Here is a 110,256-nt window from a genome sequence, read left to right as displayed (position 1 = left end):
GGGCGGGGACGTGGATCAGCAACTGGAGCAGGGAGGCGGCGCGGGCGTACGGGTCGGCGTAGACGGGGACGCCGAATATCTCGGCCCGGTGCCGGGCCACGGCGGCGACCAGGGCGCCCCAGTCGGTGACCTGCGGGTCCCCCGGGGTCTTCTGTTCGGCGAGCATGAGCAGCCAGGCGAGGTCGATACGGAGATCGTTCAAGGAAACCGCTTCGGGGCGTCGGCTCGGGCGGGACGGCTTCGGGGAGGGACCACGAGGGAGGGACGGGTCAGGGGCGGCCGTCCCCCGGCCCGGTGCCGTGCGCCTCGGTGAATTCCTCGGCGAACACGGACTCGTACTGCTTCATGAAGTCGGCGGCGGCCTCCACGAACGTGCGGCCCGCCTCCCCGGCGTCCTGTCTGACCAGCTCTTCGATATAGCGGTTGACGCTCATCCCGCGGGCCAGGGCACGCTCGCGGGCCACCTGAGCGGTGCCCTCGTCCACGCGCACGTTCAGCTGGGTCTTCGCCATACCCCGACGCTAGCGCCAGGGTGCTAGCAGCGGCAAGGGCGCACGGTGGCACGGGGCCGGCCGCCGTGCGCCGGTACCCACGGTGATCAACGCGACTGATCTGTCCGGGGTGGACGTGATGGAATCGGAGCGGCTCAAGTGATCACCGACCGGGGAGAGTTCATGTCGCGTCCGTTCCGCTTCGGAGTCAACCTGCTGGACCCCGCGCCCGCCGGCGAGTGGCGCGCCAAGTGCCGCCGCGCGGAGGAACTGGGCTACGACGTGATCCTCGTACCGGACCACCTCGGGATGCCCGCGCCGTTCCCCGCGCTGGTCGCGGCGGCGCAGGCCACCGAGCGGGCGCGGGTCGGCACGTTCGTGCTCAACGCGGGCTTCTGGAACCCGGCGCTGCTGGCCCGCGAGGTGGCGACCACGGACGCGCTGACCGGCGGCCGGCTCGAGCTCGGCCTCGGCACCGGGTACGTGCGGGCGGAGCACGAGGCGGCCGGGCTGCCGTACGGTTCGGCGCGCGAGCGGGTGGACCACCTGGAGCGGACGGTCGCGGAAGTGGGCCGGCTGCTCGGCTCGGACGGCCACCGGCCGCGGCCCGCGCAGCCCCGGGTGCCGGTGCTGATCGGGGCCAACGGCGACCGGATGCTGCGGCTGACCGCGGAGCACGCGGACATCGCGGCCTTCACCGGGGCCCGGCCGGGCGACACGCCCGGCACGCTGGACCCGCTCACCGCCGAGGAGCTGGACGAGCGGGTGGCCCGCTACCGCGAGCTGGCGCGGCACCGGCCGGCGCCCGCCGAGCTGAACCTGCTGATCCAGCTGGTGGCCGTCACGGACGACCCGGAGCCGGCGCTGAGGCCGCTGCTGGAGCGGCAGCCCGGGCTGACCCTGGAGCAGGCGGTGGCCCTGCCCATCGTGCTGGCCGGGCCGCTGGAGGAGGTGGTGGCGAAGGTACGGGCGCAGCGGGAGCGGTACGGGTTCTCGTACCTGACCGTGCTGGAGCCGTTCATGGAGGCGTTCGCGCCGGTGCTGGCACGGCTGCGCGAGGAGTCCGCGTGACGAGACCCCGTAGGACCGCGAGCCGTTCCCGATCATGATGGGGGCATGACCGACCTGCGCATACGTACCGCCGTTCCCGCCGACCTCGACTCCGTGCTCGCGTTCTGGAGGACGGCCGCCGAGGGGACGAGCATCAGCGACGACCGCGCCGGGGTGGAGCGGCTGGTGGCCCGCGACCCCGAGGCGCTGCTCCTGGCCGAGCGGGGCGGTGAGCTGGTGGGCACGGTGATCGCCGGCTTCGACGGCTGGCGGTGCCATCTGTACCGGCTCGCGGTGCACCCGGAGCGGCGGCGGCAGGGCATCGGCTCGGCGCTGCTGGCCGCCGCCGAGGAACGGTTCGTACGGCTCGGCGGGCGGCGCGCGGACGCGATGGTGCTGGTGCGCAACGAGACCGCGCACCAGGCCTGGGGCGCGGCCGGATACGGGCCCGAGGAGCACTGGCGGCGCTGGGTGAAGCCGCTCACGGACTGAGGCATAAGGGGCGGGAGGGGAGGCCCGACAAGCTTCTTTGCTCATCCTTTACTCTTGAGGGAGCACTCGGCTCTCTATGAAAGGTTGTGAGCGTCCGCCCATGGGCGAGCCTCCCAGTCCGCGACACCGCGCGTACTCCCCCACCCTGTCCGATCCTGGGACGGGGGTGACCCGATGACCGAAGTGCTCCTCCTCCTGGTGGCGATCCTGCTGTCGCTGGCCTGCGGCGCCTTCGTGGCGGCCGAGTTCTCGCTGACCACGGTGGAACGCGGCGCGCTGGAGCGGGCCGCCGCCCGTGGCGAGCGCGGTGCCGCGGGCGCCCTGAAGGCCGTACGGAACCTGACGTTCCAGCTCTCCGGCGCCCAGCTCGGCATCACCGTCACCAACCTGGTGGTCGGCATGCTCGCCGAGCCCTCGATCGCCAAGCTGCTCGCCGGGCCGTTCACCGCGCTGGGGCTGTCCCGGTCCACGGCGACCTCGGTCGCGCTGGTGCTGGGCACGGCCCTGTCCACGGTCGTCCTGATGGTCGTCGGCGAGCTGGTGCCGAAGAACTGGGCGATCTCCTCGCCGCTGGCCATGGCCAAGCGGGTGGGCAACGCCCAGCGCTGGTTCAGCGCGGCCTTCCGGCCCTTCATCGAGCACCTGAACACCACGGCCAACCACTTCGTGCGCCGGCTCGGTGTCGAACCGGCCGAGGAGCTGGCCTCCGCGCGCGGCCCGCAGGAGCTGGCCGCCCTCGCCCGGCACTCGGCCAAGGAGGGCGCGCTGGAGGCGGACACCGCGGAGCTCTTCGTGCGCACCCTGAACCTGGCCGACCTCACGGCCGAGAACGTGATGACGCCGCGCGTCCAGGTCGTCGCCCTGGACATGCAGGCCACCTGCGAGGACGTGGCCAACGCCACCCGGGCCACCGGCCTGTCCCGGTTCCCGGTCTACCGGGGCAGCCTGGACTCCGTCGTCGGCACCGCCCACATCAAGGACGTGCTGGCCGTCCCCGCCGACCAGCGGCGCCACCGCACGGTCGCGCAGATCATGCGCGAGCCGCTGCTGGTGCCCGAGTCGCTGACCGTCGACCGGCTGCTGGACCGGCTCGGCGGCCGGCGCACCATGGCCGTCGTCATCGACGAGTACGGCGGGACGGCCGGCGTGGCCACCCTGGAGGACATCGTGGAGGAGGTCGTCGGCGAGGTGCGGGACGAGCACGACCCGCACGAGACGGCCGACCTCGCCCCGGCCGGCGCCGACGAGGAGGGCCGCGCCCTGTACGCGGCGGACGGCGCCGTGCGCACCGACCAGCTCGCGCGCGTGGGCCTGCGCGCGCCCGAGGGGCCGTACGAGACGCTGGCCGGCCTGCTCGCCACCGAGCTGGGCCGGATCCCCGCCGTGGGCGACAGCGTCGAGGTGGCCGGCTGGCGGCTCGACGTCGTGGACGCCTCCGGCCGCCGGGCCGCCCGGCTGCTGCTGCACGCTCCCCTGGACGACGAACGGACCGACGTGGCCCGCAAGAGCCGCGGGACCGGTGCCGGGACCAGGCGGGACAGGACCGGACACCGCCGCGGGGCCGAGGGCACCCGCGGGACGCGGGAGGGGACCCGATGACCGCCGTACAACTGTTGATCGGCCTGTCGACCCTCGTCGTCAACGCCTTCTTCGTGGGCGCCGAGTTCGCCCTGATCTCGGTGCGCCGCTCCCAGATCGAGCCGCTGGCCCAGGAGGGCGACCGCCGCGCCCGCAGCGTGCTGTGGGGCCTGGAGCACGTGTCCGCGCTGCTGGCCGCCGCGCAGCTCGGCATCACGCTGTGCACGCTGGTGCTCGGTGTGGTCGCCGAGCCGGCGATCGCGCACCTGCTGGAGCCGGTGTTCCACGCGGTGGGCGTGCCGGCGGGCGCGGGTCACGCCGTGTCCTTCGTGATCGCGCTGACCCTCGCCACCTATCTGCACATGCTGCTCGGCGAGATGGTCCCCAAGAACATCGCGCTGGCCGAACCGGTGCGCAGCGCGCTGCTGCTCGGCCCGCCGCTGGTCACGCTCTCCCGGGCGCTGCGGCCGGTGATCTTCGCGATCAACGCGTTCGCCAACGGGCTGCTGAAGCTGTTGCGGGTGGAGGCCAAGGACGAGGTGTCGGCCACCTTCACGGACGCCGAACTCGCCGAGATCGTCAAGGACGCCGGCCAGGCGGGCCTGATCGACAACCGGGCGCAGGAGCGCCTGCACGACGCCCTGGAGCTGGGCAGCCGGCCGGTGCGGGACGTGGTCGTCCCCTTGCGCCGGGTGGTCTACGCGCGCGTCGGCGTCACCCCGGAGCAGGTGGAGCGGCTGTCGGCCGAGTCGGGGTTCTCCCGTTTCCCGGTGGTCGACACCGGGCGCCGGATCGTGGGCTACCTGCACGTGAAGGACGCGCTGGACGCCTCGCCCCGGGACATGCCGTTCCGGCTGCGGGACATGCGGCCCATCGCGCGGGTCCGGGAGAGCACCCCGCTGGACGACGTGCTCACCGCGATGCGCGGCAGCCGCACCCATCTCGCGGCCGTACTCGGCGAGGACGGACGGCTGGCGGGCCTGGTGACCATGGAGGACGTGCTGCGGCAACTGTTCGGCCAGCCCGCGGCCGGGTGACGCGACGGGGGCGTGCGCGGGGGGCTCCGGGGCGACCGACCGGCGGGTATGGCGCCGGGATACCATCGCTGTCGCCATGCAGACGAATTCCGCCTCTCCCGCCTCTCCCCCGTACTCCAGCCTGGTCGCGGTCGGCGACTCCTTCACCGAGGGCATGTCGGACCTGCTGCCCGACGGCTCCTACCGGGGCTGGGCGGACGTCCTCGCCGCGCGGATGGCCGCCCGCACGCCCGGGTTCCGCTACGCCAACCTCGCCGTCCGCGGGAAGCTGATCCAGCAGATCGTCGACGAGCAGGTGGAGGCGGCGGCGGCCATGCGGGCCGATGTCGTCACCCTGGTCGGCGGGCTGAACGACACCCTGCGCCCCAAGTGCGACATGGTCCGGGTCCGGGATCTGCTCACCGAGGCCGTGGAGCGGCTGGCGCCCTCCTGCGAGCGGCTGGTGCTGATGCGCAGCCCCGGCCGCCAGGGCCCGGTGCTGGAGCGGTTCCGGCCGCGCATGGAGCAGCTGTTCGCCTGCGTGGACGAGCTGGCCGGCAAGCACGGCGCCGTGGTGGTCGACCTGTACGGGGCGCCCGCGCTGGCCGACCCCCGGCTGTGGGACGTGGACCGGCTGCACCTGACGGCGGAGGGGCACCGCCGGGTCGCCGAGGCGGTGTGGCAGGCGCTCGGGTACGAGCCGGAGGACGCCGAGTGGCACGTGCCGATGGCGGCGACGGCCGCGCCGGACTGGGTGACACGCCGGATCGCCGACGTACGGTTCGCCCGGCAGCACCTGCTGCCGTGGATAGGCCGGCGGCTCACCGGCCGCTCCTCCGGCGACGGCCGCCCGCCCAAGCGCCCGGAACTGCTGCCCTACGAGTCCCGCGCCTGACCGGGAAGTGGCGTACGTCTCGTAGTTTCCGCCCACCGGGGGCATGGCGCTGGCCTGCACGAATCGCCAGTAGAATCTGGACACGTGACTTCAGCGCCCGCCAAGCCCCGCATCCCGAACGTCCTCGCCGGACGGTACGCCTCCGCCGAGCTCGCCACGCTCTGGTCGCCCGAGCAGAAGGTGAGGCTGGAGCGCCGGCTCTGGCTCGCCGTGCTGCGGGCCCAGAAGGACCTCGGCATCGAGGTGCCGGACGAGGCGCTCGCCGACTACGAACGCGTCCTGGACACCGTCGACCTGGCCTCGATCGCCGAGCGCGAGAAGGTCACCCGGCACGACGTGAAGGCGCGGATCGAGGAGTTCAACGACCTCGCCGGGCACGAGCACGTGCACAAGGGCATGACCTCCCGTGACCTCACGGAGAACGTCGAGCAGCTGCAGATCCGGCTCTCGCTGGAGCTGATGCGGGACCGTACGGTGGCCGTGCTGGCGCGCCTGGGCAAGCTGGCCGGCGAGTACGCCGAGCTGGTCATGGCCGGCCGTTCGCACAACGTGGCCGCGCAGGCCACCACCCTCGGCAAGCGGTTCGCGACCGCCGCCGACGAGCTGCTCGTCGCCTACGGCCGCGTCGAGGAGTTGCTCGGCCGCTACCCGCTGCGCGGCATCAAGGGCCCGGTCGGCACCGCGCAGGACATGCTGGACCTGCTCGGCGGGGACGCCGCCAAGCTCGCCGAGCTGGAGCACCGCATCGCGGGACACCTCGGCTTCTCGCAGGCCTTCACCTCCGTCGGCCAGGTCTACCCGCGCTCGCTGGACTACGAGGTCGTCACCGCGCTGGTGCAGCTCGCGGCGGCCCCGTCGTCGCTGGCCAAGACGATCCGGCTGATGGCCGGCAACGAGCTGGTCACCGAGGGCTTCAAGCCGGGCCAGGTCGGCTCCTCGGCGATGCCGCACAAGATGAACACCCGCTCCTGCGAGCGCGTCAACGGCCTGATGGTCGTCCTGCGCGGCTACGCCTCGATGACCGGCGAGCTGGCGGGCGACCAGTGGAACGAGGGTGACGTGTCCTGCTCGGTGGTGCGCCGGGTCGCCCTGCCGGACGCCTTCTTCGCCCTGGACGGCCTGCTGGAGACGTTCCTGACGGTGCTCGACGAGTTCGGCGCCTTCCCCGCGGTGATCGCCCGCGAACTGGACCGCTACCTGCCGTTCCTGGCGACCACCAAGGTGCTGATGGGCGCGGTGCGGGCCGGTGTCGGCCGGGAGGTCGCGCACGAGGCGATCAAGGAGAACGCGGTCGCCACCGCGCTGGCGATGCGCGAGCAGGGTGCCGAGCGCAACGACCTGCTCGACAAGCTCGCCGCCGACGAGCGCCTGCCGCTCGACCGGGAGCGGCTGGCCGCGCTGATGGCCGACAAGCTGTCCTTCACCGGCGCCGCCGCCGACCAGGTCGGCGTGGTCGTCGCCCGGATCGAGGAGATCGTGAAGCAGCGCCCGGAGGCGGCCGGCTACACCCCTGGAGCGATCCTCTGACCCGCGCGCCCCGCACCCCCCGCTTCACCCGGGCGGAGCTGGAGGCCGCCCGCGACCGCCTCGTCCCGGACGTGGTCGCGGACGGCCTCCGCGTGCTGTTCTGCGGTATCAATCCCGGGTTGATGTCGGCGGCGACCGGCCACCACTTCGCCCGCCCCGGCAACCGCTTCTGGCCGGTGCTGCACCTGTCCGGTTTCACGCCCCGGCTGCTGAAGCCGGCCGAGCAGCACGAGCTGCTGTCCTACGGGCTCGGCATCACCAACGTCGTGGCCCGGGCGACCGCGCGGGCGGACGAGCTGTCCGCCGAGGAGTACGCCGAGGGCGGGCGGCTGCTGGCCGAGAAGGTGGCGCGGCTGCGGCCGGGGTGGCTGGCCGTCGTCGGCGTGACCGCCTACCGCGCCGCCTTCGCGGACCGCACGGCCAAGGTGGGCCCGCAGGAACGGACCATCGGCGGCACCCGGATCTGGGTCCTGCCCAACCCCAGCGGGCTGAACGCGCACTGGACCCCCGCCACCATGGCGGAGGAGTTCCGGCGGTTGCGCGAGGCGGCCGGCGCGCCGGGCTGACCCGCGCCCCGAGCCGGCCGCTGCCCGAAAGGCCGGGCAAGGGCGCGTAGCACGTTTCGTGCGGGCCCGCCTCTGAGCAGCGATCACTCGGGGCGCCTCAGCGTTCACTGTCGTACGTCTGTACGCGCCTCGATCCACCGGTGTACGGTCTCGGGCCGATGGGCTTTGGGAGCGCTCCCATCACGCTGTTCCCGCTTCACCCGAGGAGGAACGCTTTGAAACGCATTGTGGCCCTGCTGGCGACCTGCGCCACGGCTGTGGGTCTCACGGCACTGCTCAGCCCGCAGCCGGCCGCGGCCGCCACCGGCTGCAAGGTCGACTACACCGTCACCAGCCAGTGGCAGGGCGGCTTCCAGGCCGGGGTGAAGGTCACCAACCTGGGCGACCCGGTCACCGGATGGACGCTGAAGTTCAGCCTGCCCGACTCCGGGCAGAAGTTCGTCCAGGGCTGGAACGCCACCTGGTCGCAGTCCGGTTCCACGGTCAGCGCCGCCGGCGTGGACTGGAACCGCACCCTGGCCACCGGCGCCTCGACCGACCTGGGATTCGTCGGCTCCTTCACCGGCTCCAACCCCAAGCCCTCGGCGTTCACGCTCAACGGCGTCGCCTGCACCGGCTCCACCGAGGAGCCCCCGACGGACCCCGACCCCAACCCGGGCACCGGCACCCCCGTGGGCGTCAACGGACAGCTGCACGTCTGCGGCGTCAACCTGTGCAACCAGTACAACCGCCCCATCCAGCTGCGGGGCATGAGCACGCACGGCATCCAGTGGTTCGCCAAGTGCTACAACAACGCCGCCCTGGACGCGCTGGCCAAGGACTGGAAGTCGGACCTGCTGCGCGTCGCCATGTACGTGCAGGAGGACGGCTACGAGACCGACCCGGCGGGCTTCACCAGCCGGGTGAACAGCCTCGTCGACATGGCCGAGGCCCGGGGCATGTACGCCCTGATCGACTTCCACACCCTCACGCCGGGCGACCCCAACTACAACCTGGACCGCGCCAAGACGTTCTTCGCGTCCGTCGCCGCCCGCAACGCCGCGAAGAAGAACGTGATCTACGAGATCGCCAACGAGCCCAACGGCGTGAGCTGGACGGCCATCAAGAACTACGCCGAGCAGGTCATCCCGGTGATCCGGGCCGCCGATCCGGACGCCGTGGTCATCGTCGGCACCCGGGGCTGGTCCTCGCTGGGCGTCTCGGACGGCTCCAGCGAGACGGAGGTCGTCAACAACCCGGTCAACGCCACCAACATCATGTACACGTTCCACTTCTACGCCGCGAGCCACAAGGACAACTACCGCGCCACGGTGAGCCGGGCGGCCTCGAAGCTGCCGCTGTTCGTCACCGAGTTCGGCACGGTGAGCGCCACCGGCGGCGGGACGATGGACCGGTCCAGCACCACGGCCTGGCTGGACCTGCTCGACCAGCTGAAGATCAGCTACGCGAACTGGACCTACTCCGACGCCAACGAGAGCAGCGCGGCGCTCAAGCCCGGCACCTGCGACGGCTCCGACTACAGCAGCAGCGGTGTGCTGACCGAGTCCGGGGCGCTGATCAAGAGCCGCATCAGCACCGCCGACTCCTTCCCCACCAGCTGACCCCCGGCGGGGCTCCGGACGGACCGGAGCCCCGATCCGGCGATTGGGAGCGCTCCCAATCAGTCTCGGTCCGGACCCGTCTCACGGCGGGTCCGTCTCCGTCACCATGCCGAGCAGTTGGAAGGGCAGCTCCTTGTCCCACTGGGAGATGCCGAGGGCGACCCAGCGGCCCGTCTCCGGTGCCCGCCACAGCAGGAGGTCCGGGACGTGGCCGCTGAGCCCGGCCCAGGGTTCGGCGAGCTCCTCGCCCGCCAGGGTCCGCTCGAACACGCTGTACAGGCTGAAGTGCCGGGGACTGCCCCACCGTTCGCCCAGCCGCTCGGCGAGACCGTCCCGGTCGGCCTCGAACTGCGCCTCGGTCTCCTCCCGTTCGCCGCCGTCGCCGTCCCAGAACTCCTCGCTGGCCTGTAAGGCGGCTATGTGGTAGCCGGGCCCGCTCTCGCCGTGCTCCGTCCTGCCGGGCACCGCCGGGAACTCCCGGGCGCACAGCAGCTCGATGAGGGTCAGGCACTCCGCGATGTCCATGCGGTCCAGTAAAGCGGGCACCACTGACAACTGGTCCCGCGTCAGGCGTCCCTGCGCCGCACGCCCCAGGCGCCCGCCGCCAGTACCGCCGCCGTCCACAGCGCGGTCACCCCGAGCCCGCTCCACGGGCCGAGGGCGCCGCCCCAGTCGCTGTGCAGGGCCACTTGGCCGGCCCGGTCGGGGAGGTAGTCGGCGACCGAGCCGGAGAAGTCACCGATGACGAAGGACACGATCAGCAGGAACGGGATCAGCACGGAGAGGGTGGCGACTCCGCTGCGCAGCACGGCCGCCACTCCGGCGGCGAACAGGGCCATCAGCGTCAGGTGCACACCGCAGCCGACCGCGCCGCGCACGCCCTCCGCCCAGCCGGGCGCGGACGCGCCGAGGGCCGCACGGCCCACCAGGAGCGAGACGAATCCGGTGAGCAGCCCGACGGCCAGCACCGGCAGGGCGATCGCCGTCGTCTTCGCGGCGAACCAGCGCCCCCGGTCGGGCACCGCCGTCAGCGTCAGCCGCAGCGCGCCGTCCCGGTACTCCGACGAGACGGCCGTCGTACCGAAGGCGATCGCGGCGATCTGCCCGAAGCTGATGCCGAAGTACACCGAGAACAGCGGGTCCGAGTCGGCGTCGACCGCGGCGAGCGGAGAGAGTCCGGCGATGGTGACGAACATCGCGGCGAGGCCGCCCAGCTGGGAGCGCAGGGTGCGGATCTTGATCCACTCGGCGTGGAGGACGGGGACGAAAGGCATGGTCAGGCCTCCTGGCGCGGTGCGGTGAACTCGGCTTCGGACGCGGTCAGATCGAGGTAGGCCTCCTCCAGGGTGGCCTCCCGGGCGGAGAGTTCCAGGACGGGGACGCCCGCCTCGGACAGCAGCCGGCCGAGGACGTCCACGCGCGTGTGCCGCACGGTCCAGGCCCCGTCCTCCTCACAGGAGGCGTCGTGGCCGTGCCGGGCGAGGAGATCGGCCAGGGCGGCGGGATCGGTGGTGCGGACGCGGACCTGGGGCCGCACGCGCGCGTGGATGAAGTCCCGCACCGGTGTGTCGGCCAGGAGCCGGCCCCGGCCGAGGATCAGCAGGTGGTCGGCGAACGCGGCGGTCTCGCCCATGAGGTGGCTGGAGACCAGGACCGTACGGCCCTCGGCCGCGAGCCGGCGCAGCAGGGTGCGGATCCACACGATGCCCTCGGGATCGAGGCCGTTGGCGGGTTCGTCGAGCAGGATCACCTCCGGGTCGCCGAGCAGGGCGGCGGCGATGCCGAGCCGCTGGCGCATGCCGAGGGAGTAGGTCCGCACCCGCTGCCGGGCCACGGCGGCGAGGCCGGTCTCCTCCAGCACGGTGTCGACCCGGCGGGCGGGTATCCGGTTGCTCGCGGCGAGGGCCAGCAGATGGCCGCGCGCGGTGCGCGAGCCGTGCGCGGCCCGGGCGTCGAGCAGGGCGCCCACCCGGCGCAGCGGCTCACGGAGCCGGGCGTAGGCGTCGCCGCCGAGGGTGGCGGTGCCGGCGGTGGGCCGGTCGAGGCCCAGAACGAGGCGGAAGGTCGTGGACTTCCCGGCGCCGTTGGGGCCGAGGAAGCCGGTGACCCGGCCGGGGCGGACGCTGAAGGTGAGGCCGTCCACGGCCCGCCGGCCGCCGTACTCCTTGGTGAGGTCGCGAACGTCGATGCTGGTCATGGCACCAGCCTGGCCGGGCCCGGCGGCCGGGGCCTCCCCCGCCGGCGGGGACCGCCTCCCCCGTGCGGGGGAGGCCCGTTGTCAGTGCCGGCTGCGACGATGAGGCCATGCCCCGCCTTCTGAGCCCGCTGCTGCGCGCGGCGACGTACACGCGCCTGCTGCATCTGTGGGTGCCGATGCTGATGGTCAGCGTCTGGCTCTTCATCGATCCGTCGACCCCGTGGATGCCCGCCCTGTTCCTCGTCCCGCTCGGCCTGGTGCCCGCGGTGCGGCGGGGCGAGGGGGTGCAGGCGCGGCTGATGCTCACGCCCGGCGAGCCGGACCCGGGCATCTCCGAGGCACCGGCGGCGACCTGGCGGGACCGGCTGCGTACGGTGCTGTGGCTGGAAGTGCGGATGGCGCTCGGCGCGGCGGCCATGTTCGCCTCCGTGTGGCTGCCCGCCGCCGCGTTCGAACTGGCGCGGTGCGCGTGGGGCGCGCCGTCGGCCGGGATGGCGCTGCCGGACTGGCTGCCGTCGCACCGCGCCTGGGCCCTGCTGACGCCGCTGCCGCTGCTCGTCTTCTACGGTGTCGTGGTCGCGCTCGGCGAGCTGATCACGGCCGCCGCGCGCCGGCTGCTCGGGCCGTCGGCGGCCGAGCGGCTGGCCGCGCTGGAGCAGCGCACCGAGCAGCTGCTGGAACGCACCCGGATCGCCCGGGAGTTGCACGACTCGATCGGGCACGCCCTGACACTGGCGGTGGTGCAGGCGGGGGCCGCGCGCGCGGCCGGCGATCCGGAGTTCACCGAGCGGGCGCTGGCCGCCATCGAGGACACCGGCCGGTCCGCGCTGGAGGACCTGGAGCGGGTGCTGGGCGTGCTGCGGGAGGCCGAGCGGCCGCTGAGCGCACGGCCCACGCTGACGGACGCCGGCCGGCTGCTGGAGTCGGCGCGGGCCTCGGGCGCGAAGGTCGACGCCGAGGTGACGGGCCCGGTGGAGGCCGTGCCGGGACCGGTGTCCCGGGAGGGCTACCGCATCCTCCAGGAGGCCCTCACCAACGCGCTGCGGCACGCGGGTCCGGTGCCGGTGCGGGTCCGGGTCGCGGTCACCGACGGCACACTCGCCCTGGACGTGCGCAATCCGCTGCCGGGCGCGATACCCGGCCCCGGGCGGGGCAGCGGTCTGCGCGGCATACGGGAGCGGGCCGCGCTGCTCGGCGGCAGCGCCGCCACCGGCCCCGAGGAGGGCGACTGGCGGGTGCGGGTGGAGCTGCCGCTGGGGTGATCTAGGCTGGCCGGATGCCGGTCACTGTCCTGCTCGTCGATGACGAACCCCTGGTCCGCGCGGGTCTGCGGGCCGTGCTGGAGGCACAGCCCGACATCGAGGTGGCGGGCGAGGCGGCCGACGGCGCGGCCGTCATCCCGCTGGTGCGCCAGCTGCGCCCCGACGTGGTCGCGATGGACGTCCGGATGCCGCTGATGGACGGCATCGAGGCCACGCGCGCGGTGCTGCGCACGGTGCCCGATCCGCCGAAGATCCTGGTCGTGACCACCTTCGAGGACGACGAGTTCGTGTACGAGGCGCTGCGCGCGGGTGCCGACGGGTTTTTGCTGAAGCGGGCCCGCCCGGCCGAGATCGTGCACGCGGTGCGGCTGGTCGCGGCGGGCGACTCGCTGCTGTTCCCGGCCTCCGTACGGCGGCTCGCCGCCCGGTACGGCGACGGCGGGCGGCCGGCGCGGGCCGCGCTGGAGCGGGCCCGGCTGACCGAGCGGGAGGCGGAGGTGCTGCGGCAGATGGCGCGCGGGCTGTCGAACGCGGAGATCGCCGCGCGGCTGGTGGTGAGCGCCGAGACGGTGAAGTCGCATGTGAGTGCCGTCCTGGCCAAGCTCGGCGCGCGCGACCGCACGCAGGCGGTGATCGCCGCCTACGAGTCGGGGTTCGTGGAGCCGGGCTGAGCGGGCCGCGACCGCGCGCGCAGCCCGGCACTCGCCGGGGTGCCCCCGGCCGAGTACGATCCGGCCAACACGCCCGCGAGCTGGGAGGACGGACGGTGGGGCAGCTGACCGGCGGCGATCCCTCGCTGCTGCGAAGGATCAATTCCGCGGTGGTGCTGCACGCGCTGCGCGCCACGGACTGCGCGACGCTCACCGAGATCACCCGGGTCACCGGACTGTCCCGGCCGACCGTCGAGGGCGTCGTGGAGGGGCTCATCGAAGGCGGTCTCGTGGTCGAGACGGTGGCCGACGAGGGGGGCACGCGCCGGCAGGGGCGGCCCGCGCGGCGGTTCCGGTTCCGGGCCGAGGCGGGGCATCTGCTGGGCCTGGAGATCGGGCCGCACCGGGTCGCCGCGCTGCTGTCCGACCTGGACGGCCGGGTGCTGGGCGCGCAGGCCAAGGAGGTCGGCGCGGGCGCCGGGGCGGACGAGCGGCTCGACCGGCTGCGCGGCGCGGTCGCCGAGCTGCTGCGCCGGGCCGGGGTCGCGCGCGGTTCGCTGCGCGCGGTGGGCGTGGGCACGCCGGGCATCGTGGAGGCGGACGGCACGGTACGGCTGGGCACGGCGCTGCCGGGGTGGACGGGGCTGCGGCTCGGGGAGCGGCTGAGCCGGTCCTTCCGCTGCCCGGTGCTGGTGGAGAACGACGCCAACGCGGCGGTGCTCGCGGAGCACTGGAAGGGGGCGGCGGCCGAGACGGACGACGTGGTGTTCGTGCTGGCCGGGCTGAGTCCCGGGGCCGGTTCGCTGATCGGCGGGCGGCTGCACCGGGGCTACGGCGGGGCGGCCGGGGAGATCGGCGCGCTGCATCTGCTGGGCCGGGAGGCGACGCCGGAGGCGCTGCTGTCCACCACCGACGAGCCGCTGCACCCGCTGGACGAGCAGGCGGTCGCCGAGGTGTTCGCGCTGGCGCGCGGCGGCGATCTGCGGGCGCGGGCGGCCGTGGAGCGGTTCATCCAGCGGCTGGTGCACGACGTGGCCGCGCTGGTGCTGGCGCTGGATCCGGAGCTGGTCGTGATCGGCGGCTGGGCGGCCGGCCTGGACGGTGTCCTGGAGCCGCTGCGCCGCGAACTGGCCCGCTACTGCCTGCGCCCGCCCCGGGTGGCCCTGTCGGTCCTGGGCGAGGCGGCGGTGGCCACGGGGGCGCTGCGGCTGGCCCTGGACCACGTGGAGGAGAAACTGTTCACCGTGGACGGCACGCTGACGCGCCGCTGAGCTTGGCCGCCGGCGCCGGCACTGAGCTTGGGCACCGGCACCGGCACCGAGCCTGGCCGCTGACGCTGAGCCTGGGCGCGGAGGCTGACCCTGGACGGCAAGGCCAACCCCTGGGCGCGGAGTGGGCACTGGCACTGAGCCCGGCCGCATAGCGGGGGCGAAGCGCTGAGACTGGACGCGGAGTGGGCGCGCGGAGCAGGCCTGGCGTGAGCGCGGGGTGCTGAGTCCGCCTGCGGAGTAGGGCACTGAACCCGGCCGCATGGCGGGCGCGAGACGCTGAGCCCGGGCGCGGAACGGGACGAGCGCGAGAGCGCGTGAGGTGCTGAGACTGGACGCGGAGTGGGCGGGGTCTGCGTACCGCCCCGGCGGCGTCGCGGCCGAATGCGGCCATGCAGAGAGCGCGGCCCAGCCGCCTCACCGCGATGGCCTGGCCGGACCCGGCGTGCCGTGACGGCGGTGTTCCGGCCCACCGCCCGCCGAGCAGGCGCCGGTCGGCGTACTCGCGCCGCGGAGACGCGGCCGAATGCGGCCTTGCGGAGAGCGCGGCCCAGCCGCCTCACCGCGATGGCCTGGCGGACCCGGCGTGCCGTGACGGCGGTGTTGCGGCCCACCGCCCGCCGAGCAGGCGCCGGTCGGCGTACTCGCGCCGCGGAGACGCGGCCGAATGCGGCCATGCGGAGAGCGCGGCCCAGCCGCCTCACCGCGATGGCCTGGCCGGACCCGGCGTGCTGTGACGGCGGTGTTCCGGCCCACCGGCCGCCGGGCAGGCGCCGGTCGGCGTACTCGCGCGGCGGAGACGCGGCCGTGGTGCGGGCGGCGTACCGCCGAGGTGTTCGCAAGCTCCTCGGTGCGGGGCCGCGATCGCTGTGCGGTCCCGCACCGCGGAAGTCCGTGGTGCCGGAGGCAGGAGGGTCAGGAGGCCCGCTGCTGCGGGTCGTGGTGTATCTCCACTCCCGCCGAGTCGCCGAAGGTGAGCCGGCAGGTGTCGGCGCGGTAGGTCGCCACCGACAGGACGGCGGTGCGGCCCTGGGCGAAGAAGCGGGTGGTGACGACGAGCACCGGGGAGCCGGGGAGCCGGTCCAGTGCCCTGGCGTCGTCCGCGCGCGCGGAGCCCAGCTCGACCGCGCGGTCCTCCCCCTCCAGGGACAGGTGCTGAAGCTCCCGCAGCACCGCACGCGCGCGTGCCGCGCCGGACGGGGCGTCGATCGCGGTCAGTCCGGGCACCGAGGCCGCCGGGATGTAGAGCAGTTCGGTGGCGACCTGCTGGCCGTGGGACATCCGGGAGCGGCGCACGGTGTGCACGGTTTCGTCCGCGCCGGTCTCCAGCGCGGCGGCGACCGCGGCGGGCGGCACCGCCTGGGCGCTGTCGACGGGCTGCCAGGCGTCTCCTGCGGCGCCGGGCCAGACGTGCTGCTCCGTGCCGACGGCCACGCCCACGCGCGGGGGCGCGACGGTCGTGCCGACCCCGCGCCGGCGCTGGAGCCGGCCCTCCAGCTCCAGCTGTTCGAGGGCCTGGCGGAGCGTGGCGCGGGCCACGCCGAAACGGGCGGCCAGATCCCGCTCGTTGGGCAGGATCTCGCCGACCGAGAACTCGGAGTCGAGTGCCTCGCTGAGGACGGTCTTGAGATGCCAGTACTTCGGTTCCGGTACCGATTCCAGCTGCGTGGTCCCCACCCTGTCCTCCGCGAGAGCCGTGGTCCGGCGGTTTTTGGCGCCCTTGTTTATTAAAGGTTGTTGCACTTCTCTGCGACCATAGGGCGGCACTCACCCTTGGTCAAGACCAATCCTCGGCCGCCCCGTCGGTATCCGGACGGCCGGCAGCGAAGCGTTCACGAGGCGTTCGCGCGCGCCGGTGTGTGTGACATCGCGGCAAAGCTCCCGTCGTACGGCGGGGACGACCCGGATACGGCGGAGCCCCCGCCGGGACGACGGGGGCTCGTGGGCGGGGCGGTGGCTCAGGGGGCGGTGAGGTGCCGGAGCTTGTCCGGGTTGCGGATGATGTAGACGGAGCTGATCCGGCCGTCGGCGATGTCCACCTGGAACAGGCTGTCGGGCTCGCCGCCGGTCAGGAGCAGCAGGGCGGGGCCGCCGTTGGTCTCCAGGACGCGGTGGGTCCGGTCGGCCGGGGCGGTGCGCGCGATGCCGACGAGGAAGCGGCCGACCTTGTCGGCGGTGTGCAGGACGCGCACCGGCGCCTTGGCCTTGCCGCCGCTGTCGCCGACCAGCCGGACGTCCGGGGCGAGCAGGGACATCAGCCCCGCCAGGTCGCCCTCGCCGGCGGCAGCGAGGAAACGTTCGGTCAGTTCGCGGCGCCGGGTGGGTTCGACGTCGTAGCGGGGGCGTCGTTCGGCCACGTGCCGGCGGGCCCGCCCGGCGAGCTGCCGTACCGCCGGCTCGGTCCGTTCCAGCAGCGTGGCGATCTCGGCGTACGGGTAGCCGAACGCCTCCCTGAGCACGAACACCGCGCGTTCCAGCGGGGACAGCGACTCCAGCACGACCAGGACGGCGAGGGAGACGGTGTCGGCGAGCACGGCGCGGTCGGCGGAGTCGGGGGCGGTGTCGGCGAACTCGGTGAGGTACGGCTCGGGCAGCCAGGGTCCGACGTAGGCCTCGGCGCGCCGCTGGGCCTGGCGCAGCCGGTCGATGGCCAGCCGGGTGGTGACGCGCACCAGGTAGGCGCGCGGTTCGCGGACCTCCTCGCGGTCGGCGTGGTACCAGCGCAGCCATGCCTCCTGGACCACGTCCTCCGCGTCGGCGACCCGGCCGAGCATGCGGTAGGCGACTGCCATGAGCAGGGGCCGGTGTTCTTCGAAGACGTCGGTGGCGGGCTGCGTGGTCACGGTGCCATCCCATCGTCACCCACCCGCCGGTGTCCACCCGGACAGGGGCGGTGCCCGCGAAGGGCTACCCGCCGGTAGGTGATTGCTGACAAGCTGTCTACGGCGTCCGTCGGCAGCACAGACGAGGAGCACCCCATGTCCGCCACCGTCTCCTTCCAGGTCCCCGCCCCCCACGGCCCGGGCGAGGTGACCGTGTCCTACGCGCGCGTGGGCCGCGGCGAACCGCTGGTCCTGCTGCACGGCATCGGCCACCACCGGCAGGCCTGGGACCCGGTCGTGGACATCCTGGCCACGGAGCGCGAGGTGATCGCCGTGGACCTGCCGGGCTTCGGCGCGTCCCCGGGTCTGCCGGAGGGGCTGGCCTACGACCTGCCGACCACCAACGCCGTCCTCGGCGCCCTGTTCGAGGCGCTGGACCTGGACCGCCCGCACGTCGCCGGCAACTCGCTGGGCGGCCTGCTCGCCCTGGAACTGGGCCGGGAGAAGCGCGTACGGTCCGTCACGGCCCTGTCCCCCGCCGGTTTCTGGTCACCGGCGGAGCGGCGGTACGCCTTCACGGTGCTGCTCGGCATGCGTGGCATCGCCCGGCGGCTGCCGCCGCCGGTGGTGACGGGGCTGTCCCGCACGGCGGCCGGCCGCACCGCGCTGACCAGCACCATCTACGCCCGCCCGGCGCGCCGTTCGCCGGCCGCGGTGGTCGCCGAGACGCGCGCGCTCGCGACGGCCACCGGGTTCACGGCGACCCTGCGGGCGGGTGCCTCCGTCCGGTTCACCGACGCCGTGCCGGGCCTGCCGGTCACGGTGGCCTGGGGCGCCCGGGACCGGCTCCTCGTGCCCCGTCAGGGCGTCCGCGCCAAGCGGCTCATCCCGCACGCCCGGCTGGTCCGGCTGCCCGGCTGCGGTCACGTCCCGATGAACGACGACCCGGCACTGGTGGCGCGGGTCATCCTGGACGGCAGCCGCTGACGCGCGCCTCCGGCCGGGCGGCGAGCGCGATCGTCCGCCGTGGCGCGCGGCGCCGACGGCCCGGCCGGCGACGGGAGTTCACCTCCGGTTCGCGTGCGCGCCGTACCGCCCCCGTAGGTGTGGCTGCGCACACTGGCCGGATCCCGTCCCTGGAGGCGCAGCCATGTCCCACCGTCCACTCCCGGGCCGCCGCAGCGTACTGCGCGGCTCGCTCGCCGCGTCGGCGGCCCTGACCCTGCCCGCCGGCCTCGGCACGGCCCCGGCGTTCGCCCGCTCCGGCCGCCCCGAGGCGGGCTGGGGGGTGCAGACCGGTGACGTGACCTCGGACTCGGGCCTGGTGTGGGTCCGCGCGGACCGGCCCGCCCGGATGATCGTGGAGACCTCGGCCACCGAGTCGTTCCGCGCCCCGCGCCGCTGGCACGGTCCGCTGCTGGGCGCCGGCACGGACTTCACCGGCACCACCCGGCTGCACGGCCTGCCCTCCGGCGAGCAGATCCACTACCGCGTGCTGCTCGCCGACCCCGACGACCCGCGCCGCACCGGCGAGCCCGTCACCGGCACCTTCCGCACGGTCTCCCGGCGCCGCCGGGACGGCGTGCGCTTCCTGTGGTCGGGCGACCTGGCCGGCCAGGGCTGGGGCATCAACCCCGACCTCGGCGGCTACCGCATCTACGACGCCATGGCCCGGCTGGACCCCGACTTCTTCCTGTGCAGCGGCGACAACATATACGCCGACGGCCCGATCTCCGAGACCCAGGCGCTGCCCGGCGGCGGCACCTGGCGCAACGTCACCACCGAGGAGAAGGCCAAGGTCGCCGAGACGCTGGCCGAGTACCGGGGCAACTTCCGCTACAACCTGCTCGACGCCAACCTGCGCGCCTTCAACGCCCAGGTGCCCTCGGTCGTCCAGTGGGACGACCACGAGGTGCGCAACAACTGGTACCCGGGCGAGGTGATCGCCACGACCGACACCCGGTACACCGAGAAGAGCGTCGACGTGCTCGCCGCACGCGCCCGGCGGGCGTTCAGCGAGTACTTCCCCCTCCCCACGCTGCGGCCGGGCGCCAGGGAGGGCCGCGTCTACCGGGTGCTGCGCCAGGGCCCGCTGCTGGACGTGTTCGTGCTGGACATGCGCACCTACCGCAACGCCAACTCCCCCGACGACCAGACCACCGACCCGCAGGGCATCCTCGGCCGGGAGCAGCTGGAGTGGCTCAAGCGGGAGCTGGCCCGCTCGCGCGCGGTGTGGAAGGTGATCGCCGCCGACATGCCGATCGGTCTCGTCGTGCCGGACGCGACGGAGGGCCGGCCGAACTTCGAGGCGGTGGCCCAGGGCGACCCGGGCGCGCCGCTCGGGCGCGAGCTGCAGATCGCCGAGCTGCTGCGGTTCGTCAAGCACCGGCGGATCACCGGCACGCTGTGGCTCACGGCGGACGTGCACCACACCTCGGCCCAGCACTACCATCCGTCCCGGGCCGCGTTCACCGACTTCGAGCCGTTCTGGGAGTTCGTCTCCGGGCCGCTGAACGCCGGCGCGTTCCCGGCCAGCCCGCTGGACGGCACGTTCGGCCCGGAGCGGGTGTTCGTGAAGGCGCCGACCGCGTCCAACGTCTCGCCGGCCGGCGGCTACCAGTTCTTCGGCGAGGTGGACATCGACGGGGGCAGCGGCGAGCTGACGGTGCGGCTTCGGGAGCAGGACGGCAGCGTGCTGTTCAGCCGGACGCTCCAGCCGGGCCGGGTCGGCCAGTAGGTCGGTCGGCAAGTCGGCCGGCAGGCGCACCGGCGGGCCGGAACGGGGAGGGTGACCGGTCGGCCGTAGAAAGTGCAATAAATGGGGCGGAGCATGCTTTTACTCGTCGGACACAATCAGTTCGTGATCGCGCAACACCCCTCCTGCACAGTGGCCGCATGACTCCGAAGATGCCTGATGCGACCCGGGCCCGGCACGGGCGGCCCGTGCACCACTGGCGGCGGGACGTCGTCGAACTCGCCGCGCTGTTCACGGCGGTCGCCGTCGCGGACGCGGTGGCCAACCTGATCGGGCACGGGCCGGACGGACCGGCCCTGCTCGTGATCTCGGCGATCGTGCTGGCCGCGACGGCGGGCTTCCACGTGTGGTGGTCACGCCGCCACGGACACGCGCCGCCCGTGAGCGATACCGGTGCCCGGCCGGCCGCCGAGACGCGGCCGGCCGGGCCGTCCGAGCAGCCCGGCGCCCCGGTGGCCGCCCTTACCGGCCCCGGCACGCTGTGGCGGATGCGGACGACGGTGCGGGACGAGCCGGGTTCCCTGGCCGCCCTGTGCACGGCGCTCGCCGGGCACCGGGTGGACATCCTCAGCCTCCAGACCCACCCGCTGGCCGACGGCACGGTGGACGAGTTCCTGCTGCGGGCGCCGGGCACGCTGACGGCGGCCGGCCTCACCCGGGCGGTCGCACTGGCCGGGGGCACGTCCACGTGGATCGAGCGGGCCGACGCCCACGATCTGGTCGACGCGCCGACCCGGGTGCTGGGACTGGCCGCCCGTACCGCGCTGGACGCCTCCGAACTGCCGCTGGCGCTTCGGCAGTTGCTGGGCCGGTGCACGATCCGGTCGCTGCCCGCCGCACCGGCCGGCGGCGGCCGGGGCCCGCTGCCGGTGCCCGCCGAGGGCGTGCTGGAGGACACCGTGATGCGGCTGCCGGCGCCCGAGGGCGGGGTGCTCACCGTGGAGCGGCCGTATCTGCCGTTCACCCCGACGGAGTTCGCGCGCGCCCGGGCGCTGGTCGACCTGGACGGCCGGCTCGGACCCAGGATCCCCCGCGGGCAGGACGTGCTGACGCTGCCCGAGGGCGACGACATCACGGTGCGCCGGGTCGACACCGACGATCTGGCCGCGGCCAGGGCGATGCACGACCGGTGCTCGGCGCGGACGCTGGGGCTGCGGTACCACGGCCCGGTCGGCGACGCGGACCGCTATCTGAACCATCTGCTCAGCCCCCGCTTCGGCCGCACCCTGGCCGCGCAGACCGCCTCCGGCCGGATCGTCGGCCTCGGGCACCTGCTGTGGGACGGCGACGAGACCGAGGTCGCGCTGCTGGTGGAGGACGAGTGGCAGCGGCGGGGCGTCGGCGGGGAACTGCTCGGCCGGCTGGTCGGGATGGCGGCGGAGGCCGGGTGCGCGAGCGTGTACGCCGTGACCAAGGCGTCCAACACCGGCATGATCGCCGCGATGCGCGCCCTGGGCCTTCCCCTGGACTACCAGATCGAGGAGGGCACCCTGGTCATCACGGCCCGCCTGGACATCCCGGGGCACGCCTCGGCCTCCTCGCCCGACCCCGCCGTCCACCACCACCTCACCGACCCGGTCCACCGGGACTGACGGCCGCCGAACGGCCGCGGCCGGCCCCCGCACGGTCCGTCCCGTGCGAGGGCCGGCCCCCGTCTCAGCCCAACGCACCGCCTCCCGCTTCAGCTCAACGCACCGCCCCCGCTTCAGTTCGGCGCACCGCCGCCCGCGGCGCCTCCGCCCGCTGCCGTTCGCGCGGAGCGCCCAGTGCCCGGTCCAGGTCCGCCCACAGGTCGTCCACGTCCTCCAGGCCGACGGACAGGCGCAGCAGACGGTCGGTCACGCCCGCGCCGCGCCGGTCGTCGGCGTCCACGATGCGGTGGCTGATGGACGCGGGGTGCTGGATGAGCGTGTCGACGCTGCCCAGGCTCACCGCGGGCGTGACGAGCCGGACCCGGGAGATCACCTCGTGCGGGTCGTCGTGGACCTCGAAGGCGACCATCGCGCCGCCCAGGCGCGGGTAGCGCACCCGGGCCACCCGCGGATCCGCGGCGAGCCGGCGGGCCAGTTCGGCGGCGTTCGCGGAGGCGGCCCGCACCCGCACCGGAAGGGTGGACAGTCCGCGCAGCAGCAGATAGCCGGCCAGCGGATGCAGGACACCGCCCGTGGCGAACCGGATCTGCCGCAGCCGCCCCGCGAACTCCTCGTCGCAGGCCACCACCCCGGCCAGCACGTCCCCGTGGCCGCCGAGGTACTTGGTGGCGCTGTGCAGCACCAGCCGCGCCCCCTGCTCGGCCGGCCGCTGGAGCACGGGCGTGGCGAAGGTGTTGTCGACGAGCAGCGGAACCGGGCCGCAGGCGTCGGCGACGGCCCGCAGATCGACCTCGGCGAGGGTCGGATTGGCCGGGGACTCGACCATCACCAGCCCGGTGTCCGGGCGCAGCGCGCCGGCGATGCCGTCCGGGTCGGTCCAGGTGACCTCCGTACCGAGCAGCCCGGCGGTCAGCAGGTGGTCGCTGCACCCGTACAGCGGCCGTACCGCCACGGCGTGCCGCAGGCCCGTCGCGACGGGGGTCCCCCCGTGCGCGCGAGGCCCGGCGTGGGGGGCTGCCAGCAGCACCGCGCTGAGCGCGGCCATCCCGCTGGCGAAGGCGACCGCGGTCTCGGTGCCCTCCAGCCGGGCCAGCGCGGTTTCGAAGCGGGCGACGGTCGGGTTGCCCAGCCGGGCGTAGACCGGCGGTCCCGCCAGGTCGGCGCCGTCGGTGGCGAAGGCGTCGATGCGGGCGGCCTCGGCCCGGCTGTCGTAGGAGGGGTAGGTGGTGGACAGGTCGATCGGCGGGGCGTGCAGGCCCTGCCGGGCCAGATCGTCGCGGCCGGCGTGCACGGCCTCGGTGGCCAGGGCTCTCGGTGCGGTGCGTACGCCGTCGTAGGCACCGGTGCTCGCTGTGTCCATGGGCGCAAGGGTGAACATCGGCCGGTTCACCGGGGGCGATCGCCGTGCTACGTTCGGCACATGGCCGAGTCCGTCGTACTGGATCCGGTGGATCTGCACCTGCTGCGGCTGTTGCAGAACGACGCCCGGACCACCTACCGGGACCTCGCCGCGCAGGTGGGTGTGGCCCCGTCGACCTGTCTGGACCGGGTGACCCGGCTGCGCCGCTCGGGCGTGATCCTCGGCCACCGGCTGCGGCTGGACCCGGCCAAGCTCGGGCGCGGTCTCCAGGCGCTGCTGTCGGTGCAGGTACGGCCGCACCGGCGGGAGTTGGTGGGACCGTTCGTGGAGCGGATCCGGGCGCTGCCGGAGGCACGGTCGGTGTTCCATCTGACCGGCCCGGACGACTACCTGGTGCATGTGGCCGTCGCGGACATGGCCGACCTCCAGCGGCTGGTGCTGGACGAGTTCACGGCACGGCGCGAGGTGGCCCGGGTGGAGACCCGGCTGATCTTCCAGCAGTGGGAGTGCGGGCCGCTGCTGCCGCCCGGGCACGCCCAGAGCTGAATACCGCCGTACCCGGGTGACGCGGAGATCCCCGGCGTACGAGGATGGGCCGCATGTCCGATACCCAGATCCCGCTGCCCCGTCAGGTCGCCGACGCCTATGTGGACGACCTCATCGCCCTCGACCCGGTCACCGGCACCTATCTCGGTGTGCGGGAGAGTTCGAGCCGGCTGCCCGACTACTCGCCCGAGGGCTTGGACGCGCAGGCCCGGCTGGCCCGGGACACGCTCGCGCGGCTGGACGAGGCGGAGCGGCGGCCCGGCGCCGACAGCGACGTGGAGCGGCGCTGCGGACGGCTGCTGCGGGAGCGGCTGACCGCCCAGCTCGCGATGCACGAGGCCGGCGAACACCTGCGTGAGGTCGGCAACATGCACACGCCCGGTCACGCGGTCCGGGAGATCTTCACGGTCACCCCGGCGGAGACGGAGGAGGACTGGGCGGCGATCGCGCAGCGGCTGCGCGCGGTGCCGGAGGCGTTCGCGGGCTACCGCGCCTCGCTCGAACTCGGCCTGGACCGCAAGCTGTTCGCCGCGCCGCGGCCGACCGCCACGTTCATCGGCCAGCTGACCGAGTGGGCGGACACCGGCGAGGGCCGCGGCTGGTTCGAGGACTTCGCCGCCGTGGGGCCCGAGGCCCTGCGCGCGGAACTGGACGAGGCGGCACGGGCGGCCACCGGTGCCGTGGTGGAACTGCGGGACTGGCTGCGTCAGGTGTACGCGCCGGCCATCGAGGGCGCCCCGGACGTCGTCGGCCGGGAGCGGTACGCCCGCTGGGCCCGCTACTTCAACGGCACCGACCTGGACCTGGACGAGGCGTACGCCTACGGCTGGGCGGAGTTCCACCGGATCCTCGGCGAGATGCGCGAGGAGGCGGAGAAGATCCTGCCCGGCGCCGCGACGCCGTGGGTCGCGCTCGCGCACCTGGACGAGCACGGGCGGCACATCGAGGGCGTGGACGAGGTCCGCGACTGGCTCCAGGGCCTGATGGACCGGGCGATCGAGGACCTGGACGGCACGCACTTCGAACTGGCCGAGCGGGTGCGCCGGGTGGAGTCGCGCATCGCGCCGCCCGGAGGCGCGGCGGCCCCCTACTACACGGCCCCGTCGGAGGACTTCTCCCGGCCCGGCCGCACCTGGCTGCCCACGATGGGCCAGACCCGCTTCCCGGTCTACGACCTGGTGTCGACCTGGTACCACGAGGGCGTGCCCGGCCACCACCTCCAGCTCGCGCAGTGGACGCACGTGGCGGACAGCCTCTCCCGCTACCAGGCGACGGTCGGCATCGTCAGCGCCAACGCCGAGGGCTGGGCGCTGTACGCGGAGCGGCTGATGGACGAGCTGGGCTACCTCGGCGACCCGGAGGAGCGCCTCGGCTATCTGGACGCGCAGATGATGCGCGCGGTGCGGGTGATCATCGACATCGGCATGCACCTGGAGCTGGAGATCCCGGCCGACTCCCCGTTCCACCCGGGCGAGCGCTGGACCCCGGAGCTGGCGCAGGAGTTCTTCGGGGCGCACAGCAGCCGCCCGGCGGACTTCGTGGAGAGCGAGCTGACCCGGTACCTGACCATGCCGGGCCAGGCCATCGGCTACAAGCTGGGCGAGCGGGCCTGGCTGCTGGGCCGGGAGCGGGCGAGCGCGCGGCACGGCGCCGGCTTCGACCTGAAGGCCTGGCACATGGCGGCGCTGTCCCAGGGTTCACTGGGCCTGGACGACCTGCTGGACGAGCTGTCCCGGCTGTAACCGCCCCGGCCGGCACGGGCGCGGATCCGGGCGCCCGCCTCAGCGCCGGAAACCACCTTCGGAGTTGACGACCTCGCCGTTGATCCAGCCCGCCTCGTCGGAGGCCGGCCAGGCGATGGCTGGACCGGACGGCCGTATCCAGGTGGGTCGGCCGGACGGCCGTATCCGGGTGGCGCGGTCGACGCGGAGGTGGCGCGCTGGTGCCAGGTGCTGTCGTCACACTCCCGCCGCCCGGAGCGCGATGCGGGGAGGGCGGGAGTGCCGGTGGCAGGGGCCTGGCGGCCGAGAGGGAAAGGCGGGCCGGCATGCGGGAGAACGCGCCGGGGCACAGCGCGCTGCGGACGCCGCGCGCCGCCGGCCTGGCCGGGATCGTCTTCGCGCTGCTCCTGGCGGCGGCGATGGTCCTGGTCAGGCTGGGTGTCCCGGAGGGAGCCGACGCGGTGACCGCCCGGGGCTTCACGGACTCCGGGCACCGCGACGCGCTGCGGGCGGCGCTCGCGCTGGTGCCGTTCGCCGGGATCTTCTTCCTGTGGTTCCTCGGCGCGATCCGCGCGCACGTCGGCGCGGTCGAGGACAAGTTCCTCGCCACCGTCTTCCTGGGCAGCGGACTGGTCTTCACCGCCACGCTGTTCGGGGCCGCCGCGGCGGCGGGTGCCGTGCTGGAGGTGGCCCATCCGCCGGGTGTGCCGCCGCTGCCGGCGGCGTGGGACTTCGGCCGCCACCTCGCCTACACGCTGATGACCGGGTACGCCATGCGGATGGCGGCCGTCTTCGTGTCGTCCCTGTCGGTCATGGGCCACCGGCTGGGCGTGCTGCCCCGCCCGCTGACGATCGCGGGCTTCGTCACCGTGCTGGTCCTGCTCTTCGCGTCGTCGAACGTGCCGTGGGCGGAGCTCGTCTTCCCGGCCTGGTCGCTGCTGACCGGCCTGCACATCCTCAGGGCGGGCCGGGGCCGGGGCAGGGACGCCGGGTAGGCCGCCGGGCGCTCACTCGATCGGCGTGCCCGGCGCGCGGGTCCCCCGTCCGCGCTCGCATGCTGGCGAGCGGGGGTGACCACCGTCCGGAGCCCGCCCGCGCGAACCGTGTGGCGCGTCCCGGACCTCGCCATGGGAAAGGGCGGAGCGTCGATGAGGCTTGTCGTCGATCTCAACAAGTGCCAGGGGTACGCCCAGTGCGCGTTCCTCGCGCCCGATGTCTTCGCCATGCACGGCGAGGAGTCGCTGCTGTACGACGCGCGCCCGGAGGAGGAGCAGCGGGAGCGGGTGGCGCGGGCCGTGGCCGCGTGCCCGGTGCAGGCGATCACCGCCGACGGCCTGGACCGCGCGGGCGAGTCCCAGGGGGCGTCCGATGTCCGCTGACCACATGGAACGGCTCAGGCGCGAGGGACGGATCGTGATCGTGGGCGCCTCGCTGGCGGGCCTGCGGGCGGCCGAGACGCTGCGCGCGGAGGGCTTCGCCGGTGACCTGACCCTGATCGGGGACGAACCGCACGAGCCGTACGACCGGCCGCCGCTGTCGAAGTCGGCGCTGCTGGGCATGGCGTCCCCGCTGCGCACGGAGCTGCCGCGCCGCCGGGAGATCGACGCGAAGTGGCGGCTGGGGGTCGCGGCGACCGGTCTGGATCTGGCGGCCAAGCGGGTCCGGCTGGCCGACGGGGACGAGGTGGAGTACGACCGGCTGCTCATCGCGACCGGGGTGCGCGCCCGGCCGTGGTTCAAGGAGGAGGAGGCCCGGCTGGACGGGGTGTGTGTGCTGCGCACCCGCCAGGACGCGGCCGACCTGACCCGGCGGCTGCGGGCGGGGCCGCGGCGGGTGTTCGTCGTCGGCGCCGGGTTCGCCGGTTCGGAGGTGGCCTCGGCCTGCCGGGAGATGGGTCTTCAGGTCAGCATGGCCGAGCGGGCGGGGGCGCCGCTGGTGGGCGCGCTCGGTGGAGTGGTCGGCGCGGTCGCGGCGGACCTCGCGACGGAACACGGCGTGGACCTGCGCACCCATGTCACGGTGACCGCCCTGGAGGGGGACCCGGCCGGCCGGGTGCGGGCCGTCCACCTGTCCGACGAGAGCGTGGTCGAGGCGGACGTGGTCGTGGTGTCGCTGGGGTCGCTGCGCAACACCGAATGGCTGGCCGGGTCGGGGCTGGGTGCCGGGCCGCGGGGCGTCGCCTGTGACGCGGGCTGCCGGGCCTTCGACTTCCGGGGCATCGTCACGGACGACGTGTTCGTGGCGGGTGATGTGGCGCGCTCCCCGCACGCGCTGTTCGGCTACCAGTTCCTGTCGCTGGAGCACTGGGGCAACGCCGTGGCGCAGGCGGAGACGGCCGCGCACAACATGATCTGTGACGGCGCCGACCGGCGCCCGCACCTGTGGATGCCCGCCTTCTGGTCGTCGATGTTCGGGGTCAACATCAAGTCGGTCGGCGTACCGCCCATGGGCGAACAGCTGATGATCACGCAAGGCTCGCTCGCCGAGCGCCGGTTCGTCGGGGTCTACGGCCACCAGGGCCGGGTCGTGGCCGCCGTGACCTTCGACAACGCGCGCTGGCTGGAGTTCTACCAGCGGCAGATCGAGCGGGGCGCGCCGTTCCCGGTGGAGTTCCCGACGCTGGACCGCCGTCCGGAGGGCCGGCAGCCGGTGCCGGCCGGTTTCCCGGACCCGTCGCTGCCGACCCACGGCCCCATGGTGACCCTCAGCGGTTACTCGCCGGCCGACCAGCAGCTGGTCTTCCACCCCGCCCGGCACTGAACCGCCGGCCCCGACGCTGTCAAGGAACCGCCATGCCGCACGCCTCGCTGGCACGCCAGATCACCGATTTCGCCAACCGCGCCAACCCCTATCCGCTCTACACGGAGCTGCGCCGCACACCGGTGCTCCACGAGGAGGAGGACGGCCCGTACCTCATCAGCTCGTACTACGACATCGAGGCGCTGCTGCACGATCCGCGGATCAGCTCCGACGCCACGAACCTGGCCGCCGCCGGGGCGGACGGAGCGGGCGAGCCGGAGGAGACGGGCGGGCTGCCGCCGTCGTTCCTGCGGCTGGATCCGCCCGAGCACGACCGGCTGCGCCGCATCGCCAACACCGGGTTCGGGCCGCCGCACCGGCCGCGGCGGATCGAGGGCATGCGCGGCGCGATGCGGGAGATCGTCACGGAACTGATCGACGGTTTCGGCGACGCCCGCCGGATCGACTTGGTCGACCAGTTCGCGTACCCCTTCCCGGTGACGGTGATCTGCCGGCTGCTGGGGGTGCCCCGGGAGGACGAGCCGACCTTCCGCACCTGGGTGGACCCGCTGGTCGCGAGCCTGGACCCGGAGAAGCGGCCGGGCGGCGCCCAGGAGGCGGAGTACCGGCAGAGCGCGCAGGAGGCGCGGATGCGGCTCGGCATGTATCTGTCCGGGCTGGTCGAAAACCGGGCCAGGGAGCCCCGCGACGACCTGCTGTCCGACCTGGTCAACAGCCGGGGTCCGGACGGCTCGATGACGATGATGGAGGTGCTCAGCACCTCGGTGCTGCTGCTGATCGCCGGTCACGAGACGACGGTCAACCTGATCACCAACGGCATGCTGACCCTGCTGCGCCACCCGGAGATCCTCGGGCGGCTGCGCGAGGACCCGGGGCTGGCGGTCCCCATCGTGGAAGAACTGCTGCGCTACGAGCCGCCGGTGCAGCTCGTGCCGCAGCGCACCTGCATCACCGACATCGAGGTGCGCGGGGTCACCATCCCGAAGGGTTCGCGGATCTGGCTGATGCTGGCCGCGGGCAACCGGGACCCGGAGCGGTTCGAGGATCCCGACCGGTTCGACCCGGACCGCGGGGACATCCGGCACCTCGGCTTCGGCAGCGGCATCCACAGCTGTTTCGGCGCCCCGCTGGCCCGGCTGGAGACCCAGATCGCGCTGTCCGAGCTGGCCCGGCGGCTGGAGAACCCCCGTCTGGTGGAGGATCCGCCGCCGTACCGGGAGAACGCCGTGCTGCGCGGACCCCGGCATCTGAACGTCGCCTTCGACGGGCTGCGCTGAGCACCGGGAGCCGTGGGGAGGCCGAGCACCTGAAGCCGCCGGGACGCCGAACGCCGTGAGCCGCAGGGACGCCAACGCGCTGGTGGTCAGCAGCCGCAGTCGCCGTCGACGGGCGCGGTCAGCGGGTCGGCGTCCCGGCGGGCCGGGCCCTGCCAGGTCTCGTAGGCGAAACCCTCGCGCGCCCAGTACTCGAAGCCGCCGAGCATCTCCTTGACCCGGTAACCGAGTTCGGCGAGGGCGAGCGCGGCGCGGGTGGCGCCGTTGCAGCCGGGGCCCCAGCAGTACGTGACCACGGGCACGGACTTGTCGAGGAGCCGTTCGGCCTGCTCGGGGATGAGCGCGGTCGGCAGGTGGACGGCGCCGGGGACGTGGCCCTGGTCCCAGGAGGCGGTGGAGCGGGTGTCCACGACGACGAATCCCGGGTCGCCGCCGGCCGCGAGCGCGGCGGCCACGTCGGAGACGTCGGCGTGGAAGGCGAGGCTGGCCCGGAAGTAGGCGGCGGCCTCGGCGGGGGCGGCGGGGGCGACCCGCAGGACGGGGTTCTCGGAAGCGGTGTTGATCATGACTGGAAATCTACGGTCCGCAGGCCGCCTCCCTGAAGGGCCGATCCACGGGCCGGCCCTTGTCCTGCCGGGGTTTTCCCTGCTATCCATCCGGGATGACCGTGTATTCCCCGGACGCCACCGACTGGCGCATCCTCGAAGTCCTCCAGCGCGACGGACGCTCCAGCTACGCCGAGCTGGCGCGCGCCGTGTCCATGTCGCCGAGTGCCGTCACCGAGCGGGTGCGGCGGCTGGAGGAGGCGGGCGTGATCCAGGGGTACGCGGCGGTGGTCGACCCCGAGCGGCTGGGCCTGCCGATCCTGGCGTTCGTGCGGCTGCGCTATCCGAACGGCAACTACAAGCCCTTCCACGACCTGGTCGCGGCGACACCCGAGATCCTGGAGGCGCACCACGTCACCGGCGACGACTGCTTCGTCATCAAGGTCGCCGCACGGTCGATGTCCCACCTGGAGGAGGTCTCCGGGAGGATCGGCGCGCTGGGCTCGGTGACCACCAGCGTGGTGTACTCCTCTCCCTTGCCGCGCCGCCCCCTGGGCCACTAGACGGACAGCCTGGAGGCCCCGGTGGATCCAGATCCGGAACTCCGCGCCTCGCGGTGGCGGGACCGGATGGTGCGTCCTCAAGCCGCGCAGCCGTTCCCGCTCCCTGTCGTCCGGCACGGAAACCGTCCCGGCTGACCCACCCGTGACCCGTACGCCTCCACCCTGCGGGTTGCGCCCCGCTCGCCCCGGTCAGACTCCCCGTTGCCGCAGTGAGGAGCCCGAGCGGCTTTTCACGACCTCCAGTTGGGCGTGGATCCGCCGCCGCAGGTCGGCGACGTGGCTGACGATGCCCACGCTGCGGTCGCGTTCGCGCAGGCCGTCCAGGACGTCCAGCACCTCGTCCAGGGTCTGGTCGTCCAGGCTGCCGAACCCCTCGTCGATGAAGAGGGTGTCCAGGCGGACGCCGCCGGCCTCCTCGGTGACCACGTCGGCGAGGCCGAGGGCGAGCGCGAGGGAGGCGAAGAAGGTCTCCCCGCCGGACAGGGTCGCGGTGTCCCGTTCCCGTCCGGTCCAGGCGTCGACCACGTGCAGCCCGAGCCCGCTGCGTCCGCGTCCGGTGCGGTCGTCGGAGTGGACGAGGGTGTAGCGGCCGGACGACATGCGCTGGAGGCGGACGGTCGCGGCGGCGGCGACCTGCTCCAGCCGGGCCGCCAGGACGTACGACTCCAGGCGCATCCTGCGTTCGTTGTCGGCGGAGGTGCCCGCGGTGAGGGCGGCCAGCCGGGCCACCCGGTCGTGCTCCGCGCGCAGCGGGGCGAGCCGGCGTACCGCCTCGGCGGCGCGCGCGGACAGCCGGTCCAGTTCGGCGCAGCAGCGGGCGGCGGCGTCGCGCGCGGAGCCGGCCTCGCGCAGCCGCCGTTCCGCGGCGGCCGCCGCCCGCTCCGCGGCGGCCGGGTCGGCGGGCGGCAGCTGGGCCGCCGCCGCGGTACCGGGCTCGGCGAGGACCGCGCGGACCGCGGCCTCCTCCTGCTGCCACGCGTCCAGGCGGTGCTGGAGTTCGCGGTGGGCGGCGGGGTCCAGCAGGGCCGCGACGGCGGCCTCGGGCGTGTCGAAGCCGGCCCGGTAGGCGGCGTCGGCGAGGCGGGCGTCGGCGGCCTTCAGCCGCTGGGCGGCGGCCTCGGCCGCCCGGACGGCGTCGGCGGCCTCGGTGAGCCGTGCCGCGAGCCGCTCCAGCTGTGCCGCGCGCGCCGCCACGCTGCCCAGGCCACCCCGCGCCTGCTCCACCTCCGCTTCCAGCAGCGCCTGTTCGCGCTCCAGGGTCTCCCGGCGGGTGAGCCGGGAGGCGGCCCGCACGGCGGCCTGCTGGCGGTCGGCCAGCCGCTGCTCGCGCTCCTGCTCGGCGCGTCGCAGCTCCTGCTGGACGGCGTGCAGGGCGGAGGCGTCGTGGCGGGCGCGGGCGTACTCCCGCTCCAGGTGGTCCGCCTCGGCGGCCAGGCGCGCGGTGGGGGTGTCGCCGGCCTCGGCGGTGGCGGCGGCCAGGGCCTCGCGGACCTCGCCGAGCCGCCGCTCGTCCTCGGTGTGCTGTTCCTCGGCCCGCCGGGAGGCGGCGAGGGCGCGGTCCTCGGTCTGCCGGTCGACGTGTCCGGCGGCCTTGCGCGCGGGCGCGGGGTGTTCGGTGGCGCCGCACACCGCGCAGGGCTCGCCGTCGGTCAGGTGGGCGGCCAGTTCGGCGGCGATGCCGGTCAGCCGCTGTTCCTTCAGATCGAGCCAGTGCGCGCGGGCGTCCAGGGCGCGCCGGCGGGACTCCTCCGTGCGCTGCCGGGCCTGTGCGAGGTCGGCGGCGAGCCGGTCGCGGGTGCGGGCCGCGTCGAGCCGGCGCCGCATGGGCTCGCGCTGCACGGCGAGCTGTTCGGCGCGGGTGGCGGCCTCCTGGGCGGAGTCGAGCCGGGACTGGAGGGCGGCGCGGGTGGCGTCCCAGCCGTCGAGCCAGGCGTCGGCCTCGCTCAGGACGTCCTCGTCGGCGCGCTCCTGCCGGTCGAGTCCGGCGCGCTCCTCGGCGAGTTCGGCGAGCCGGCGTTCGGCGCGCCGGGCCGCGTCCAGACCACCGAGTTCCTCGGCGGCCCGGCGGGCGGCGGCGGCGAGCCCGCTCGCACCGGCATCCCCGTACCCTCCGGCGCCTCCGTGCCCATCGGCGCCACCCTGAACGTCAGCAGCCCCGTACGCGTCAACGCCCCCGTACACATCCGCAAGCGCCCTGCGTGCCCGTGCCTCGGCCCGCGTCGCCTCGCGGTGTTCCCGGTCGGCCGCCTCGCGCAGCTCCAGCGCGGGCGCGACGGCCTCCGCCTTGCGGGCCCGCTCCATGCGCTGCCTGTCCTCGCGGTGGGCGCCGGCGCGTTCCGTGAGCCGTTCGGCGCGCTCCCGGGCCGCGGCGAACCTGCTCTGCAGCCGGGCGAGTTCACGGGCCTCGTCCAGGGCGTGCCGGGCCGCGGCGTGGGCGGACTCGGCGGCCGCGAGGCGGCAGTGGGCGATGTCGAGGCGTTCCCGGGCGGTGCCGCGGGCGACGGCGGCGGCTTGTAGGACCGCCTCGGCCAGCCCGGGGTCGCCGGGCTCCGGCTCGAGCAGCTCCATGGCGTCGCCGGCCGCCTGCTGCATGCGGTGGGCGTCGGCGAGCAGGGCCGTGTCGCCCTCGCGCACGCGTGCCTCGGTGGCGCGGCGGCGTTCGGCGAGGCGCTTCTCGACGTCGGCGAAGCGCTGGGTGTCGAAGAGCCGGCCGAGGAGCCTGCCCCGGGCCTCGGCGTCGGCGCGCAGGAAACGGGCGAAGTCGCCCTGGGGCAACAGGACGACCTGGCAGAACTGCTCGCGGCTCATGCCGAGCAGCTGCTCCACCTCGGCGCCGATCTCCTGGTGGGAGCGGCTGAGGTCCTTCCAGGCGGCGTCCCGGGCGTCGTACTCGCGCAGCCAGGTCTGGGCCTTGTCGACCGTCATGCCCTTGCCGCGCAGCTTGGGCCGCTCCCACGGGGGCTGCCGGGTGATCTCCAGCCGGCGGCCGGCGACGCTGAGTTCGAGCCGGACCTCGGTGCGGGTGCCGGGCGGGGCGTGGTCGCTGCGCAGGTGCATGCCCTGACCGCCCTGCCGGGCGCCGGGGACCGAGCCGTAGAGGGCGTAGCAGACGGCGTCCAGGACGGAGGTCTTGCCCGCGCCGGTCGGGCCGTGCAGCAGGAACAGCCCGGCGCCGGACAGCGCGTCGAAGTCGACGCTCTGGGTGGAGCCGAAGGGCCCGAAGGCGGTGATGTCGAGCCGGTGCAGCCTCACCGGGCCACCTCCCGCACGGTGTGGTCGGCGCGCACGGCGTCGAACGCCTCGCGCAGTACGGCGGTCTCGGCGGCGTCGGGTCCGGCGCCGCGCACATGGGCGACGAAGTCCTCGGCGATCTGCTCGTCGCTGCGGCCCGCGAGCCGCCGGGCGTACGACACGCGGAAGTCATCGGGAGCCCGTTCGGGGGCGAAGACCAGGCTGAGGGTGTGCGGGAAGCGTTCGGTGAGGCGGGCCATGGGCTCGGCGGGGCGGAACGGGTCGGTGAGGGTGGCCTCGACCCAGGCGTCCTCGTGGCGGGCCAGCTCCGGGTCGGCGAGCAGGTCGTCGAGGCGGCCGCGGAGGCGGGCGAGGGGGCGCGGCACCGGGCAGTCGACGCGCTCGGCGGTGACCGAGCCGTCCGCGTCCAGGTCGACCAGCCACATGCTCTTGCGGTGGTCGGCCTCGGAGAAGGAGTAGGCGAGCGGCGAGCCGGAGTAGCGCACGCGTTCGGTGATGGTCTGGCAGCCGTGCAGATGGCCGAGCGCCACGTAGTCGGCCCCGTCGAAGATTCCGGCGGGTACGGCGGCGACCCCGCCGACGGTGATGTCCCGTTCGCTGTCGCTGGCCTGGCCGCCGGTGACGAAGGCGTGGGCGAGGACGACGGACCGGGTGCCTCGCGGGCGGGCGGCGAGGTCGGCGCGGACGCGGTCCATGGCGGCGCCGAGCACGGCCTCGTGGCCGGCCTTGTCGACGCCGAACTCGTCCTTGACCAGGGCGGGTTCGAGGTACGGCAGGCCGTAGAAGGCGACATCGCCGTGAGTGTCCCGGAGGATCACGGGGGTGCCGGCGGCGGACGGCTCGGTGCGCAGGTGGATGCCGGCGCGGTCGATGAGCCCGGCGCCGACGCCCAGGCGGCGGGCCGAGTCGTGGTTGCCGGAGATCATCACCGTGGGCACGCCGAGGTCCGCGAGCCGGTGCAGGGCGGTGTCGAACAGTTCGACGGCGGCGAGCGGGGGCACCGCGCGGTCGTACACATCGCCCGACACGACCACCGCGTCCACCGCGCGCTCACGCACGGTGGTGACGAGGTGACCGATGAACCCCGCCTGGGCCTGAAGCAGGTTCACCCGGTGGAAGGCCCGGCCGAGGTGCCAGTCGGACGTGTGCAGGATCCTCATGGGCCCCGAGACTAACGGCCGGGTCGGACATCCCGGCCGGTCGCTGTGGCACCGGCCGTCATCACCCGCCCCCGTAAGCCCGTTACGCCCGATTTCTCACCAATTATCAGGCGTCTCCGTAGGCTTCGCCGCCCAGTTCGAAGCCGGCCGTGCCCGCCGTCACATCGGCGAGCCAGGCCCGGAAGGCGTCCACGTCGGCGTCCGGCAGCCCGATCTCGAGGGTGACGGCCTCCCCGTAGCGGACGTCGCGCACCTCGCGTCCGGTGGCGCGCAGGTCGTTCTGCACCTTGCCCGCGCGCTGGTGGTCGACGGTCACCGTGGCCAGCCGGAACCGGCGCCGGGTGATCGTGCCGAGGGCGTCCAGGGCCTCGCCGACCGAGCCGCCGTAGGCGCGGATCAGTCCGCCCGCGCCGAGCTTGACCCCGCCGTAGTAGCGGGTGACCACGGCGACGACGTACCGCATGTCGCGGCGCAGCAGCATCTGGAGCATGGGCACGCCGGCGGTACCGCCCGGTTCGCCGTCGTCGCTGGCCTTCTGCACGGAGGCGTCGGCGCCGATGACGTAGGCCCAGCAGTTGTGGGTGGCGTCGGCGTGCTCCTTGCGCACGGCGGCGATGAAGTCCTGGGCCTCCCGCTCGGTGGCGGCCGGGGCGAGGGCGCACAGGAAGCGGGAGCGGTTGATCTCGGTCTCGTGCACGCCCGCGCGGGCGACTGTGCGGTACTCGTCCTGCATCCGGTCAGCCTAGTCCGTGGCCGGCCGGCCGCTTCCCTCGCTGCTAGCCGCGCGGGACCGTGAAGGCGGTGAGCAGGGCCGTGCCCGGGGCGAGGGCCCGCCAGGTGGTGCCGTGCCAGGTGAGGACGGCGATCGCGGAGGTCGGGAACTTGGCCCGCACCCGCTCGAGCGTGTCGTCGAGCCCGTCGGCGGCCAGCTCCGCCACCAGCTCCGCCAGGCCGGGGTTGTGCCCGATCAGCAGCAGGGTCCGCACCTCGGCCGGCGCCTCGCGCACCACCTCCAGCAATCGCGGTACGCCGGCCGCGTACAGCCGCCGGTCGTAGCGCACGGGCGGTGGCGTGGCCCACTCGGCGGCTACCGACTCCCAGGTGCGGCGGGCCCGTACGGCGGTGGAGCACAGGGCGAGGTCGGGCAGGGAACCGGCGGCGGCGAGGGCGCGCCCGGCGGCCGGGGCGTCCCGCAGCCCGCGGGGAGCGAGCGGCCTCAGCCGGTCCTCGACACCCTCGGGCCAGGCGGACTTGGCGTGCCGCAGCACCAGCAGCCGCCGCAGTGGACCGGTGCCCGCCGGCCCCTTCACGCGGGGCTGCCGAGGTCGCGCACGAGGTCCAGGGCGAGCAGGCGGTCGGCGTAGGCGTAGGTCTCGAAGCGGGCGCCGTCCGGGATGCCGGGCGCGCACTCCACCTCCCGCAGGACACCGAGCACCGCGGGCAGGTCGAGGTCGTCCTCCCAGGCGGCGCGCAACCGGTCGCGCACCTCGCCGGGGACCGGCCGCGAGGGCTGCCGGGCCCAGCCGGCCACGGCCCGCCGCCACCGGGCGAGGCCGCGCGCGGCCTCCTCCAGCGCGGCCGGGTCCAGCCGCACGGGTTCGCCGCGCGGTACGGCGAGCAGCGCGAGGCGCAGGGCGGAGGGGTCGGACAGCAGCGCGGCGAGCACGGCGGCGTCGCTCCCGTCCCGCGCGGACTCCCCGCCGGCCCCCGGCACCCACTCCACCCCGGCCACCGCCACCACCGGCCCCTCCCCCACCGACTCGGCGGCGTCCCACCGGACCACGTGGAGGGCCTGGGCCTCGCCGAGGCCGGAGGAGAGGTCGCGGCTGAACTCGAAGGGGCGGATGCCCAGGCGCGTGCCGGCCGTGCGCAGTTCCGGCTGGTCGCGGGGGGCGGTGAGGCTCGTCCACACCGGCGTGCCGCCCAGTTCCAGGGCGCGGACGAGCAGATCGGCGGTGAGCAGGACCCGCAGCGCCGTCGGGTCCGGACCGGAGGCGTGGGCCTCGATGCGGGTCAGGCCGCGGCGGGCGGGCGCGGCGGGGACGGGCTCACCGGTTCGGGCGTCGAGGATGCGCAGCACGGGGCGAGCGTAGGGCCGTCCGGTGGCCGTACGCAGCAGCTTGCGCCGTTTCCGGACAGCGCGCCGGGGTACGGCGGGAATCCGCACCCGCCGAAGTGACGTTCCCCCGAGACAGTTCCCGCAGCCCGAGGAGGCGGCCGATGTACGGCGACGACGCGACGATCCGCAGGATCCTGACCGAGCTGGGCGACACCTGGGCGGTGGTCGGCCTGTCCGCGAACGAGCGCCGGGCCGCGTACGGCGTGTCCCGGGTGCTCCAGCGGTTCGGCAAGCGGATCGTGCCGGTGCACCCCAAGGCCGAGACGGTGCACGGTGAGCGGGGGTACACCTCCCTGGCGGACATCCCCTTCGACGTGGACGTGGTCGACGTCTTCGTGAACAGCGAGCTGGCCGGCCCGGTCGCCGACGAGGCCGTGGCGAAGGGCGCGCGGGCGGTGTGGTTCCAGCTGGGCGTCGTCGACCCGGCCGCCTATGAGCGCACCCGGACGGCCGGCCTGGAGATGGTCATGGACCGTTGCCCGGCCATCGAGATCCCACGGCTGGGCTAGCCGCTTGCGCGAGCGGTCCACGGCGGGGGACCGCCGCGCTCAGTGGCCCGTCAGGCGGTGGTCCGCCGTCTTCAGGGCCTCCTCGACCAGGCGCCGCAGGTGTCCGTGGCGCAGGGAGTAGATCACCCGGCGGCCTTCCTTGCGGGTGTCCACCAGACCGGCGAGCCGCAGCCGGGCCAGGTGCTGGCTGACGGCGGGCCGGGCGGCGCCGCACGCCTCGGTGAGGGTGGTGACATCGGCCTCGCCCGCCGTCAGGGCGTGCAGCAGGGCGAGGCGGGTGCGGTCGCCCAGCAGCGCCAGGAGGTCGGCGGCGACCGCGAACCGCTCCTCGCCCACGCTGTGTTCGTGCGCATCGTGCGCAGGTGATAGGTGCATGCGTGCGCTCATACGCACATAATGGCCGCGTGGGCGCCGCGCGTCCACTTCCGCCCACCGAAGGGGACCGACGTGAGCGATCCGCACCACCACGACCACCAGCACCACGACCACGGCCACGACCACCGGCACGACGGCCACAAGCACCCGCACCGCGGCCCGCTCCACCGCCTCGGCCATCTGTTCGCCCCGCACTCGCACGAGACCGCCGACAAGCTGGATCCGGCACTGGAGTCCTCGGCGCGGGGGATGCGCGCGCTGTGGGTGTCGCTGGCCGTGCTGGGTGCGACCGCGCTGGCACAGGCGGCCGTGGTGGCCGTCTCCGGGTCGGTGGCGCTGCTCGGGGACACCGTGCACAACGCGGCCGACGCGCTCACCGCCGTGCCCCTCGGCATCGCCTTCGTGCTCGGCCGGCGGGCGGCGACCCGCCGGTTCACCTACGGCTACGGCCGCGCCGAGGACCTGGCCGGACTGGTCATCGTGCTGACCGTCGCCGCGTCGGCGGCCTTCGCCGCGTGGGCGGCCGTCGGGCGGCTGCTGGACCCGCGTCCGGTCACCCAGGTGCCGGCGGTCGCGGTGGCCGCGCTGCTCGGCTTCGCCGGCAACGAGTGGGTGGCCCGCTACCGGATCCGGGTCGGCCGGGAGATCGGCTCGGCCGCGCTCGTCGCCGACGGGCTGCACGCCCGCACCGACGGTTTCACCTCGCTGGCCGTGCTGGTGGGGGCCGGCGGTACGGCGCTGGGCTGGCACCTGGCCGACCCCGTCGTGGGGCTGGCGATCACGGCGGCGATCGTGCTGGTGCTGCGGGACGCGGCACGCGAGGTGTTCCGGCGGGTGCTGGACGCCGTCGACCCGGCGCTGGTGGACCGGGCCGAGCGGGCGGTGCGCGCGGTCGAGGGGGTGCGCGAGGTGAGCGAGCTGCGGCTGCGCTGGATCGGTCACCGGCTGCGGGCCGAACTCGCGGTGGTGGTGGACGCCGAGGCCACGCTGCGGCAGGCGCACGCGATCGCCGTCGAGGCCGAGCACGCCCTGCTGCACGCCGTGCCGAATCTGACGGCCGCCCTGGTCCACGCCGACCCGGCCCCCACCCCGGGCGGGACGGACCCCCATCTGGCCCTGGCCCATCACCTCACGGCATGACCGGCCGCGGGGCCCGTGGCGTGCCCCGGCCGGCGGCTCACGCCACCCCGAGCCCCTCCAGCACGACGGCGCCGGGGAGTTCGGCGAGGGCCTTGCCGGGGATCAGGAGCTTGCCGCGCCGGCGTCCGCTGCCGATCACGACGTAGGGCAGGTCGATCACGGCCGAGTCCACCAGCACCGGCCAGCCGGTGGGCAGTCCGACCGGGGTGATACCGCCGTACTCCATGCCGGTCTCGCCGGTCGCCGTCTCCATCGGCGCGAACGAGGCTTTGCGGGCGCCCAGTTGACGGCGGACGACGCCGTTGACGTCGGCCCGGGCGGTGGACGGCACCACACAGGCGGCGAGCCGGGTCTCACCGGCCCGCTTGCCCGCGACCACCACGCAGTTCGCCGACCGCTCCAGCAGGTCCCGGCCGTAGTGCTCCACGAAGGTGGCGGTGTCGGCCCAGCGCGGGTCGGTGTCCACGTAGAGGATCTGCTCGGCCGGGACCCCGCCCTGCCAGGCGCGTACGGCGTCGGCGACGGGGGCGGTCAGCTCGTCCAGGCAGTCCGGGGCGGGAGTGGCGGTGGCGAAGTCTCCGATGGGCGCGCGCATGACCGCACGCTAACAAGACCGGCCGCACCGCCGTACCGGCGTCTTACGGGACGGACGGGCCCGCGACACGGGCGGCGCACGGTCACGGCACGGACGGGCGGCACGCGGTCACGGTACGGGCGGTACGGACACGGCCATCACCATTTCCATGGGCACCTCGCCCTGGTTGCCGTACCAGTGCGGGACGTCGGCCTCGAAGGAGGCGCTGGCGCCGGTCGGAACGCGGTACTCCGTGCCGTCCACGGTGAGCGTCAGCTCGCCCGCGGTGACATGGACCAGTTCGACCGTGCCGCCGGGGTGCGGTTCGGAGGGGCTGGTCTCCCCCGGCATCAGCCGCCAGTCCCACATCTCCAGCGGTCCGGGCGCCTCGGTGCCGGCGAGCAGCCGGTTGTAGCTGCCGGCCTCGGTGTGCCAGAGCCGTACCGCCCGTTCGGCGGGGACGATCCGCACCTTGGGGCCCTGCTCGTAGTCCAGCAGCGTCGTGATGCTGACGCCGAGCGCGTCACCGATCTTGACGACCGTGCCGATGCTCGGGTTGGTGCGGGCCTGCTCGATCTGGATGAGCATGCCGCGGCTGACCCCGGCCCGGGCGGCGAGCACGTCCAGCGTGAAGCCGCGCACCGTGCGCCAGTGCTTGACGTTGCGCGCCAGGGACTGGGTCAGGAGTTCTAGGTCCGACACAGGGAAGTCCAATATCCGGGAAGTTCAATATTGTGGTTAGCGCAGTTCAGTTGAGCGAACTACGGTGGGGTGCACTCGATCGTTCACCGAACTGTACTGCGAGGCCGGCCATGACAGCATTCTTCGCCCTGCTCACCAGCTTCCTGTGGGGGCTGGCCGACTTCGGCGGCGGACTGCTGACCCGGCGCACCCCGGCGCTGACGGTCGTGGTCGTCTCGCAGGGCATCGCGGCGGTCGTGCTAAGCGCGATCGTGCTGGCCACCGGCGGCTGGAGCGAGGCCGGACCGCGGCTGTGGTTCGCGTTCGCCGCCGGGCTGGTGGGACCGGTGGCCCTGCTCTGCTTCTACCAGGCCCTCGCACTCGGTCCGATGGGCGTGGTCTCGCCGCTGGCCACCCTCGGCGTCGCCGTGCCCGTCGGCATCGGGCTCGTGCTCGGCGAGCGGCCGGGACTGTTCCAGGCCGCCGGCATCGTGGTCGCCGTCACCGGGGTCGTCCTGGCGGGCGGGCCGCAGCTGCGGGGTGCGGCCGTGCAGCGGCGCGCGATCCTGATGACGCTGGTCGCGGCGGCCGGTTTCGGCACGGTGTTCGCGCTGATCGCGGAGGCGTCCACCACGGTCACCGGGCTGTTCCTCGCGCTGTTCGTGCAGCGGGTGACGAACGTGGCGGTGGGCGGGGCAGCGCTCGTCGCCTCGGTGCGGCGCGGCGGGGCCGCCGTACCGGAGGACGGGTTTCCGTGGGGCGCGCTGCCCGCGCTGGCGTTCGTCGGGCTGGCCGATGTGGCGGCCAACGGCACCTACGCGATGGCCGCCCGGAGCGGTCCGGTCACCGTGGCGGCCGTGCTCGCCTCCCTGTACCCGGTGGTGACCGCGCTGGCCGCGCGCGGCTTCCTCAACGAGCGGCTGCGCGGCATCCAGACGGTGGGCGCGGGCCTGGCCCTGCTGGGCACACTGCTGCTGGCGACGGGCTGAGCCGCCGGGGGCAGGGGGGCTGCGTCACGGCGGGCCCAGGACGGCGAGGCCGGCCGGAAGGCCGTCGTCAGCCGTCGGGGCCCAGCGCGGCGAGCCGGGCCACCGCCTCCTCGTCCAGGCCGGCCAGCGCGCGCAGCTGGCCCGGTGTGATGTCGTCCGGTATCGGCACGGGCGCGGGCGTGCGCAGCGGCGGCTGCCAGCCGGTGTCGGGCGTCCAGCGCCGTACGACCTTGGCGGGCGCTCCCGCCACCACCGCGTGGTCCGGCACCGTGCCCCGGACCACCGCGCCGGCCGCCACGACCACGTTCCGGCCGATCCGCGCCCCCGGCAGGATCACCGCGCCGGTCCCGATCCAGCAGCCCGGCCCGATCTCGACCGGCTCCATGCGCGGCCACTGCTTGCCGATGGGCTGGTGCGGGTCGTCGTAGGAGTGGTTGGTGGAGGTGACGTAGACGTACGGGCCGAAATAGCAGTCGCTGCCGATGGTGACCGTGGTGTCCGCGATGACATGGCTGCCCCGGCCGAGGACCACGCCGTCGCCGATGCGCAGGATCGGGTCCGGGCCGAGGTCCAGATCGGGCATCAGGCCCGCGGTGAGGGTCACCTGTTCCGCGATGATGCAGTACGCCCCGAGCCGGATCCACGGTTCGCCGAAGATCGTGCCGAGCGGGAAGGCCAGCCGGGTGTGTTCGCCGATGGCGCCGAAGCGGAAGCGGCCGGGGTGCTCGGCCGTCACCGAGCCCGTGCGCCGCATCCACTCCCAGCCCGCGTGGACGGCGCGCTGGGCCAGGCCCTGACGCCAGGATGAGAACGTGTTCTTGCGCTTCGGCACGCGCTCACGTTACTCACCGGTTGTCCTCGGCGAGAGCCCGGGCCGCTGTGATCTTCGCCCCACCCCGTGTCGTACGGTTCGGGCACGCTACGCACACAAGGAGACGGTGATGACGCAGAAGGCGCTGATCGTGGGCATCGGGGGCAAGGAACCCCAGGTCGATCCGGAGGCGTTCGTGGCACCCACGGCGTCCGTGGTCGGGGACGTCACGCTGCACGAGGGGGCCAGTGTCTGGTACGGGGCCGTCGTGCGCGGGGACATAGAGAAGATCACCGTGGGGGCGCGGGCCAATGTGCAGGACAACGTCACCCTGCACGCCGACCCCGGGTTTCCGGTGCGCATCGGGGAGCGGGTGTCCATCGGGCACAACGCGGTGGTACACGGGGCGACCGTGGAGGAGGACTGCCTGATCGGGATGGGCGCGACCGTGCTGAACGGGGCGGTGATCGGCGCGGGCTCGCTGGTCGCGGCCCAGGCGCTGGTGCCGCAGGGCATGGTGGTGCCGCCCGGATCGCTGGTGGCGGGGGTGCCGGCGAAGGTACGGCGGGCTCTGTCGGAGGAGGAGCGGGAGGGCGTGGTCCTCAACGGCACGCTGTACGCCGACCTGGCGAAGGCGCATCGCGAGGTGCACGAGTAAGGGGGTTGCCGCCCGGCTAAGGGGGTTGCCGTCCGGCCAAGGGGGCTGTCACCCGGCCAAAGGGGGCTGCCGCCCGGCGCTGCCGGTTCACTCCCCGGCGTTCACGGGTTCCGCTTCCGCTTCCAGCCGCTCCGGCTGGGCCTTCTTCGCCTTGCGCTTCAGGATCAGCATGGAGCCGAGTCCGATGAGGACGGCCACGCCCAGGCCGACGTAGGAGAAGCGCTTCAGCCAGTCCTCGGCGACGATGCCGACGTAGTAGATGACGGCCGTGGTGCCCCCGGCCCAGCAGATGCCGCCGAGGACGTTGGCGATCAGGAACTTCCAGTACGGCATGTGCAGGACGCCCGCGAGCGGGCCGGCGAAGATGCGCAGCAGGGCGACGAAACGGCCGAAGAAGACCGCCCACATGCCCCACTTCTCGAAGGACCGCTCGGCGGTGGCCACATGGCCCGCGCTGAAGTGGCGTGGGAACTTCCTGCCGAGCCAGGCCAGCAGCGGGCGTCCGCCCTTGCGGCCGATGGCATAGCCGATCGAGTCGCCGATCACCGCTCCCGCGGTCGCGCAGGCGCCGAGGACGACCGGATTGACGCCCGTGTGCTGCGAGGACATCAGGGCCGCCGAGACCAGGATGATCTCGCCCGGCAACGGGATGCCCAGGCTCTCGAAACCGATCACCAGGGCGACCACGGCGTAGACGGCGGCGGCAGGCACCGAGTCGAGCCATTCCTGGACGTGCACCGCCGGTTCCTCCCCTGTCACTGACCTGGTTGTCCTGTGTGTCCGGGCGCCCGCATGCACAGCGCGGCCCAAGGGAAGGCTACCTGGTCGGCGCCGAACGGCCGCCTGCCCGCCCGGCCGACGGCACCGTTCCGCCCGCACGCCTTACCTTTCCGGACATCCCCGTGTCACGCGGGAGGGGAAGGCTCCACGCGGTTTCGCCCGGCCCGCTCCCCCAGGCCCGCAGGGGCCCGCCGCGGAAGGACGACGTCCCGTGTCCCCAGCCCCGACCCCGCCCACCCCGACCCCTACTTCCACCTCCATCTGCTCCACCTCCGGCTCGCTGCCGCCTCCGCGTCCGTGCGCGGAGGCCGCCGTCCTTGCGCCGGAGACCGGTGGTCTTGGTCCGACGTCCGCCGGTGTCGATCCGGAGTGTGCGGCTCCGGCGCGGTCGGCGGTGGCGCGCGGGCCGGGCCGGTCGCTGCGGCTGGCACTGTGCCTGGCTCCGCTCCTGTTCGCCGCCGGCTGGGCTGCGGCCAACCGGCCCGTCGTGTACGAGGGGGTCCGGCGGCTGGTCACGGCCGATCCGGGGTGGCTGGCGGCCGGGGCCGGGTTCACCTGTCTGACCTGGGTGGCCGCCTCCTGTGTCCGGCAGGGAGCGCTGCCCGACCCGGTACCGCCACGGCTGCTGCTGGCCTCGCAGTTCGCCGCCGGTGCCGCCAACCACGTGCTGCCCGGCGGGCTCGGCGCGCACGCCGTCACCCTGCGGTTCCTGCGCGGGCAGGGCGTGCCCCTGGAACGGGCGACCGCGTCGATCGGCCTGTACTCGCTGGTCAGATCCGTCGCGAAGACGCTGGTGCTGGTGGTGTTCCTGGCGGCCTCGCCGGCCCGGCGCCGCCTCGGGGAACTGATACCGGACGGGCGGCTGCTGGTACCGCTCGCGGCGGGCGTGGGCGGGGCGGTCACGGTGGCCGGGGTGCTGCTGACGGTCGTACGGCCGCTGCGGCGGCCGGTGGCCGGGCTGCTGCGCACCGCCGTGTCCGACGCGCGCGCGGTGCATGCCCGGCCGCGGCGGGTGCTGGCGCTGTGGGGCGGGGCCGCGGCGATGCCGCTGGTGCAGGCCGGCGCGCTGGCCTGTGTGGGGGCTTCGCTGGGGCTGGGGCTGCCGTGGGAGCAGGTGGTGCTGGCCCATCTGGCGGCGGGCACGGCCGTCGGGGCGGTGCCCGCGCCGGGCGGCCTCGCGGTCGACGCGGCACTGGTGTGGACGCTGGTCGCCTTCGGCTCCTCACCGGCACCGGCGACCGCGACGGTCATCGGCTACCGGGTCCTGACCGACTGGGCACCGCTGTTGCCGGGAGCCCTGGTGCTGTCGACACTGATCCGCCGGAACGTGGTGTGAAACCGAGCTGGGGTGTAACCGAGCTGGGGTGTGAACCGAGCTTTCGGGCGTTCGGGGTATTGACTCGGCGGGCAGGCAAAACGTCCTGTGGCTGGTGGCGGACCGCACGCGAAAGTCCTGTGAACCGAGCTTTCAGACGTTCACGCGCTTGACCCCCGCCTCCAGGCGAACCGCCCCGCACGGAAAATTCCGCGCACTGACCGTGTACTCCATGCCACCGTGCGGCCATGACAGGTATCGAGGCGCTTCTGATCGGCGGCCGGTCCGGCGTGGGCAAGACGACGGTCGCCATGGAGACGTCGGCCCTCCTACGGGACGCCGGCGTCGCCCACTGCCTCGTCGAGGGTGATCTCCTCGACCACGTCCACCCCACTCCCCCGGACGACCCCTTCCGCGCCCGCATCACCCTGCGCAACCTCGCCGCCCTGTGGGCCAACTACGCCGAGCTGGGCATGCGACGCCTGATCTACACCAATACCGTCAGCATCCTCGAACCGGACCTGATCCGGCAGGCCGTCTCTCCCGACGCCCCGCCGAGGATCGTCAACGTCCTGCTCACCGCCACCGACGCGACGGCGCGCCATCGCCTCGGCGGGCGGGAACGCGGCTCCGAACTCGACATCCACCTGCGCCGCAGCGCCGCCGCCGCGCAGCGTCTGGAAGCGGAGGCTCCGCCGGGAACGGTACGCGTCCCCACCGACCAGCGCACCGTGCGCGCCATCGCCGAGGACGTCGTGGCCGCCACGGGCTGGGCCGGCTGAACGGCCACCGGGACCGGGACCGGCGGTAAGCCCGGGGTCCGCCTTCCCCGACGCGCCGCCGGCTTCTCGTACTCGTACGCCGTCACGGGCGCCGGTGTCATCGCCTCGCCCCGGCCGCCCGCTCCCTCCCCCATGGTTCCGCGCGCCGCGAGGTCGGCCTCGTGCCTCGGCCCCCTGACCCGCGCGCCCCGGCTTGCCCTGCGAGGTGCCGCCGGCCCGGTGCCGCCCGGCCCCGCCCGGCCGCCCACCGCGCACCCCGCCCGGCGCGACCGACCCGCCCGACTCACCCGGCGCGACCGGTCGCCGCTCCGGCGCGGTGCCGGCAGGGGGCGGCGCTTCGCCCGGCTCCAGCACCCACCGCTGTTCCCGGGAACCGTCGTCGCGGTGTACGACGCCGACCCCGGTGACCCCACGGGCGGGCCCGGGGGCCAGGGCCAGGCCGGGGTGGCGGCGGAGCAGGATCTCACCGTGGAGCGTGACGTCGTAGGAGACTTCCCCGGGCGGTACCGCGCAGCCGGCCAGCGCGACGGTTCCCGTGCCGGGGTCGGCGGTGAGACAGAGGGTGGGGTCGGCGGTGCTGCGCAGGAGGCCGTCGCCCTGGTAGGTCCACTGCTGGGAGTCGGCCGCCGAGCACGGGGCGAGCCGGACGCCCGCGCCCGCCGCGACCCGCTCCCCGCGCACATCCAGGCAGCGCCCGGAGGCCAGGCCGCGCAGGGTGCCGTGGACGGTCTCGCCGGGGTCGCCGAAGGAGGCGGCGGAGTGTGCGCCGGTGCCTCCCGGGCGGGGGGAGTCCGCGGCGGGGGCGGCCCACGTGGCACCGGGACCGGGGACACCGTTGTCATCGGACCAGCTCCTGACCGACAGGACGGTCACGAGCAGTGCGAGGGAGGCGATCCCGACGCCGACGGCCATGGCCTTGCGGTGGCGGCCACCGGACGGAAGACCTCGGGGTGCGGCCGCCGGGGCCCACCGGACCGCACGTTCCTGACGGTCATCGCCCTGATGCCGTACATGACCGTCGTGAACGGACGGCCGGCCCTCCCGGACGGCGCGCCCCTCCCGGACGGCTCGACCCGCCCTCTCCGCGCGACCCTCGCGCACGGCACGAGCCGGCCGGGAGGCGAGGTAGCGGCGGGCGCCCCAGCCGAGCACGCCCTCGGCGAGCAGCAGGGGCAGACCGGCGTCGAAGTGGCCGAGTTGCTCGGCGGCGTACCGGCAGTGCGGGCAGACCGTCAGATGCCGGCGCACTTCCGGCAGCAAGGGGCCGCCGCGGCGCAGGGGGACGTCCAGGAGCCGGTTGTGGAAGCGGCATTCCTCGGTGGGTGCGAGTTCCCGGTGAGCGCGTACACAAGCGGCGCGGAATTGCTCGCGTGCCTGCTCCAGCGCGGCCGTCGCGGTGGCCGTGCCGACACCCAGCAGACCAGCGGGTATGTTTATGGGTTCGGCCTCTACCTCGGTATGCCAGAGAAGGCATTGCGCAGCGCCGGGAAGGGACCGGAATGCGTAGGCGGCGAGCCGTCTGCTTTCCGGTGGGCCGGGCTTTGTCGCACGCAGTCCGCGACCGCCGGTGGTTTTGCGCAATTCCGGCAGGACGGCGCAGACGGCGTCGTCCGCCGCCCAGGCGCGGACCGTGTCACGGACGGCGACGAGCAGCCGGGGCCGCAGGGCACCGCCGGTCGCACCGCTCCCGCCGCTCACGAGGGGCCGGCCGGTCCCGTCGGCCGCCGTACCGGCGAGCACCCGCTGGAAGGCCGCGGTGGCGACCAGTTGGGCGGTGGGTCCGGCGGTGGCCAGGCAGATCACGGCATGGTCGAGGGCGGCCCGCCAGTGCCGGGCGAGCAGCAGGGCGACGGCGTGGTGGCGGCCGCCGGCGTCCGGGCCGCCGAGCCGGGCGAGGAGGGCGGGGTCGGACTCCCCGGCGGGGCCGGGCAGGGGTGGGTGGGGCGGGCGTGGGGGGTAAGGGGGCTGCACGGAAACATTTCCTTTCCAGCCGCAGGACCGCATGCGCGCGGGGCGTCCTGTGGGAAAACAGTGCCTGTCGGTGCATACGTGCATACCTAAAGGGCCGGCCGGACATCGGCGTCCGCCTTTGCCCTCCCGCGGGGAGGCTCACCTTGGCACAGGCGACTCTCAGGAAACAAGAAGTTGGAATACCCCGATGGGAAAGCCGGCGCTCCCCGCAATGGTTACCGCTGGTACATCCGGACGGCGTTCGACCCGACGGCCGACTCCCTCTACGAAAAGGCCGGATGGCGGGTCAAATGTCCAATTCCGATATCCGTGCGGTCCGGACCGGCGCGCGACTGCGCCGACATCCGGTCAAACCATGGCCGACGCACCGACGCACCCTTCCTCCCGCCCGGCACGGTGCGTGATGCTCTGCTCACTGGGGGAGATCAGTGATTCCCGCAACCCACGGAGGAGCAGACCATGCCGCTCGGAAGGATCGCCGTCTACAACGACGCGGACGGCGTGGGCATCATCACCGACGAGCACGGCGAGAGGCGCCCTTTCTCCTGCATGGAGACACAGACGACCCGCGAGGGTCAGCGGGTCGCCTTCGAGGTGATCGGCGCGAAGGCGACCAACGTGGTCGCCATCCGGTGACCCCGCCCCCGACAGCGGCGCCCCGCCCCGGTGTCGACGGGGCGGGGCGCGATGTCGTCCGGGCCGGGGCGGGTTACTTCGCCCCGTCGGCCGGCCGCAGCGTCCACAGGACGCTCATCTCACCGGTCACCGCGCCGTCCGCGCGCCGTATCTCGACCGACACGGGGAACTCGGGGCGCTGTCCGGCGTCGAGTTCGGCGACGACCTCGGCGGCCGGGCGGCCCAGCGTCGCGGTCGCGGTGACGGTGCCCATCGCCAGCTTCTTGTAGGCGATCTCGGCCCGCACGGCGAGCGGCACGGCGCGCGAGAGCTGGTCCCCGAAGGCGGCCAGCACGATGGCGCCGCTGGCCGACTCCCCGAGGGTGAACATCGCACCGGCGTGCGGGCCGCCCACGTGGTTGTGATATGCGTCCTGGTCCGGCAGGGACACCACGGCCCTGTCGGCCGTGGTCTCCAGGAACTCCAGCTTCAGGGTCCGGGCCATGGGCACGGTGGCGGCGAGCATCTCGCCGATCGACATCTGGTCTGCGCTCATGGCCGTCATGTTACTCACGAGTAGCAGGGGCTGGCCAGAGAAGCACACTAGGGTTACGGGCCATGTGGCCAGATCAGCAGCCGCCAGGGGGCGCGCAGAACCCGCAGCACGATCCGCGGCAGAACCCGTACCAGCAGCCGGGTCACCCGCAGCCGGACACGTACCAGCAGCCCGGATACCAGCAGCACCCGCAGCCGGGCCCGTACGGACAGCAGCACTCCGGCACCCCGTACGGCCAGCAGCCTCCCGGCTCCCCGTACGGCCAGCAGCCCTCCGGCGCCCCGTACGCACAGCAGCCGCAGGGCCCGTACGCCCCCCAGCAGCCGCCGACCGTCCCCTACGGGCAGCCGCCGCAGTGGGGACAGCCGTCCGCGCCCGAGCCCCCGCGCGGCGGCGGACGTACGAAGCTGGTGGCCGTGGTCGCGGCCACGGCCGTCGTGGTCACCGCGGCCGTCACCGGCTTTCTGGTGCTGGGCGGTTCGAAGGACGACGAGGCGGACGACGGCAAGGACGGACGGACCGCGAGCCCGTCGCCGACCGCCACCTCGCCCGCCTCGCCCACCTCGGCCGCGACCGACAACCCCCGTTCCGGCGAGGGCGAGAAGCCGACGGTCGCGGGCTGGAAGGTCGTGGTCAACCCCAAGTACGGCACGGCCTTCGACGTGCCGGCCGACTGGGAGGTGCAGCGGACCGGCGTCTTCACCTTCTTCGAGGACAAGCAGAAGGGCGACGGCTCCGCGTACATCGGCTTTTCCGGCACGTCGAACCTCAAGCCGCGCTACTGCGTCTCCGACGACGACAAGGACGGCAGGGAGGAGACGTCGTCGCTGGCCGTGGCCGGCACCAAGGGGGAGAACGGCGCCAAGGACACCGCGAGCATCGCCCGGGGCGACTCGGCCACCTTCGCGTTCGGCGGGTTCACCGACCAGTCGAAGGCCGCCGAGAAGTATCTGCACATCGGCAAGGCGAAGCCCTTCACCACCGCGTCGGGCGTCACCGGCAGCGTCGCGACGTCGTACGTCAGCGGTGTGCCGAGGAAGGGCAAGTGCGACACCGACGGCAAGGCGGTCACGTTCGCGTTCAAGAACTCCTCGGGCAGCTTCGTGTCGTGGTCGCTGTACGGCCCGAAGGGCGTCAAGGACGAGCTGTCCGACGCGACCATCGACAAGATCCTCGCCACGGTACGGCTGCACGGCGACCCGACCGTGGAGTGACCGCGCCCGATCACGCCGGCCCCGTCCCCGCCGCACCGGCCGCGCGGTGACGCGGCCCGGCGGCGCCCCGGTCACCGCCGCCGCGCCCGCCTCAGCCGATGCCGAACGCACCGTCGGGGGGCTCGGGTGAGGGTACGGCGTCGGCGTCCTCCACCGGCCGTGCCGACCCGGTGAACCGCCGTACCGCGGCCCCGTGTTCGACGCGTGCCGGGAAGGCGTCCGCCGCGGTGCGCCGGGCCAGCGCGGCGGTGTCGAGGGGCCGGTGGGAGGCCGCGACCACCACGTTGCCGAACCGTCGCCCGCGCAGCACCGCCGGCTCGGCGACCAGCGCGACTTCCTCGAACACCACTGCCAGGGTGGCCAGTTGGGAGCGCAGGAAGCCGAACGGCGCGGCGTCGGCGAGATTGGCCAGGTAGACCCCGTCCGGCCGCAGCACCCGCTCGGCCGTGCGGACGTAGGCCAGCGTGGTGAGGTGGGCGGGCACCCGGGAGCCGCCGAACACGTCGGCGATCAGCACGTCGGCCCGGTCGTCGGGCGCGGTTCGGAGCCACTCCCGGGCGTCGGCCGCGTGCAGCGCGATGCCCGAGCCGGCCGGCAGCGGCAGCCGCTCGGTGACCAGCTCCAGCAGCCCCCGGTCCGCCTCGACGACGTCCTGCCGGGAGCCGGGCCGGGTGGCGGCCACGTACCTCGGCAGGGTCAGCGCGCCCCCGCCGAGGTGCACCACGTCCAGCGGCCGCCCGGTCTCGGCCACGGTGTCCAGCACGTGCCCCAGCCGCCGCGCGTACTCGAACTCCAGGTAGGCCGGGTCGTCCAGGTCCACGTACGACTGCGGGGCCCCGTCGACCGTGAGCAGCCAGGCCCGCTCCCGGTTCACGTCGGGCATCAGCCGGGCGGTGCCGTGGTCGGTGGTCCGGGAGACGGGTATCGATTCGTTCACCCGACCATTGTGGGTCCCGCGGCCGTACGTCTCCGCACGTCCCGGGCGGCACGGGCCGCCGTCGCCGCCCGCCCGGTGCGGCAGGGTGGTTCGGGTCATACGGCGATCACACAGGTGCGTCGGTTAGTGTCGGCGGATGCTCGATGCCAACCGCTCTGGCACCGCCCCGACTTCTCCCCCGGCGGCCACGCCCGCTCCCCCGGCCTCTCCGCCGACGGCCACGCCCGCTGCCCCGGCCTCTCCTCCGGGGGTCATGCCCGCTCTCCTGGCCATCGCCCCCGGGCCGGCCCTCGCCCCGGCCGGCCCCGGCGCCGGGGCCGTGCCCGTACTGCCCCGCGCCGGATTCGCCGCGCGCTGCACACGGCTGCTGCTGTCCCCCTACGCCCGGCTGTCCCTGCTGGTCGCGCTGCTGGCGGGCGGGGCGGCGGGGGTGCTGGTGTGCGAGCCGCAGCGGCTGCTGACGCACGGCTGGCCGCCACAGCTCGGCGGGGCCGCGGCGGCCCTGGTGTTCGCGGCGGCGTACGGGCTGTGCACGGTGGTGTTCGTGCCGCGCCCCCTGCTGAACCTGGCCGCGGGCGCGATGTTCGGCTCCCAGGTGGGGCTGGCGACGGCGCTCGCGGGGACGGTGCTCGGTGCCGGGGTGGCGTTCGGGCTGGGCCGGGCGCTCGGGCAGGACGCGCTGCGCCCGCTGCTGCGGGGCCGCTGGCTGAAGGCGGCCGACGGCCAGCTCAGCCGGCACGGGTTGCGGTCCATGCTGGCCCTCCGGCTGTTCCCGGGCGTGCCGTTCTGGGCCGCGAACTACTGCGCGTCCGTCTCGCGCATGGGCTGGCTGCCCTTCCTGCTGGCCACCGCCCTCGGTTCGATCCCGAACACGGCGGCCTACGCGGTCGCCGGCGCCCGCGCCTCGACGCCGACCTCCCCCGCCTTCCTGATCGCGATGGGCTGCATCGCCGTACCGGCCCTGGCGGGCACGGTGATCGCCTGGCGCAAGCGGCACCGGCTGCGCGCCGGGTGAGCCGTCGTGCGCGTGGCGAAGAACCGTCCCGGGAGGGGTGCCTGAGTGTGGTCCAGCGTCATCGCCGTGGCCGGCACGCTGCTCGGCGGCGCGCTGACCGGGCTGCTCCAGATGCGGCGCGAGCGGGCCGCCCGCGACGAGCGCCGGGCGGAGGCGCTGCGGGTGGCGCTGGGCGAGCTGGTGGCGGCCCTGGGTGACCACCGGCGGGCCCTGTGGCACCGCGAGGACCTGGTGCTGAACGGCGCGAGCCCGGAGGCCGTCGACGCGGCCCGGGCTCAGACCCGTGCCACCCGCTCCGCCGTGACCTCCCCGCTGGTCGCGGTCTGCGTCCTCGAACCGGCCCTCACCGGACCGGCCCGCCGGGCGGCCCTCGCCGCGTTCGCCCTGCGCGACGCCCCCGACCGCACCGAGCTGGCCGCTCGCCGGGAGGCCGCGATCACGGCGACGGACGATCTGGTCGCCGCGGCGGGGCGGGTAATGGCTCCCTGAGGGGGCGTGGACGCGGGGCCCCGGCAAGTCGCCCGGAGGGCCGGGCCCCTTGGGCACCGGCCGCCCTCAGACGCCTTCCAGGATCATCGCGTTGGCGAGGCCGCCCGCCTCGCACATGGTCTGGAGGGCGTAACGGGCCCCGCGTTCGCGCATGGCGTGGACCAGGGTCGTGGTCAGCCGGGTGCCGCTCGCGCCGAGCGGATGGCCGAGGGCGATGGCGCCGCCGTGCACGTTGACCTTGGCGAGGTCGGCGCCGGTCTCCTGCTGCCAGGCGAGCACCACACTGGCGAAGGCCTCGTTGACCTCGAACAGGTCGATGTCGGCGAGGTCCAGCCCCGCCCGGCGCAGCACCTTGTCGGTGGCCGGGACGACCCCGGTCAGCATCAGCAGCGGGTCGGAGCCGGTCACGGCGAAGCTGTGCAGCCGGGCGAGCGGGCGCAGGCCGAGCCGGGCCGCGGTGTCGCCGGAGGTGATCAGCACGGCGGAGGCGCCGTCGTTGACCGGGCTGGCGTTGCCCGCGGTGACGTTCCACTCGATCTGCGGGAAGCGCTCGGCGAAGCCGGGGTCGTAGTAGGCGGGCTTGAGTCCGGCGAGGATCTCGGGGGTGCTGCCGGGCCGTACGCACTCGTCGCGGGCGACGCCGTCCAGCGGCGCGATCTCGGCGTCGAACAGTCCCGCCTGCCACGCGGCGGCGGCCTTGTGGTGGGAGGAGACCGCGAACTCGTCCATCCGGGCGCGCGTGAGGGACCACTTGGCGGCGATGAGTTCCGCGCTGATCCCCTGCGGGACCAGCCCCTCCGGGTAGCGCTCGGCGACGCCGGGGCCGAACGGGTCGGTGCCGGCGGGCACGTTGGACCACATCGGCACCCGGCTCATCGACTCCACGCCGCAGGCCACGACGAGGTCGTACGCGCCCGAGATGACACCCTGCGCGGCGAAGTGCACGGCCTGCTGGGAGGACCCGCACTGGCGGTCCACGGTGGTCGCGGGCACCGACTCGGGGAAGCCGGCGGCCAGGAGGGCGTACCGGGTGGTGTTCATGGCCTGCTCGCCGACCTGGTCGACGGTGCCGCCGATGACGTCGTCGATCAGCGCCGGGTCGACACCGGAGCGCTCGACCAGGGCGCCCAGGGTGTGGGCGAGGAGTTGCACGGGGTGGACGTGGGCGAGGGAGCCGTTGGGCTTTCCCTTGCCGATGGGGGTGCGTACGGCTTCGACGATGACTGCGTCTCGCATGGTGCGGGCCTCCTTGGCCGCCCCGGCCCCTCGGGGCGATGCGCCGGTTACCGGTGAGTTGGAAAACTGGACTCACCATAGCTCGCAGAGTTGGAAAAACAAACCCTCCTCTAGACTGGCTTCATGGCCGCTACGAAAGACCCGCGCCCCTGCTCGATCGCCGACGCCCTCGCACTGGTCGGCGAGAAGTACTCCCTGCTCGTCCTGCGGGAGGTGTGCCTGGGCAACGGCCGCTTCGACCAGCTCGTGCGCAACATCGGGGCACCGCGCGACGTCCTGGCCGCCCGGCTGCGCCGGCTCGTGGAGGCGGGCATCCTCACCAAGCGCGTGTACAGCGAGCGCCCGCAGCGCTTCGAGTACCGGGCCACGCAGGCCGGGCTGGAGCTGGAGCCGGTGCTGACGACCCTCAGGGAGTGGGGTGACCGCCACCTGCGCAAGGGCACCGACCTGCCCATGGTGGTCGAGCACAGTTGCGGCAGCCCGCTGGTGACGCGGGTCACCTGCGAGGCCTGCGGCGGGGTCGTGCGCCACGAGGACCTGACGGCGCGTCCGCAGGCCCCGGGCTGGACCCTTACGGGGCCGGCGACCGCGTGAGGCCGCCGGGGGCCGTCAGAAGTGCTCGGCCAGGTCCGTGAAGCGGTCCACCTGGAGCAGCCGTTCGGTGGTCTCGGGGAACGGGTGGTGTTCCAGTACCCAGGTGTCGGGGTGCGGTACGTACACCGCGCCCAGCCCGGCGGCGAGCGCCGGCACGATGTCGGACTTCGGGGAGTTGCCGATCATCCACGTCCGGGCGGTGTCGGCCTTGAGGTCCTCCACCACCGTGGCGTACGTCTCGACCGTCTTCTCCGGCACGATGACGATCCGCTCGAACAGCGGTCCCAGCCGCGAGCGTTCCACCTTCGCCGCCTGCTCCTCGTGGTCGCCCTTGGTCAGCAGCACCAGCCGGTGCCGGGTGCGCAGACCGGTCAGCGTCTCCTCCACGCCCGCGATCAGCACCGGCTCCTGACGCAGGATCCGCTCGCCCAGCTCGGCGATCGCCCTGCCGTGGTCCTCGGTCGCCCGCATCTCGTGCACCCGCTCGTAACAGTCGTGCAGGCTGCGCACGAAACTCTTCGCGCCGTAGCCGTACACCTGGCAGTTCTCCCGCTCGACGTCGTCCAGGACCTGCCGGAGCTCGGTCCGCGAGAGCGATGCGTGAGCGAGCAGGTCGAGGAACTCCTCGATCGCCCGCTCGAAGTAGATGTTGTTCTCCCACAACGTGTCGTCCCCGTCCACGAGAAGACACTGATCGACCCTCACCAAGACCTCCCGGCCACGTCGTCCGAACCCTCCGGCGCGTCCCATTACACAGGCGCGGCCAGGGGCGAGTCATGTGGAATTCCGCCCGTGAGGTGGTCCCTTGAGAACGATGGCGCCGCGTCCCCATGCGCCGTCGCCCGGGCGGCGCGGCCGCCGTGGAAGGCCGAAGGGCGCGGCCCCTGTTGCCGTGTCGTCGGCCGGGCCCGCTACCCTTCCTTCGTCACATGATCACCTCTTCTCCTTTCAGCACTTGGACGCCATACCTTCATGTCTTGGTTTGAATCCCTCGTCCTCGGACTCGTCCAAGGGCTGACCGAGTTCCTGCCCGTCTCCTCCAGCGCGCACCTGCGGCTGACCGCCGCGTTCTCCGGCTGGAACGACCCGGGCGCGGCCTTCACGGCGATCACCCAGATCGGCACCGAGACCGCGGTGCTCATCTACTTCCGCAAGGACATCGGCCGGATCATCACGTCCTGGTTCCGCTCGCTGTTCGACAAGTCGATGCGCCGCAACCACGACGCGCAGATGGGCTGGCTGGTGATCGTCGGCTCGATCCCGATCGGCCTGCTGGGGGTGACGCTGAAGGACCAGATCGAGGGGCCGTTCCGCGATCTGCGGGTCACCGCGACGATGCTCCTCGTCGTCGGCGTGGTCATCGGCATCGCCGACCGGATGGCGGCCCGCGACGAGACGGGCCGCCGGCACCGGGCGCCCAAGCAGCGCAAGACACTGGAGAACCTGGGCGTCAAGGACGGTCTGATCTTCGGCCTCTGCCAGGCCTGCGCGCTCATCCCCGGCGTCTCCCGCTCCGGCGCGACCATCAGCGGCGGCCTGTTCATGGGCTACAAGCGGGAGGCCGCGGCCCGCTACTCCTTCCTGCTCGCCATCCCGGCCGTCCTCGCCTCCGGCGCCTTCGAGGTGAAGGACTCGCTGGGCGAGGGCCATGTGGACTGGGGACCGACCCTGTTCGCGACGGTGATCGCGTTCGCCTCGGGATACGCGGTCATCGCATGGTTCATGAAATGGATCTCCAACAAGAGCTTCATGCCGTTCGTCTGGTACCGCGTCGCCCTCGGGATCGTGATCATCGCCCTGGTGGGCATGGGCGTCCTGAGCCCGCACGCCGCCGAATCGGCCGGATAGGACGGCGGCCGGCCCGCGTCGCCGGTTTCGGACATCGTGCCTGCGGCCGTGCCCCGGCCGTGACCTGCGTACCGTCCGGCGGGCGGGCGGCCAGGAGCGGATGTGGAAGCGGCGCCGGTGACCAACGCGTCACCGTCTGCGTAGCCAGGCGGTAGCGCAGGGTCAGTGCTTGGGCCTAGGCTGTGCCGTATGTCCCCGGATTCCCCGCCCCCTGGTTCCGCGCGCTCCGCCGCCGAACTGAACGAGCGGATCAGAGCGCTGTGGCTGCGCGCGGGCGGCACCCTGTCGGCCCAGGAGCGCTCGGAGTACGAGCGGCTGGTGATCGAGTGGGCCGCCGCCGTCCGCGGCCGGATCACCGAGGCCGCCTGAGACGGCGACCCCGGAAAGGCGCCGCGCGGCCCTACGGCCGCAGGTGTGCGAGCACCTCGTCGGGCACCGGATACGGCCGCTCCACGGGCAGCAGCGCGCTCGCCCGCTCCGTCTCGCCCGCCCGTACCAGCGCGTGGATCTCCCCGGCCAGCGGGGTGACGTCCTCGATGCCGACGATCCACTCGTCCGCGTACCGGGCCGCCGCCTCACCGGCGAGGCCGAGCTGCAAGGACCGGTACGGCAGCGGATTGTGGCGCAGGTCCCGCTCCGGGTCCCACTGCACCCGGGCCGGGCTGCGCGCCAGCTGCCGCTTCCAGGCGACCCGGTCCGGGTGCAGGGCGGGCGCGTAGTGGGACAGGCAGGCATGGCGCAGGGCCCACGCGAAGCCGTCCCGGGTGATCTCCACGGCGAGGACGGTCTCCTGGTTCTCCTTGGTGCCCCAGCCGCAGCGGTACATCATCCACAGGAACGACGGCTTGACCCAGGTCATCCGGTCCCGCTTCCAGTCGGGCGGGAAGCGTCCGGTGCGGGCGGCGGCCCGGCCGATCCCCGGGTGATAGGCCTGGTAGACGGTGACCGTGGTGTCCGTGTGCCGGGCACGGACGCGGAACTTCGGTTCGGTTTCGACGGCTTGTGCGTTCACAGGGACAGGTTCGGCCGCCGCTTGGGGCCCGCACCACCGAATATTCACCCCGCAGGCCCCTTGGCTCCGCGTCCGCCGTACCCAACACTGTGGCGATGACGCAGCGTGCGGAGTTCGCGACCGTGAGGGACCGACTGGCCGTGGAAGACCTGGTCACCGCGTACGCGGTGGCGCTGGACGACGGCGACTGGACGGCGTACCACGGGCTGTTCACGGCGGACGGGCGGGCCGACTACCGCTCGGCGGGCGGTATCGAGGGCGAGGCGGCGCGGGTCGCCGCCTGGCTCGCCGAGAGCCTGGCCCGGTTCGCCATGCGGCAGCACCTGATCGTCAACCGGCAGGTGCGGTTCGGGGTGCTGGAGCACGACACCGGTGACACCGCCCGGGTGCGCGCCGACTACCTCAACCCGATGCGCCTCGCCGACGCCACCGGTTCCGCCGCCCCGGACCTGGTGTGCGGCGGCCGCTACGACTTCGGGCTGCTGCGCACACCGGACGGCTGGCGCCTGCGCGAGGTCGTCGTCCACGAGAAGTGGCGCCGCCTGCCGGCCGGTCAGCCCGGCACCGCGTAGCCGACCGTCCGCCCGCGCCCCCTGAGCACCCGGCCCGCCCGGCACCGCGTAACCGACCGTCCGTCCGCGCCCCCCTGCACCCGGCCCGCTCGCCTGCGGACGCGCAGGTCCCCGAGGCCGCCGCGCACACTGGAGCCATCGGCTGGGTAGGGAGGCTCCCTATGAGGACGATCGACCACTGGCTGACCTCCCCCTGGCGCCGCTCGGCCGCCGCCGCCCTGTCCGGCGCGCTGCCCGTGCTCGCGTTCCCGGCTCCCTCCCTGTGGTGGTGGGCGTACGTCGCCCTGGTGCCGTGGCTGCTGCTGGCCCGGTCCGCGCCGACCGCGCGGCGGGCCGCGTACGACGGCTGGTGCGGCGGCTTCGGCTTCCTGCTGGCCGTGCACCACTGGCTGCTGCCGAGCCTGCACGTGTTCATCTTCCTGATAGCCGCGCTGCTGGGCGTGCTGTGGATGCCGTGGGGATGGCTGGTGCGCCGGCTGCTGGGCGGGCCGGCGCCGGCGGGCCGGGGTGCCGCCGCGCTGCTGGTGCTGCCGTCGGCCTGGCTGGCGGTGGAGCTGGTGCGGTCCTGGCAGGGGCTGGGCGGGCCGTGGGGCATGCTGGGCGCCAGCCAGTGGCAGGTGGCTCCGGCGCTGCGGCTGGCCTCGGTGGGCGGGGTGTGGCTGCTGAGCTTCCTGGTGGTGGCCGTCAACGTGGCGGCGGCCGTGCTGATATCGGTGCCCGCCGCTCGCGTACCGGCCGTGGCCTCGCTGGCCGCGACGGCCGCCGTGGCCTCGGCCGGGTGGGTGTGGGCGCCGCGCCCGGAGGTGGACGGGCGGGCCCGGATCGCCGTCGTACAGCCGGGGGTCGTCGCCGGGCGGGACAGCGCCGAGCGGCGGTTCGACCTGGAGGAGCGGCTGACCCGGCGGCTCGCCGGGCAGGACGTCGACCTGGTGGTGTGGGGCGAGTCCAGCGTCGGCTTCGACCTGGACGACCGGCCCGACCTGGCCCGGCGGCTGGCGGCGCTGTCCCGGGCGACCGGCGCCGATGTGCTGGTGAACGTGGACGCCCGCCGCTCGGGCCGGCCCGGCATCTACAAGAGCGCGGTGCTGGTCGGCCCGGACGGCCCGACCGGCGACCGGTACGACAAGATGCGGCTGGTGCCGTTCGGCGAGTACATACCGGCCCGTTCGCTGCTCGGCTGGGCCACCTCGGTCGGCCGGGCCGCGGGCGAGGACCGGCACCGCGGCACCCGGCAGTCCGTGCCGGACGTGGGGCACGGGCTGCGGGTCGGCCCGCTGATCTGCTTCGAGACCGCGTTCCCGGACTTGGGCCGGCACCTCGCCGACGACGGCGCGGACGTCCTCCTCGGCCAGTCCTCGACGTCCACGTTCCAGCACAGCTGGGCGCCGGAGCAGCACGCCTCGCTGGCCGCGCTGCGCGCCGCCGAGACCGGCCGCCCGATGGTGCACGCCACCCTCACCGGTGTCTCGGCGGTCTACGGCCCGGACGGGCGCCGCCTCGGCCCGTGGGTCGGCACCGGCGCGAGCGCCGCCCGGGTGTACGACGTACCGCTGGCGCACGGTGTCACGCCGTACGTCCGCCACGGCGACTGGCCGGTGCACGGCGCGCTGCTGGTGCTGGCCGTGCTGGGGGTGGCGGAGGGGGTGCGGGCGGTCAGGACGCGCCGTGGCGGTCCCGCACCTCTCGCACCACCCGCTCGCACAGTTCATGGGTCGCCAGCGCGTCCCGGGCGCTGAGCACCTCGCCGGCCCGTACGGCGTCGAGGAAGGCGAGGACCGTCTGCTCGATGCCGCGCTGGCGGGACACCGGCACCCAGTCGCCGCGCCGGCGCACGGTGGGCTGGCCCTTGTGGTCGATCACCTCGGCGAGGTTGACCACCTGGCGCTTGGTGTCCTGCCCGGACACCTCCAGGATCTCCTCGTTCGAGCCGCTGAGCCGGTTCATCACGCCGAGCGCGGTGAAGCCGTCGCCGGCGAGCTGGAGCACGACGTGGTGGAGCAGCCCGTCCTCGACGCGGGCGCGGACCGTCACGTCGTCGACCGGGCCGGGCACCAGGAAGCGCAGGGTGTCGACGACGTGGATGAAGTCGTCCAGGATCATCGAGCGGGGTTCCTCGGGCAGCCCGGTCCGGTTCTTCTGCAGGAGGATCAGCTCGCGGGGGTGGTCCAGGCACTGGGCGTACCCGGGGGCGTGGCGGCGGTTGAAGCCGACGGACAGCGACACGCCGCGCCGCTCGGCGAGGGCGACCAGCCGTTCGGAGTCGGCGAGTTCGTAGGCGAGCGGCTTGTCCACGTACGTCGGGACGCCGGCCTCCAGCAGCCGGGTGACGATCTCGGGGTGGACGGCGGTGGGCGCGTGCACGAAGGCCGCGTCGAGGCCGGCGTCGAGCAGCGAGTCCAGGGTGGTGTGCCGCTGGGCGCTCGGCACGCGCAGGCTGTCCCCGACCCGCTCCAGGGTGGCGGGGGTGCGGGTCTGGAGGTGCAGGTCGATTCCCGGCTGGGTGCCGAGCACCGGCAGATATGCCTTCCGCGCGATGTCCCCGAGTCCGATGCAGCCGACCTTCACGTGCTCTCCCCTATCGCTGGCCTGCGGGTTGTCTGCCGGAAGCATACGGGGGCCGCCAGTTCGCGATGCCGTCGAAGCCGCGCAGGAAGAGCGCCGGCCCGGTCGCCGACAGGGCCGTGAGGACGGCGTTCCGTACGGCGGTGACGGCCCGGCCGCCGGCCATGTTCAGGCGGGCGACGCGGACGGCCTTGCGGGCGATCGCGGTGGTGCGCGGGAGCCGGTCGGCGGTGTAGGCGGGCAGGTCGGTGGCGTGGTGGGCGAGGACGACGGCGTCCTCGACGGCCTGGTTGCCGCCCTGGCCGAGGGTCGGCGGCATGGCGTGGGCGGCGTCGCCGAGGAGCACGGTGCGGCCCAGGTGGTAGGCGGGCAGGGGCTGGGCGAGGTGGTGCACGTCGTGCCGGAGCACGTCCTCGGGCCGGGTGGCGGCGAGCACGGCGGGGACCGGGTGGTGCCAGTCGCCGTAGCGGCGCAGGAGTTCGGCCCGCTCGTCGTCGGGGGCGTGCGCGCCGGCCGGGACGGTGGCCGCCGCGTAGGCGTAGACGCGGCCGTCCTTGAGGGGGTGGGTGCCCCAGATCCGGCCGCGCCCCCAGGTCTCGTGCGAGGCGAACTCGGCACCGGGCAGCGGGATGAGCATCCGCCAGGTGGTGAACCCGGCGTAGACCGCGCCGGGGTGACCGGGGAACAGGGCGCGGCGCACCCGCGAGTGGACGCCGTCCGCGCCGACCACCAGCTCGGCCTCCAGCTCCTCCGCGCCGACGGCCCCTCGGGCGGTGCCGGCCGGGGCGGCGGCCGTCACGGTCACCCGGGCGGGGCGGGTGCGGTCGCCGGGGTCGGCGAGGGTGGCGGTGGCCGCGGTGCGCAGGGCGCCGGGCGGGAGCAGGGCGGCGAGGCGGCCGACGAGGGTGGCCCGGGACAGCAGGACCAGGGGGCCGCCGAAGCGGGCGGCGGCGGCCTCGGCACTGGAGCGGGACAGCCAGCGTCCGCCGGGAGTGCGCAGTCCCCCGTCGCCCTGCCAGGCGGCCAGGTCGCGGATCTCGTCGCCGATGCCGAGGACGTCCAGGGCGCGCAGGGCGTTGGGGGCGAGGGAGATGGCCGCGCCGACGGGTTCCAGGGACGGGGCGCGCTCCAGCACGGTGACGGCCCAGCCCCGCTGGTGCAGGGCGGCAGCGGCGGCCAGGCCGCCGATTCCCCCGCCGATGACGACCGCGCGCGCCGGCTGTGTGGTCATGACCCCTCCTCGCCTACTACACCTGTAGTACATCCGAGCGTACTACAGGTGTAGTGAGCGGGGTAGGGTCGCCTCATGTCCGTGGACAGCCCCAGCATCGCCGGCGCCTCGCGTGCCGTCCTCGTCGCCGACGCCGCCCTCGCCCTGCTCGCCGAACGCGGCATGCGCGGGCTCACCCACCGGGCGGTGGACGAGGCCGCGGGGCTGCCGCCGGGCTCCACCTCGAACGTGGCCCGCACCCGGCAGGCCCTGCTGGAACTCGCGGTACGGCGGCACGCGGAGCGGGAGGCCCGCGTGCTGGCCCTGGCGGAGCTGCCGGACCCGGCCGACGGGCTGGACGCGCTGACCGAGGCGATGGCGTTCGCCGTCCACCGCTCCCTCACCCGCCACCGGGATCTGCTGATCGCCCGCTACGAACTGGCCCTGGAGGCCACCCGCCGCCCCGAGCTGCGCGCCTTCTACGACCGGACCGGCGCCGTCTTCCAGGAACAGCTGACCGCGCTGCTCACCGCCGCGGGCTCGCCCGACCCGGCCCGGCAGGTGCTGTCCCTGGTGGCCTGGGCGGACGGGCTGATGTTCTCCTGCGCGGCCGGATCCTTCGGCAGCCGCACCCCGGGCCTTGAGGAGATCCGCACGGGACTGCGGGAGCTGCTCGCGGGGCTGCTGGGGGGCGCGGACGAGAGGCGGGGCTCCTGAGCGGTGCCCGCTAGCGGCCGGGCGGCCAGTCCTCGTCGCCCGGTCCGCCGCCCTCCCCCAGCCGCAGCGCCAGCCGGCTGATCGCGGACCGGACGCCCGCGCCGTAGCCGTCGTCGGCGAGGGCGCGGGCGGTGCTGCGGGCCCGGCGCAGATGGCTGCGGGCGGCCTCGGCGCGGCCCAGTTTGACGTAGTCGGCGGCCAGGTTCAGGTGCAGGGACGGCAGGAAGCCGCGCACGCTGCCCGGGTCGCCGCCCGGACGGCCGTCGGCCAGCTCCTCGGCCGCCGACAACGCCCGCAGGTCCCAGGCCAGTTCGTCCGCCGGGTCGTCGTGGGTGTCGGCCAGATAGTGGGCGAGGGTGCAGCGGTGCAGCGGGTCGCCGTCCTCACCGATCTCCGCCCACAGGTCCAGGAAGCGGCTGCGGGCCTCCTCGCGGTCGCCGCCGTGGTGCAACATCACGACCTGCCCGATCCGCGTCAGCACGGCGTCCGGCGCCGTCTGCTCCTGTCGCTCCACCACGGTGCCCTCCGGGCCGTCGCCGGTTGTTGCCGCTCCCGACGCTAACCGGCGCGGACCGGATTCCCGGACAGGCGGCGCCGACGGGCCGACGCGACGGGCCGGTGGCCGGGCGCGGGTACGTGGTGAGCGAGCGCGGGTACGTGGTGGCCGGTCGCGCACCGCCCCGCGCTCCCGTCAGCCCAGGTTCGGGATGCGCCAGTCGATCGGCTCATGCCCCTGCGCGGCGATCGCCTCGTTGATCTGCGTGAACGGGCGGGAGCCGAAGAACTTCTTGGCGGACAGCGGCGAGGGGTGCGCGCCCTTGACCACCACGTGCCGGGTCTCGTCGATCAGCGGGAGCTTCTTCTGCGCGTAGTTGCCCCACAGGACGAAGACCGCCGGGTCGGGGCGGGAGGCCACCGCGCGGATCACGGCGTCGGTGAACTTCTCCCAGCCCTTGCCCTTGTGCGAGTTGGCCTCGCCGGCCCGGACGGTGAGGACCGCGTTGAGCAGCAGCACGCCCTGTTCGGCCCACGGCATCAGATAGCCGTTGTCCGGGATGGGCAGGCCCAGTTCCTCGTGCATCTCCTTGTAGATGTTCCGCAGGGAGGGCGGGGTCTTCACCCCGGGGCGGACCGAGAAGCACAGGCCGTGGCCCTGGCCCTCGCCGTGGTACGGGTCCTGGCCGAGGATCAGGACCTTCACCCGGTCGTACGGCGTCGCGTCCAGCGCGGCGAAGACCTCCTCGCGCGGCGGGTAGACGGGACCCTTCGCCCGCTCCTCCTCGACGAACTCGGTCAGCTCCTTGAAATAGGGCTGCTGCAGTTCGTCGGCCAGAACCCCGCGCCAGGACTCGGGCAGCATGGCGATGTCGGTCACGTCAACGTCCTCACGATGTCGATCAGGTACCGCGTGCGGTCACTTCCAGGTTCCAGAACCTACAGGCGACCACTGACAACCGGTGCCGCGAGGGGTCTCACCAGCTGGTCTTGCGGTGCAGCGTCCACATCGTCATGACCGTCGAGGGGTCCAGGGCCTGTTCGCCGCCGGAGACGTCGACACTGGCCGCCACGAACTGCCGGCCCTGCCACAGCGGGAGCAGCCGGGCGTCGTCCACCATGATCTGCTGGGCGGCCTCCATGTCCTTGACGGTCTGGGCGCGGTCGCTCTCGGCGCGCGCGTGGGGCAGCAGCCGGCCGGTGATCTCCTTGGCCGGGTAGGGCGTGCCGAGCGCGTTGTGCTCCCCGACGAACGGCGCGATGAAGTTGTCCGCGTCGGGGAAGTCCGGGAACCAGCCGCGGCCGAACACCGGGTACTCGTGCTTCTGGAAGCCGGCCACATAGCTCTTCCAGGGGCGGCTTTTGAGGGTGATGGTGAACAGACCGGAGCCGTCCAGCTGCCGTTTGAGCTCCTGGAACATCAGGCCGGTCTCGGAGCCGTAGCGGTCGGTGGTGTACCAGAGGGTGAGCGGGACGCGCCGGGTGATGCCGGCGTCGGCGAGGATCTTGCGGGCCTTGGCGACGCTCGGTTCGCCGTAGTCGTCGAAGAAGCCGGTGGCGTGGCCGGTCAGCCCCTTGGGGACCATCGAGTACAGCGGGTCGACGGTGTCCTTGTAGACCTTGTGCGCGATCGCGCCCCGGTCCACGAGCTGGGCGACGGCCTTGCGTACGGCGGGCCGTCCGGCCCAGGGGTCCGCCGGGTTGAACACCAGGTAGCTGATGTCGGTGCCGGCGCCGTCGACCAGTTGCAGGTCCTCGTCGTCGTGTTCCTGGAGGGCGACGATGTCGTCGGCGGCCAGTCCGCGGTAGGTGACGTCTATGCGCTTGTCGCGCAGTGCCTCGACCATGCCGGCGGAGTCCTTGAAGTAGCGGATGGTCACCGCGTCGTTCTGCCGCTTGGCGAAGCCCCGGTAGGTGTCGTTGCGGACCAGGACGGCCCGGTCCCCCTCCTCGTAGGACTGGAGCTCGTACGGCCCGGAGCCGTGTACGTCGGTGCCCTCGCGCAGGGCGTCCGCCGGGTAGTCGTCCGGGTCGACCAGGGACATGGCGGGGGTGGCCAGGACGAAGGGGAAGGTGGCGTCGGGCTTGTTGAGGTGGAAGACGATGTCGCGGTCGCCGGAGGTCTCCACCCGGTCCAGGCTGCCGAGCAGTCCGGCGGGGCCGCCGGGGGCGTCGATGGCGCGGATGCGGTCGATGGAGTGCTTGACGGCCTCGGCGGTCAGCGGGTCGCCGTCGGCGAACTCCAGTCCGGTGCGCAGCTGGCAGCGGTACGTGCGGCTCGTGGAGTCGGTGAAGGAACAGGTCCGGGCGGCGTCGGGCTGGGGGGTGGTGGCGCCGTTCGGGTAGGCGAGGAGCGTCTGGAAGATGTTGCGGTACAGCTCCCAGGAGCCGTCCCAGGCTCCGGCGGGGTCCAGCGTGCTCGGGGCGCTGGTGGTGCCCACGACGATCGGCCCCTGGTCGTCGGGGTCGCCGTCGGACAGCAGGCCGCAGCCGGCGACCAGGGACAGGGACGCGATCGCCGCGACTCTGCGCAGGAATCGGTTCCGGTGGGACACGCGCACGCTCCTCGATCCGCCATACCAAGGGTCGGCAGACCATACCGCAGCGTTCGCGCCCTGAACCTCCCCTGGAACAGGGCTTGTTGATCGATCCGGGGATGACGACGTTGTCAGTTCGCCAGGCGGATCCGGGGCGGTCTTCCGGGCGCCGTTCCGTCCGGAAACCGGACGCCCGGAAGAGCCGGCCGGTCAGGAGACGCCGGCGTTGAGGAAGATGCCGCCGTCCACGACGAGCGTCTGTCCGGTGATCCAGTCGGACTGCGTGGAGGTGAGGAACGCGGCGGCGCCGCCGATGTCGGAGGGCACCCCCAGCCGGGCCAGCGGGTAGGCGGCCGCGGCCTCCTCCTCGCGGCCCTCGTACAGGGCCTGCGCGAACTTGGTCTTGACGACGGCCGGGGCGATCGCGTTCACCCGTACCCGAGGAGCGAACTCGTGCGCCAGCTGCTGCGTCAGGTTGATCATCGCGGCCTTGCTCACGCCGTACGCGCCGATGAACGGCGAGGCCGACAGGCCGGCGACCGAGGCGATGTTGACGATCGCGCCGCCGTTGTCCTTCTGCCAGGCGTGCCAGGTCTTCTGGGCGAAGCCGAGGGCGGAGATCACATTGGTCTCGAAGACCTTGCGGGCGACGTCGAGGTCGAGGTCCGCGATCGGTCCGAACACCGGGTTGGTGCCCGCGTTGTTGACGAGGAAGTCGACCCGGCCGAAGGCCGCCATGGTGCGCTCGACGACCTCGCTCTGGTGGCCGAGGTCGTGCGCCTTGCCGGCGACGCCGATGACCCGTTCGGCGCCGAGCCGCTCGACGGCCTCCTTCAGGGCGTCCTCGCCGCGGCCGGTGATGCAGACGCGGTCACCGCGGGCGATGAGCGCCTCGGCGACGCCGTAGCCGATGCCGCGGCTGGCGCCGGTGACGATCGCGACCCTGCCGGAGGGCTCCGGGAGTTCAGTCATGTCCGTGCTACCCCTGCATCCCTTAGTTGAGCGGTCCGCCGGCGACGTACAGCACCTGGCCGGAGACGAAGCCGGCCGCCTCGCCGGTGAAGAAGGCGATGGCGTTGGCGATGTCCTCGGGCTCGCCGACGCGCTGCACCGGGATCTGGGTGGCGGCGGCCTTCTTGAAGTCCTCGAAGTCCATCTTGACGCGGTCGGCGGTGGCCTTCGTCATCTCGGTGGCGATGAAGCCCGGGGCGACGGCGTTGGCGGTGATGCCGAACTTGCCCAGCTCGATGGCGAGGGTCTTGGTGAAGCCCTGGAGACCGGCCTTGGCGGCCGAGTAGTTGACCTGGCCGCGGTTGCCGAGCGCCGAGGAGGAGGAGAGGTTGACGATCCGGCCCCAGCCGGCCTCGACCATGTGCTGCTGCACGGCCTTGGTCATCAGGAACGAGCCGCGCAGATGCACGTTCATGACCGTGTCCCAGTCGGACACGCTCATCTTGAACAGCAGGTTGTCGCGCAGCACGCCCGCGTTGTTGACCAGGATCGTGGGGGCGCCGAGCTCCTCGGCGACGCGGGCGACGGCCGCCTGGACCTGCGCCTCGTCGGAGACGTCCGCGCCGACCGCGACGGCCTTGCCGCCGGCCGCGGTGATCTTCTCGACGGTGTCCTTGCAGGCGGCCTCGTCGAGATCGATCACGGCGACCGCGCGCCCCTCGGCGGCCAGCCGTACGGCGGTGGCGGCGCCGATGCCGCGCGCCGCGCCGGTGACTACCGCGACCCGCTGTTCAGTGGTGGACATGCTGTTTCTCCTCGCCCTTGAGAGAACCTGTCGGACCCTCGGAGAGGGCCCTCCGGTGCGGTGAGCGACCGCTTAGTACCTTCTCCACCCGTGACGCTAGAAGCCCTGGCACGCGGTGTCAACGGCAACATCGGCCGGTGTGATCGATTACCTCACCAGGAGGTCCAGCAGGCGCTCCGTCTCGGCGGCCGGGTCGGCGGTCAGTCCGGTGTGCACGGGGCCGGGCTGGACGATGGCGGAGCGGGGCGCGACCAGCCAGCGGTAGCGGCGCCCCGCGTCGTCGCCGGCCGCCTGTCCGGCCTGTTCACCGCCCGCGCAGGTGCGCTCGATCGCGGCGAGCGCGGCGCGCACCCCGGCCACGTCGGCGGCCGGGTCCAGGGCGAGCAGCCGGGCCTCGTCCAGGTGGGTACGGGCACCGAGGTAGCCCCGCGCGCGGCAGTAGACGACCACGCCCGCGTTGACGCACTCCCCGCGCTCCACCCGGGGCACGACCCGCAGCAGCGCGTACTCGAACACGTCCCGGTCGCCGCCCTGGCCGGCCCGGGTGATGTGCCGTTCGGTGACGTGGCCGGCCATGTGGATGTGACGCTCGCTCACTTGCCCTCCTTGAATCCGCCGCCGAGGCCGGTGATCCGCTCGGCGATGCCGGCCGCGCGCGCGAGCAGCGGCCGCGCGTAGGCCCGGCGCAGGTCGTCCGGGGTGTCGAAGCCCGGCTCGCCGTCCAGCCAGACGTCCGGGATCTCCGCGGTGACCTCGGCGAGCAGGTCCTCGGTGACCCGGGGGGCGAGGTCGGCCGCGGCGGCGCCCACGTCCGGGGCGAAGCGGGCGAGAGCGTGGTCCGCGGCGTCGTAGGGGCGGGCCGCCGAGGCCTCGGCGCCGGGCCAGTTGTGCTGCCAGATCATCGTGGCGCCGTGGTCGATGAGCCACAGTTCCCCTTGCCGCACCAGGAGGTTGGGGTTGCGCCAGGACCGGTCGACGTTGTTGATCAGCGCGTCGAACCACACGATCCGGCCGGCCTCCTCGGGGCTCACCGGGAAGGCGAGGGGGTCGTAGCCGAGGGCGCCGGACAGGAAGTCCATGCCGAGGTTGGTGCCGCCGCTGCCGCGCAGCAGCTCCTGCACCTGCTGCTCGGGCTCGCCGAGCCCGAGCACGGGGTCCAGTTCGAGCGTGACCAGCCGGGGCATCCGGAACCCGAGCCGCCGGGCGAGCTCCCCGCACACCACCTCGGCGACCAGGGTCTTGCGGCCCTGTCCCGCGCCGGTGAACTTCATGACGTAGGTGCGGAGGTCGTCCCCCTCCACCAGCCCCGGCAGCGATCCGCCCTCCCGCAAGGGTGTGATGTAGCGGGTCGCGGTGAGCTGTTTCAACATTTTTCCCGGCCATCCATCTGTGGAACCTTCGTACACCATGGCGTATCCCGGAACGGGCGCAAGACCAGGCGTCGTCGTCCGTCAACGCCCCTGGGGAGAATCCGGGGGATCCCGGCCGGCACGCCGTCCTCCCTGCTTCCCGAGCAGTCCGCCGAGGGCAGCCCGCCCCCCGCGTCCGGCCTCCGGCATGAAGTGAGCATAGTAACCGAGGGTGATCGCGGGTGAGGAGCGGGCGAAGGGACGACCCGCCTGGACGCGGCCGGAGAGGCCGGCGAACGGTTGCCGCACCGGCACATCGTCGACAGGGAGTTGTGGCGCGGACCCCGTTGTCCTGGTGAGCCCGTCACCGCACATCGAGTTCGGCAACAGGCTGCTGACCGGTGCCCTGTGCGCGGTGTTCGGCTGGCTCGTCGTCGCCGCCCACTTCCTCGCCGCCGTGCTGTTGCCGGCCACGGCGACGGCCACCTGGACACGTGTGCGGCGGCTGGATCACGAGGTGTCCGGGCCGGCGGTTCCGCCGCGGTGGGCCGTCGCCTTGAGCCGGCTCCTGCTCGCGGGGACGGCCGTCCTGCTCGTCGTGGGCATCGCGGTCACCGGTTCCGGGTCGCACGCCGGCGACTCCTCCGACGTGAACCGGATGCCGTTCGACCGGGCGGACGTCACCGTTGTGCACGGCGTGCTGGCCGCGGGGTGCCTCGTCCCGGGCGGTCTGCTGTTCGCCGCTCTGCCCGGCGGTTCCCCGGCCGCCGGCGCGCCGGTGTGTTCCTGGCCGTCTTCGGGGCGCAGGGGGCCGTCGGGGTGTTCCAGTCGCCGGCCTCCTTGCCCTCCGTGGCCGTCGTCCTGCCTCTGCGTGGCTCCGCCCTGGTCCGGGCCGGAGCGGTGCGTGCCGCCTGTGCGGTGCGTGAACACCGCCCGGCCGGGCCGCCGACGACCGGCCCTCTCCGCAACTCGCCCGGCCGACGACGGCTGCCGGCGCGTAGAGGCTGAGCGGTTCCTGTCGGCGTGTGCTTCGTCCGCCCTTCGGGGCGGGGATGGGGCCCTGCGGCGGGTCGGGATGGCTCGTCTGCCGCCCTCCCCGCCGCCCGCTGAACGGCCGCGGCCGTACGCCCGTACCCCAGGGCGGACCATGACCAGTTCCAGCGAAGGGAAACGTCATATGAGCAGCGCCTCGTCCCACCCCACCGCCGGTCCGGACCGTCGTACCGTCGTGGCGGCGGTCGGAGCCGCGGGGCTCGCCGCCGCGCTGACCGCGTGCGGCTCGGGCGACGACTCCGCCGGCACGGGTTCCTCCGGCACGGATTCCGCCGCCACCGGGGCCGCGTCGGACGGCGGTGGCACCGCGCTCGCCAGGACCGCCGACATCCCCGAGGGCGGCGGCAGGATCTTCAAGGACCAGGGTGTCGTGGTCACCCAGCCGACGGCCGGCACCTACAAGGCGTTCTCCGCCGAGTGCACCCACCAGGGCTGTGCGGTCGGCAGCGTGGCGCACGGCATGATCGTGTGCCCGTGTCACGGCAGCGAGTTCTCCGTGGCGGACGGCAGCGTGAAGAAGGGGCCGGCGATGAAGGGACTGGCCCCGGCGCGGATCACCGTGTCGGGCGACGACATCAGGCTGGCCTGAGCCCGCCCGGCTCGGCGCGCCCGCGATGGCGCCGGCCGGAACTACGGCGGTGCGGCCGAGGTCGACGGCGTCGAACACCACGTCGGGGACGGCCACGTCGGCCGACACCCCGGTGACGATCAGCACCCGGCAGCCGAGGGTGCGCACTCCACGGTGAGCAGGACGGCACCGGCAGGCTCGAGGAGTTCGCCGAGCTGCTCGTACGACGGCATGGCGCGCCCCCTTGAAGACGACCGGTTCTCTTTTCTGACGTCATGTCAGAGGATCGGCGGGAGCACGATAAGTCTCCGACACGACAAGGGAGAGGAGAGGGGGCCGTATGCCCGTCACCCGTCAGCGCCGGGGCCGGAGGATCATGATGTCGCCGGCCGAGCTGGACGAGTTCCTCGCCACCCAGCGCACCTGCCGGATCGCGACCGTCTCGGCCGACGGCACACCCCACGTGAGCGCGCTGTGGTTCGCCTGGGACGGCACAGCGCTGTGGCTGTACTCCGTGGTGCGCAGCCGGCGCTGGGCGCAGTGGCGCCGCGATCCCCGGGTGGCGGTCGTGGTCGACTCCGGGGAGGAGTACGGCGAGTTGCGCGGGGCGGAACTGTCCGGCCGGGTGGAGTTCGTGGGCGAGGTGCCGCGCCGGGGTGAGCTGTGCGCCGAACTCGACACGGCCGAGACGCTGTTCGCGCGCAAGAACTTCGGCCTGGACGAGATGCCGCACGACGGCCGGCACGCGTGGGCCCGGCTCGTCCCGGAGAGGATCGTGTCCTGGGACTTCCGGAAACTGGGCGGGGCGTAGGGCTCAGCCGAGCCGCCGCGCCGCCGTCCGCAGGGCCTCCACCGCGGCGCGGATCGAGGGCCGGCGGTCGGCGTCCGCCCGCCAGATCACGTACACATGGCGGCGTACCCGCTGTGTGAGCGGCACGAAGACCACACCGTCGGGCACCGGCTGCCGGCCCAGCCGCGGTGCGATGCACACGCCCAGCCCGGCGGCCACCAGTCCGAGCTGGGTGTGGGTCTCACCGGCGCGGTGGCCGACGATCGGCTCGACACCCTTGGACCGCAGGGTGAACAGCAGCCACTCGTGGCAGAACTCGCCCTCGCACCAGGTGATCCACTCGTCCTCGGCGAACTCGGTCAGGTCCACCTCGTCCCGGTCCGCGAGCCGGTGTCCGGCGGACATGGCGACATCGGCGGGGTCGTCCAGCAGCGGCGCCTTGACCAGGCCGTCGGGGACGGGCATCGGCTTGTTGTACCAGTCCAGGACCACCGCCAGGTCGAGATCGCCGCGGACCACCCCGGCGATGCCCTGCTCCGGTTCCAGCTCGCTGGAGCGCACCCGCAGCCCCGGGTGCTCGGTGCGCAGCGCGCCCAGCGCGGCGGGGAACAGGCCCCGGGCCGCGGTCGGGAACGCCGACAGCCGCAGTTCGCCGACGACCTGGCCGCGATGCGCCTCCAGGTCGGACTCGGCCAGCTCGACCTGGGACAGGATGCGCGCCGCGTGCTCCGACAGCAGCCGCCCGGCGTCGGTGAGCCGCACACCCCGGCCGTTCTTGGCGAGGAGCCGCTGGCCGACCTCCCGCTCCAGCTTGCCCAGCTGCTGGGAGACCGCGGACGTGGTCACGTGCAGCGCGTCGGCGGCGGCACTGACCGAGCCGTGCCGGGCCAGTGCGTCCAGGGTGCGCAGGCGCTCAAGGTTCAACATGTAAGTGATCCTAAGAGGTACCAGGTGGGAAATCTCGATTGTGCTACGAGATTGCCTCCAGCATCGTTATGGCCATGAGCACGATCAGCGCCCGCACCCGCAGCCGTACCCACTCCCCCGCCACCGCCGACGCCACCGGCCCCGGCCCCGGTCCCGCCAAGAGCCGCGCCCGCCTGGACTGGCGGCTGCGCTTCGGCCTGCTGTCCCTGATCTGGGGCTTCAGCTTCCTGCTGATCAAGGTGGGCACCGAGGGGTACGCGCCGTTCCAGGTCACCCTCGGACGGCTGGTGTTCGGCACGGCCGTACTGGTGGCGGCGATGGCCGTGAAGCGGGAGCGGCTGCCGCGCGGGGCCCGGCTGTGGGGACACATGGCGGTCGCCGCGTTCCTGCTGAACGCCCTGCCGTTCTCCCTCTTCGCCTACGCCGAGCTGACGATCCCGTCCACCCTGGCCGGCATCTGCAACGCCACCTCCCCGCTGTGGGGCATGGCCCTGTCCCTGGTCGCACTGTCCGAGGACCGGCCGAGCCGGGTGCGCGTGGCCGGGCTCGGGCTGGGCTTCCTGGGCGTGCTGACCGTGCTCGGCGTCTGGCAGGGCTTCCACGGACTGGACGCCACGGGCACGGCGATGGCGTTGCTGGCCTCGCTCAGCTATCCGGTGGGCTGGATCTACGTCCGGCGGACGCTGGCGGGTACGGGCAACTCCCATCTGTCCATGACCGGCGGGCAGTTGCTCATCGCCACGGTCCAGCTCGCGGTGGTGACGCCCCTGTTCGCCGGCGTGCCCCGGCATTACGCGCTCGTCCCGCTGCTGGCCGTCGCCGCGCTGGGCGCCCTGGGCACGGGGCTGGCGGTGCTGATCCAGTACGGGCTGGTGGCCGAGGTCGGGCCCACCACCGCCCAGATGGTCACGTACTTCATCCCGGTCATCGCCACGGCGGCGGGCGTGGCGATCCTCGGGGAGTCGCTGCGGTGGACGACGCCGGTGGGGGCGGTGATCGTGCTGGCGGGCGCGGCGCTGACCCAGGTGCGGGGGAAGGGCGCGTGAGGGAAGGGGCACGGGGTGCGTGCGCGGGTGCGGGTCCTACGCGGCCTGTCGCACCGGTCCCCGCACCCGTTCTCCGCACCCGTTCTCCGGTCGCCCTCAGCCGTAGACGCGGGCCGGGGACGGCCGGACCGCCGCCGCCACCGCGTCGGCCAGCGCGGTGATGTCCGCCTCGGTGAGCGGTGAGACCGTGATCCGCACGCCCTGGGGCGAGGCCAGGCGGAAGCGGGCGCCCGGGGCCACCGCCCAGCCGCTCTGGAGCAGGCGGGCGAGGGCGCCCGTCTCGTCGGGTACCGGGACCCAGACGTTCATGCCGCTGCGGCCGTGGGCGGTGACGCCGCGTTCCGCCAGCGCGCCCACCAGGGCGTCCCGCCGGGCGCCGTAGGACCGGGTTACCGCCGCCCGGTCCACCGCGCCGTCGGCCCACAGACGGGCCACGGCGCGTTGCAGCAGGAGGCTCACCCAGCCGGGGCCCAGGCGCTGGCGGCCCCGGAGCCGGTCGACGGTGACGGCGTCCCCGGTGAGGACGGCGAGGCGCAGGTCGGGGCCGTAGGCCTTGGCGGCGGAGCGGACGAAGGCCCAGTGGCGGGTGGCGCCCGCGAGGGGGTGCAGCGGCAGGTCGACGATGCCGTGGCCGTGGTCGTCCTCGATGAGCAGGGTCCCCGGGTGCTCGCGCAGCACCGCCCGCAGGGCACGCGCGCGTGCGGCGGTCACCGAGGCGCCGGTCGGGTTCTGCGCCCGGTCGGTGACGATCAGCGCGCGGGCCCCCGACTCCAGGGCGCGGCGCAGATCGTCCGGGCGCGGCCCGTCGTCGTCCACGCCGACCGGGGCCGTGTGCAGGCCGAGCGCGGGGACGAGGTCCAGGAGGCTGCCCCAGCCGGGATCCTCGACGGCGACCGTGTCGCCGGGCCTGAGGTGCGCGGTGAGGACGCGTTCGATGGCGTCGAGGGAGCCGGAGGTCACGGTCAGCGGGCCCGCGGGGACGCCGTCGGCGTCGAGTTCGGCGCGGGCGAGCCGGGCGAGGTCCGCGTTCACGGGATCGTCGCCGTAGCGGACGGGGTGCCGGTCGCCCTGTTCGGCCGCCGCGGCGAGGGCCGGAGCCAGTCGGGGCAGCAGGGCCGGGTCGGGGTTGCCCGTGGACAGGTCGCGGCCACCGGGGGGCACCTCGACGCGCAGTTCCTCCCGGCCCGTGGTGGCGGGCTTGGGGCGGACCCGGCTGCCCCGGCGGCCGGCCGTCTCGATCACCCCGCGTTCGCGCAGGATGCGGTAGGCGGCGGCGACCGTGTTCGGGTTCACCCCCAGCCGGGCCGCCAACTCCCGCATCGGAGGCAGGAGTTGCCCCGGTTCCAGCCCGCCCGACCCGACCGCCTGTTCGACGCTGGCCGCAATCTCGGCTGCGCCACGCCCTTCGATCCGATACTCTCCTAGCACAAACCACATTATGCACTAGTGCAATAAAGATCGCCATGGAGGGGACCATGCAGGGCACCACCGAGGAATCGCGGCCCGCCGCCTACGCGCCGACCGACCGGACCGTGCCGACGCGTTCCGCGGAGCGGGCGTCGTACGACAAGGAGCTGGTGCACGCGATCCTGGACGAGGGGTACGTCTGCCACCTCGGCTTCGTCCGGGACGGCGCGCCCGTGGTGCTGCCGACGCTGTACGGCCGGGTCGGCGAGCGGCTCTACGTGCACGGCTCGACCGGTTCCCGGCCGCTGCGGATGACCGGCCAGGCCGACCCGGGCCTGCCGGTGTGCCTGACGGTCACCCACGTCGACGGTCTGGTGCTGGCCCGCTCCGCCTTCCATCACTCGATCAACTACCGCTCGGTCGTGGTGCACGGCATCGCGCACGAGGTCACCGACCCGGAGGAGCGGCGGCTGGCCCTGGACGCGCTGGTCGACCACGTCGTACCGGGCCGGGCCGCCGACTCCCGGCCTGCGAACAAGAAGGAGCTGGCCGCCACCGCGGTGATCCGCCTGGACCTGGAGGAGGTCTCGGCCAAGGTCCGCACCGGCGACGCCAACGACGAGCCCGAGGACCTCGCCCTGCCGCACTGGGCCGGCGTCGTCCCGCTCCGCAAGGGGTACGAGGCCCCCGTACCCAACGGCGACCTGACTCCCGGCATCAAGCTGCCGGACTATCTGGCGACGCTGTAACGGCGACGGCCCGCCCCGGGACCCACGGCCCGGGGCGGGCACCGGTCACACGACGGTCGGCTCCGGTCGGCCCGACGCGCGGGCCTCGCTCACGGCCAGGCCCGCGACGGCGCCGAGCATCAGCAGGGTGCCGGCCGCCGTGGCCGCCGTGAGCCGCTCGCCGAGCAGGAGCACGGCCAGTACGGCCGCGGTCACGGGTTCCAGCAGCATGATCACGGAGACGGTGGCGGACCGGACGACCGCGGCTCCGGCGAAGTAGAACGCGTACGCGAGGGCCGTCGGCACGGCGGCGATGTAGAGCAGCAGGCACAGCAGCCGGACCGGGTGGGCGGTATGCGGCAGCAGCCCCTCGTGGGCGGCGAACGGCAGCAGGCACAGGCTGGTCACGGCGAAGGCGCCCACCGTGGTGCCGGCGGTGTCGCCGCCGCCGTCCCTCCCCCACCAGCGGGTGAGCAGGGTCATGGCACCGTAGCCCGCCGCCGAGACCACGGCGAGCAGCACCCCCGCCGGCCGGACGGTCGCGGCCGAGCCGCCCAGGGTGAGCACGGCCAGCCCGGCGAGCGCGCCCGCGACGGCCGCGGCGCCGCCCGCGCCCAGCCGCTCGCCGAGCAGCAGCCGGGCGCCGAGCGCTATCAGCACGGGGCCCGCACCGAGGGTCACGACGGTGGCCACGGCCAGCCCGGTCGACGCCACCGCCGCGAAGTACGCGGTCTGGAACACCGCGAGGGCGACTCCGGTGGCCAGGACCCTCGTGACCGCACGGCGCGATGGCCGGACCGGGGCGGTGCCGCCGGTGCCGTCGGTGCCGCCGGTGCCGTCGGTGCGCGGGCGCAGCAGGCGGCCGGCCAGCAGCAGGGCGAGCCCCAGCGCACAGCGCCAGAAGGAGAGGGCGAAGGGGCCCAGGTCGCTGGTCCGGTAGACCAGCGAGCCGGCGGCGCCCGCGGTGCCCCACGCGGCACCGGTGATGATCAGGTAGAGCAGGCCACGCCCGACGGGCAGGCCGGTGGAAGTGTTCGACAACAGAATCTCTCCGCAGAAACGCGCTGGACAGCGCGGAAGTTCGAAGGCGTCCCCGGCTCGGCGGGACGCGCTGACTTCATCTGCGGGCAGCACCGTCCAGCCCGGCGCGTGCGCGTCGGGCGAGTGTCCCGGAGGCCCGCCTCAGGCGGCCGGGGGCGGAAGGACGAGTGCGTTCTGCGGCATGTTCGGGACTCTAGGCCGCGGTGCCCCGCGCGGACAACTCCCTTTCCGCGCCGCCGGCGGCGACCGGCTCGGGAGTGCCCTTGCCGGGGCCGGCGGACTGGGCGATGAACGCGCCGACCAGGACGACCGCGCCGCCGGCGACCTGCGGCAGGGAGAGGTGCTCGCCGAGCAGTACCCAGGCCAGCACGGTCGCGATGACCGCCTCCAGGCAGGCGACGACCCCGGCGACCTGCGGCGACAGCCGGCGCACGGACAGCACGCCGGTGATGTACGCGATCACCGTGGCGACGAGCACGATCCAGGCGAGCAGGGCGGCGGCCGGTACGGCGGTGCCGTTCAGGTCGGTGGAGCCGCCCAGCACCGACCAGTCCATGGTCCAGGGGCGGGCCACCAGCGTCAGTACGGCGGCGCCGACGAGCAGTCCGTAGGCGATGACCCCGAGCGGGTCCGGTGCCGTCTCGCCCGCGTCGCCGCCCTGGTCGGCGAGGACGAAGTAGCCGACCTGGCAGCAGGCGGCGCCGAGGGCGAGCACCAGGCCGAGCGCGTCGAAGCTCAGCCCGGACCAGACCTCCACCACGCAGGCGAGTCCGCCGGCCGCGAGGACCACGCCGAGCGCGGCGGCGCGGGTGACGGGCCGCCGCTGCACGAACCGCACCCAGCCCAGCACCAGGGCGGGCGCCAGGTACTCGACGAGCAGGGCGACGCCCACCGGGATCCGGGAGAGCGCGGCGAAGTAGCAGGCCTGCACCCCGGCGACGGCGAGCAGTCCGAACCCGGCGAGCAACGCGGGCCGGCGGCGCGGCAGGGCACGGTGCCGCACGGCCAGCGGCAGCATCACCAAGGCCGCGCCCACCACGCGCAGCCACACCACGTGCAGCGGGTCGAGGCCCGCCTCGATCAGCGGCTTCGCGGCCACGCCCGACCCGCCGAAGGCCAGGGCGGAGGCGAGTGCGAGGCCGAGCCCGGCTCCCTTGCCGGGACTGTCCTGACTGCTCACAGACGTATGCACCGGCACATGATGACAGGCACCGACAGGAGCGTCACCCCTGTTGGCACCTGTCTCAGCCGGTGGACGGTCCGGGTCGTTCGCCGGCCGCCCGGCCGTCGTCGGCGCATGTCCCGGTGCCGGTCTCGATCCGCGCGATCAGGTCGTGCGCCGCGACGCCGGCGCGTTCGAGCACCTCCACGGCCCGGGACCCGGGGTCGGCGGCGAGCGCCGCGAGCAGATCGGTACCGGCGACGCGGTGGGCATTCCGGCGCCGGGCGCGGGTGCGGGCGGCGGCGAGCGCGGCGGCAGCGGCGGGCGACCAGCGGGCGGCGTCCCGGCCCGTGGCGTCGGTGAGCCGACCCGTGGCATCGGCGTCCCGGCCCACGCCTCCGGTGACCCGTCCCACGGTGTCGGCGTCCAGGCCCGTGGCGTCGGCGGGCGGTTGTCCGGGGCGGCCGGCCGGAACGGCTACGACGGGGAGCGCGCCGGAGTCCTCGACACCGGCCCGCCAGCGCAGTCCGTAGCCGATGCTGCGCTGCACGAGGTAGCCGAGGAGCCGGGCGAGCCGCCGGGGTTCGCCGACGGCGGCGCGGGCCTCGGGGTCGTGTTCCAGCAGGGCGTGGAGCAGATGAGCGGTGTCGGTCTGCCGGTCCCCGTCCCGGACGGCCCTCCTGCGGGCACCGGTGACCACCGCCGCCAGCTCCGCGTCGAGCCCGGCAGCGCCGTCCTGGTGCGGAACCGCTGGGTCGGGGGCGGTCCGGTCGGCTGTACGGGGTTGCACATCCCCTACCTCATCAGTCCCAACGGGGCGGGACATCCGCGACAGGAACCATTTTCGCGTCCCACGCGGAGTGGACATCACCGACCCGGATTTCATCCTTGCGGAGGAGATCCGGCCGATGTGGCGCGAGTCCGCGCGCGCCGCCTTGCCGTCCGCGCGCCGTCCCCGGGGTGGGGCTGATGGCGGACAAGCTCAGGACCCCACACGACAGGACCGGCCGGGACCGGCCACCGTACGGGCCACCCCGGGCCGGCCGGTCGCCGCACGGACCTCAGTGCTCGTCCGCGAGGATCAGATACAGCTTCTTGCGGGCGTCGTTGAGGACGGTCAGCGCCTTCTCCCGCTGTTCCTTGCTGCCGGTCTTCCAGACCTGGCCGAAGGCCTCCATCAGCCCGAAGCCGGCCTGGCGGATCTCACCGAGTGCCTCCCAGTCCACTCCGCGGGAGGCTTCCTCCCAGGGGGCGTCGGGACCCTCCTCGGCGGCGGCGCGTCCGCTCTCGGTGAGCGCGAACAGCTTCTTGCCGCCCTCGCTCCGGCTGGCGATCAGGCCCTCGTCCTCCAGCAGTTGGAGGGTGGGGTAGACCGAGCCGGGGCTGGGCTTCCAGGCGCCGCCGCTGCGTTCGGCGATCTCCTGGATCATCTCGTAGCCGTGCATGGGCCGCTCCTTGAGCAGGGCCAGCAGCGAGGCGCGCACATCACCGCGCCGCGCCCGCCCGCGCGGACCGCCCCGCCCGCGCGGCCCCCAGGGACCAGGCCCGAACCCGGGCCCACCGGGTCCGAACCCCGGCCCGCCCGGCCCGAACGGCCCGAAGGCACCCCGCCGCTCCTCGAAACCGCCCATACCCCAGCGCCCGGAACCCTCGTGCCGGTGTCCACGCTCGAATCCATGGCCGCGCATCACGATCACTCCATTCCATCGTTGATCAGTCACGTACGCATCGCGTATCGTTCGCGATGCTTCAACGATATATCGGAAGAGCGGGTATGCCAACACCCCCGCGACAGGAATGAAGGCGCGGGGCGCTCCCACCGCGGGCCGTTCGCGACATTCGTACAAGACCGGCAGCCACCGCCCCCGCACCATCGCCCCATGAACGCCTACGACGCTCAGCACGCGCAGCCGATGCATGTGGACCGCGATGGACCGCGGGACGCGCCGCCGCTGCTGCTCATCCACGGATCCGGAGCCTCGGGCGCCTCCTGGGGGCCGGTGGTCCCGGCCCTCGCCGCCCGGCATCATGTCGTCCGGACAGCTCGGGCACGGACTGCTCGGCGAGGTACGCGGTGTTCTCGCGCAATGCCTTGCGGAACGCGCGGTATGTGGTGCTCCGCAGGTCATCGACCATGCCGGGCGGGATGGTCGCCGACCCTGCGAGCGTGGCGCCGATGCCTTTGCGGATCACCGCATCCGAACGCCGCCGCCACAGCAGCAGCCCGAAGGGAGGTGCCAGCATGGCGCGGAGGATGGCCGGCTGCGGCAGGAGCGCGTCGAGGCGCGGGCCGGTACTGATCAGCGCCAGCGAACCCACCAGGTCGGGGCGCTGCTCCACGAGTGCGGTGGCGGTGTATCCGCGGCTGGAGTGGCCGGGCGGCTCGCCGCCCTCGGGGTGCCGGTGCTCGTGGTCTTCGGCGCCGCCGATCCCAGGTGGGATCCGGCGTCGGCGCGCCAGTACGACATCGTGGCGGACGTGCGGGTCGAGATGCTGCCGGGCGTCGGGCACCTGCCCATGCTGGAAGCGCCCGGGCAGGTGGGCCGCCTGCTGCTGGACTTCGCGGCCCTTCACGTCTGAACCCCGCCGGCCGGCCCTGCCTAGGCTGGTGTCGTGTCGTCCCAGGGGGTGCCACCCGTGTGGTCGGGTGTGGACATCGCGGTACCGGTGCCTTCGCGGCGTCTGCCGGGCATCAGCATGGCCGGCTTCCGCCAGCGTGTCCCCGCGCCCGTCGACATCACGATGGCAGCGCATCCGTCCGTCACCTTGCTCATCGACCTGAGTGACGATGACGGCTTGGTCTACGACGGGCAGGGCCGGCGCGGACACGGCAGTGTCGTGATCGGTCTGGCCCCCGGGGAGCTGCGGGCGTCCGGCCTGGTGGGCGAGTGCCTGCAGATCCGGCTGCGGCCGGATGTGGCGGCCGCGGTGCTCGGTTCGTCGTCCGTGGTCAGCGCAAGCGTGGAGTCCTTGGCGGACGTCTGGGGCCGCGACGCCGGGCGCGTCGAGGAGCGGCTGCGTACCGCGGGGTCGTGGGACGAACGGTTCGCGGTGGCGGCGGACGTCGTCCGGCGGCGGATCGGGGACGGGCGCGGGTCGATCTCTTCGAGTCCAGCGGTCGACGGTGCCTCGGCTCCCCCCGCCGGACGCGCACACCGGCGCCCGGCGGTCCGCGAAAACCAGTCCGGCCTTCGTGAATTGGCCTTGGTCCCGAGGCCGTCGCGGCCGCTAGCGTCGGCGTCATGCGCATTCGAATCGTGGACGCCTTCGCCGACCGCCCGTTCACCGGCAACCCGGCCGGCGTCCTGCTCCTGGACGACGTCTTCCCGGACGACGACTGGCTTCAGAACGTCGCCATGGAGGTGAACCACGCGGAGACGGCGTTCGCCCACCCGCTGCCCGACGGCGGTGACGCGGACTGGGCGCTGCGCTGGTTCACCCCCGTCACCGAGGTCGCCATGTGCGGGCACGCCACCCTGGCCACCGCCCACGTCCTGCACACCACCGGCGCCCACGAAGGACCGGTGCGGTTCGCCACCCGCAGTGGCGTGCTGATCGCCACGCCCGGCGCGGACGGCTCGCTCACCCTGGACTTCCCGACCGCCCCGCTCACCCCGGCCGAACTGCCGGCCGGGGTCGCCGAGGCGCTGGGCGCGCAGCCGCTCGCCGCCTTCGACACCGGGCCCGACATCGGCGACCTGCTGGTGGAACTGGCCGACGAGAAGACCGTCCTCGGCCTCTCCCCCGACCACAAGGCCCTCGGCGCCTACTCCTCGCGCGGCCTGATCGCCACGGCCCGCGCCGCTGACCCCGCCCGCGGCTACGACTACGTCTCCCGCTGCTTCTTCCCCAACGTCGGCATCGACGAGGACCCGGTGACCGGCAGCGCCCACACCGCGCTCGCCCCGTACTGGTCGCCCCGGCTCGGCGGCGACGACCTCACCGGGCTCCAGGCCTCCCGCCGTACCGGACTGGTCCGTACCGGCCTGCGGGGCGCGCGGACGTTGCTCACCGGCCGCGCGGTGACGGTCATCGAGGGCGACCTGCGCGCCTGAGCGGTTCGCCGGCGGCCCGCATGGTCAGGCCGTCGGCAGCCAGCCCACCTTGCCCGCGAGGAGGGCGTAGCCGACGAACGCCCCGATGTCGAGCAGGGAGTGCGCGACGACCAGCGGGCCGACGCGCCCCCAGCGGCGGTACAGCCAGACGAACACCACGCCCATCGCCATGTTGCCGAGGAAGCCGCCGATGCCCTGGTAGAGGTGGTACGAGCCGCGCAGCACCGCGCCGGCCAGCAGGGCGGCGCCCGGGCCCCAGCCCAGTTGACCCAGCCTGCGGAGCAGATAGCCGACGACGATGACCTCTTCGAGGACCGCGTTCTGCACCGCCGACAGGACCAGCACCGGGTACTTCCACCAGACGTCCGGCAGCGCCTCGGGTACGACCGTGAGGTTGAAGCCGAGGCCGCGGGCGGCCAGGTAGAAGGCGATACCGGTGCTGCCGATCACGGCCGCGACCCCCGCGCCCCGGGCCAGGTCGGACCAAGGGCGGGTGCGGTCGAAGCCGAGGACGCGCAGGCTCGCCCCCTCGCGCAGCAGCAGATGGGCGACGAGGGCCACGGGGACCAGCGCGGTGGCGATGCCGAAGAGCTGCCAGGCCAGGTCCAGCCAGGGCCGGCCCGGTGCGGCGGAGGCGTTGAGGGTGGCCGCCTGGTCCTTGAGGCCGCCCGGCTTGGTGACCGAGCCGATGAAGCTGATCAGCGCGGACACCCCGCTCGCCCCGAGGGAGAGCGCCAGTACGAGCAGTGTCTCGTCCCGCAACGTCCGCCGCGGGTAGCGTGCCCGCGCCGGGGAATCGGCCACCGCGTCAGCCTCCACCTGCACTCCCGCCTCCAGCCGGCTCATGGACCCCTGGTCCACCTTCGCCCGGCAAGGATCGCAGAAGCGCCCCCGGACCCCGCACACCGGCCCACTACGCCGTCGGCCGCCCTTCCACGGCGTCGGGCACAGCGTGGACCGGCGGTCCGCACGGCGCCCGGCCCGGCCACCGCGCCTCCTCGGTGTCCTCGCGGTGGGCCGGGCTTCTTGTGCGTGCTCACTTGTCTCTCGTGGAGGCTTTCCTGTGCGCCGCGCCGGCCCTCGAACCGGCCTGACCTGGGGCGCGCGCCCTCACCCCAGCGGCACCGGCTCCGGCAAGCCCACCGGCCAGGTGTGGACCGGTTCCCCGCCGTGCATCAGCTCGGCGTACCGGCGGGTCGTCGCCGCCAGGGCCGCCTCGCGGGACAGGCCCTGTTCCAGCGCCCGGTGGAAGGTGGCCGCCTGCCAGGACGCCCCGTTGACCCGGCGCCGGCAGCGCTCCTCGATCACGCCCAGGTAGAGATCCCGGTCGGCGGCCTCCACGCCCCACGCGTCCAGCCCGGCCGCGGCGAGCGGCAGCAACTCGTCGCGGACCAGCGTCACCGCGTCGACCTCGCCCGTGCCGCCGTAGCGTCCCCGCCGGGGCCAGACGAAGCGCGCGTCAATCCCGTACCGGCACGCCGCGTCGAAGTTCGCCTCGGCCGCGGCGAACGGCAGCCGGGTCCACACCGGCCGGGACTCCTCGGCGAGGGCGCGGACCAGGCCGTAGTAGAAGGCCGCGTTGGCGATGACGTCGGTGATGGTCGGCCCGGCGGGCAGCACGCGATTCTCCACCCGCAGATGCGGCAGGCCGTCCGCGATGCCGTACACCGGCCGGTTCCAGCGGTAGATCGTGCCGTTGTGCAGCACGAGCTCGCCGAGCCGGGGCACCCCGCCGGCCTCGATGACCTCCAGCGGCTCCTCGTCGTCACAGATCGGCAGCAGCGCCGGGAAGTAGCGCAGGTTCTCCTCGAACAGGTCGTACGCGGAGGAGATCCAGCGCTCGCCGAACCAGGTCCGCGGCCGTACCCCCTGTGCCTGCAACTCGGGCGGCCGGGTGTCGGTGGACTGGAGGAACAGCGGGGGCCGGGACTCGCGCCACAGCTCGTGCCCGAAGAGGAACGGTGAGTTGGCGCCCATGGCGATCTGCGCGGCGCTCGCCGCCTGGGCCGCGTTCCACACGTCCGCGAACCGGGCCGGGGTGACCTGGAGGTGCAGTTGCACCGAGGTGCACGCGGCCTCGGGCACGATCGACTTGGACGTGCAGACGAGGTGTTCCACGCCGTCGATGTCGAGCCGGAAGTCCTCACCGCGCGCGGCGACGATCTGGTCGTTGAGGAGGGTGTAGCGGTCGGCCTCGGAGAGGTTGGAGGAGACCAGGTCGTCCCGGTCGAGGGTGGGCAGGATGCCGATCATCACGATGCCCGCGTCCACCTCGCCGGCCTTGCGGTCGGCGTAGGCGAGCGAGGTGCGCAGCTCCTCGGCGAGCCGGTCGAATACCCGCCCGCCCAGCCGGTGGGGCGCTATGTTCACTTCCAGGTTGAACATGGCGAGTTCTGTTTGGAAATCACGGCTCGCGATGCGCTCCAGCACCTGACCGTTCAACATTTTTGGCATACCATCGGGCCCGGCGAGATTCAATTCTATCTCGACCCCCATGAGGTTCTTGGGGCGATCGAATCGCTTCTCCCGCAACAATCGCTCCAGCCCCGTCAGACACTTCTGGAGCTTTTCGCGATAGCGCTGGCGATCGGACAGGTCGAACTGCCCCGCCACGACCTTTTCCCCCATCGAAGTGTCCCTCCTCGGATGGGCGGGCCGACGCTCCGGCCGCCGGGCTCCCGGTCAGGGGGGATGATGCCCAGCCGAAGCGATCGATAACGTCCCTTGGCGGCCCGCCGCCCGTTACTCTGTCGGAATGTTCCCGGCGGCACATTCACGAGGCATGCCGCAGGTTGCACCCTCGGGTGCCCCGAACGCCTCGTGAAAAACGCCGACGACATCCGGCCGACCGCTACCGGGACGTAATACGAGGTCAGCGGTGACCGGCCGGTCCGGAAACCGGGATGAGTTCGGCAAAACGACGACCTAATTCACCCTTGCCCGTCATACCGGTGTCGGATAGCCGAAACATCGGCCGAACAAACGTCGTATAAACTTCGTGCGCACGGCAGAGGTGGCACCCTCGGTCCTGGTTTCCGAGGCGTTACCGCCGTCCCGGTTGACGGGGGGCGGACCGAGCCGGACCCTCGTTCACACCCGACCCGGGCCCCCACCTCTCCGGCCTTCCGTGAGCAGACAGCGCCGTCCGCCCCACCCCCTCCTCGCGCCGCCGCGCCTGTCGAATGAGAGGCGACCCACATGCCGCTGCACGTGCCCCCTGCCCCCGCGCCCGCCCTGCGCTCCGTCCTCGCCGCCCTCGGTTCTCCCACCGCGGTCCGCGAGGCGCGCACCCCTTCCCTGCGCGCCGCGCAGGGACCCACGACACCCGAACTCCCGTTGCCGGTCCATGTATGGGACCGCATCTCCGAACAAGGCCTGTCCGCGACCCGGCTGGCCGGCTGGCGCTTCCTGATCCGCTGCGGCGACCGGGCGGTGGCCGCGGCCGACACCATGCTCACCCCCGACGGCTGGACCTTCTGGCACTTCTTCGAAGGCCCGTACGTCGCCTCCACCGAACGCGCCCTGCAACAAGCCGAGACGCTCCAACTCCAGTACCAGGCAAGGCTGTTGTCCGTACCCGGGCTGTACATGCTCACCCTGTGGCTGCACGGCGACACCTCCGGTGACGGCACCGAGGGCCATCCGGCCGCCACCGACCTGCTCGTCCCGCTGGCCCCGGCCCCGCCTGGCATTCCGGCCCACCGTCCCTTCCGTGTCGCCGAGTTGCTTCCGGTGCTGACCCAGCGGGTGACTCCTCTCCCGCTGCTCGGCCCGACCGCGCTCGGCTCACCCGCCGCCTGACCGACACCCGCCTACCCCGCTTCCCGCCCGGGAAGCGGGGTAGGTCCGTTTCCGGAGCCCGGGGGCGGCCGTCTCGGGTGCCGGGTACGGCCACTCGGGTGCCTCGCCGACTGGACTAGTCCCTTCCGACCAGTGCGAACCACCCGAAGTGACCGTGGGGTTGGGCTGAACCGCCCGCGCGGGTGACGCGTCATGAACCTGTGAGAAGCGGTGGTGGGAAAAGCCTGCGGAATGCCACGCAGGAGAGAACACTGAACACAGACCGACTCTTTCATCACGGGGGACGGACATGATCACAACAGAGCGAAAGATCCCGCCCATGTGCCAGCACCAGCCGCCGTGCCCGCCAGCCGAATCCGCCGACCGGGAGTCCGCCCGCCTTGTGGCGCACCACCCGGAGCAGGGGTGGAGCCTGCTGTGCAACGGCGTCCTGCTCTTCGAGGACACCGGTGAGCTGCTGCCCGACGGCCGCATCATCGCCCCGCACCGCCCGCTCGGTGCGGAGCAGGTGATGACCGCCGCCTGAGCAGGCACAACAATCCAGGGGCCGGCCGCACACACCGTGCGCACCGGCCCCGACACATGCCGGGGCACACCCGCTCGGGCCGCGACGGGTCCCCGGCCGGCCCGGTCACGCTCGTTCGCGCGCGTCCGTATCCGGGGCGCGCGGGGCTCGGCGCTACGGTCCCGTCAATAACGGCCTCCCGGCCGTCAGGGCGCCGTCAACGGAGGACGCTCCGGGCCGCCCGCGGGGCTACCGTTTTCCCCATGAAGCACCGCGACGACACCCGCCCCCTGGCGACCGGCCGGCCCCCGTCCGGCACCGCGGCCGTGGCGTACGACCGCGACTGGGCCGGGGAGGTACGCGGCGCCGTCCGCTACGCCACCGCGCTGCTCGGCCTGCTGCTGTGTCTGGACGGGGCGGCCGGCTCGCTGACCTGGTGGCGCGGTGTCCTGTGGCCGGTGACGGCCCTGCTGCTGCTCCTCGTCCTCTACCCGGCGCGCGTGTCGGCCGGCCAGGGCTGGCTGGCCTCCCGCCGCCTGGGGCGCACCCGCCGGGTCCGTACCGACCTGCTGATCGCGGTACGCCCGCTGGACGGCGTCAGCCGGCGGCTGGTGCTGCGCGACGCTCTCGGCAACCGGGTCGAGATCGACCCCGAGGTGCTGGTCCGCAACCCGGACCTGTGGTACCGGCTCGACGAGGGCGCCCGGCGCGCCGAGACGGCCGGCATCCTGCTGACCGGTACGACCGCCCTGCACACCCTCGCCCGTCGCGTGGACCGCGAGACCGCGCTGGCCGTGTTCCGCGCGTCGGGCATGGAGTAGCGACTTCCGCCCCGAACGCGACTTAAAGGCTGAATTGTTCTTATTTGCCATCACGCAGGAAGGCAGGAATCTCATCGCGGGTCGGGTAGTTCGGCAGGGGTGCCGGCTTGCCCTGAAGGAACGCAACGATGACGGCGACGGCCCGGCCGTTGTTGTCGTCGAGGCCGTTCCACATGTGGTGTCCGACTCCGGGCATGTACTGCGTGCGTTGGATGGCCGGGTCACGGGCAAGCACGGCGGTCGCCCATTGACGGACCTGGGAGGAGCACTCGGCGATCATCAGCATCGCGGGGGTCCGGGAGCGCCTCAGCAGCGGTGCGATGGAGGGCGAGTCCTTGACCGTCTGCTGGACGCGGAGGCTGGCGGCGGGACTGAAGGAGAAGTTCTGTGCGGTGTCCTCGGCGGGGATGCGGTGCGCGTCGCGCGCGCAGTAGGCGGATGCGGTGTCGCTGCCGAGGTCTGCGGCGGTGAAGGCGTTGTCGCCTTCGGCCTGTCCGATCAGTCCGGTGTCGGGGGTGAGGAGTCCGAGTCGCATGAGGCCGAATGCCACGGCGTACCGGGGGACGTGCGTCGATCGCGGTCCGGTCGGGGCCGGGGCGAGACCCCGTGCGGATGCTCGGCCCTTGTGCCCGGTGATGCGTGCGGTGGGGCCGTCCGCGGGCCCGGGCTCGGCGATGATCGCCCGGTGCAGGCGTGCGGCGACGCCAGGGTCGGCCAGAGCTCGGGTGAGTACGACTCCGCCTCCTGAGAATCCGAGGATGTCGACCTTGCCCTTGTCCAGGCGGTCGACGAAGGCGGCGAGGTCACGGACCGACCTGGAGATCGTGTACTGGTCCATCGTGAGCAGGTCGCTTCGTCCGCCGCCGGCCTGTTCGTAGGCGTAGACGTCGTAGCCCCGGCGGGCCAGGAGTTGCAGGAACCGGTGGTCTTGCACGGAGATACCCCGGACCGGTCCTCCGTGCAGGTACACGAACGGGACGGGATGCCGGGGGCCGGGGTCCGCGGGCGGGTAGTGATACACCGCGACCCGGCTGCCTGTGGTCAGGTTCCAGTGCTGAGTGGACACGAACGCAAGCGCGGGCGGGTACCGCCGGGCCGTGGGCACGATCGGGATGCAGACCGTCGCTGTCAACGCCGCCGCGATGACCACCGGCAGGAACGGTACGAGCCGCGTCGGCCAGGTGCTATGCCGGCCCCGCCACAGCGCGAGGACAGTTCCGGCTCCGAGGGTCGTCAACCAGGCGGCGAGCCCCGAACCCGCCCCGTTCGTGAGGGCGATCAGTGCGAGAAAGACGACGACCAGCGTCGCGACGGCGGCCAGGGCCAGCAGTAAGCGTCCGGCGAAACGGACGAGACGTAGAACGGGCGTGGGCACGGCGGGCCTCCGGCAGTTTCAGAACGGCGTTTCAAAACGACGTTATCAGAGGGGGTAGGCTGCTGGCCGTGGGTAGGCCGAGAACAAACGACGAGGCCGTCAAAGAGCGGCTTGTGGAGTGCGCGACCGAGATGCTCGCCACCCGTCCGCAGGAGTCGGTCACGGTCCGCGCCGTGGCTGCCGCTGCCGAGGCGTCGACGACGGCGGTGTACTCCTTGTTCGGTGGTAAGGACGGGCTGATCGGCGCGGTGCGCGACAGAGCCGTCGCCGGCCTGTTCCAGCACGTGTCGGCGGTGCAGACCTCCGCGGACCCTCTCGCCGACCTCTACGCGCTGGCCGTCGCCTACCGTCGTTGGGGGTGCGGAAACAGCCACCTGTACACGGTGCTGTTCGGTGGTGTGCAGTCCTTCGACCCGTCAGGGGAGGTCGGTGCCAGTGACCCGGTCCGTCCGCTCCTCGCGGCGATCGATCGCGCCTTGACGGAGTCCGTCCTCGCCGGCGACGCAACGGCGATCGCCCTGTCGATCTGGGCAACCCTGCATGGGCTCGTGACTCTCGAACTGGCCGGGGCCCTCGACGCCACCACGGCCGAGGTCGCATTCCGCTCGTCGATTCACGCCACGCTGCGCGGATGGGCGACCGCGGAGGTGTTCCGCGGTCTTCGCCGAGCCGACCTCTCTCGGTGACAGGATCAGGGCCGGTATCCGGGTTCTCCCGGTCTGGCCATCGCGGCGTCAGAGCTGACTTGAAGGCCTTCGACCTCGCCAAGCCGGCCGCTGGCACGGGCCTCGCGGATGCGCTCGCGGTGGTTCTGGACGATCTCCAGGAGGCGGGACCGCTGGCGAGGATCCAGCCGGAGGACCGGGCAACGGATGACGCAAGCATGCTCGTGCTTGCAGGGACACCACAGAACCGGCGCCCCGCGGCACACCCACGGCACCACCACTACGCCCCACGACGCATGACACCAGGCGGCCACCCCCCACCCCGCACGCCCTCCCTCCGACGCCATGTCACACGGCCGGCCTCACCCCAGCCGGCACCCGTCCGGCACCGCGTCCCGGCCATGATCCGCGGCGGTCCTCATCCAGGCAGGGAGCACTGCGCCTCGTACGCCATGACACTCGGTGGCCGTCGCCCGGTCGCCCCCCGGCACCCCGCCTCCGGTCACCCTCTCGGCGCCGTCTCGGCGCACCGGTCCCGGCCTCGCCTTCTTCGTGCGGCCCCCGCGTTCCCGGACCATTCTTAACGCAAGCTTGACGCCGTCGGCCCGCCGATCCGCAGGCCCGAGCGTCACTCTCTGCTTACGCTGGTGCCACCGTCCGGGTGATGGCCGGAAAGAGCCGCCACACGTCAGGAGCACACCGATGGCCACGACCGAACGCCCTCCCAGTACCGGCCGCCTGCGCGCCTGGATGCTGGAGGGTCTGTCCGATCTGGCCAAGCAGCACCCGGGTCCGCACGCCGAGCCGGAGCCCGCCCACAAGGGCCAGCGCTGGTGGCGGGTGATGTGTCTGACCGGTGTCGACTACTTCTCCACCCTCGGTTACCAGCCGGGCATCGCGGCCCTGGCGGCCGGCCTGCTGTCACCGGTGGCGACCATCGTGCTGGTCGTGGTCACCCTGGCCGGCGCCCTGCCGGTCTACCGGCGCGTGGCCGAGGAGAGCCCGCGCGGCGAGGGCTCCATCGCGATGCTGGAGCGGCTGCTCTCCTTCTGGAAGGGCAAGCTGTTCGTCCTCACCCTGCTGGGCTTCGCGGCGACCGACTTCCTGATCACCATCACGCTCTCGGCCGCCGACGCCTCCACCCACCTGGTCGAGAACCCGCATCTGACGGAAGCCCTGCAAGGCAAGCAGATGCTGATCACCCTGTTCCTGGTCGCACTGCTCGGCGCGGTGTTCCTCAAAGGCTTCCTGGAGGCGATCGGCGTCGCGGTCGCCCTGGTCGGCATCTATCTCCTGCTGAACGTCGTCGTCGTGATCACCGGCCTGTGGCATGTGATCACCGCCGGGCATGTGATCACCGACTGGAGCGGTGCCCTGACCACCGAGCACGGCAACGTCTTCGTGATGATCGGCGTGGCGCTGATCGTCTTCCCGAAGCTCGCCCTCGGCCTGTCCGGCTTCGAGACCGGCGTCGCCGTCATGCCGCACGTCCAGGGCGACCCGGGTGACACCGACGAGCGTCCGGCCGGCCGGATCCGGGACACCAAGAAGCTGCTGACCACCGCCGCGCTGGTGATGAGTTGCTTCCTGATCACCACCAGCTTCATCACCACGCTGCTCATCCCGGAACGGGAGTTCAAGCCGGGCGGCGAGGCCAACGGCCGCGCGCTCGCCTACCTCGCGCACGAGTACCTCGGCAACGCCTTCGGCACGGTGTACGACGTCTCGACCATCGCCATCCTCTGGTTCGCGGGCGCCTCCGCCATGGCCGGACTGCTCAACCTGATGCCGCGCTATCTGCCCCGCTACGGCATGGCACCGCACTGGGCCCGGGCGGTGCGCCCGATGGTCATCGTCTTCACCCTGGTCGCCTTCCTGGTGACGTGGATCTTCGACGCGAACGTCGACAAGCAGGGCGGGGCCTACGCCACCGGTGTGCTGGTGCTGATCAGCTCGGCCGCGATCGCGGTGACCATCGCCGCGCGCAAGGCGGGCCAGCGCGGCTGGACCCTCGCGTTCGGAGCCATCTCGGCGGTGTTCCTCTACACGACCGTGGTGAACGTCATCGAGCGTCCGGACGGTGTGAAGATCGGCGCCTGCTTCATCGTCGGGATCATGCTGATATCGCTGCTGTCCCGGCTCGCCCGCGCCTTCGAACTGCGCGTGACCCATGTGACGCTCGACCCGATGGCGGAACGGTTCGTCCGGGACATGGCCCACCGGCGCATCCGTTTCATCGCCAACAAGCCGGGGCGGCGGGACAAGGCCGAGTACCGGGACAAGGCCGAGCAGATCAAGGCCGACAACGACATCCCGGCGCAGGAGGACTTCGTCTTCGTCGAGGTCACGGTCACCGACCCGTCCGAGTTCGAGGCGGGGCTGACCGTGCGCGGCGAGGTGCTGCACGAGCGCTACCGGGTGCTGACGCTGGAGTCCGCCTCCATCCCGAACGCCCTCGCCGCGCTGCTGCTGCACGTCCGGGACGCCACCGGCTGCACCCCGCACATCTACTTCGAGTGGACCGAGGGCAATCCGTTCGCCAACTTCCTCCGCTTCTTCCTCTTCGGGCAGGGCGAAGTCGCCCCGGTCACCCGCGAGGTGCTGCGCGAGGCGGAACCGGACCGGGAACGCCGGCCGCGGGTACACACCGGCTGAGCCGGACATCCACTCCGCACGGCCCGACCACCACCCGCACCCGGTCGGTACGACACCGGTCGGTACGACACCGGTCGGTACGACGTGAGTGCCCCGGCCCCCGCACACGGTTCCCGGCATCTGGCTCTATCGTGACCGGCATGCAGTCCTACACCATCGGCCAGGCCGCGCGGCTGCTCGGCGTCAGCCCCGACACCGCCCGCCGCTGGGCCGACGCCGGCCGGGTGGCCACCCACCGCGACGAGTCCGGGCGCCGGCTCGTCGACGGCAGGGACCTCGCCGCGTTCTCCGTCGAACTCGCCAAGGGTGACGGCGGCGAGGAGGAGGCCCCGTACACCTCCGTCCGCAACGCCTTCCCCGGCATCGTCACCGCGATCAAGCTGGGCGACGTCGCCGCCCAGGTGGAGATCCAGGCGGGCCCGCACCGGCTCGTCTCGCTGCTGACCCGGGAAGCCGTGGAGGAACTGGGCCTGGAGGTCGGCATGGAGGCCACCGCGCGCGTGAAGTCGACGAACGTGCACATCGACCGCGTCTGACCGGTGTGCCGCCGACGGCCGCTCCCCCTGTCACAGGGGCACCACGCCGTGCGAACGCACATGCAAGCTACAAGACTCGTACTCCCGGCTCATGCGATGCGACAGGATACTTCTGCCTCGCAGATGCGGCAGTATCATCGCCGCACGGCCGATCAACGGGCGTGCCAGGGCGCGACCGTTGTCCCAGAACCGAGGAGTCGATCCGTGATGACCCGTTCCGCGCGCCGGACCCGGCGGCTGCTGCGACTGGCCGGTGCGGGAGCCGCCGCCGTACTGGCCCTGACCGCCTGCTCCTCCTCGTCGGACTCCTCCGACGCGCCGGACACCGGGACGCCCGGCTCCTCGGGCGCGTCGGCTTCCCCGAAGCTGTCCGGCACGGTCACCGTGTTCGCCGCCGCCTCCCTGAAGGAGAGCTTCACGACCCTGGGCAAGGAGTTCGAGCACCGGCACCCCGGGACCAAGGTCAGCTTCAACTTCAGCGGCAGCGACACCCTCGCCGCGAGCATCACCGGCGGCGCCCCCGCCGACGTCTTCGCCGCCGCCAGCCCCAGGACGATGAAGACCGTGACGGACGCGGGAGACGCGTCCGGCGCCCCGGTCACCTTCGTGCGCAACCAGCTGGAGATCGCCACCCGGCCGGGCAACCCCGCGAAGGTGTCCTCCCTGAAGGACCTCACCAAGTCCGGGCTGAAGGTCGTCCTGTGCGACAAGACCGTGCCCTGCGGCGCCGCCGCGCGAAAGGCCCTGGACGCCGCCGGGATCGAGCTCACCCCCGTCTCCTACGAACAGGACGTCAAGAGCGCCCTGAACAAGGTCGAACTGGACGAGGCGGACGCCGCGATCGTCTACAAGACCGACGTGAAGGCGGCGCAGGGCAAGGTGCGGGGCGTGGAGTTCCCCGAGTCCGCCGGCGCCGTCAACGACTACCCGATCGCCGCGCTGAAGAACGGCCGGAACACCGAGGCGGCCCAGGCGTTCATCGCCCTCGTGCGGTCCGCCGACGGCCAGAAGGTGCTGGGCGAGGCGGGATTCCTCAAGCCGTGACCTCGCTCGACAAGCCCGGTGCCGCGGCCGGCCCCCGTCCGGGCCGGCCGCGACGCCGCCGCGCCGGCGCGGGGGGCCGACGCGGGGTGCCGTTGCCACTGCTGCTGCCGGGCCTGCTGGCGCTGGCCTTCCTGCTGCTGCCGCTGCTCGCGCTGCTCCTCCGCGCGCCCTGGCGCGCCCTGCCGCGGCAGCTGGGCAGCACCGAGGTGTGGCAGGCGCTCCAGCTGTCGCTGATCAGCGCCACCGCGGCGACCGCCGTGAGCCTCGTCCTCGGCGTGCCGCTGGCCTGGCTGCTGGCCCGTACGGAGTTCCCCGGCCGCGGCCTGGTACGGGCCCTGGTCACCCTGCCGCTGGTGCTGCCGCCGGTCGTCGGCGGTGTGGCGCTGCTGCTGGCCCTCGGGCGCAACGGTGTCGTCGGACAGTGGCTGGACGCGTGGTTCGGGATCACCCTGCCGTTCACCACCACCGGGGTCGTGATCGCGGAGGCGTTCGTGGCGATGCCGTTCCTGGTGATCAGCGTCGAGGGCACGCTGCGCGCCGCGGACCCGCGCTACGAGGAAGCGGCCACCACGCTCGGCGCGTCCCGCTTCACCGCGTTCCGCCGGGTCACGCTGCCGCTGATCGCGCCCGGCATCGCGGCCGGCGCGGTGCTGGCCTGGGCGCGGGCGCTCGGCGAGTTCGGCGCGACGATCACCTTCGCGGGCAACTTCCCCGGCCGCACCCAGACCATGCCGCTCTCGGTCTACCTCGCCCTCCAGAACGACCCGGAGGCCGCCATCGCCCTCAGCCTCGTGCTGCTCACCGTGTCCATCGCGGTCCTGGCAGCCCTCAGGGACCGCTGGATGACCACCCCATGACCCACACCGACCCGCACCCCCACGAGCAACCCGCCGACGGCACCAGCCCCGCACCCGCCCCGGGGACCCCCGAGCGGGCCGCCACCGCACCCGAACCCGCGGCCGGCGGCCTGGACGCCCGCCTCGTGGTCGACCGGTCCGGATTCCGTCTGGACGTGACCCTGAAGGCCGCCCCCGGCGAGGTCGTGGCCCTCCTCGGCCCCAACGGCGCCGGCAAGACCACCGCCCTGCGCGCCCTCGCCGGCCTCACCCCCCTCACGGACGGCCACCTGCACCTGGACGGCACCGCCCTGGAGCACACACCCCCCGAGGCCCGTCCGGTCGGCGTCGTCTTCCAGGACTACCTGCTCTTCCCCCACCTGTCGGCCCTGGACAACGTCGCCTTCGGCCCCCGCTGCCAGGGCGTGGGCAAGGCCGAGGCCCGGGCCCGGGCGGCGGCCTGGCTGGACCGCATGGGCCTCGCCGGCCACGCGGCCACCAAGCCACGCCGGCTGTCCGGCGGCCAGGCCCAGCGCGTGGCCCTCGCCCGCGCCCTCGCCACCCGCCCCCGCCTGCTGCTCCTGGACGAGCCACTGGCGGCCCTGGACGCCCGTACCCGCCTGGAGGTCCGCGCCGGGCTCCGCCGCCACCTGGCCGAGTTCGAGGCGGTCTCGGTGCTGGTGACACACGATCCGCTGGACGCCATGGTGCTCGCGGACCGCCTGGTGGTCGTGGAACACGGCCGGGTCGTACAGCAGGGCACCCCCGCCGACATCGCCCGGCACCCGCGCACGGACTACATCGCCCGGCTCGTCGGCCTCAACCTCTACCGGGGACGGGCCGCGGGGCACACCGTACGGCTCGACGCCGGGCCCGCGGTCACGACGACGGAGGAGCTGTCCGGACCGGCCTTCGTGGCGTTCCCGCCGTCCGCCGTGACCCTGTTCCGCGACCGGCCCTCGGGGGTGAGCGCCCGCAACCTGTGGCGCTGCGAGGTCACCGGCCTGGAGACGCACGGCGACCGGATCCGCGCCGACCTCACCGGCGACCTCCCGCTCGCCGCGGATCTGACGACGGTCGCCGCCGCCGAGCTGGACCTGCGCCCCGGTACACCGGTCTGGGCGACGGTGAAGGCGGCCCAGACCCACGCCTACCCGGCCTGACCGGACCCGCGCCCTACGGTGGGTGCCCATGACCCTGAGCATCCGCAACCAGCTGCCCGGCACCGTCACCGAGGTCCACGCGGGCCAGGTGATGGCCACCGTCCGGGTCCGACTGGACGGCGGCCCGCACCTGCTGGCCGCCATCACCCTGGAGGCCGCCGAGCAGCTCTCCCTCGCCCCCGGCAAGGCCGTGCACGCCCTGGTGAAGTCCACCGAGGTCGCCCTCGCCGCCCGCCAGGCCGAGGGGCTGTCCATCCGCAACCGGTTCCCGGGCACCATCACCGAGGTTCGCCCGGGCGAGGTCATGGCCTCCGTGAAGATCGCCACGGCCGCCGGCGAACTCACCGCCGTCATCACCCGGGACGCGGTCGCCGACCTCGGCCTCTTCGTCGGCTCGGAGGTCATCGCCCTGATCAAGGCGACCGAGGTCTCACTGGCGGCGCCGTAGCAGCGGGAAACGGGAAGGCCCCGCCCGGAGGGAACGTGACGTTCCGGGCGGGGCCTTCCGAGCGGCGAGCGGTGCGCTCAGTCCTCGTACGCGTCCAGCGGCGGGCAGGAGCACACCAGGTTGCGGTCGCCGAAGGCCTGGTCGATGCGGCGCACCGGCGGCCAGTACTTGTCGGCGGCCGACACACCGGCCGGGAAGACGGCCTGCTCACGGCTGTAGGCGTGCGTCCACTCGCCGCCCAGCGCGGCCGCGGTGTGCGGGGCGTTCCGCAGCGGGTTGTCCTCCGCGGGCCACTCGCCCGAGCCGACCTTCTCGATCTCCGCGCGGATGGCGATCATCGCGTCGCAGAAACGGTCCAGCTCGGTGATGTCCTCCGACTCGGTCGGCTCGATCATCAGCGTGCCGGCCACCGGGAAGGACATGGTCGGCGCGTGGAAGCCGTAGTCGATCAGGCGCTTGGCGACATCGTCCACGCTCACGCCGGTGGCCTTGGTGATCGGGCGCAGGTCGATGATGCACTCGTGCGCGACCAGGCCGCCGGGGCCGGTGTAGAGCACCGGGAAGTGCGGCTCCAGGCGCTTGGCGATGTAGTTCGCCGACAGCACGGCCACCTGGGTGGCCCGCTTCAGGCCCTCGCCGCCCATCAGCCGGACGTACGCCCAGGAGATGGGCAGGATGCCCGCGCTGCCCCACGGGGCCGCCGAGATCGGGCCGACGCCCGTCTCCGGGCCGGCCTCCGGCTGGAGCGGGTGGTTCGGCAGGTACGGCGCGAGGTGGGAGCGGACCGCGACCGGACCGACGCCCGGACCGCCGCCGCCGTGCGGGATGCAGAAGGTCTTGTGCAGGTTCAGGTGGGAGACGTCACCGCCGAAGTGGCCCGGCTTGGCGAGGCCGACGAGTGCGTTGAGGTTGGCGCCGTCGACGTACACCTGACCGCCGGCCTCGTGGACCCGGGCGCAGATGTCGGCGACGTGCTCCTCGAACACACCGTGCGTGGACGGGTAGGTGATCATCAGCACCGCCAGCTGGTCGCGGTGCTGCTCGATCTTGGCGCGCAGGTCCTCGACGTCGATCTCGCCGTCGTCGGCGGTCTTGACGACGACGACCTTCATGCCGGCCATCACGGCGCTGGCGGCGTTGGTGCCGTGCGCGGAGGACGGGATCAGGCAGACGGTGCGCTGGTCGTCGCCGTTGGCGCGGTGGTAGCCGCGGACGGCGAGCAGACCGGCCAGCTCGCCCTGGGAGCCGGCGTTCGGCTGGAGGGAGACCTTGTCGTAGCCGGTGACCTCGGCGAGACGGTCCTCCAGCTCACGGATGAGGGTGAGGTAGCCCTGCGCCTGCTCGGCGGGCGCGAAGGGGTGCAGCTGCCCGAACTCGGGCCAGGTGACCGGCTCCATCTCCGTGGTCGCGTTGAGCTTCATGGTGCAGGAGCCCAGCGGGATCATGCCGCGGTCGAGCGCGTAGTCGCGGTCGGCCAGCCTGCGCAGGTAGCGCAGCATGGCGGTCTCGGAGCGGTGCTGGTGGAAGACCGGGTGGGTGAGGTAGTCGTCGGTGCGCAGCAGCGCCTCGGGCAGGGTGTCCTCGGCGGTCGCGTCCAGCGCCTCGATGTCGGCCTCGACACCGAAGGCGGACCAGACGGCGTCCAGCCCGGCCCGGTCGGTGGTCTCGTCGCAGGCCACGGAGACGTGGTCGGCGTCGACCAGCCGCAGGTTGACGCCCTTGTCCCGGGCGGCGGCGACGATCCCGGCGGCCTTGCCGGGCACGCGCGCGGTGACGGTGTCGAAGAAGGCGCCGTGGACGATCTCGACGCCGGCGGCCTTCAGGCCCTCGGCGAGGAGGGTGGCGTAGCGGTGCGTGCGCCGCGCGATGGTCCTCAGGCCCTCGGGACCGTGGTAGACGGCGTACATGCCGGCCATGACGGCGAGCAGCACCTGCGCGGTACAGATGTTGCTGGTGGCCTTCTCACGGCGGATGTGCTGCTCACGGGTCTGCAGCGCGAGCCGGTACGCCTTGTGGCCGTCGGCGTCGACGGAGACGCCGACCAGGCGACCGGGCAGGCTGCGCGCGAACTTCTCGTGTACGGCCATGTAGCCGGCGTGCGGACCGCCGAAGCCCATGGGCACGCCGAAGCGCTGGGTGGTGCCCACGGCGATGTCCGCGCCCAGCTCGCCCGGCGAGGTCAGCAGGGTCAGGGCGAGCAGGTCGGCGGCCACGGTCACCAGGGCGCCCAGCTCGTGCGCCTGGTCGATGACGGGCTTGAGGTCCCGTACGGCACCGGAGGCGCCCGGGTACTGGAGGAGCACGCCGTTGATCTCACGCTCGGCGATCTCCGCCGGGATGCCGGCGGACAGGTCGGCGACGACGACCTCCACGCCGGTCGGCTCGGCGCGGGTCTCGATCACGGCGATGGTCTGCGGCAGCGCGTCCGCGTCGACCAGGAACAGGCCCTTCTTGTTCTTGCCCATGCGCCGGGACAGGGCCATCGCCTCGGCGGCGGCCGTGCCCTCGTCCAGCAGGGAGGCGCCGGAGGTGGGCAGCCCGGTCAGCTCGGCGACCATCGTCTGGAAGTTCAGCAGGGCCTCCAGGCGGCCCTGGGAGATCTCCGGCTGGTACGGCGTGTAGGCCGTGTACCAGGCGGGGTTCTCCATGACGTTGCGCAGGATGACGGGCGGGGTGAAGGTGCCGTAGTAGCCCAGGCCGATCATGGAACGCAGGACCTGGTTGCGGTCGGCGAGCGAACGCAGTTCGGCTAGCACCTCGGCCTCGGTGCGGGCGCCCGGCAGGTCCAGGGAGTCGGCGTTCTTGATCACATCCGGGACCGCGGCGGCGGTCAGCTCGTCCAGCGAGCCGTAACCGACCTGCGCGAGCATCTTGGCCCGCGCCTCCTGGTCGGGCCCGATGTGGCGCTGCTCGAACGGGATGCCCGCTTCGAGATCGGAGAGCGGAATGCGATGGGCGGTCATTGCGGAGGCCTCCTGGTCTGACGCGACCTGCGAGGGGCACCCCGGCGCGGGTACCCCGACGGCCTCCCCCTCTGTCATCTGCACCTGAGAGCTTCACCGGACGCCCGCGGGCTCCGGCTTTCACCGTCGGCGAGGGCGGGAGCCGTCGACGCCCGCCCTGCTTTCCAGAGTGACCTCGTCCGCGCGGTACGTGAGCCTGAGAGATTCCGGGGAGGAGTTGCTCCTTCGGCGCCTCCGAGGTGGTCGGAGGACTCTCCCGCGCGGGGTCAGCAGCCGCTGTCAGCCTACCAGCGAGGTCAATGGGGCAGCCTTCGAGTGGCCGCCTCCTCCAATGTGCTCTTTCGTAGTGCTTACGGATGAGTTGCGACCACGTGGAGGGAGAGGGACCGTGCAGACCGACATCGATCCGCGCAGCCTGATCGGCCGCAAGGCGTTCGACCGCGATGGCACCAAGATCGGCACCATCGACGAGGTGTACCTGGACGACGCGACCGGCGTGCCGGAGTGGGCGGCCATACGCACCGGCCTGTTCTCCCGGGACGCCTTCGTGCCCCTGGAACCCAGCGAACTCGTCGACGGCACCCTGCGCGTCCCCTTCGACCGCGCCCTGATCAAGAACGCCCCCGGCTTCGGCGTGGGCCGCCACCTCTCCCCCGAGCAGGAACTCCAGCTCTACCACCACTACGGCCTCGACACCGCCTCCCCTCCCCCACTCCCGGACCACGACTTCGGCAGACTGGCAGGCTCAGAGGAAACCTGACCCCGCGCCCCTCCCACCCCCACCCCTCCTCCCACTCCGGGGCACCTTCCCGACCGCTGGCATCTCCCCGGCTGCGGACACCTTCCCGACCGTCGGCGTCTCCCCGGCTGCGGGCGCCTTCCCGACCGTCGGCGTCTCCCCTGCTGCCGGGCGCCTTCGCTACCGAAGCCCTCTCACCTGCCGGTGCCTCCCCGGCTGCCGGCGCCTTCCCGACTGCTCCCGACTGCCTGAGCCCTCCCGGCTACCGAAGCCCTCTCACCTGCCGGTGCCTCCCCGGCTGCCGGCGCCTTCCCGACTGCTCCCGACTGCCTGAGCCCTCCCGGCTGCGGGCACCCTCCCGACTGCGAGCGCCTTCCGCCTGCCGGAGCCCTCCCGGCTGCGGGCGTTGCCCCCAGCTCGGGCCGCCCTCAACGGGCGTCCGTCTCCCGAGCACCGGTTTCGAATCCGTTCCATGCGGGGCGCGCACCTCTTGCACGGCGCGGGGCTCATCGGACGCGCCGACTTCTTCAGGGTCAGCGGCCTCATCCGGGACGCCGGTCAGCGGTCCCTTCCAGCGCACGGGCCTCATCCGGGACGCCGGTCAGCGGACCCTTCCAGGGCAGGGGCCTCTTCCGAGACGCGGACCTCATCCGGGTCAGCGGCCCCTTCTGCAGAGGCACGGACCTCATCCGGGACGTGACCCTCTTCAGGGGCGAGCGCCTCATCCCGGGCAAGGAGCTCCTCCCGAAGGCCGGACTCCCCTTGGGCGCGGGACGTCTCCCGAACGCCGGAGTCCCCCGGGGCGGAGGACGCCTCCCCGACCGCGGACGCCTTCCCGACGGCGGACGCCTCCCCGACCGCGGACTCCCCCCCGGCGGGGCACGCCTCCGGGGTCCGGGGCCACGCCTCCCTGGCCCCGGGCTCCTCCGGGGTCCGGGGCGGAGCCCCGTGTCGGCCACTGTTCGGCGGGCCGGGACGGGTGGGCGGGTGGGAGAGATCCGCGACCAACGGCAACGGCTCCGCAGACGACAGCGCAGGATCGTCGACGAAAAACGTCCGCACACGCCCCGGCTCCGACTGCGGCGTCTCGAACCGCACCGTCACCCTCCCCAGCCCGCTCCCCTGCACCCAGCCCGGCCCGTACTCGACGTGCCGCACATCCTGCCCGGCCCGCCAGTGCCGCTCGGCGGGCTCCGGCCGCTCCGCCTCGGCCTCGACGGCGGCTTCCTCCGGCTCCTCCACCACCCGTACCGGCATGGCCTGCGCGAACAGGTCCTCCTGGGTGTAGTCGGCGAGCCCGGACACCCCGACCCCGAGCAGCCGTACCCCGCCGGTGGTGTCCACGGAGTCCAGCAGCCGCGCCGCCGCCTCGCGGATGACGGCGGGATCGTCCGTGGGCCCTCGGAGCGTCTCGGAGCGGGTGAGGGTCGAGAAGTCGTACCGCCGTACCTTGAGCACGATGGTGCGCCCGGACAGCCCGGCCCCGCGCAGCCGCCGCACGCACCGGTCGGCCAGCCGCTGCACCTCCAGGCCGACCCGCAGCCGGTCGTGGATGTCCACGTCGTACGTGTCCTCCACCGACACCGACTTGGTCTCCCGCTCGGCCACCACCGGCCGCTCGTCCCGGGCGTGGGCCATCGCGAACAGCGCCTGCCCGTGTGCCTTGCCGAGCAGCCGGACCAGCTCGTCCTCGCCCGCCTCCGCCAGCTCCTGCACCGTGGTGATCCCGGCTCTGCGCAGATGGTCCCCGGTCGCCGGGCCGACCCCCGGGAGCGTACGCACCGGCATGGGCGCCAGCATGTCCCGCTCGGTACCCGGCTCGATCAGCACCAGTCCGTCCGGCTTGGCCTGCTCGGAGGCGATCTTCGCGAGCATCTTGGAGGCGGCGAGCCCCACCGAACCGGTGAGCCCGGTGACCGCGCGGATGTCCGCCCGCAGCTTCTGCCCGGCCCGGCGCGCCGACGCCTCGTCGCAGGCCGCTCCCCCGGCCTCCAGGTCCACGAACGCCTCGTCCAGGCTCAGCGGCTCCACCAGCGGCGACAGCTGCCGCAGCAACGCCATCACCTGTTCGCTGATCGCCCGGTACAGGGTGAAGCGCGGCACCAGATAGGCGGCGTTGGGTGCGAGCCGGCGGGCCTGGGCCATGGGCATCGCCGAGTGGACCCCGAACACGCGCGCCTCGTACGACGCGGTGGCCACCACACCGCGCGGCCCGAGCCCGCCCACGACGACCGCCTTCCCGCGCAGGCTCGGCTTGGACGCCTGCTCCACCGAGGCGAAGAAGGCATCCATGTCGAGATGCAGGATCGTGGGCGCGTTTCTCACATCTCCGATGCTGCACCACGGCACTGACAATGCGGTGGCGCAGGGGCACCCCTCGGCGGAACCGGCCGGCGCGGGCCGGCCGGCCACGCCCCGTCGCACACCTGGGCGCAACGCTTCGACCGCCCGGCCACGAAAGCACCGGACCGCCCGCACTCGGGACGCGTCGGACCGTCCGACACCGACACCGACACCGACGCCGTCGCGTCAGACCGCCCGGTTGCGGCGCCGCGCCAGCTCGTCCGCGGGGTTGTGCCCGACCAGGGTCTCACCGGTGTCGACGCGCTCGCCGTGCAGCTGGGAGAGGGCGCTTTCCACGTCCCGCCACACCACGCCCACGGCGATGCCGAAGATGCCCTGACCGCCCTGGAGCAGGGCGTGGACCTCGTCCGGCGAGGAGCACTCGTACACGGTGGCGCCGTCGCTCATCAGAGTCATCCGCTCCAGGTCGCGGAAACCGCGTTCCCGGAGGTGCTGCACGGCCGTGCGGATGTTCTGGAGTGACACGCCCGTGTCCAGAAAGCGCTTCACGATCTTCAGGACGACGACGTCCCGGAAGCTGTACAGCCGCTGGGTGCCCGACCCGTAGGCGGGCCGCACGCTGGGCTCGACCAGACCGGTGCGGGCCCAGTAGTCCAGCTGTCGGTAGGTGATGCCGGCGGCAGCGCAGGCCGTGGGCCCGCGGTAGCCGATCTGCTCGGACGTCATGGACGCCACCCCTCCGCCGTTCGGCACCGCCGTCGGCAGCTGCGGAGCGTGCTCCACCGCGCCGCCGCGATGGGCATGTCCCCCGCCTGAGCGCAGCCGTGAACTCGGGGGCGGGTACGGACCGCTCTCCCCGAAACCGCGTCCCGGGGCACCCCCGACCGTACCGTCGCCGCTGGTTCTCACGCCGACCTCCGTCCTTGACCTGCCTTCTCGACGGTAGGCAGTCACCAGGGGTGCGTCAACGATCGCCACACTCGGCACGCCGAGTGATAATCACCCTAGGAGTGGTTTCCCGTGTCCCACCGCGGGGAAAGGCTAGCCGAATGCGCTCACGGCGAACGGTAGGACGCTCACACTGCCGGAGGCATGTGCCAGGAAGACGGTCGTGCCGGAGCCGGCGGCCTCGCCGGGTGGAACCCCTGCTCCGGCGGGCCGGCCGGGCCACTCACTGGCTGCTGGTGCCGAAGTCCTCGGGGGAGATCTGGTCCAGGAACTCCCGGAATTTCTCCACCTCGTCCTCCTGCTCGTCGGGAATGGCGATGCCCGCGTCGTCCAGCACCGTGTCACTGCCGTAGATCGGCGTGCCGGTGCGCAGAGCCAGCGCTATGGCATCGGAGGGGCGGGCGCTGACCTCCACCCCACTGGCGAACACCAGCTCCGCGTAGAAGACGCCTTCTCGCAGATCGGTGATGCGCACCTCGGTCAGCTCCTGGCCGACGGCCTCCAGCACGTCCTTGAACAGGTCGTGGGTCAGCGGTCGCGCGGGGGCCATGCCCTGCTGGGCGAAAGCGATCGCCGTCGCCTCCCCCGGCCCGATCCAGATGGGGAGATAGCGGTCGCCCCCCACTTCGCGCAGGAGCACGATCGGTTGGTTGGAGGGCATTTCGACCCGGACACCTACGACATCGAGCTCGTTCACACAGCAACCCTAGGCCGTGCCCGGGACGTTTGGGTAGTCGGGCCGGGAACAGGTGCCCGATCCGGCCGCCCGGGGACCCCCCGATTTCACGGGATCCGCACCCCGAGAGCGGTCTTCACCAAGGCCGCGTGCAGCTTCATCGTGAGGTCCGCCAGCTCCTTCGTACGGGCCTCGGCGTGTGCCCGGGTCTGGGGGTTGCGGTGGCGTTTGAGCGGGGCCACGATCTGGTCGACCAGGCCGGCCTCACGGTCCGCGGCGGCCTTCATCACCCGAAGGTGGCGCGGCTCGATCCCGAACCGGCCCAGCTCGGCGATCAGCGCGGCCACCGTGACGGCCTCGGCGTCGTACGCCCCGTCCTCCAGCGGAGCGATGAGCCCGTAGGACTCCCACTCCTTCAGCTCGCCCTCGTCGACGTCCGCCGCGGCCAGCAGCTCGGTCCTGCCCACCCTGGCCACCGTAGGGCCCTCCACCGCCGCCGAGGCGTCCTGCGCGGTGCGCTGGCGCCCGACCAAGGGCAGCGGGACGGCCTCGCCCCGCTCCATGGCGTCCAGGTGCTCCCGGATCACCTTGAGCGGCAGATAGTGGTCCCGCTGCATCCGCAGGATGTGGCCGAGACGCTCGACGTCCTCGGCGCTGAACTTGCGATACCCCGACGGGGTCCGGCGCGGCTCGACGAGCCCCTCCGACTCCAGGAAGCGGATCTTGGAGATGGTGACTTCGGGGAACTCGTCGCGCAGCACGTTCAGCACCGTGCCGATGCTCATCAGCCCACTGTCCCTGGCGGCGGTACCGCTTCCGGCACCGCCGCTCGGTGTTTGAAGCATGGACCTTCCCTCTGGGGTTCCCCCGGACACCGTCCGGGGGCGGGTCAGTAGCCCTGCCGGCTCGCGTAGAACACCAGCCGGTACTTGCCGATCTGCACCTCGTCACCGTTCGACAGGGCGACCTGGTCGATGCGCTCGCGGTTGACGTACGTGCCGTTCAGGCTGCCCACGTCGGCCACCGTGAAGGAGCCGTCCGGGGAGCGCCGGAACTCCACGTGCCGCCGGGAGACCGTCACGTCGTCCAGGAAGATGTCGCTCTGCGGGTGCCGGCCGGCCGTCGTCAGGTCACCGTCCAGCAGGAAGCGGCTGCCCGAGTTCGGCCCCCGGCGCACGACCAGCAGCGCCGAGCCCGGCGGCAGCGCCTCCACCGCGGCCTGCGCCTCCGGGGAGAGCATCGGCAGCGGCGTCTGGCCGGTCGCCTCGGAGTCGTACGCCTCCAGGCCGGAGATCGAGATCGTGGACGTCGTCTCGGAGGCCCGCTCCGGCGTCAGACCGGGACGCAGCGGCGCCCCGCAGTGGGAACAGAACCGCGCGTTCTCCGGATTGCGGTTACCGCACCTCGTACACACCAGGACCGACATCGACGGATCCTCCTGCCGCGGCTGCCCCGCCGGGGCATTGGACGCGTACGGGCCGGAGGCGAACCCTCCACCCGTACCTGAGGTTGACGGTTGCCCGAAACCTATGCCGCCGGACTGGGCAGGGTCAACTGACGCCGCGCCCTGACCTCCCTGAATGTCACCGCCCGGACCAGCGACCTGGTCCCGGAACAGCGGGCGCTGGCCCTCCGCGTCAGGCTGTGCGCGATGGCGAGCGGTGGCGTTGTCGCTGCCCTCTCGCGCGCTCTTGCCGAACAACTTCGCAAACAACTTCACGGGCGATTCCCCTTGACCGAAACAGACCCGCCCGTGGGGCAGGACGAACCCTGATTGCCTACACCGGCCGAGCCGGACATCCTCACAACGTCCGTATCCACCAAACAGTTTCCACCACGCACCACCCCTTCGGTGCGCCGACCCCCCGCAACCTCATGCCCCTGCCCGACGAGCCCCATGCACCGCCGGTTCACTGGGAGGACGACCGAGCGTAGTCAGGCCGCTCCGCTCGCCGCAAGGCGTCCACGACGATCTTGTCCGGCCGCTCCACGGTCACCGTGGCCTGCTCTTTCTTCAGAGTCTGCACCACGCCTCCAGGGATGTTCAGCGCCGGCTCCAGGTCCTGCGGCTTGCCGATGACCCTGAAACGATACGGCGCGTTGATCTTGTTCCCGTCGACGCTCACACTCCTGTCGGAGTCGGCGAAGTAGGTGTCGGCGACCACCCGGACCCCGTTGACCTGGATCGCCTCCGCGCCGGCCGCGCGCAACTCCTGGATCGCGTCGAGCAGCATGTCCGCCTTGACCGTCCCCTTCGTGTCCTCGATCGTCATGGTGATGCCGGGACCCTGTGCCGCCACGGTGCCCGCCAGGATGCCGAGTTGCCTCGCCTTCTCGGCGGTCTGCCGGCGTGCCTCGGCCGCCTGGTCGGAGCTGCTCTGCAGTTCCTGACGCTGCCTTTCGAGTCCCTGCTTCTCGTCCTCAAGACGCTGAGTACGCGAATCCAGTTCATCGAGGATGCGTACGAGATCTTCCTGACGTGCGCCGCGCAGCGCGCTGTCGGTGTCGCTGTTCGACGCCACCTGCACGGCCAGGCCGAAGCCGAGGCCGAACAGCAGCAGGGCGACGATGAGTTGCGCCCGGGTGAAACGCGGCGGCCACAGGCCCTTGACGAGCCGCTGCCGGCCCGTCAGCGGCTGCGCGGGCCGCTCCTCGGCCCGCGGGCCGGTGCCGGGCGCGGGCACCGGCACCTCGGCCGGCAGCTCCTTGCGCAGCCGGTTCCCCGGCGCACCCTCCGGGTCGCCGTGGGCGGCGTTCCGTCCGTTGGCGTCGTTCCGCTCGTTCTGGTCGCTCATGGAGGTCACGCCCGGAACACGTGCCGGCGGATCGCCGCCGCGTTGGAGAAGATCCGGATGCCCAGGACGACCACCACCCCCGTGGACAGCTGCGCGCCCACGCCCAACTTGTCGCCCAGGAAGACGATGAGGGCGGCGACGACCACGTTCGACAGGAACGACACCACGAAGACCTTGTCGTCGAAGATGCCGTCCAGCATGGCCCGCAGACCACCGAAGACGGCGTCCAGCGCGGCGACGACGGCGATCGGCAGATACGGCTCGACGACCGCCGGAACCTCGGGCCGGACCAACAGGCCGGCCACGACTCCCACGACGAGGCCCAGTACGGCGATCACGATGTGCCCTTCCCGGTCTTCCCGAACTTCGGCTGTGCTGTACGTACGATCACACTGGGAGCGGCGGGCAACCGGACCTCGCCCTCCGTGGAGATGGTGGCGCGGATGCCGTAGTTCTCCTCCAGGGCGTGCAGATACAGGCCGTCGGCGCTGTTCTGGAACCTGGTGCTCAACTTCTGCCCGTCCCCCACCGCCAGCACCGTGTACGGCGGCACCAGCGGCCTGTTGTCGACCAGTATCGCGTCACCCGCGGCCCTGATCGCGGACAGGGCGGTCAGCCGCTGCCCGTTGATGGAGACCGCCTCGGCCCCGGACGCCCACAGTCCGTTGACCACGCGCTGCATGTCCCGGTCCCGGACCCGGCCGGTGTCGGAGAAGCCCGACGTCTCCCGGGGGTTGGAGCCGTCCCCGCCGCCGGCGGCCTCCTTGGCGTCGTTCACGACGAGTTCCACGCCGGGGCCGTGCACCGCGGTGGCACCCGACAACAAGCCCACCAGGTCTGCCTCGGCGCTGCCGCCGCTCGACTTCAGGGCCGCCCGCCGGCGCGCGTCGACGTCGTCACGCAGCTTGTCGACGGTGCTCTCCAGCCGGTCCGCGTCCGCGGTCTCGCTGTCGACGCGGTCGATCAGCTCCTGGCGCTCCTTGGCCACCACGGGCGCCGACACCCGCGCCTGGGCCGCCCCCACGGTCACCACCAGGGCCGCGAGGACCAGTCCCGCGGCCAGGCCCAGCTTGGCCCGCAGGGTCTTGGGCAGACCGCCCTCGCCCGCGGACTTCCGCCGGGCGGCGGCCTCGGCGTATCCGTCGTCGAGGCTGTGGTCCATGACGTTGGTGATCAACGACATGGAGGCGTCCGGGCGCTGCGGCCGCGCGGGGCTGCTCCGAACGGGGGGTTGCTGCGGCATGCCGCACATCGTCGCATGTCGCGAGCAGTACCTCCGAACGGCCCCACCGGCGTGCCGGACAGGCCCCCCTGGGGGGACATTTGTCCGGCACGCGCGCGTGCGGGGGGCTATGCCGCCCCGAGCCGTTCGTTTCGGCCCGGGGACGCCGTACCGACGGCCCCGGGCCCGTGCGCGATCACCGGCCGGCGCTCTCCACGACCGCCGACCACTCGTCCAGCAGGGCCTGCGCGGAGGCGTCGTCGGGGCCCTCCGCCCACAGATGGGTGACCGCCTCGGCCGGGTCGGGCAGCACCATCACCCAGCGGCCGTCGCTCTCCACCACCCGCACACCGTCGGTGGTGTCGACGGAGCGGTCCCCGGCGGCCTCGACCACGCGCCGCATCACCAGGCCCTTGACGGCCCACGGCGTCGCCAGGTCCCGCTTGAGGACGTGCGCCCGCGGGATACGGGCGTCGATCTGGCTCAACGTGAGCTGGGTGCGCGCCACCAGTCCGATGAGCCGTACGAAGGCCGCCGTGCCGTCGTACACGCCGCTGAACTCGGGGACGATGAACCCGCCCTTGCCGTCGCCGCCGAAGATGGTGCCCTCCTCGCGCCCGACGCGCGTGAGGTCGTCCGGCGACGTGGTGGTCCACTCGACCTGGGTGCCGTGGTAGGCGGCCACCTGCTCGGCGATCCGGGTCGTGGTGACCGGCAGTGCCACCCGCCCGCTGCGCCGCTCGGCGGCCACCAGGTCCAGCATCACCAGCAGCGCGCGGTCGTCCTCGATGATCCGGCCCTTCTCGTCCACGAGCGACAGCCGCTCGCCGACGGGGTCGAACCGCACACCGAACGCGGCACCCGAGGAGGCCACTATCTCCCCGAGCCGCACCAGCCCCTTGCGCCGCATCTCGGCGGTCTCGGTGGGCCGGGACTCGTCCAGACCGGGGTTGATGGTCAGCGAGTCCACTCCGAGCTTGCCGAGCAGGCTGGGCAGCACCAGCCCGGCACTGCCGTTGGAGGCGTCCACGACGACCTTGAGCCCCGACTCGGCTATCCCCGTCGTGTCGACGTTGCGCAGCAGCGACCCGGTGTACGAGTCGAAGACGCTCGCCGGGAAGTACAGGTCGCCGATCTCGCCCGGGAACGCCCGCCGGTACTCCTGGCGCGCGAACACCCGGTCGAGCTTGCGCTGGCCGCCCTGCGAGAGGTCCCCGCCCTGGCCGTCGAAGAACATGATGTCCACGGAGTCCGGGACACCGGGCGAGGTCCGGATCATGATGCCGCCGGCGCTGCCCCGCGCGGTCTGCTGCCGGGCCACGGGCAGCGGTACGTTCTCCAGGTCGCGTACGTCGATGGCGCTGGCCTGGAGCGCGGAGATCACCGCCCGCTTGAGCGCCCGGGCACCGCGGGAGTGGTCGCGGGCCGTGGTGACGGTGGCGCCCTTCTTCAGCGTCGTCGCATAGGCACCGGCGAGCCGTACCGCCAGCTCGGGGGTGATCTCCACGTTCAGGATGCCGGAGACACCACGGGCGCCGAACAGATGCGCCTGACCGCGTGACTCCCAGATCACCGACGTGTTGACGAAGGCGCCGGCCTCGATGGTCTTGAACGGGTAGACCCGGACGTTGCCCTGGACGATCGACTCCTCGCCGATCAGGCACTCGTCACCGATGACCGCGCCGTCCTCGATTCTGGCGGCACGCATGATGTCGGTGTTCTTGCCGACGACACAGCCGCGCAGATTGCTGTGCTGCCCGACGTAGACGTTGTCGTGCACGACGGCCTTGTGCAGGAAGGCCCCGCTCTTGACGACCACGTTGGAGCCGACGACCGTGTGCTCGCGGATCTCCGCGCCGGCCTCGACCTTCGCGTAGTCGCCGATGTACAGCGGTCCGCGCAGTACGGCGTCGGGGTGCACTTCGGCCCCCTCGGCCACCCACACGCCGGGCGAGATCTCGAAGCCGTCGATGTCGACGTCGACCTTGCCTTCGAGGACGTCGGCCTGGGCCTTCACATAGCTCTCGTGCGTGCCGACGTCCTCCCAGTAGCCCTCGGCGACATAGCCGTAGATCGGCTTGCCTTCCTTCATGAGCTGCGGGAAGACGTCACCGGACCAGTCGACGGGCACGTCCGGCTCGACGTAGTTGAAGACTTCGGGCTCCATGACGTAGATGCCCGTGTTGACGGTGTCGGAGAAGACCTGTCCCCAGGTCGGCTTCTCCAGGAAGCGTTCGACCTTGCCTTCCTCGTCGACGATGGTGATGCCGAACTCCAGCGGATTGGGCACGCGGGTCAGACAGACCGTGACGAGCGCGCCCTTCTCCTTGTGGAAGTTGATCAGCTCGGTGAGGTCGAAGTCGGTCAGGGCATCGCCGGAGATGACGAGGAAGGCATCGTCCTTCAACGCCTCCTCGGCGTTCTTGACGCTTCCGGCGGTACCGAGTGGCTTCTCCTCATTGGCATAGGTGAGCTCCATGCCGAGCTCTTCACCGTCACCGAAGTAGTTCTTCACGAGCGATGCCAGGAACTGCACGGTGACGACGGTCTCGGTGAGCCCGTGCCTTTTGAGCAGCCGTAGCACATGCTCCATGATCGGGCGATTCGCCACGGGCAGGAGCGGCTTGGGCATGCTAGAGGTCATGGGGCGCAGGCGTGTGCCTTCGCCCCCGGCCATCACGACGGCCTTCATGTCGGAAGCGTCCTCCTCCAAGAGACGACGGTCTAGCCGACTTCACCCGTCCAGATTGTCCCGCACTTTTACACCGCGGGCCATCGAGGCGTTATGTCAGGACAATCGCCGAGCTCAATCGGCCATGGTGTCCGCCCGAACCAATCGGCGGACCTGAACCACGTAGAGCACTCCTGCCCACCAATACAGGGTTGTACCCCATCCGGCGAACGCCCATCCGAAAATAGCGGCGAGTGACGAGATCCAACCACTTCCGTCACTGAGGAGCAGGAGCGGGAAGGCGTACATCAAGTTGAACGTGGCGGCCTTCCCGAGGAAGTTCACCTGGGGCGGCGGATACCCGTGCCGGCGAAGGATGCCCACCATGACCAGCAGAACCAGTTCACGCGCGAGCAAGAGCGCGGTCAGCCAGATCGGCAGGATCTCCCGCCAGGTGAGCCCCAGGAGCGTGGAAAGCACGTAGAGGCGGTCGGCGGCGGGGTCGAGGAGCCGGCCGAGGCTGCTGATCTGATTCCAGCGCCGGGCGAGCTTGCCGTCGAGATAGTCGCTGACCCCGCTGAACGCCAGCACGAGGAGGGCCCAGCCATCACTCTTCGGGCCGCCGAACTCCGGCCTGAGGATCAGCCACAGGAACAGGGGTACGCCGACGAGCCGTGCCATGCTGAGGATGTTGGGGATGGTGAGGACCCGGTCCGTTTGGACACGGGTCTCCTGGACCTCCACCCGGGGGCCTCCTGTGCGAAACGAGCCAATGATGCTCATTGACCTTACCTCAACGCAAAAAAAGCTCCGGCCCCTGGGCAGTGCCCAAGAGCCGGAGCTTCAAAAGGAGTTCGGCGGCGTCCTACTCTCCCACAGGGTCCCCCCTGCAGTACCATCGGCGCTGTGAGGCTTAGCTTCCGGGTTCGGAATGTAACCGGGCGTTTCCCT

At 73.2% G+C, this 110,256-nt stretch carries 105 protein-coding genes, 1 rRNA gene, 7 pseudogenes and 1 riboswitch (1 of these 114 only partly in view); of the genes and pseudogenes, 55 read left to right on the top strand and 58 right to left on the bottom strand.

The genetic code is table 11. The features are described from left to right. Both IH25_RS0105420 and IH25_RS0105415 read right to left on the bottom strand, forming a co-directional pair. On the bottom strand, positions 1-202 hold the 5' portion of the coding sequence (locus IH25_RS0105420) for a hypothetical protein (protein WP_030603728.1). 173 nt of this gene lie to the left of the window's left edge; only the first 202 of its 375 coding nucleotides appear in the window; the start codon lies at positions 200-202; its stop codon lies beyond the left edge, outside the window. 67 nt (positions 203-269) lie between these two features. Further along, entirely contained in the window at positions 270-512 is a 243-nt protein-coding gene (locus tag IH25_RS0105415) for a hypothetical protein (protein ID WP_030603725.1), read from the bottom strand. A gap of 162 nt (positions 513-674) precedes the next feature. Between IH25_RS0105415 and IH25_RS0105410 the strand changes: the two genes are divergently transcribed. The 8 genes from IH25_RS0105410 (at position 675) to IH25_RS0105375 (ending at position 9,216) form a co-directional block, all read left to right on the top strand. After that, positions 675-1,562 (top strand): LLM class F420-dependent oxidoreductase, encoded by an 888-nt coding sequence (locus IH25_RS0105410; protein WP_030603723.1) that lies wholly within the window; start codon positions 675-677, stop codon positions 1,560-1,562. Positions 1,563-1,607: 45 nt separating this feature from the next. Further along, positions 1,608-2,033 carry a GNAT family N-acetyltransferase gene (locus IH25_RS0105405; protein ID WP_030603720.1) on the top strand — a complete coding sequence of 142 codons (426 nt, stop codon included), beginning with the start codon at positions 1,608-1,610 and terminating at the stop codon, positions 2,031-2,033. Positions 2,034-2,207: 174 nt separating this feature from the next. Then, positions 2,208-3,632, top strand: a complete 1,425-nt coding sequence (locus IH25_RS0105400) for a hemolysin family protein (RefSeq protein ID WP_030603717.1) — start codon at positions 2,208-2,210, stop codon at positions 3,630-3,632. Continuing rightward, on the top strand, positions 3,629-4,648 hold the full coding sequence (locus IH25_RS0105395) for a hemolysin family protein (protein WP_030603714.1): 1,020 nt from the start codon (positions 3,629-3,631) through the stop codon (positions 4,646-4,648). The genes IH25_RS0105400 and IH25_RS0105395 overlap by 4 nt, the downstream gene beginning before the upstream one ends. A gap of 76 nt (positions 4,649-4,724) precedes the next feature. Then, a complete protein-coding gene (locus IH25_RS0105390) occupies positions 4,725-5,522 on the top strand; it encodes an SGNH/GDSL hydrolase family protein (protein ID WP_030603711.1) in 798 nt (265 codons plus the stop codon). Between the two features lie 84 nt (positions 5,523-5,606). Next, positions 5,607-7,049 carry an adenylosuccinate lyase gene (purB, locus tag IH25_RS0105385; RefSeq protein ID WP_030603708.1) on the top strand — a complete coding sequence of 481 codons (1,443 nt, stop codon included), beginning with the start codon at positions 5,607-5,609 and terminating at the stop codon, positions 7,047-7,049. A 38-nt stretch (positions 7,050-7,087) separates the two neighbouring features. After that, positions 7,088-7,615 carry a G/U mismatch-specific DNA glycosylase gene (mug, locus tag IH25_RS0105380; protein WP_030603705.1) on the top strand — a complete coding sequence of 176 codons (528 nt, stop codon included), beginning with the start codon at positions 7,088-7,090 and terminating at the stop codon, positions 7,613-7,615. Positions 7,616-7,830: 215 nt separating this feature from the next. Further along, complete coding sequence (locus tag IH25_RS0105375; protein WP_030603703.1) at positions 7,831-9,216, top strand: cellulase family glycosylhydrolase; 1,386 nt, start codon at positions 7,831-7,833, stop codon at positions 9,214-9,216. Between the two features lie 81 nt (positions 9,217-9,297). Here IH25_RS0105375 and IH25_RS0105370 read toward each other — a convergent pair whose 3' ends face one another. From IH25_RS0105370 to IH25_RS0105360, 3 genes are read right to left on the bottom strand one after another with little or no spacing between them, the layout of a single operon-like run. Further along, a complete protein-coding gene (locus IH25_RS0105370) occupies positions 9,298-9,741 on the bottom strand; it encodes a hypothetical protein (RefSeq protein ID WP_030603700.1) in 444 nt (147 codons plus the stop codon). A 41-nt stretch (positions 9,742-9,782) separates the two neighbouring features. Next, positions 9,783-10,490, bottom strand: a complete 708-nt coding sequence (locus IH25_RS0105365) for an ABC transporter permease (protein WP_030603696.1) — start codon at positions 10,488-10,490, stop codon at positions 9,783-9,785. 2 nt (positions 10,491-10,492) lie between these two features. Next, positions 10,493-11,413: an ATP-binding cassette domain-containing protein gene (locus tag IH25_RS0105360; RefSeq protein ID WP_030603693.1), complete on the bottom strand. Its 921-nt coding sequence runs from the start codon at positions 11,411-11,413 to the stop codon at positions 10,493-10,495. A gap of 107 nt (positions 11,414-11,520) precedes the next feature. On the opposite strand from IH25_RS0105360, the gene IH25_RS0105355 reads away from it, so the two are divergent. The 3 genes from IH25_RS0105355 to IH25_RS0105345 all read left to right on the top strand — a co-directional run bounded on the left by IH25_RS0105355 (position 11,521) and on the right by IH25_RS0105345 (position 14,596). After that, a complete protein-coding gene (locus IH25_RS0105355; RefSeq protein WP_030603691.1) occupies positions 11,521-12,675 on the top strand; it encodes a sensor histidine kinase in 1,155 nt (384 codons plus the stop codon). A 14-nt stretch (positions 12,676-12,689) separates the two neighbouring features. After that, the gene (locus tag IH25_RS0105350) at positions 12,690-13,346 is read left to right on the top strand and encodes a response regulator transcription factor (RefSeq protein ID WP_030603689.1); all 657 of its coding nucleotides are present in this window, start codon (positions 12,690-12,692) and stop codon (positions 13,344-13,346) included. Between the two features lie 95 nt (positions 13,347-13,441). Beyond that, positions 13,442-14,596 carry an ROK family transcriptional regulator gene (locus IH25_RS0105345; RefSeq protein WP_030603686.1) on the top strand — a complete coding sequence of 385 codons (1,155 nt, stop codon included), beginning with the start codon at positions 13,442-13,444 and terminating at the stop codon, positions 14,594-14,596. 912 nt (positions 14,597-15,508) lie between these two features. Here IH25_RS0105345 and IH25_RS0105340 read toward each other — a convergent pair. Together IH25_RS0105340 and IH25_RS0105335 are read right to left on the bottom strand one after the other, a co-directional pair. After that, positions 15,509-16,270 carry a GntR family transcriptional regulator gene (locus tag IH25_RS0105340; protein ID WP_030603683.1) on the bottom strand — a complete coding sequence of 254 codons (762 nt, stop codon included), beginning with the start codon at positions 16,268-16,270 and terminating at the stop codon, positions 15,509-15,511. Between the two features lie 281 nt (positions 16,271-16,551). After that, complete coding sequence (locus IH25_RS0105335; protein ID WP_030603680.1) at positions 16,552-17,436, bottom strand: RNA polymerase sigma-70 factor; 885 nt, start codon at positions 17,434-17,436, stop codon at positions 16,552-16,554. 135 nt (positions 17,437-17,571) lie between these two features. Here IH25_RS0105335 and IH25_RS0105330 point away from each other — a divergent pair, with 135 nt between their 5' ends. The 3 genes from IH25_RS0105330 to IH25_RS0105320 all read left to right on the top strand — a co-directional run bounded on the left by IH25_RS0105330 (position 17,572) and on the right by IH25_RS0105320 (position 21,762). Beyond that, the gene (locus IH25_RS0105330; RefSeq protein WP_030603677.1) at positions 17,572-18,402 is read left to right on the top strand and encodes an alpha/beta fold hydrolase; all 831 of its coding nucleotides are present in this window, start codon (positions 17,572-17,574) and stop codon (positions 18,400-18,402) included. A gap of 163 nt (positions 18,403-18,565) precedes the next feature. Beyond that, entirely contained in the window at positions 18,566-20,152 is a 1,587-nt protein-coding gene (locus IH25_RS0105325) for an alkaline phosphatase D family protein (RefSeq protein WP_030603675.1), read from the top strand. 158 nt (positions 20,153-20,310) lie between these two features. Beyond that, positions 20,311-21,762 carry a GNAT family N-acetyltransferase gene (locus IH25_RS0105320; protein WP_245172706.1) on the top strand — a complete coding sequence of 484 codons (1,452 nt, stop codon included), beginning with the start codon at positions 20,311-20,313 and terminating at the stop codon, positions 21,760-21,762. 94 nt (positions 21,763-21,856) lie between these two features. Here the strand turns inward: IH25_RS0105320 and IH25_RS0105315 are convergent, their stop codons facing one another. Beyond that, positions 21,857-23,122 (bottom strand): trans-sulfuration enzyme family protein, encoded by a 1,266-nt coding sequence (locus IH25_RS0105315; RefSeq protein ID WP_030603669.1) that lies wholly within the window; start codon positions 23,120-23,122, stop codon positions 21,857-21,859. A 60-nt stretch (positions 23,123-23,182) separates the two neighbouring features. On the opposite strand from IH25_RS0105315, the gene IH25_RS0105310 reads away from it, so the two are divergent. Continuing rightward, positions 23,183-23,668, top strand: coding sequence for an Lrp/AsnC family transcriptional regulator (locus IH25_RS0105310; protein WP_030339892.1), 486 nt, complete (start codon positions 23,183-23,185; stop codon positions 23,666-23,668). A gap of 53 nt (positions 23,669-23,721) precedes the next feature. Next, a complete protein-coding gene (locus IH25_RS0105305; RefSeq protein ID WP_030603666.1) occupies positions 23,722-25,410 on the top strand; it encodes a DUF885 domain-containing protein in 1,689 nt (562 codons plus the stop codon). A gap of 39 nt (positions 25,411-25,449) precedes the next feature. Here the strand turns inward: IH25_RS0105305 and IH25_RS42135 are convergent. After that, positions 25,450-25,569: pseudogene (locus IH25_RS42135) on the bottom strand (SDR family oxidoreductase); the annotation flags it as partial. 146 nt (positions 25,570-25,715) lie between these two features. On the opposite strand from IH25_RS42135, the gene IH25_RS0105300 reads away from it, so the two are divergent. The 4 genes from IH25_RS0105300 to IH25_RS0105285 all read left to right on the top strand — a co-directional run bounded on the left by IH25_RS0105300 (position 25,716) and on the right by IH25_RS0105285 (position 29,426). Continuing rightward, positions 25,716-26,384, top strand: coding sequence for a hypothetical protein (locus IH25_RS0105300; RefSeq protein ID WP_030603663.1), 669 nt, complete (start codon positions 25,716-25,718; stop codon positions 26,382-26,384). A 153-nt stretch (positions 26,385-26,537) separates the two neighbouring features. After that, complete coding sequence (locus tag IH25_RS0105295) at positions 26,538-26,768, top strand: ferredoxin (RefSeq protein WP_030603659.1); 231 nt, start codon at positions 26,538-26,540, stop codon at positions 26,766-26,768. Beyond that, positions 26,758-28,149, top strand: coding sequence for an NAD(P)/FAD-dependent oxidoreductase (locus IH25_RS0105290; RefSeq protein ID WP_030603656.1), 1,392 nt, complete (start codon positions 26,758-26,760; stop codon positions 28,147-28,149). Before IH25_RS0105295 ends, IH25_RS0105290 begins: the two co-directional genes overlap by 11 nt. 32 nt (positions 28,150-28,181) lie before the next feature. Further along, positions 28,182-29,426 (top strand): cytochrome P450, encoded by a 1,245-nt coding sequence (locus tag IH25_RS0105285; RefSeq protein WP_030603653.1) that lies wholly within the window; start codon positions 28,182-28,184, stop codon positions 29,424-29,426. Between the two features lie 86 nt (positions 29,427-29,512). Here IH25_RS0105285 and IH25_RS0105280 read toward each other — a convergent pair whose 3' ends face one another. Further along, on the bottom strand, positions 29,513-29,989 hold the full coding sequence (locus IH25_RS0105280) for a rhodanese-like domain-containing protein (protein ID WP_030603650.1): 477 nt from the start codon (positions 29,987-29,989) through the stop codon (positions 29,513-29,515). A 95-nt stretch (positions 29,990-30,084) separates the two neighbouring features. Between IH25_RS0105280 and IH25_RS0105275 the strand changes: the two genes are divergently transcribed. Then, a complete protein-coding gene (locus IH25_RS0105275; protein ID WP_030603647.1) occupies positions 30,085-30,531 on the top strand; it encodes an Lrp/AsnC family transcriptional regulator in 447 nt (148 codons plus the stop codon). Between the two features lie 189 nt (positions 30,532-30,720). On the opposite strand, the gene IH25_RS0105270 is transcribed toward IH25_RS0105275, so the two are convergent. From IH25_RS0105270 to IH25_RS0105250, 5 genes are all read right to left on the bottom strand, one after another. After that, complete coding sequence (locus IH25_RS0105270; protein ID WP_030603644.1) at positions 30,721-33,783, bottom strand: AAA family ATPase; 3,063 nt, start codon at positions 33,781-33,783, stop codon at positions 30,721-30,723. Then, on the bottom strand, positions 33,780-34,943 hold the full coding sequence (locus IH25_RS0105265; RefSeq protein WP_030603638.1) for an exonuclease SbcCD subunit D: 1,164 nt from the start codon (positions 34,941-34,943) through the stop codon (positions 33,780-33,782). The genes IH25_RS0105270 and IH25_RS0105265 overlap by 4 nt, the downstream gene beginning before the upstream one ends. A gap of 106 nt (positions 34,944-35,049) precedes the next feature. Beyond that, positions 35,050-35,676, bottom strand: a complete 627-nt coding sequence (locus IH25_RS0105260) for a YigZ family protein (RefSeq protein WP_030603636.1) — start codon at positions 35,674-35,676, stop codon at positions 35,050-35,052. A gap of 43 nt (positions 35,677-35,719) precedes the next feature. Next, positions 35,720-36,253, bottom strand: coding sequence for a SixA phosphatase family protein (locus IH25_RS0105255; RefSeq protein ID WP_030603634.1), 534 nt, complete (start codon positions 36,251-36,253; stop codon positions 35,720-35,722). Then, positions 36,250-37,023: a hypothetical protein gene (locus tag IH25_RS0105250; protein WP_030603632.1), complete on the bottom strand. Its 774-nt coding sequence runs from the start codon at positions 37,021-37,023 to the stop codon at positions 36,250-36,252. The genes IH25_RS0105255 and IH25_RS0105250 overlap by 4 nt, the downstream gene beginning before the upstream one ends. A 140-nt stretch (positions 37,024-37,163) precedes the next feature. On the opposite strand from IH25_RS0105250, the gene IH25_RS0105245 reads away from it, so the two are divergent. Further along, positions 37,164-37,571: a CoA-binding protein gene (locus tag IH25_RS0105245; protein WP_030603629.1), complete on the top strand. Its 408-nt coding sequence runs from the start codon at positions 37,164-37,166 to the stop codon at positions 37,569-37,571. A gap of 39 nt (positions 37,572-37,610) precedes the next feature. Here the strand turns inward: IH25_RS0105245 and IH25_RS0105240 are convergent, their stop codons facing one another. Next, positions 37,611-37,958: an ArsR/SmtB family transcription factor gene (locus IH25_RS0105240; RefSeq protein ID WP_209445273.1), complete on the bottom strand. Its 348-nt coding sequence runs from the start codon at positions 37,956-37,958 to the stop codon at positions 37,611-37,613. A gap of 60 nt (positions 37,959-38,018) precedes the next feature. On the opposite strand from IH25_RS0105240, the gene IH25_RS0105235 reads away from it, so the two are divergent. Further along, the gene (locus tag IH25_RS0105235) at positions 38,019-39,086 is read left to right on the top strand and encodes a cation diffusion facilitator family transporter (protein ID WP_030603625.1); all 1,068 of its coding nucleotides are present in this window, start codon (positions 38,019-38,021) and stop codon (positions 39,084-39,086) included. A 37-nt stretch (positions 39,087-39,123) separates the two neighbouring features. Here IH25_RS0105235 and IH25_RS0105230 read toward each other — a convergent pair whose 3' ends face one another. Together IH25_RS0105230 and IH25_RS0105225 are read right to left on the bottom strand one after the other, a co-directional pair. After that, the gene (locus tag IH25_RS0105230; protein WP_030603622.1) at positions 39,124-39,681 is read right to left on the bottom strand and encodes a YbaK/EbsC family protein; all 558 of its coding nucleotides are present in this window, start codon (positions 39,679-39,681) and stop codon (positions 39,124-39,126) included. A gap of 108 nt (positions 39,682-39,789) precedes the next feature. Continuing rightward, positions 39,790-40,362, bottom strand: a complete 573-nt coding sequence (locus tag IH25_RS0105225; protein ID WP_030603617.1) for a helix-turn-helix domain-containing protein — start codon at positions 40,360-40,362, stop codon at positions 39,790-39,792. Between the two features lie 110 nt (positions 40,363-40,472). Here IH25_RS0105225 and IH25_RS0105220 point away from each other — a divergent pair, with 110 nt between their 5' ends. Further along, positions 40,473-41,330 carry an EamA family transporter gene (locus IH25_RS0105220; RefSeq protein ID WP_030603613.1) on the top strand — a complete coding sequence of 286 codons (858 nt, stop codon included), beginning with the start codon at positions 40,473-40,475 and terminating at the stop codon, positions 41,328-41,330. Positions 41,331-41,397: 67 nt separating this feature from the next. Here IH25_RS0105220 and IH25_RS0105215 read toward each other — a convergent pair whose 3' ends face one another. Continuing rightward, complete coding sequence (locus IH25_RS0105215; RefSeq protein WP_030603610.1) at positions 41,398-42,162, bottom strand: acyltransferase; 765 nt, start codon at positions 42,160-42,162, stop codon at positions 41,398-41,400. Between the two features lie 109 nt (positions 42,163-42,271). Between IH25_RS0105215 and IH25_RS0105210 the strand changes: the two genes are divergently transcribed. Continuing rightward, positions 42,272-42,799, top strand: coding sequence for a gamma carbonic anhydrase family protein (locus IH25_RS0105210; RefSeq protein ID WP_030603607.1), 528 nt, complete (start codon positions 42,272-42,274; stop codon positions 42,797-42,799). 87 nt (positions 42,800-42,886) lie between these two features. Here IH25_RS0105210 and IH25_RS0105205 read toward each other — a convergent pair whose 3' ends face one another. Beyond that, positions 42,887-43,537 (bottom strand): DedA family protein, encoded by a 651-nt coding sequence (locus IH25_RS0105205; RefSeq protein ID WP_030603604.1) that lies wholly within the window; start codon positions 43,535-43,537, stop codon positions 42,887-42,889. Between the two features lie 253 nt (positions 43,538-43,790). Here IH25_RS0105205 and IH25_RS0105200 point away from each other — a divergent pair, with 253 nt between their 5' ends. Continuing rightward, positions 43,791-44,915: a lysylphosphatidylglycerol synthase transmembrane domain-containing protein gene (locus IH25_RS0105200; protein WP_394298414.1), complete on the top strand. Its 1,125-nt coding sequence runs from the start codon at positions 43,791-43,793 to the stop codon at positions 44,913-44,915. A 227-nt stretch (positions 44,916-45,142) separates the two neighbouring features. Further along, on the top strand, positions 45,143-45,676 hold the full coding sequence (locus tag IH25_RS0105195) for a hypothetical protein (RefSeq protein ID WP_030603599.1): 534 nt from the start codon (positions 45,143-45,145) through the stop codon (positions 45,674-45,676). 336 nt (positions 45,677-46,012) lie between these two features. Here IH25_RS0105195 and IH25_RS43275 read toward each other — a convergent pair. Then, positions 46,013-47,680, bottom strand: a pseudogene (locus IH25_RS43275) (ricin-type beta-trefoil lectin domain protein); the annotation flags it as partial. Positions 47,681-48,106: 426 nt separating this feature from the next. Between IH25_RS43275 and IH25_RS41525 the strand changes: the two are divergent. Continuing rightward, positions 48,107-48,283: a S1 domain-containing protein gene (locus IH25_RS41525; RefSeq protein WP_167346011.1), complete on the top strand. Its 177-nt coding sequence runs from the start codon at positions 48,107-48,109 to the stop codon at positions 48,281-48,283. A 73-nt stretch (positions 48,284-48,356) separates the two neighbouring features. Here IH25_RS41525 and IH25_RS0105180 read toward each other — a convergent pair whose 3' ends face one another. Next, positions 48,357-48,818, bottom strand: a complete 462-nt coding sequence (locus tag IH25_RS0105180) for a DUF4442 domain-containing protein (RefSeq protein ID WP_209445272.1) — start codon at positions 48,816-48,818, stop codon at positions 48,357-48,359. Positions 48,819-48,880: 62 nt separating this feature from the next. On the opposite strand from IH25_RS0105180, the gene IH25_RS0105175 reads away from it, so the two are divergent. Continuing rightward, positions 48,881-50,032, top strand: a complete 1,152-nt coding sequence (locus tag IH25_RS0105175) for a hypothetical protein (protein WP_030603589.1) — start codon at positions 48,881-48,883, stop codon at positions 50,030-50,032. 91 nt (positions 50,033-50,123) lie between these two features. Here IH25_RS0105175 and IH25_RS0105170 read toward each other — a convergent pair whose 3' ends face one another. Further along, positions 50,124-50,969, bottom strand: coding sequence for a spermidine synthase (locus tag IH25_RS0105170; RefSeq protein WP_030603585.1), 846 nt, complete (start codon positions 50,967-50,969; stop codon positions 50,124-50,126). 136 nt (positions 50,970-51,105) lie between these two features. On the opposite strand from IH25_RS0105170, the gene IH25_RS0105165 reads away from it, so the two are divergent. Beyond that, the gene (locus tag IH25_RS0105165; RefSeq protein ID WP_245172705.1) at positions 51,106-51,984 is read left to right on the top strand and encodes a TVP38/TMEM64 family protein; all 879 of its coding nucleotides are present in this window, start codon (positions 51,106-51,108) and stop codon (positions 51,982-51,984) included. Positions 51,985-52,029: 45 nt separating this feature from the next. Continuing rightward, on the top strand, positions 52,030-52,473 hold the full coding sequence (locus IH25_RS0105160) for a hypothetical protein (RefSeq protein ID WP_030603578.1): 444 nt from the start codon (positions 52,030-52,032) through the stop codon (positions 52,471-52,473). Positions 52,474-52,539: 66 nt separating this feature from the next. On the opposite strand, the gene IH25_RS0105155 is transcribed toward IH25_RS0105160, so the two are convergent. After that, positions 52,540-53,709 (bottom strand): thiolase family protein, encoded by a 1,170-nt coding sequence (locus IH25_RS0105155; protein WP_030603575.1) that lies wholly within the window; start codon positions 53,707-53,709, stop codon positions 52,540-52,542. A gap of 123 nt (positions 53,710-53,832) precedes the next feature. Here IH25_RS0105155 and IH25_RS0105150 point away from each other — a divergent pair, with 123 nt between their 5' ends. After that, positions 53,833-54,303, top strand: coding sequence for a winged helix-turn-helix transcriptional regulator (locus IH25_RS0105150; RefSeq protein ID WP_030603572.1), 471 nt, complete (start codon positions 53,833-53,835; stop codon positions 54,301-54,303). Between the two features lie 15 nt (positions 54,304-54,318). On the opposite strand, the gene IH25_RS0105145 is transcribed toward IH25_RS0105150, so the two are convergent. Continuing rightward, positions 54,319-54,984 carry an HAD family hydrolase gene (locus IH25_RS0105145; protein WP_245172704.1) on the bottom strand — a complete coding sequence of 222 codons (666 nt, stop codon included), beginning with the start codon at positions 54,982-54,984 and terminating at the stop codon, positions 54,319-54,321. A 291-nt stretch (positions 54,985-55,275) separates the two neighbouring features. Here IH25_RS0105145 and IH25_RS0105140 point away from each other — a divergent pair, with 291 nt between their 5' ends. Both IH25_RS0105140 and IH25_RS0105135 read left to right on the top strand, forming a co-directional pair. Beyond that, a complete protein-coding gene (locus tag IH25_RS0105140; RefSeq protein ID WP_030603567.1) occupies positions 55,276-56,151 on the top strand; it encodes an undecaprenyl-diphosphate phosphatase in 876 nt (291 codons plus the stop codon). A 189-nt stretch (positions 56,152-56,340) separates the two neighbouring features. Continuing rightward, positions 56,341-56,520 (top strand): hypothetical protein, encoded by a 180-nt coding sequence (locus IH25_RS0105135; RefSeq protein ID WP_030603564.1) that lies wholly within the window; start codon positions 56,341-56,343, stop codon positions 56,518-56,520. A gap of 31 nt (positions 56,521-56,551) precedes the next feature. Here IH25_RS0105135 and IH25_RS0105130 read toward each other — a convergent pair whose 3' ends face one another. Continuing rightward, positions 56,552-57,163 carry a DUF4291 domain-containing protein gene (locus IH25_RS0105130; RefSeq protein ID WP_030603562.1) on the bottom strand — a complete coding sequence of 204 codons (612 nt, stop codon included), beginning with the start codon at positions 57,161-57,163 and terminating at the stop codon, positions 56,552-56,554. Between the two features lie 95 nt (positions 57,164-57,258). Between IH25_RS0105130 and IH25_RS0105125 the strand changes: the two genes are divergently transcribed. Together IH25_RS0105125 and lnt are read left to right on the top strand one after the other, a co-directional pair. Next, complete coding sequence (locus tag IH25_RS0105125; protein ID WP_030603559.1) at positions 57,259-57,735, top strand: nuclear transport factor 2 family protein; 477 nt, start codon at positions 57,259-57,261, stop codon at positions 57,733-57,735. Positions 57,736-57,896: 161 nt separating this feature from the next. Next, positions 57,897-59,471, top strand: coding sequence for an apolipoprotein N-acyltransferase (gene lnt / locus IH25_RS0105120; RefSeq protein WP_030603555.1), 1,575 nt, complete (start codon positions 57,897-57,899; stop codon positions 59,469-59,471). On the opposite strand, the gene IH25_RS0105115 is transcribed toward lnt, so the two are convergent. Beyond that, complete coding sequence (locus tag IH25_RS0105115) at positions 59,389-60,300, bottom strand: Gfo/Idh/MocA family protein (protein WP_030603552.1); 912 nt, start codon at positions 60,298-60,300, stop codon at positions 59,389-59,391. The genes lnt and IH25_RS0105115 overlap by 83 nt on opposite strands. Before the next feature lie 10 nt (positions 60,301-60,310). Further along, the gene (locus IH25_RS0105110) at positions 60,311-61,528 is read right to left on the bottom strand and encodes an FAD-dependent monooxygenase (protein WP_030603549.1); all 1,218 of its coding nucleotides are present in this window, start codon (positions 61,526-61,528) and stop codon (positions 60,311-60,313) included. Positions 61,529-61,603: 75 nt separating this feature from the next. On the opposite strand from IH25_RS0105110, the gene IH25_RS0105105 reads away from it, so the two are divergent. After that, a complete protein-coding gene (locus IH25_RS0105105) occupies positions 61,604-62,224 on the top strand; it encodes a TetR/AcrR family transcriptional regulator (protein ID WP_030603545.1) in 621 nt (206 codons plus the stop codon). 10 nt (positions 62,225-62,234) lie between these two features. Here the strand turns inward: IH25_RS0105105 and IH25_RS0105100 are convergent, their stop codons facing one another. The 7 genes from IH25_RS0105100 to IH25_RS0105070 form a co-directional block, all read right to left on the bottom strand. Continuing rightward, a complete protein-coding gene (locus IH25_RS0105100) occupies positions 62,235-62,741 on the bottom strand; it encodes a hypothetical protein (protein WP_030603541.1) in 507 nt (168 codons plus the stop codon). A 174-nt stretch (positions 62,742-62,915) separates the two neighbouring features. After that, on the bottom strand, positions 62,916-63,599 hold the full coding sequence (locus IH25_RS0105095; protein WP_030603539.1) for a uracil-DNA glycosylase: 684 nt from the start codon (positions 63,597-63,599) through the stop codon (positions 62,916-62,918). Positions 63,600-63,696: 97 nt separating this feature from the next. Continuing rightward, positions 63,697-65,274 carry an ABC transporter substrate-binding protein gene (locus tag IH25_RS0105090; protein ID WP_030603537.1) on the bottom strand — a complete coding sequence of 526 codons (1,578 nt, stop codon included), beginning with the start codon at positions 65,272-65,274 and terminating at the stop codon, positions 63,697-63,699. Positions 65,275-65,466: 192 nt separating this feature from the next. Then, positions 65,467-66,228, bottom strand: coding sequence for an SDR family oxidoreductase (locus IH25_RS0105085; RefSeq protein ID WP_030603535.1), 762 nt, complete (start codon positions 66,226-66,228; stop codon positions 65,467-65,469). A 22-nt stretch (positions 66,229-66,250) separates the two neighbouring features. Beyond that, complete coding sequence (gene fabG / locus IH25_RS0105080; protein WP_030603532.1) at positions 66,251-67,012, bottom strand: 3-oxoacyl-ACP reductase FabG; 762 nt, start codon at positions 67,010-67,012, stop codon at positions 66,251-66,253. A gap of 147 nt (positions 67,013-67,159) precedes the next feature. Further along, complete coding sequence (locus tag IH25_RS0105075) at positions 67,160-67,609, bottom strand: DUF3037 domain-containing protein (RefSeq protein WP_030603529.1); 450 nt, start codon at positions 67,607-67,609, stop codon at positions 67,160-67,162. Continuing rightward, positions 67,606-68,382 (bottom strand): HipA family kinase, encoded by a 777-nt coding sequence (locus IH25_RS0105070; RefSeq protein WP_030603526.1) that lies wholly within the window; start codon positions 68,380-68,382, stop codon positions 67,606-67,608. Before IH25_RS0105070 ends, IH25_RS0105075 begins: the two co-directional genes overlap by 4 nt. Before the next feature lie 1,156 nt (positions 68,383-69,538). Here IH25_RS0105070 and IH25_RS0105060 point away from each other — a divergent pair. Next, positions 69,539-70,003 (top strand): Rieske (2Fe-2S) protein, encoded by a 465-nt coding sequence (locus tag IH25_RS0105060; RefSeq protein WP_030603524.1) that lies wholly within the window; start codon positions 69,539-69,541, stop codon positions 70,001-70,003. Between the two features lie 9 nt (positions 70,004-70,012). On the opposite strand, the pseudogene IH25_RS42130 reads toward IH25_RS0105060, so the two are convergent. Continuing rightward, positions 70,013-70,150: pseudogene (locus IH25_RS42130) on the bottom strand (cysteine hydrolase); the annotation flags it as partial. Positions 70,151-70,322: 172 nt separating this feature from the next. Between IH25_RS42130 and IH25_RS0105055 the strand changes: the two are divergent. Continuing rightward, positions 70,323-70,793: a pyridoxamine 5'-phosphate oxidase family protein gene (locus IH25_RS0105055; RefSeq protein ID WP_030603520.1), complete on the top strand. Its 471-nt coding sequence runs from the start codon at positions 70,323-70,325 to the stop codon at positions 70,791-70,793. 3 nt (positions 70,794-70,796) lie between these two features. Here IH25_RS0105055 and IH25_RS0105050 read toward each other — a convergent pair whose 3' ends face one another. After that, the gene (locus IH25_RS0105050; protein WP_030603516.1) at positions 70,797-71,699 is read right to left on the bottom strand and encodes a LysR family transcriptional regulator; all 903 of its coding nucleotides are present in this window, start codon (positions 71,697-71,699) and stop codon (positions 70,797-70,799) included. Between the two features lie 74 nt (positions 71,700-71,773). Between IH25_RS0105050 and IH25_RS0105045 the strand changes: the two genes are divergently transcribed. Continuing rightward, positions 71,774-72,745 (top strand): DMT family transporter, encoded by a 972-nt coding sequence (locus tag IH25_RS0105045; RefSeq protein ID WP_394298413.1) that lies wholly within the window; start codon positions 71,774-71,776, stop codon positions 72,743-72,745. Between the two features lie 96 nt (positions 72,746-72,841). Here IH25_RS0105045 and IH25_RS0105040 read toward each other — a convergent pair whose 3' ends face one another. Continuing rightward, entirely contained in the window at positions 72,842-74,173 is a 1,332-nt protein-coding gene (locus tag IH25_RS0105040) for an aminotransferase class I/II-fold pyridoxal phosphate-dependent enzyme (RefSeq protein WP_107058325.1), read from the bottom strand. 47 nt (positions 74,174-74,220) lie between these two features. Between IH25_RS0105040 and IH25_RS0105035 the strand changes: the two genes are divergently transcribed. Continuing rightward, entirely contained in the window at positions 74,221-74,901 is a 681-nt protein-coding gene (locus IH25_RS0105035) for a pyridoxamine 5'-phosphate oxidase family protein (RefSeq protein ID WP_030603506.1), read from the top strand. A 45-nt stretch (positions 74,902-74,946) separates the two neighbouring features. On the opposite strand, the gene IH25_RS0105030 is transcribed toward IH25_RS0105035, so the two are convergent. From IH25_RS0105030 to IH25_RS37390, 4 genes are all read right to left on the bottom strand, one after another. Continuing rightward, entirely contained in the window at positions 74,947-75,921 is a 975-nt protein-coding gene (locus tag IH25_RS0105030; protein ID WP_030603503.1) for a DMT family transporter, read from the bottom strand. A gap of 193 nt (positions 75,922-76,114) precedes the next feature. After that, the gene (locus tag IH25_RS0105025) at positions 76,115-77,119 is read right to left on the bottom strand and encodes an EamA family transporter (protein ID WP_030603500.1); all 1,005 of its coding nucleotides are present in this window, start codon (positions 77,117-77,119) and stop codon (positions 76,115-76,117) included. A gap of 46 nt (positions 77,120-77,165) precedes the next feature. Continuing rightward, the gene (locus IH25_RS0105020; protein WP_394298412.1) at positions 77,166-77,873 is read right to left on the bottom strand and encodes a Clp protease N-terminal domain-containing protein; all 708 of its coding nucleotides are present in this window, start codon (positions 77,871-77,873) and stop codon (positions 77,166-77,168) included. A gap of 271 nt (positions 77,874-78,144) precedes the next feature. Continuing rightward, complete coding sequence (locus tag IH25_RS37390; RefSeq protein ID WP_030603495.1) at positions 78,145-78,771, bottom strand: PadR family transcriptional regulator; 627 nt, start codon at positions 78,769-78,771, stop codon at positions 78,145-78,147. Positions 78,772-78,996: 225 nt separating this feature from the next. Between IH25_RS37390 and IH25_RS42125 the strand changes: the two are divergent. Continuing rightward, positions 78,997-79,126, top strand: a pseudogene (locus IH25_RS42125) (alpha/beta fold hydrolase); the annotation flags it as partial. On the opposite strand, the pseudogene IH25_RS0105010 reads toward IH25_RS42125, so the two are convergent. Next, positions 79,127-79,459: pseudogene (locus IH25_RS0105010) on the bottom strand (alpha/beta fold hydrolase); the annotation flags it as partial. It lies immediately after the preceding pseudogene. On the opposite strand from IH25_RS0105010, the pseudogene IH25_RS39055 reads away from it, so the two are divergent. After that, positions 79,454-79,663, top strand: a pseudogene (locus IH25_RS39055) (alpha/beta fold hydrolase); the annotation flags it as partial. The pseudogenes IH25_RS0105010 and IH25_RS39055 sit on opposite strands and share 6 nt — an antisense overlap. A gap of 662 nt (positions 79,664-80,325) precedes the next feature. After that, the gene (locus IH25_RS0105000; protein WP_030603489.1) at positions 80,326-81,138 is read left to right on the top strand and encodes a PhzF family phenazine biosynthesis protein; all 813 of its coding nucleotides are present in this window, start codon (positions 80,326-80,328) and stop codon (positions 81,136-81,138) included. 24 nt (positions 81,139-81,162) lie between these two features. On the opposite strand, the gene IH25_RS0104995 is transcribed toward IH25_RS0105000, so the two are convergent. Then, on the bottom strand, positions 81,163-81,963 hold the full coding sequence (locus IH25_RS0104995) for a CPBP family intramembrane glutamic endopeptidase (protein WP_030603486.1): 801 nt from the start codon (positions 81,961-81,963) through the stop codon (positions 81,163-81,165). Positions 81,964-82,248: 285 nt separating this feature from the next. Beyond that, positions 82,249-83,766 carry a glutamate--cysteine ligase gene (locus IH25_RS0104990; protein WP_030603483.1) on the bottom strand — a complete coding sequence of 506 codons (1,518 nt, stop codon included), beginning with the start codon at positions 83,764-83,766 and terminating at the stop codon, positions 82,249-82,251. A gap of 570 nt (positions 83,767-84,336) precedes the next feature. Here IH25_RS0104990 and IH25_RS0104985 point away from each other — a divergent pair. From IH25_RS0104985 to IH25_RS0104975, 3 genes are all read left to right on the top strand, one after another. Then, entirely contained in the window at positions 84,337-84,939 is a 603-nt protein-coding gene (locus tag IH25_RS0104985) for a hypothetical protein (protein ID WP_030603479.1), read from the top strand. A 319-nt stretch (positions 84,940-85,258) separates the two neighbouring features. Further along, positions 85,259-85,465 carry a DUF5999 family protein gene (locus IH25_RS0104980; RefSeq protein ID WP_030603474.1) on the top strand — a complete coding sequence of 69 codons (207 nt, stop codon included), beginning with the start codon at positions 85,259-85,261 and terminating at the stop codon, positions 85,463-85,465. Between the two features lie 242 nt (positions 85,466-85,707). Next, on the top strand, positions 85,708-86,265 hold the full coding sequence (locus IH25_RS0104975) for a hypothetical protein (RefSeq protein ID WP_030603471.1): 558 nt from the start codon (positions 85,708-85,710) through the stop codon (positions 86,263-86,265). A 40-nt stretch (positions 86,266-86,305) separates the two neighbouring features. On the opposite strand, the gene IH25_RS0104970 is transcribed toward IH25_RS0104975, so the two are convergent. After that, complete coding sequence (locus tag IH25_RS0104970) at positions 86,306-87,640, bottom strand: alpha/beta hydrolase (RefSeq protein ID WP_030603468.1); 1,335 nt, start codon at positions 87,638-87,640, stop codon at positions 86,306-86,308. A 68-nt stretch (positions 87,641-87,708) separates the two neighbouring features. Between IH25_RS0104970 and IH25_RS0104965 the strand changes: the two genes are divergently transcribed. The 7 genes from IH25_RS0104965 to IH25_RS0104935 all read left to right on the top strand — a co-directional run bounded on the left by IH25_RS0104965 (position 87,709) and on the right by IH25_RS0104935 (position 94,987). Further along, positions 87,709-88,326, top strand: coding sequence for a TetR/AcrR family transcriptional regulator (locus IH25_RS0104965; protein ID WP_030603464.1), 618 nt, complete (start codon positions 87,709-87,711; stop codon positions 88,324-88,326). Between the two features lie 681 nt (positions 88,327-89,007). Continuing rightward, entirely contained in the window at positions 89,008-90,960 is a 1,953-nt protein-coding gene (locus IH25_RS0104960) for an APC family permease (protein ID WP_030603460.1), read from the top strand. Between the two features lie 140 nt (positions 90,961-91,100). After that, positions 91,101-91,496 (top strand): TOBE domain-containing protein, encoded by a 396-nt coding sequence (locus IH25_RS0104955; protein WP_030603457.1) that lies wholly within the window; start codon positions 91,101-91,103, stop codon positions 91,494-91,496. A 207-nt stretch (positions 91,497-91,703) separates the two neighbouring features. Beyond that, a complete protein-coding gene (modA, locus tag IH25_RS0104950) occupies positions 91,704-92,540 on the top strand; it encodes a molybdate ABC transporter substrate-binding protein (protein ID WP_030603454.1) in 837 nt (278 codons plus the stop codon). Beyond that, positions 92,537-93,397, top strand: coding sequence for a molybdate ABC transporter permease subunit (gene modB / locus IH25_RS0104945; protein WP_030603451.1), 861 nt, complete (start codon positions 92,537-92,539; stop codon positions 93,395-93,397). The genes modA and modB overlap by 4 nt, the downstream gene beginning before the upstream one ends. Continuing rightward, entirely contained in the window at positions 93,394-94,539 is a 1,146-nt protein-coding gene (locus tag IH25_RS0104940; RefSeq protein WP_245172703.1) for an ABC transporter ATP-binding protein, read from the top strand. The genes modB and IH25_RS0104940 overlap by 4 nt, the downstream gene beginning before the upstream one ends. A gap of 28 nt (positions 94,540-94,567) precedes the next feature. After that, positions 94,568-94,987: a TOBE domain-containing protein gene (locus IH25_RS0104935; protein WP_030603447.1), complete on the top strand. Its 420-nt coding sequence runs from the start codon at positions 94,568-94,570 to the stop codon at positions 94,985-94,987. Between the two features lie 77 nt (positions 94,988-95,064). Here the strand turns inward: IH25_RS0104935 and gcvP are convergent, their stop codons facing one another. Further along, positions 95,065-97,950 carry an aminomethyl-transferring glycine dehydrogenase gene (gene gcvP / locus IH25_RS0104930; RefSeq protein ID WP_030603444.1) on the bottom strand — a complete coding sequence of 962 codons (2,886 nt, stop codon included), beginning with the start codon at positions 97,948-97,950 and terminating at the stop codon, positions 95,065-95,067. A 174-nt stretch (positions 97,951-98,124) separates the two neighbouring features. After that, positions 98,125-98,219: riboswitch (glycine riboswitch) on the bottom strand. A gap of 119 nt (positions 98,220-98,338) precedes the next feature. Between gcvP and IH25_RS0104925 the strand changes: the two genes are divergently transcribed. Then, positions 98,339-98,710: a PRC-barrel domain-containing protein gene (locus IH25_RS0104925; protein ID WP_030603441.1), complete on the top strand. Its 372-nt coding sequence runs from the start codon at positions 98,339-98,341 to the stop codon at positions 98,708-98,710. Between the two features lie 903 nt (positions 98,711-99,613). Here the strand turns inward: IH25_RS0104925 and IH25_RS0104920 are convergent. From IH25_RS0104920 to rrf, 11 genes and pseudogenes are all read right to left on the bottom strand, one after another. Further along, positions 99,614-101,014: pseudogene (locus tag IH25_RS0104920) on the bottom strand (DNA polymerase IV); the annotation flags it as partial. A gap of 204 nt (positions 101,015-101,218) precedes the next feature. After that, a complete protein-coding gene (locus IH25_RS0104915) occupies positions 101,219-101,902 on the bottom strand; it encodes a MerR family transcriptional regulator (RefSeq protein WP_107058324.1) in 684 nt (227 codons plus the stop codon). A 262-nt stretch (positions 101,903-102,164) separates the two neighbouring features. Then, positions 102,165-102,638: a bifunctional nuclease family protein gene (locus tag IH25_RS0104910; protein WP_026253112.1), complete on the bottom strand. Its 474-nt coding sequence runs from the start codon at positions 102,636-102,638 to the stop codon at positions 102,165-102,167. An 86-nt stretch (positions 102,639-102,724) separates the two neighbouring features. Further along, entirely contained in the window at positions 102,725-103,462 is a 738-nt protein-coding gene (gene ftsR / locus IH25_RS0104905) for a transcriptional regulator FtsR (RefSeq protein ID WP_030603434.1), read from the bottom strand. A 44-nt stretch (positions 103,463-103,506) separates the two neighbouring features. After that, positions 103,507-104,337: an FHA domain-containing protein gene (locus IH25_RS39040; RefSeq protein ID WP_209445270.1), complete on the bottom strand. Its 831-nt coding sequence runs from the start codon at positions 104,335-104,337 to the stop codon at positions 103,507-103,509. Positions 104,338-104,527: 190 nt separating this feature from the next. Further along, positions 104,528-105,412, bottom strand: coding sequence for a DUF881 domain-containing protein (locus IH25_RS0104895; RefSeq protein ID WP_030603429.1), 885 nt, complete (start codon positions 105,410-105,412; stop codon positions 104,528-104,530). A gap of 5 nt (positions 105,413-105,417) precedes the next feature. Then, positions 105,418-105,750 (bottom strand): small basic family protein, encoded by a 333-nt coding sequence (locus tag IH25_RS0104890; RefSeq protein ID WP_003988855.1) that lies wholly within the window; start codon positions 105,748-105,750, stop codon positions 105,418-105,420. Next, complete coding sequence (locus tag IH25_RS0104885) at positions 105,747-106,655, bottom strand: DUF881 domain-containing protein (protein ID WP_245172701.1); 909 nt, start codon at positions 106,653-106,655, stop codon at positions 105,747-105,749. The genes IH25_RS0104890 and IH25_RS0104885 overlap by 4 nt, the downstream gene beginning before the upstream one ends. 175 nt (positions 106,656-106,830) lie before the next feature. Next, on the bottom strand, positions 106,831-109,326 hold the full coding sequence (locus tag IH25_RS0104880) for a mannose-1-phosphate guanyltransferase (RefSeq protein ID WP_030603423.1): 2,496 nt from the start codon (positions 109,324-109,326) through the stop codon (positions 106,831-106,833). 114 nt (positions 109,327-109,440) lie between these two features. Continuing rightward, the gene (locus IH25_RS0104875) at positions 109,441-110,049 is read right to left on the bottom strand and encodes a CDP-alcohol phosphatidyltransferase family protein (RefSeq protein WP_030603418.1); all 609 of its coding nucleotides are present in this window, start codon (positions 110,047-110,049) and stop codon (positions 109,441-109,443) included. A gap of 108 nt (positions 110,050-110,157) precedes the next feature. After that, positions 110,158-110,256 (bottom strand): 5S ribosomal RNA (gene rrf, locus IH25_RS38500); the annotation flags it as partial.

The sequence above is a fragment of the Streptomyces achromogenes subsp. achromogenes genome (assembly GCF_000720835.1).
GTDB lineage: Bacteria > Actinomycetota > Actinomycetes > Streptomycetales > Streptomycetaceae > Streptomyces > Streptomyces achromogenes.
Note: the sequence above shows the minus strand (reverse complement) of the source record. Positions and strands in the feature narration are given on the sequence as shown.

Excerpts from the sequence above, each read along its gene's own strand:
- IH25_RS0105415 (WP_030603725.1), bottom strand. The coding sequence starts at position 512 with ATGGCGAAGACCCAGCTGAACGTGCGCGTGGACGAGGGCACCGCTCAG.
- IH25_RS0105410 (WP_030603723.1), top strand. The coding sequence starts at position 675 with ATGTCGCGTCCGTTCCGCTTCGGAGTCAACCTGCTGGACCCCGCGCCC.
- IH25_RS0105405 (WP_030603720.1), top strand. The coding sequence starts at position 1,608 with ATGACCGACCTGCGCATACGTACCGCCGTTCCCGCCGACCTCGACTCC.
- IH25_RS0105400 (WP_030603717.1), top strand. The coding sequence starts at position 2,208 with ATGACCGAAGTGCTCCTCCTCCTGGTGGCGATCCTGCTGTCGCTGGCC.
- IH25_RS0105395 (WP_030603714.1), top strand. The coding sequence starts at position 3,629 with ATGACCGCCGTACAACTGTTGATCGGCCTGTCGACCCTCGTCGTCAAC.
- IH25_RS0105390 (WP_030603711.1), top strand. The coding sequence starts at position 4,725 with ATGCAGACGAATTCCGCCTCTCCCGCCTCTCCCCCGTACTCCAGCCTG.
- IH25_RS0105370 (WP_030603700.1), bottom strand. The coding sequence starts at position 9,741 with ATGGACATCGCGGAGTGCCTGACCCTCATCGAGCTGCTGTGCGCCCGG.
- IH25_RS0105365 (WP_030603696.1), bottom strand. The coding sequence starts at position 10,490 with ATGCCTTTCGTCCCCGTCCTCCACGCCGAGTGGATCAAGATCCGCACC.
- IH25_RS0105360 (WP_030603693.1), bottom strand. The coding sequence starts at position 11,413 with ATGACCAGCATCGACGTTCGCGACCTCACCAAGGAGTACGGCGGCCGG.
- IH25_RS0105355 (WP_030603691.1), top strand. The coding sequence starts at position 11,521 with ATGCCCCGCCTTCTGAGCCCGCTGCTGCGCGCGGCGACGTACACGCGC.
- IH25_RS0105350 (WP_030603689.1), top strand. The coding sequence starts at position 12,690 with ATGCCGGTCACTGTCCTGCTCGTCGATGACGAACCCCTGGTCCGCGCG.
- IH25_RS0105330 (WP_030603677.1), top strand. The coding sequence starts at position 17,572 with ATGTCCGCCACCGTCTCCTTCCAGGTCCCCGCCCCCCACGGCCCGGGC.
- IH25_RS0105325 (WP_030603675.1), top strand. The coding sequence starts at position 18,566 with ATGTCCCACCGTCCACTCCCGGGCCGCCGCAGCGTACTGCGCGGCTCG.
- IH25_RS0105320 (WP_245172706.1), top strand. The coding sequence starts at position 20,311 with ATGACTCCGAAGATGCCTGATGCGACCCGGGCCCGGCACGGGCGGCCC.
- IH25_RS0105315 (WP_030603669.1), bottom strand. The coding sequence starts at position 23,122 with ATGGACACAGCGAGCACCGGTGCCTACGACGGCGTACGCACCGCACCG.
- IH25_RS0105310 (WP_030339892.1), top strand. The coding sequence starts at position 23,183 with ATGGCCGAGTCCGTCGTACTGGATCCGGTGGATCTGCACCTGCTGCGG.
- IH25_RS0105305 (WP_030603666.1), top strand. The coding sequence starts at position 23,722 with ATGTCCGATACCCAGATCCCGCTGCCCCGTCAGGTCGCCGACGCCTAT.
- IH25_RS0105300 (WP_030603663.1), top strand. The coding sequence starts at position 25,716 with ATGCGGGAGAACGCGCCGGGGCACAGCGCGCTGCGGACGCCGCGCGCC.
- IH25_RS0105295 (WP_030603659.1), top strand. The coding sequence starts at position 26,538 with ATGAGGCTTGTCGTCGATCTCAACAAGTGCCAGGGGTACGCCCAGTGC.
- IH25_RS0105290 (WP_030603656.1), top strand. The coding sequence starts at position 26,758 with ATGTCCGCTGACCACATGGAACGGCTCAGGCGCGAGGGACGGATCGTG.
- IH25_RS0105285 (WP_030603653.1), top strand. The coding sequence starts at position 28,182 with ATGCCGCACGCCTCGCTGGCACGCCAGATCACCGATTTCGCCAACCGC.
- IH25_RS0105280 (WP_030603650.1), bottom strand. The coding sequence starts at position 29,989 with ATGATCAACACCGCTTCCGAGAACCCCGTCCTGCGGGTCGCCCCCGCC.
- IH25_RS0105275 (WP_030603647.1), top strand. The coding sequence starts at position 30,085 with ATGACCGTGTATTCCCCGGACGCCACCGACTGGCGCATCCTCGAAGTC.
- IH25_RS0105265 (WP_030603638.1), bottom strand. The coding sequence starts at position 34,943 with ATGAGGATCCTGCACACGTCCGACTGGCACCTCGGCCGGGCCTTCCAC.
- IH25_RS0105260 (WP_030603636.1), bottom strand. The coding sequence starts at position 35,676 with ATGCAGGACGAGTACCGCACAGTCGCCCGCGCGGGCGTGCACGAGACC.
- IH25_RS0105245 (WP_030603629.1), top strand. The coding sequence starts at position 37,164 with ATGTACGGCGACGACGCGACGATCCGCAGGATCCTGACCGAGCTGGGC.
- IH25_RS0105240 (WP_209445273.1), bottom strand. The coding sequence starts at position 37,958 with ATGAGCGCACGCATGCACCTATCACCTGCGCACGATGCGCACGAACAC.
- IH25_RS0105230 (WP_030603622.1), bottom strand. The coding sequence starts at position 39,681 with ATGCGCGCGCCCATCGGAGACTTCGCCACCGCCACTCCCGCCCCGGAC.
- IH25_RS0105220 (WP_030603613.1), top strand. The coding sequence starts at position 40,473 with ATGACAGCATTCTTCGCCCTGCTCACCAGCTTCCTGTGGGGGCTGGCC.
- IH25_RS0105210 (WP_030603607.1), top strand. The coding sequence starts at position 42,272 with ATGACGCAGAAGGCGCTGATCGTGGGCATCGGGGGCAAGGAACCCCAG.
- IH25_RS0105195 (WP_030603599.1), top strand. The coding sequence starts at position 45,143 with ATGACAGGTATCGAGGCGCTTCTGATCGGCGGCCGGTCCGGCGTGGGC.
- IH25_RS41525 (WP_167346011.1), top strand. The coding sequence starts at position 48,107 with ATGCCGCTCGGAAGGATCGCCGTCTACAACGACGCGGACGGCGTGGGC.
- IH25_RS0105180 (WP_209445272.1), bottom strand. The coding sequence starts at position 48,818 with ATGAGCGCAGACCAGATGTCGATCGGCGAGATGCTCGCCGCCACCGTG.
- IH25_RS0105175 (WP_030603589.1), top strand. The coding sequence starts at position 48,881 with ATGTGGCCAGATCAGCAGCCGCCAGGGGGCGCGCAGAACCCGCAGCAC.
- IH25_RS0105165 (WP_245172705.1), top strand. The coding sequence starts at position 51,106 with ATGCTCGATGCCAACCGCTCTGGCACCGCCCCGACTTCTCCCCCGGCG.
- IH25_RS0105155 (WP_030603575.1), bottom strand. The coding sequence starts at position 53,709 with ATGCGAGACGCAGTCATCGTCGAAGCCGTACGCACCCCCATCGGCAAG.
- IH25_RS0105150 (WP_030603572.1), top strand. The coding sequence starts at position 53,833 with ATGGCCGCTACGAAAGACCCGCGCCCCTGCTCGATCGCCGACGCCCTC.
- IH25_RS0105140 (WP_030603567.1), top strand. The coding sequence starts at position 55,276 with ATGTCTTGGTTTGAATCCCTCGTCCTCGGACTCGTCCAAGGGCTGACC.
- IH25_RS0105135 (WP_030603564.1), top strand. The coding sequence starts at position 56,341 with ATGTCCCCGGATTCCCCGCCCCCTGGTTCCGCGCGCTCCGCCGCCGAA.
- IH25_RS0105125 (WP_030603559.1), top strand. The coding sequence starts at position 57,259 with ATGACGCAGCGTGCGGAGTTCGCGACCGTGAGGGACCGACTGGCCGTG.
- lnt (WP_030603555.1), top strand. The coding sequence starts at position 57,897 with ATGAGGACGATCGACCACTGGCTGACCTCCCCCTGGCGCCGCTCGGCC.
- IH25_RS0105110 (WP_030603549.1), bottom strand. The coding sequence starts at position 61,528 with ATGACCACACAGCCGGCGCGCGCGGTCGTCATCGGCGGGGGAATCGGC.
- IH25_RS0105105 (WP_030603545.1), top strand. The coding sequence starts at position 61,604 with ATGTCCGTGGACAGCCCCAGCATCGCCGGCGCCTCGCGTGCCGTCCTC.
- IH25_RS0105085 (WP_030603535.1), bottom strand. The coding sequence starts at position 66,228 with ATGACTGAACTCCCGGAGCCCTCCGGCAGGGTCGCGATCGTCACCGGC.
- fabG (WP_030603532.1), bottom strand. The coding sequence starts at position 67,012 with ATGTCCACCACTGAACAGCGGGTCGCGGTAGTCACCGGCGCGGCGCGC.
- IH25_RS0105070 (WP_030603526.1), bottom strand. The coding sequence starts at position 68,382 with ATGTTGAAACAGCTCACCGCGACCCGCTACATCACACCCTTGCGGGAG.
- IH25_RS0105060 (WP_030603524.1), top strand. The coding sequence starts at position 69,539 with ATGAGCAGCGCCTCGTCCCACCCCACCGCCGGTCCGGACCGTCGTACC.
- IH25_RS0105055 (WP_030603520.1), top strand. The coding sequence starts at position 70,323 with ATGCCCGTCACCCGTCAGCGCCGGGGCCGGAGGATCATGATGTCGCCG.
- IH25_RS0105050 (WP_030603516.1), bottom strand. The coding sequence starts at position 71,699 with ATGTTGAACCTTGAGCGCCTGCGCACCCTGGACGCACTGGCCCGGCAC.
- IH25_RS0105045 (WP_394298413.1), top strand. The coding sequence starts at position 71,774 with ATGAGCACGATCAGCGCCCGCACCCGCAGCCGTACCCACTCCCCCGCC.
- IH25_RS0105035 (WP_030603506.1), top strand. The coding sequence starts at position 74,221 with ATGCAGGGCACCACCGAGGAATCGCGGCCCGCCGCCTACGCGCCGACC.
- IH25_RS37390 (WP_030603495.1), bottom strand. The coding sequence starts at position 78,771 with ATGCGCGGCCATGGATTCGAGCGTGGACACCGGCACGAGGGTTCCGGG.
- IH25_RS0105000 (WP_030603489.1), top strand. The coding sequence starts at position 80,326 with ATGCGCATTCGAATCGTGGACGCCTTCGCCGACCGCCCGTTCACCGGC.
- IH25_RS0104990 (WP_030603483.1), bottom strand. The coding sequence starts at position 83,766 with ATGGGGGAAAAGGTCGTGGCGGGGCAGTTCGACCTGTCCGATCGCCAG.
- IH25_RS0104985 (WP_030603479.1), top strand. The coding sequence starts at position 84,337 with ATGCCGCTGCACGTGCCCCCTGCCCCCGCGCCCGCCCTGCGCTCCGTC.
- IH25_RS0104980 (WP_030603474.1), top strand. The coding sequence starts at position 85,259 with ATGTGCCAGCACCAGCCGCCGTGCCCGCCAGCCGAATCCGCCGACCGG.
- IH25_RS0104975 (WP_030603471.1), top strand. The coding sequence starts at position 85,708 with ATGAAGCACCGCGACGACACCCGCCCCCTGGCGACCGGCCGGCCCCCG.
- IH25_RS0104960 (WP_030603460.1), top strand. The coding sequence starts at position 89,008 with ATGGCCACGACCGAACGCCCTCCCAGTACCGGCCGCCTGCGCGCCTGG.
- IH25_RS0104955 (WP_030603457.1), top strand. The coding sequence starts at position 91,101 with ATGCAGTCCTACACCATCGGCCAGGCCGCGCGGCTGCTCGGCGTCAGC.
- modA (WP_030603454.1), top strand. The coding sequence starts at position 91,704 with ATGACCCGTTCCGCGCGCCGGACCCGGCGGCTGCTGCGACTGGCCGGT.
- IH25_RS0104940 (WP_245172703.1), top strand. The coding sequence starts at position 93,394 with ATGACCCACACCGACCCGCACCCCCACGAGCAACCCGCCGACGGCACC.
- IH25_RS0104935 (WP_030603447.1), top strand. The coding sequence starts at position 94,568 with ATGACCCTGAGCATCCGCAACCAGCTGCCCGGCACCGTCACCGAGGTC.
- gcvP (WP_030603444.1), bottom strand. The coding sequence starts at position 97,950 with ATGACCGCCCATCGCATTCCGCTCTCCGATCTCGAAGCGGGCATCCCG.
- ftsR (WP_030603434.1), bottom strand. The coding sequence starts at position 103,462 with ATGCTTCAAACACCGAGCGGCGGTGCCGGAAGCGGTACCGCCGCCAGG.
- IH25_RS0104895 (WP_030603429.1), bottom strand. The coding sequence starts at position 105,412 with ATGAGCGACCAGAACGAGCGGAACGACGCCAACGGACGGAACGCCGCC.
- IH25_RS0104885 (WP_245172701.1), bottom strand. The coding sequence starts at position 106,655 with ATGCCGCAGCAACCCCCCGTTCGGAGCAGCCCCGCGCGGCCGCAGCGC.
- IH25_RS0104880 (WP_030603423.1), bottom strand. The coding sequence starts at position 109,326 with ATGAAGGCCGTCGTGATGGCCGGGGGCGAAGGCACACGCCTGCGCCCC.